This is a genomic window from Flavobacterium aquicola, from assembly GCF_003385115.1.
Lineage (GTDB): Bacteria > Bacteroidota > Bacteroidia > Flavobacteriales > Flavobacteriaceae > Flavobacterium > Flavobacterium aquicola.
Genome location: NZ_QUNI01000017.1, coordinates 1,830 through 117,172, shown reverse-complemented (window position 1 = coordinate 117,172; position 115,343 = coordinate 1,830). Strand labels below are relative to the sequence as shown.

91 protein-coding genes (1 of these 91 only partly in view) are annotated in these 115,343 nt (G+C 34.9%); 38 read left to right on the top strand and 53 right to left on the bottom strand.

What is annotated here, in order from left to right; translation table 11 throughout:
- Positions 1 to 664, bottom strand: the 5' end (the start) of a protein-coding gene (locus C8P67_RS20530) for a reprolysin-like metallopeptidase (protein ID WP_115815068.1). 2,009 nt of this gene lie to the left of the window's left edge; 664 of the gene's 2,673 nt are visible here — the first part of the coding sequence; its start codon is at positions 662 to 664; its stop codon lies off the left edge, out of view.
- Positions 665 to 924: 260 nt separating this feature from the next.
- Here C8P67_RS20530 and C8P67_RS20525 point away from each other — a divergent pair, with 260 nt between their 5' ends.
- The 3 genes from C8P67_RS20525 to bioB all read left to right on the top strand — a co-directional run bounded on the left by C8P67_RS20525 (position 925) and on the right by bioB (position 3,842).
- Positions 925 to 1,869: a bifunctional riboflavin kinase/FAD synthetase gene (locus C8P67_RS20525; protein WP_115815067.1), complete on the top strand. Its 945-nt coding sequence runs from the start codon at positions 925 to 927 to the stop codon at positions 1,867 to 1,869.
- Between the two features lie 351 nt (positions 1,870 to 2,220).
- Positions 2,221 to 2,658 carry a hypothetical protein gene (locus tag C8P67_RS20520; protein WP_115815066.1) on the top strand — a complete coding sequence of 146 codons (438 nt, stop codon included), beginning with the start codon at positions 2,221 to 2,223 and terminating at the stop codon, positions 2,656 to 2,658.
- A gap of 98 nt (positions 2,659 to 2,756) precedes the next feature.
- The gene (gene bioB, locus C8P67_RS20515; protein ID WP_115815065.1) at positions 2,757 to 3,842 is read left to right on the top strand and encodes a biotin synthase BioB; all 1,086 of its coding nucleotides are present in this window, start codon (positions 2,757 to 2,759) and stop codon (positions 3,840 to 3,842) included.
- A 120-nt stretch (positions 3,843 to 3,962) separates the two neighbouring features.
- On the opposite strand, the gene C8P67_RS20510 is transcribed toward bioB, so the two are convergent.
- From C8P67_RS20510 to C8P67_RS20490, 5 genes are all read right to left on the bottom strand, one after another.
- Positions 3,963 to 7,952 carry a DUF7507 domain-containing protein gene (locus C8P67_RS20510; RefSeq protein WP_115815064.1) on the bottom strand — a complete coding sequence of 1,330 codons (3,990 nt, stop codon included), beginning with the start codon at positions 7,950 to 7,952 and terminating at the stop codon, positions 3,963 to 3,965.
- A gap of 341 nt (positions 7,953 to 8,293) precedes the next feature.
- On the bottom strand, positions 8,294 to 13,165 hold the full coding sequence (locus tag C8P67_RS20505) for a LamG-like jellyroll fold domain-containing protein (protein WP_115815063.1): 4,872 nt from the start codon (positions 13,163 to 13,165) through the stop codon (positions 8,294 to 8,296).
- 436 nt (positions 13,166 to 13,601) lie between these two features.
- The gene (locus tag C8P67_RS20500) at positions 13,602 to 17,990 is read right to left on the bottom strand and encodes an Ig-like domain-containing protein (RefSeq protein WP_211319944.1); all 4,389 of its coding nucleotides are present in this window, start codon (positions 17,988 to 17,990) and stop codon (positions 13,602 to 13,604) included.
- Positions 17,991 to 18,430: 440 nt separating this feature from the next.
- Positions 18,431 to 24,685 (bottom strand): YDG domain-containing protein, encoded by a 6,255-nt coding sequence (locus tag C8P67_RS20495; protein WP_115815061.1) that lies wholly within the window; start codon positions 24,683 to 24,685, stop codon positions 18,431 to 18,433.
- Between the two features lie 575 nt (positions 24,686 to 25,260).
- A complete protein-coding gene (locus tag C8P67_RS20490; protein ID WP_115815060.1) occupies positions 25,261 to 26,565 on the bottom strand; it encodes a T9SS sorting signal type C domain-containing protein in 1,305 nt (434 codons plus the stop codon).
- Positions 26,566 to 26,933: 368 nt separating this feature from the next.
- On the opposite strand from C8P67_RS20490, the gene C8P67_RS20485 reads away from it, so the two are divergent.
- Complete coding sequence (locus C8P67_RS20485; protein ID WP_115815073.1) at positions 26,934 to 27,422, top strand: regulatory protein RecX; 489 nt, start codon at positions 26,934 to 26,936, stop codon at positions 27,420 to 27,422.
- A gap of 94 nt (positions 27,423 to 27,516) precedes the next feature.
- On the opposite strand, the gene C8P67_RS20480 is transcribed toward C8P67_RS20485, so the two are convergent.
- The 14 genes from C8P67_RS20480 to C8P67_RS20415 all read right to left on the bottom strand — a co-directional run bounded on the left by C8P67_RS20480 (position 27,517) and on the right by C8P67_RS20415 (position 45,807).
- On the bottom strand, positions 27,517 to 28,671 hold the full coding sequence (locus tag C8P67_RS20480) for a beta-ketoacyl synthase N-terminal-like domain-containing protein (RefSeq protein ID WP_115815059.1): 1,155 nt from the start codon (positions 28,669 to 28,671) through the stop codon (positions 27,517 to 27,519).
- A 221-nt stretch (positions 28,672 to 28,892) separates the two neighbouring features.
- Positions 28,893 to 30,164, bottom strand: a complete 1,272-nt coding sequence (bioA, locus tag C8P67_RS20475; RefSeq protein WP_115815058.1) for an adenosylmethionine--8-amino-7-oxononanoate transaminase — start codon at positions 30,162 to 30,164, stop codon at positions 28,893 to 28,895.
- An 83-nt stretch (positions 30,165 to 30,247) separates the two neighbouring features.
- The gene (gene bioD / locus C8P67_RS20470) at positions 30,248 to 30,865 is read right to left on the bottom strand and encodes a dethiobiotin synthase (protein WP_115815057.1); all 618 of its coding nucleotides are present in this window, start codon (positions 30,863 to 30,865) and stop codon (positions 30,248 to 30,250) included.
- A gap of 46 nt (positions 30,866 to 30,911) precedes the next feature.
- A complete protein-coding gene (locus C8P67_RS20465) occupies positions 30,912 to 31,313 on the bottom strand; it encodes a GxxExxY protein (protein WP_115815056.1) in 402 nt (133 codons plus the stop codon).
- Between the two features lie 104 nt (positions 31,314 to 31,417).
- Positions 31,418 to 32,569 (bottom strand): aminotransferase class I/II-fold pyridoxal phosphate-dependent enzyme, encoded by a 1,152-nt coding sequence (locus C8P67_RS20460; RefSeq protein WP_115815055.1) that lies wholly within the window; start codon positions 32,567 to 32,569, stop codon positions 31,418 to 31,420.
- A gap of 56 nt (positions 32,570 to 32,625) precedes the next feature.
- Entirely contained in the window at positions 32,626 to 33,378 is a 753-nt protein-coding gene (locus tag C8P67_RS20455) for a porin family protein (protein ID WP_115815054.1), read from the bottom strand.
- 48 nt (positions 33,379 to 33,426) lie between these two features.
- Complete coding sequence (locus C8P67_RS20450; RefSeq protein WP_115815053.1) at positions 33,427 to 34,554, bottom strand: hypothetical protein; 1,128 nt, start codon at positions 34,552 to 34,554, stop codon at positions 33,427 to 33,429.
- Positions 34,555 to 34,698: 144 nt separating this feature from the next.
- Positions 34,699 to 34,983: a F0F1 ATP synthase subunit epsilon gene (locus C8P67_RS20445; protein WP_115815052.1), complete on the bottom strand. Its 285-nt coding sequence runs from the start codon at positions 34,981 to 34,983 to the stop codon at positions 34,699 to 34,701.
- 75 nt (positions 34,984 to 35,058) lie between these two features.
- Positions 35,059 to 36,567 (bottom strand): F0F1 ATP synthase subunit beta, encoded by a 1,509-nt coding sequence (atpD, locus tag C8P67_RS20440; protein WP_115815051.1) that lies wholly within the window; start codon positions 36,565 to 36,567, stop codon positions 35,059 to 35,061.
- Between the two features lie 257 nt (positions 36,568 to 36,824).
- Entirely contained in the window at positions 36,825 to 38,315 is a 1,491-nt protein-coding gene (locus tag C8P67_RS20435) for an SGNH/GDSL hydrolase family protein (RefSeq protein ID WP_115815050.1), read from the bottom strand.
- Positions 38,316 to 38,350: 35 nt separating this feature from the next.
- Positions 38,351 to 41,206 (bottom strand): carboxypeptidase-like regulatory domain-containing protein, encoded by a 2,856-nt coding sequence (locus C8P67_RS20430; protein ID WP_115815049.1) that lies wholly within the window; start codon positions 41,204 to 41,206, stop codon positions 38,351 to 38,353.
- A gap of 309 nt (positions 41,207 to 41,515) precedes the next feature.
- Positions 41,516 to 43,363: a glutamine--fructose-6-phosphate transaminase (isomerizing) gene (gene glmS / locus C8P67_RS20425; protein WP_115815048.1), complete on the bottom strand. Its 1,848-nt coding sequence runs from the start codon at positions 43,361 to 43,363 to the stop codon at positions 41,516 to 41,518.
- Between the two features lie 8 nt (positions 43,364 to 43,371).
- Positions 43,372 to 44,979, bottom strand: coding sequence for a DUF4270 domain-containing protein (locus tag C8P67_RS20420; RefSeq protein ID WP_115815047.1), 1,608 nt, complete (start codon positions 44,977 to 44,979; stop codon positions 43,372 to 43,374).
- Positions 44,980 to 45,000: 21 nt separating this feature from the next.
- The gene (locus C8P67_RS20415; RefSeq protein WP_115815046.1) at positions 45,001 to 45,807 is read right to left on the bottom strand and encodes a glycogen/starch synthase; all 807 of its coding nucleotides are present in this window, start codon (positions 45,805 to 45,807) and stop codon (positions 45,001 to 45,003) included.
- A 107-nt stretch (positions 45,808 to 45,914) separates the two neighbouring features.
- Between C8P67_RS20415 and panC the strand changes: the two genes are divergently transcribed.
- From panC to C8P67_RS20390, 5 genes are all read left to right on the top strand, one after another.
- Entirely contained in the window at positions 45,915 to 46,763 is an 849-nt protein-coding gene (panC, locus tag C8P67_RS20410) for a pantoate--beta-alanine ligase (RefSeq protein ID WP_115815045.1), read from the top strand.
- A 5-nt stretch (positions 46,764 to 46,768) separates the two neighbouring features.
- The gene (gene panD, locus C8P67_RS20405) at positions 46,769 to 47,119 is read left to right on the top strand and encodes an aspartate 1-decarboxylase (protein WP_115815044.1); all 351 of its coding nucleotides are present in this window, start codon (positions 46,769 to 46,771) and stop codon (positions 47,117 to 47,119) included.
- A gap of 82 nt (positions 47,120 to 47,201) precedes the next feature.
- Positions 47,202 to 48,467: an alpha/beta hydrolase gene (locus C8P67_RS20400; protein ID WP_115815043.1), complete on the top strand. Its 1,266-nt coding sequence runs from the start codon at positions 47,202 to 47,204 to the stop codon at positions 48,465 to 48,467.
- A gap of 2 nt (positions 48,468 to 48,469) precedes the next feature.
- Positions 48,470 to 49,831: a DNA repair protein RadA gene (gene radA / locus C8P67_RS20395; RefSeq protein WP_115815042.1), complete on the top strand. Its 1,362-nt coding sequence runs from the start codon at positions 48,470 to 48,472 to the stop codon at positions 49,829 to 49,831.
- Between the two features lie 120 nt (positions 49,832 to 49,951).
- Positions 49,952 to 51,913 carry a transglycosylase domain-containing protein gene (locus C8P67_RS20390; RefSeq protein ID WP_115815041.1) on the top strand — a complete coding sequence of 654 codons (1,962 nt, stop codon included), beginning with the start codon at positions 49,952 to 49,954 and terminating at the stop codon, positions 51,911 to 51,913.
- 94 nt (positions 51,914 to 52,007) lie between these two features.
- Here C8P67_RS20390 and C8P67_RS20385 read toward each other — a convergent pair whose 3' ends face one another.
- On the bottom strand, positions 52,008 to 52,754 hold the full coding sequence (locus C8P67_RS20385) for a LytR/AlgR family response regulator transcription factor (RefSeq protein WP_115815040.1): 747 nt from the start codon (positions 52,752 to 52,754) through the stop codon (positions 52,008 to 52,010).
- Positions 52,751 to 54,592: a tetratricopeptide repeat-containing sensor histidine kinase gene (locus tag C8P67_RS20380; protein WP_245980552.1), complete on the bottom strand. Its 1,842-nt coding sequence runs from the start codon at positions 54,590 to 54,592 to the stop codon at positions 52,751 to 52,753. Before C8P67_RS20380 ends, C8P67_RS20385 begins: the two co-directional genes overlap by 4 nt.
- A gap of 147 nt (positions 54,593 to 54,739) precedes the next feature.
- Here C8P67_RS20380 and C8P67_RS20375 point away from each other — a divergent pair, with 147 nt between their 5' ends.
- From C8P67_RS20375 to C8P67_RS20350, 6 genes are all read left to right on the top strand, one after another.
- Positions 54,740 to 55,702: an SIMPL domain-containing protein gene (locus tag C8P67_RS20375; protein WP_115815039.1), complete on the top strand. Its 963-nt coding sequence runs from the start codon at positions 54,740 to 54,742 to the stop codon at positions 55,700 to 55,702.
- Positions 55,703 to 55,858: 156 nt separating this feature from the next.
- Positions 55,859 to 57,019, top strand: coding sequence for a vWA domain-containing protein (locus C8P67_RS20370; protein WP_115815038.1), 1,161 nt, complete (start codon positions 55,859 to 55,861; stop codon positions 57,017 to 57,019).
- A 199-nt stretch (positions 57,020 to 57,218) separates the two neighbouring features.
- Complete coding sequence (locus tag C8P67_RS20365; protein ID WP_115815071.1) at positions 57,219 to 58,874, top strand: DUF4139 domain-containing protein; 1,656 nt, start codon at positions 57,219 to 57,221, stop codon at positions 58,872 to 58,874.
- 163 nt (positions 58,875 to 59,037) lie between these two features.
- A complete protein-coding gene (gene gnd, locus C8P67_RS20360) occupies positions 59,038 to 59,937 on the top strand; it encodes a phosphogluconate dehydrogenase (NAD(+)-dependent, decarboxylating) (protein WP_115815037.1) in 900 nt (299 codons plus the stop codon).
- 108 nt (positions 59,938 to 60,045) lie between these two features.
- On the top strand, positions 60,046 to 61,365 hold the full coding sequence (locus C8P67_RS20355) for a gluconate:H+ symporter (RefSeq protein WP_115815036.1): 1,320 nt from the start codon (positions 60,046 to 60,048) through the stop codon (positions 61,363 to 61,365).
- A complete protein-coding gene (locus C8P67_RS20350; protein ID WP_115815035.1) occupies positions 61,353 to 62,780 on the top strand; it encodes a gluconokinase in 1,428 nt (475 codons plus the stop codon). Before C8P67_RS20355 ends, C8P67_RS20350 begins: the two co-directional genes overlap by 13 nt.
- Positions 62,781 to 63,026: 246 nt before the next feature.
- Here the strand turns inward: C8P67_RS20350 and C8P67_RS20345 are convergent, their stop codons facing one another.
- Positions 63,027 to 64,064 (bottom strand): aldo/keto reductase, encoded by a 1,038-nt coding sequence (locus C8P67_RS20345; protein ID WP_115815034.1) that lies wholly within the window; start codon positions 64,062 to 64,064, stop codon positions 63,027 to 63,029.
- 231 nt (positions 64,065 to 64,295) lie between these two features.
- On the opposite strand from C8P67_RS20345, the gene C8P67_RS20340 reads away from it, so the two are divergent.
- Together C8P67_RS20340 and C8P67_RS20335 are read left to right on the top strand one after the other, a co-directional pair.
- Positions 64,296 to 64,532, top strand: a complete 237-nt coding sequence (locus tag C8P67_RS20340; RefSeq protein ID WP_115815033.1) for an addiction module protein — start codon at positions 64,296 to 64,298, stop codon at positions 64,530 to 64,532.
- Complete coding sequence (locus C8P67_RS20335) at positions 64,529 to 64,846, top strand: type II toxin-antitoxin system RelE/ParE family toxin (protein ID WP_115815032.1); 318 nt, start codon at positions 64,529 to 64,531, stop codon at positions 64,844 to 64,846. The genes C8P67_RS20340 and C8P67_RS20335 overlap by 4 nt, the downstream gene beginning before the upstream one ends.
- Positions 64,847 to 64,938: 92 nt before the next feature.
- Here the strand turns inward: C8P67_RS20335 and C8P67_RS20330 are convergent, their stop codons facing one another.
- Entirely contained in the window at positions 64,939 to 65,877 is a 939-nt protein-coding gene (locus tag C8P67_RS20330) for an OmpA/MotB family protein (protein WP_115815031.1), read from the bottom strand.
- 222 nt (positions 65,878 to 66,099) lie between these two features.
- Positions 66,100 to 66,861, bottom strand: a complete 762-nt coding sequence (locus C8P67_RS20325) for an exodeoxyribonuclease III (RefSeq protein ID WP_115815030.1) — start codon at positions 66,859 to 66,861, stop codon at positions 66,100 to 66,102.
- A gap of 128 nt (positions 66,862 to 66,989) precedes the next feature.
- On the opposite strand from C8P67_RS20325, the gene C8P67_RS20320 reads away from it, so the two are divergent.
- Positions 66,990 to 68,792: a GNAT family N-acyltransferase gene (locus tag C8P67_RS20320; protein ID WP_115815029.1), complete on the top strand. Its 1,803-nt coding sequence runs from the start codon at positions 66,990 to 66,992 to the stop codon at positions 68,790 to 68,792.
- Between the two features lie 70 nt (positions 68,793 to 68,862).
- Here the strand turns inward: C8P67_RS20320 and C8P67_RS20315 are convergent, their stop codons facing one another.
- The 3 genes from C8P67_RS20315 to C8P67_RS20305 form a co-directional block, all read right to left on the bottom strand.
- On the bottom strand, positions 68,863 to 69,300 hold the full coding sequence (locus C8P67_RS20315) for a DUF2752 domain-containing protein (protein WP_115815028.1): 438 nt from the start codon (positions 69,298 to 69,300) through the stop codon (positions 68,863 to 68,865).
- A 52-nt stretch (positions 69,301 to 69,352) separates the two neighbouring features.
- Positions 69,353 to 69,631 (bottom strand): TM2 domain-containing protein, encoded by a 279-nt coding sequence (locus C8P67_RS20310; protein WP_115815027.1) that lies wholly within the window; start codon positions 69,629 to 69,631, stop codon positions 69,353 to 69,355.
- Between the two features lie 94 nt (positions 69,632 to 69,725).
- Positions 69,726 to 70,676, bottom strand: coding sequence for a 2-hydroxyacid dehydrogenase (locus C8P67_RS20305; protein WP_115815026.1), 951 nt, complete (start codon positions 70,674 to 70,676; stop codon positions 69,726 to 69,728).
- A gap of 114 nt (positions 70,677 to 70,790) precedes the next feature.
- On the opposite strand from C8P67_RS20305, the gene nhaA reads away from it, so the two are divergent.
- The 8 genes from nhaA (at position 70,791) to C8P67_RS20265 (ending at position 82,459) form a co-directional block, all read left to right on the top strand.
- Entirely contained in the window at positions 70,791 to 71,942 is a 1,152-nt protein-coding gene (nhaA, locus tag C8P67_RS20300) for a Na+/H+ antiporter NhaA (protein WP_115815025.1), read from the top strand.
- Positions 71,943 to 72,220: 278 nt separating this feature from the next.
- Complete coding sequence (locus C8P67_RS20295) at positions 72,221 to 72,718, top strand: hypothetical protein (RefSeq protein ID WP_147298268.1); 498 nt, start codon at positions 72,221 to 72,223, stop codon at positions 72,716 to 72,718.
- A gap of 36 nt (positions 72,719 to 72,754) precedes the next feature.
- A complete protein-coding gene (locus C8P67_RS20290; protein ID WP_115815023.1) occupies positions 72,755 to 74,758 on the top strand; it encodes a hypothetical protein in 2,004 nt (667 codons plus the stop codon).
- A gap of 3 nt (positions 74,759 to 74,761) precedes the next feature.
- Complete coding sequence (locus tag C8P67_RS20285; RefSeq protein WP_147298267.1) at positions 74,762 to 76,135, top strand: hypothetical protein; 1,374 nt, start codon at positions 74,762 to 74,764, stop codon at positions 76,133 to 76,135.
- 151 nt (positions 76,136 to 76,286) lie between these two features.
- A complete protein-coding gene (locus C8P67_RS20280) occupies positions 76,287 to 78,128 on the top strand; it encodes a DUF1800 domain-containing protein (protein WP_115815021.1) in 1,842 nt (613 codons plus the stop codon).
- Positions 78,129 to 78,134: 6 nt separating this feature from the next.
- Positions 78,135 to 79,742, top strand: coding sequence for a DUF1501 domain-containing protein (locus tag C8P67_RS20275; RefSeq protein ID WP_115815020.1), 1,608 nt, complete (start codon positions 78,135 to 78,137; stop codon positions 79,740 to 79,742).
- 157 nt (positions 79,743 to 79,899) lie between these two features.
- The gene (locus C8P67_RS20270) at positions 79,900 to 80,406 is read left to right on the top strand and encodes a hypothetical protein (RefSeq protein ID WP_115815019.1); all 507 of its coding nucleotides are present in this window, start codon (positions 79,900 to 79,902) and stop codon (positions 80,404 to 80,406) included.
- Between the two features lie 136 nt (positions 80,407 to 80,542).
- Entirely contained in the window at positions 80,543 to 82,459 is a 1,917-nt protein-coding gene (locus tag C8P67_RS20265; RefSeq protein WP_115815018.1) for a M1 family aminopeptidase, read from the top strand.
- A gap of 296 nt (positions 82,460 to 82,755) precedes the next feature.
- Here the strand turns inward: C8P67_RS20265 and C8P67_RS20260 are convergent, their stop codons facing one another.
- Positions 82,756 to 83,295 carry a DMP19 family protein gene (locus C8P67_RS20260; RefSeq protein ID WP_115815017.1) on the bottom strand — a complete coding sequence of 180 codons (540 nt, stop codon included), beginning with the start codon at positions 83,293 to 83,295 and terminating at the stop codon, positions 82,756 to 82,758.
- A gap of 200 nt (positions 83,296 to 83,495) precedes the next feature.
- Between C8P67_RS20260 and C8P67_RS20255 the strand changes: the two genes are divergently transcribed.
- Positions 83,496 to 84,383, top strand: a complete 888-nt coding sequence (locus C8P67_RS20255; RefSeq protein WP_115815016.1) for a 3-keto-disaccharide hydrolase — start codon at positions 83,496 to 83,498, stop codon at positions 84,381 to 84,383.
- Between the two features lie 87 nt (positions 84,384 to 84,470).
- On the opposite strand, the gene C8P67_RS20250 is transcribed toward C8P67_RS20255, so the two are convergent.
- The gene (locus C8P67_RS20250) at positions 84,471 to 84,893 is read right to left on the bottom strand and encodes a lipocalin family protein (RefSeq protein ID WP_115815015.1); all 423 of its coding nucleotides are present in this window, start codon (positions 84,891 to 84,893) and stop codon (positions 84,471 to 84,473) included.
- Between the two features lie 284 nt (positions 84,894 to 85,177).
- On the opposite strand from C8P67_RS20250, the gene C8P67_RS20245 reads away from it, so the two are divergent.
- Genes C8P67_RS20245 through C8P67_RS20235 form a run of 3 tightly spaced genes read left to right on the top strand, consistent with a single transcriptional unit; the run spans position 85,178 to position 87,195 of the window.
- On the top strand, positions 85,178 to 85,897 hold the full coding sequence (locus tag C8P67_RS20245; protein ID WP_115815014.1) for an immunoglobulin domain-containing protein: 720 nt from the start codon (positions 85,178 to 85,180) through the stop codon (positions 85,895 to 85,897).
- A 1-nt stretch (position 85,898) separates the two neighbouring features.
- Positions 85,899 to 86,492: a hypothetical protein gene (locus tag C8P67_RS20240; protein ID WP_115815013.1), complete on the top strand. Its 594-nt coding sequence runs from the start codon at positions 85,899 to 85,901 to the stop codon at positions 86,490 to 86,492.
- Between the two features lie 10 nt (positions 86,493 to 86,502).
- Complete coding sequence (locus C8P67_RS20235) at positions 86,503 to 87,195, top strand: hypothetical protein (protein ID WP_147298266.1); 693 nt, start codon at positions 86,503 to 86,505, stop codon at positions 87,193 to 87,195.
- A gap of 159 nt (positions 87,196 to 87,354) precedes the next feature.
- Here C8P67_RS20235 and C8P67_RS22225 read toward each other — a convergent pair whose 3' ends face one another.
- Complete coding sequence (locus C8P67_RS22225) at positions 87,355 to 87,525, bottom strand: hypothetical protein (protein ID WP_170141501.1); 171 nt, start codon at positions 87,523 to 87,525, stop codon at positions 87,355 to 87,357.
- 243 nt (positions 87,526 to 87,768) lie between these two features.
- Between C8P67_RS22225 and metG the strand changes: the two genes are divergently transcribed.
- The 6 genes from metG (at position 87,769) to C8P67_RS20205 (ending at position 95,328) form a co-directional block, all read left to right on the top strand.
- Complete coding sequence (gene metG / locus C8P67_RS20230; protein ID WP_115815011.1) at positions 87,769 to 89,826, top strand: methionine--tRNA ligase; 2,058 nt, start codon at positions 87,769 to 87,771, stop codon at positions 89,824 to 89,826.
- A gap of 146 nt (positions 89,827 to 89,972) precedes the next feature.
- Positions 89,973 to 91,409 (top strand): hypothetical protein, encoded by a 1,437-nt coding sequence (locus C8P67_RS20225; protein ID WP_115815010.1) that lies wholly within the window; start codon positions 89,973 to 89,975, stop codon positions 91,407 to 91,409.
- A gap of 78 nt (positions 91,410 to 91,487) precedes the next feature.
- A complete protein-coding gene (locus C8P67_RS20220; RefSeq protein WP_115815009.1) occupies positions 91,488 to 92,366 on the top strand; it encodes a DMT family transporter in 879 nt (292 codons plus the stop codon).
- Between the two features lie 53 nt (positions 92,367 to 92,419).
- Complete coding sequence (locus C8P67_RS20215; protein ID WP_115815008.1) at positions 92,420 to 93,130, top strand: HAD family hydrolase; 711 nt, start codon at positions 92,420 to 92,422, stop codon at positions 93,128 to 93,130.
- A gap of 132 nt (positions 93,131 to 93,262) precedes the next feature.
- Positions 93,263 to 93,892 carry a chloramphenicol acetyltransferase gene (locus C8P67_RS20210; RefSeq protein WP_115815007.1) on the top strand — a complete coding sequence of 210 codons (630 nt, stop codon included), beginning with the start codon at positions 93,263 to 93,265 and terminating at the stop codon, positions 93,890 to 93,892.
- A 44-nt stretch (positions 93,893 to 93,936) separates the two neighbouring features.
- On the top strand, positions 93,937 to 95,328 hold the full coding sequence (locus C8P67_RS20205; protein WP_115815006.1) for a hypothetical protein: 1,392 nt from the start codon (positions 93,937 to 93,939) through the stop codon (positions 95,326 to 95,328).
- A 109-nt stretch (positions 95,329 to 95,437) separates the two neighbouring features.
- Here the strand turns inward: C8P67_RS20205 and C8P67_RS20200 are convergent, their stop codons facing one another.
- From C8P67_RS20200 to C8P67_RS22220, 18 genes are all read right to left on the bottom strand, one after another.
- The gene (locus tag C8P67_RS20200; RefSeq protein ID WP_115815005.1) at positions 95,438 to 98,266 is read right to left on the bottom strand and encodes a M16 family metallopeptidase; all 2,829 of its coding nucleotides are present in this window, start codon (positions 98,264 to 98,266) and stop codon (positions 95,438 to 95,440) included.
- A gap of 168 nt (positions 98,267 to 98,434) precedes the next feature.
- On the bottom strand, positions 98,435 to 99,016 hold the full coding sequence (locus C8P67_RS20195) for an LOG family protein (protein WP_115815004.1): 582 nt from the start codon (positions 99,014 to 99,016) through the stop codon (positions 98,435 to 98,437).
- Between the two features lie 183 nt (positions 99,017 to 99,199).
- Positions 99,200 to 99,736 (bottom strand): hypothetical protein, encoded by a 537-nt coding sequence (locus C8P67_RS20190; protein WP_115815003.1) that lies wholly within the window; start codon positions 99,734 to 99,736, stop codon positions 99,200 to 99,202.
- Positions 99,737 to 99,839: 103 nt separating this feature from the next.
- The gene (locus C8P67_RS20185; protein WP_115815002.1) at positions 99,840 to 101,003 is read right to left on the bottom strand and encodes a DUF1624 domain-containing protein; all 1,164 of its coding nucleotides are present in this window, start codon (positions 101,001 to 101,003) and stop codon (positions 99,840 to 99,842) included.
- A 70-nt stretch (positions 101,004 to 101,073) separates the two neighbouring features.
- Complete coding sequence (locus C8P67_RS20180) at positions 101,074 to 101,325, bottom strand: putative signal transducing protein (protein ID WP_115815001.1); 252 nt, start codon at positions 101,323 to 101,325, stop codon at positions 101,074 to 101,076.
- A gap of 124 nt (positions 101,326 to 101,449) precedes the next feature.
- Positions 101,450 to 101,974, bottom strand: coding sequence for a 2'-5' RNA ligase family protein (locus C8P67_RS20175; RefSeq protein ID WP_170141500.1), 525 nt, complete (start codon positions 101,972 to 101,974; stop codon positions 101,450 to 101,452).
- Between the two features lie 206 nt (positions 101,975 to 102,180).
- Positions 102,181 to 103,296, bottom strand: a complete 1,116-nt coding sequence (locus tag C8P67_RS20170; protein ID WP_115814999.1) for a hypothetical protein — start codon at positions 103,294 to 103,296, stop codon at positions 102,181 to 102,183.
- 199 nt (positions 103,297 to 103,495) lie between these two features.
- A complete protein-coding gene (locus C8P67_RS20165) occupies positions 103,496 to 104,233 on the bottom strand; it encodes a protein phosphatase 2C domain-containing protein (RefSeq protein ID WP_115814998.1) in 738 nt (245 codons plus the stop codon).
- A gap of 180 nt (positions 104,234 to 104,413) precedes the next feature.
- Positions 104,414 to 104,800, bottom strand: coding sequence for a hypothetical protein (locus C8P67_RS20160; protein WP_147298265.1), 387 nt, complete (start codon positions 104,798 to 104,800; stop codon positions 104,414 to 104,416).
- Positions 104,801 to 105,055: 255 nt separating this feature from the next.
- On the bottom strand, positions 105,056 to 105,547 hold the full coding sequence (locus C8P67_RS20155; RefSeq protein ID WP_115814996.1) for a hypothetical protein: 492 nt from the start codon (positions 105,545 to 105,547) through the stop codon (positions 105,056 to 105,058).
- A 167-nt stretch (positions 105,548 to 105,714) separates the two neighbouring features.
- The gene (locus C8P67_RS20150; RefSeq protein WP_115814995.1) at positions 105,715 to 106,413 is read right to left on the bottom strand and encodes a hypothetical protein; all 699 of its coding nucleotides are present in this window, start codon (positions 106,411 to 106,413) and stop codon (positions 105,715 to 105,717) included.
- A gap of 154 nt (positions 106,414 to 106,567) precedes the next feature.
- A complete protein-coding gene (locus tag C8P67_RS20145) occupies positions 106,568 to 107,098 on the bottom strand; it encodes a hypothetical protein (RefSeq protein ID WP_115814994.1) in 531 nt (176 codons plus the stop codon).
- A gap of 169 nt (positions 107,099 to 107,267) precedes the next feature.
- Positions 107,268 to 107,987: a hypothetical protein gene (locus tag C8P67_RS20140; protein WP_115814993.1), complete on the bottom strand. Its 720-nt coding sequence runs from the start codon at positions 107,985 to 107,987 to the stop codon at positions 107,268 to 107,270.
- Positions 107,988 to 108,144: 157 nt separating this feature from the next.
- Positions 108,145 to 108,390, bottom strand: coding sequence for a hypothetical protein (locus tag C8P67_RS20135; protein WP_115814992.1), 246 nt, complete (start codon positions 108,388 to 108,390; stop codon positions 108,145 to 108,147).
- A gap of 10 nt (positions 108,391 to 108,400) precedes the next feature.
- Positions 108,401 to 108,751 (bottom strand): DUF4160 domain-containing protein, encoded by a 351-nt coding sequence (locus C8P67_RS20130; protein ID WP_115814991.1) that lies wholly within the window; start codon positions 108,749 to 108,751, stop codon positions 108,401 to 108,403.
- Between the two features lie 173 nt (positions 108,752 to 108,924).
- Positions 108,925 to 109,398 carry a hypothetical protein gene (locus C8P67_RS20125; RefSeq protein WP_147298264.1) on the bottom strand — a complete coding sequence of 158 codons (474 nt, stop codon included), beginning with the start codon at positions 109,396 to 109,398 and terminating at the stop codon, positions 108,925 to 108,927.
- Between the two features lie 175 nt (positions 109,399 to 109,573).
- Positions 109,574 to 110,023, bottom strand: a complete 450-nt coding sequence (locus tag C8P67_RS20120; RefSeq protein ID WP_115814989.1) for a hypothetical protein — start codon at positions 110,021 to 110,023, stop codon at positions 109,574 to 109,576.
- A gap of 40 nt (positions 110,024 to 110,063) precedes the next feature.
- A complete protein-coding gene (locus C8P67_RS22220; RefSeq protein ID WP_170141499.1) occupies positions 110,064 to 110,231 on the bottom strand; it encodes a hypothetical protein in 168 nt (55 codons plus the stop codon).
- 39 nt (positions 110,232 to 110,270) lie between these two features.
- Between C8P67_RS22220 and dcm the strand changes: the two genes are divergently transcribed.
- On the top strand, positions 110,271 to 111,509 hold the full coding sequence (dcm, locus tag C8P67_RS20115) for a DNA (cytosine-5-)-methyltransferase (protein WP_115815070.1): 1,239 nt from the start codon (positions 110,271 to 110,273) through the stop codon (positions 111,507 to 111,509).
- Between the two features lie 9 nt (positions 111,510 to 111,518).
- On the opposite strand, the gene C8P67_RS20110 is transcribed toward dcm, so the two are convergent.
- Complete coding sequence (locus C8P67_RS20110) at positions 111,519 to 112,229, bottom strand: PmeII family type II restriction endonuclease (protein ID WP_115814988.1); 711 nt, start codon at positions 112,227 to 112,229, stop codon at positions 111,519 to 111,521.
- A 592-nt stretch (positions 112,230 to 112,821) separates the two neighbouring features.
- Here C8P67_RS20110 and C8P67_RS20105 point away from each other — a divergent pair.
- Entirely contained in the window at positions 112,822 to 113,064 is a 243-nt protein-coding gene (locus C8P67_RS20105; RefSeq protein WP_115814987.1) for a hypothetical protein, read from the top strand.
- 377 nt (positions 113,065 to 113,441) lie between these two features.
- Here the strand turns inward: C8P67_RS20105 and C8P67_RS20095 are convergent, their stop codons facing one another.
- From C8P67_RS20095 to C8P67_RS20085, 3 genes are all read right to left on the bottom strand, one after another.
- A complete protein-coding gene (locus C8P67_RS20095; RefSeq protein ID WP_115814985.1) occupies positions 113,442 to 113,960 on the bottom strand; it encodes a HEPN family nuclease in 519 nt (172 codons plus the stop codon).
- A 171-nt stretch (positions 113,961 to 114,131) separates the two neighbouring features.
- Positions 114,132 to 114,911, bottom strand: coding sequence for a putative phage abortive infection protein (locus C8P67_RS20090; protein WP_211319943.1), 780 nt, complete (start codon positions 114,909 to 114,911; stop codon positions 114,132 to 114,134).
- The gene (locus tag C8P67_RS20085) at positions 114,895 to 115,197 is read right to left on the bottom strand and encodes a hypothetical protein (RefSeq protein ID WP_115814983.1); all 303 of its coding nucleotides are present in this window, start codon (positions 115,195 to 115,197) and stop codon (positions 114,895 to 114,897) included. Before C8P67_RS20085 ends, C8P67_RS20090 begins: the two co-directional genes overlap by 17 nt.
- Positions 115,198 to 115,343: the final 146 nt, after the last annotated feature.

The following is a 115,343-nucleotide window of genomic DNA, read 5'->3' as shown; positions in this document are numbered from 1 at the left end:
TGGCCGCTAAAGCTTCAGCTTTTGATCCTCCAAAATATTGAGCATATTCACCTGTACAAGACAAAGCCAGACGCAATGTTTTGAAAACACCCGCACTAGATTTCAACTGTGACGCCTTTTTAGTCAATCCTTTATTAACATTTATATCTACAGTTTTACAGAATAAAGGCAGCGCACCTTTAGTTCTAGTATTGGAAGACGAAACTGCATAAATCGATCTATTACCCGGCAGAGGATCAATAAATTCAGAAGCCTTATCTCCTCTTAAAACCATTGTTTGAACTCCATTTGGTGAAATACTAAAACTTATAGATGCTTTTGCATCCGTAATTCCAGTTCCGGAATAAGAATGGATATTTGGATATTGCGCTTGCAGTTCTGGAACAAAATTGGATGATTCTACAACTAAAAACTGTTCCATTTTGCCCTCCCCGTTTGGGATTGATACAGAAACTCCTTTAGAGTTAGAATTCCGTAAGTCAAAAGTCTCTAGAGACTTCTTGAATTCAACTACATCCAATGTATATAAATGGACATTTTCGGCATCTCCTTTTTGAGAAGCTATTTTTTGAGAATTACCAACTGCTTTCCACGCCGATTTGACTTGAGAAAATCCCGCAAAACTTACTGTGAAAACACCAATAAAAAGAAAAAGTTTATTCATGTGTGGCTGCTATTTTAAGGATGTATTTTATAACACTGTAATTGATAATCCATAATTTAACAGACAAAATTAATCCATTTGCAATAGAATACACGATGATTCAAAACAATTTCTAAACAATTAAGCATTTAAGTGAAGTACAAAGACTTCTTTGAACGTTTAATCGTTTTTAAAATAATCCGTATTTATAAAAATCGAAACTTCTTGTCCTAGTTTTAAAATAGATAGTATAAATTTGCAAAAAATTTAAAATAGTCACTTTGAAAATTTTTCATTCTATAAACGACTTCCAAACAATTGCTGGAACCCCGATAAAAAAAACAATTCTTACATTAGGAACCTTTGACGGTGTTCACTTTGGCCACAGAAAAATTCTGGAAAAAGTAACCCAGAATACTGAAAATGAAAAGTATGAAAGCCTGGTCCTTACCTTTTTTCCACATCCTAGAATGGTATTACAAGAGGATTCCGGCATAAAAATGCTCAATACAATCGAGGAAAAAACAGTATTATTAGATAAAATTGGAATTCAAAATTTAGTAATTCACCCTTTCGATGAAAGTTTTTCAAGATTGACTGCTGAAGAATTTGTAAAAAACATTTTAGTCGATAAATTCCATATTCATAAAATAATTATTGGTCACGATCATCGCTTTGGCCGAAACAGAACAGCTAATATTGACGATCTCAAAAAGTTTGGAGAGCAATATGATTTTGAAGTCGAAGAAATTTCAGCTCAGGAAATTAAAGAAGTATCTGTAAGTTCCACTAAAATAAGACATGCCCTCGATGATGGAAACATAGCTTTGGCCAACGAATACTTAGGCTATAATTATTCATTGACTGGTATCATCACCAAAGGAAGACAGCTAGGAAGAACTATTGGATTTCCAACTGCTAACTTAAAATTAGAAGAAAACTTTAAGCTGATTCCTAAGAATGGCGTTTACATTGTTAAGAGCATTATTAACTCCACAACAGTGAAAGGAATGATGAATATCGGCTTCAACCCAACAGTTGACGGTAAAAACCAAACTATAGAAATCAATTATTTTGATTTTGACGAAGATTTATATGATCAAAAAATAACTGTATCTATATTAGAAAGAATCAGAGATGAAGAAAAATTTGAATCTGTAGATCATCTAAAAATACAATTAGAAAAAGATAAAAAAACTGCTTTGGCTTATTTTGAAAAACACTAATATATTTCAGCAGCATTATTCCATTTCTAAAAATTCTCTTCTATTTAACAACAGCACTTTTTTAAATAATGAAATGCTGTAAGAGTGCTTCGCTCGTCATTATTTTTCCAGTGAAGTAATCTATCACAATGACAGCATTTCTCCTGCAATCCAATTTTCACTCAGCTGCTTTAATCTCGCGCGACATTTCCACATTGAAGTAATATAATATTCACATTACTTTCAAATCAATCCATAGAAAACTCTCTGTTAATTAATTACATCGATTTCGTTTATTTTTTGTAATTTTATATCAGCCTACCTGATTCCCAAAAAGATACTGAATTTCTAACTTTTTAAAAACCATTCATCATGAAAGTAAAAAAGGAAATTAAAAATGGGTATTTCATTTTTATATCAATAGGAACTTACTTCCTATTAATGGAATTTTTAGGTTTATCCAATCTTTTCTATTTGAGGCTTCTGAATATTTTATTCATTATTTATGCTGTAAATGACACTTTAAAATCGAGAATTGCTCACGGTAAGAAAAATTTTGTTCCAAATGCTATCGCTGCATTAGTGACTTCGCTGGTTGGTGTAACTTTGTCCATTTTGGGCTTGTTAATTTATAGTTATATACGGGGCGGTGATAAATATATCAACAGTTTATCCGAAACTTTCCTGTTCGGCGGTCATCCATCAATCAATATGTACTGCTTGACTTTGTTTTTTGAAGGAATGGCTTCTTCAGTAATTGTCACTTTATTGTTCATGCTTTATTATAACGACAAATTTGTCGCCGATTAAACTTAATTTTAATTGATTCTCCGTAAGTCTTTTTAAAAATTGTTCGTTGGTTCTTTCTAACAATTTGATTACTTTTGAAGCATTAAAATAAAGGATCAATGAGTATCACAAAACATAACTGGACGAAAGAAGAAATAATTACTATTTACAATAAACCTATGATGGATCTGCTTTTTGAAGCGGCTACTATTCATAGAGAACATCATGACCCAAATGTAGTTCAAGTATCTACTTTGGTTTCTATTAAAACAGGAGGATGTTCTGAGGATTGCGGCTATTGTCCACAGGCTGCTAGATATAGCACTGGAGTTGCCGGAAACAATTTAATGTCGGTAGCTCAAGTAACTGAGCAGGCTGTTCAAGCAAAATCTGGAGGTTCATCCCGTGTTTGTATGGGTGCTGCCTGGAGAAATGTAAAAGACGGCCCAGAATTTGATCAGGTTTTGGAAATGGTCCGTACTATTAACAAAATGGATATGGAAGTTTGCTGTACCTTGGGTATGATTACCGAAAATCAAGCCCAGCGATTGGCAGAAGCAGGTCTATATGCTTACAATCACAATTTAGACACATCTGAAGATTATTATAAAGAAGTTATATCTACACGCGGATTTGAAGACCGTTTACAAACAATTGAAAATGTTCGTAAAACAAGCGTTACTGTATGCAGTGGTGGCATCATAGGAATGGGAGAAAGTATTGAAGACAGAGCAGGAATGCTTGTTGCTCTCTCTACATTAAATCCCCAGCCGGAATCTGTACCGATCAATGCTTTGGTTGCTGTAGAAGGAACTCCAATGCAAGACGAAAAACCAGTAGAAATTTGGGAAATGATCCGAATGGTGGCTACCACGAGAATTGTTATGCCGCATACTCAAGTGCGCCTATCTGCGGGAAGAATGAATATGAGCCGCGAAGGTCAAGCGATGTGCTTTTTCGCTGGTGCTAATTCTATTTTTGCGGGTGACAAATTATTAACAACTCCAAATCCAGATGTAAACGAAGACATGAAAATGTTTGAGTTATTAGGATTAAAACCTCAGAAACCATTCAAAAAAGCTCCACAAAGAACAACTATTGAAGCAGCCGATTCTAAATTTGAATCTTTAGGGGAAAAACCAAAATGGACTCGTCCAAATCATACAATTGAAAAAAACTTAGAAGTTTCTATAAAAGGAAAATAGTCCCTTTTTCAATAAAACAAAAAGCCCAATTCATATTGAATTGGGCTTTTTGTTTATAATAATATTGTTTAAAATTTTCAAAATTAATGAAATACCGATATTCATTATAAAATCTGAAAATTAATCATGATAAATAATTTCTTCACTTATCCATTTGCCATTTTCTAACTGTACCATGACAATCATGAACTGATTACTGGAATTTAAATGATTAATAATAAATTCATTCCCGCTTACTTTGTCCTTTTCATAAAGCAGGCTTCCTTTTAAATCGTAAACTTTTACAGAAGATAGCGAACTATCAAAAGAATTAATTTTTATCTGGCTATTTTTTACAGATACAATAACGCCTTTGCCTTTTGCAACAAAATCTCCTGTTCCTAATTTAGAAGTATTGGTATAACGAAGTACGAAACGATCTTTAAAGTCCCCTTTTGCAGTCGTAAAAGAATAAGAGCCTTTTGTTAAATCATGTATAACATTAGTCATTTTATCTTCTAAATATACCGTTTGGCTTGTCAAAAAACCATCCGTCTTCTCTATGTCTATCTGAAACGTTCCTTCAATAGTCGTTTTGTAACCCAAAGGCACTTCGTCTTGTTCATCAAATGGCAAACCGCGGCCTTGAATAGTATATTTATCCTCATTCATTATGCTGTAAAAATCAACAAAAGCATTACTATTGCGGCTTGTGCCGTCAAATAATTTATCCTCGCCATTTGTTGCTCCTGTGATATAACCTATTAATAACTGCTTGAATGCACCTCCAGAATTAGTTAAATTAAGCCAGATTCTATTCTTTTCTTTCTTAGCAGTTTTCTTGGTATTTGTCTGTTTGAAAAAATGGTTGTTTTGACCGGGATCGACTATTCGCATTGAATTAGTAAACTTAAAAGAACCGGCTGTCTTACTGCCTAGCATAAAAGACTGCCCTGCTGCTATAGTTCCATCCGGAGCTGGACCACCAGACTTTGATCCTATGTTTTTTGGGTCTGTTGCTGTGCCTCCTGTTACATTATAAAAAGAATAGTCATCTGATAAATACTCGTATTGCGTTTTATCTCCACTCAGCTTTCTACGTGTAGTATGCGTCCAAAAAGCCAGCATACCACCGGTCACGAGTAAATCTTCATTCTCAACCATAAATTCTTCAGCATCTATTGCAGAAGGATATGGATTTCCTATTAGATTGCTCATAAGAGCTCCTTGCGCAGCAATTGTAACATCTCCATTATTTGGCGTTCCGATAAAATTTACCGTTTGAGAGGTCACATACCTAGGAACCCGGGCGATATATCCTAGTCCTTCAATCATTGTATCCCCTCCAACTGCCGTTTTCCAGTAATTGCCAAACCAGCTCCAGTATTTATCACTCTGTGGAGATAAAGCGCCAAGCGTCTGACCTGCTACGGGCGAACTCCAATACACATAATCAAAATCTTTTATTGATGTTGCAGTACGTTTGTAAATAATACTGCCCGTATTTCCATTTTTTGCATCATTATTCTGGATTAAACTTGCACCGTTTTCGAAGGTTAAAGTTCCGTCAAGCGCAGGAACTGCTCCAGTTTCAACATGTAAACCGTTCTCAACTGTTAAAACTGTTCCAGAAGCAATTGTTACATTTACATTAGGCTTAACAGTACAGGAACAGGCATGTATTGAACCCGAAATAGTATAATCTCCTTCAAAAACAACTAACTGACTGGAAGTTGGCGCACTGCCTGCAGACCAAGCTGTACCATTCCAAGTGTTGGTAACCAGCGGTGCTATTGTAATAGTGGCAGTACTTGCCGAAACACATCCTGAACCTATCTGATACGTCGCCACATAAGTTCCTGCTGCAAGACCAGAAAACACTCCTGTTGTGTTTGTTACCGATGGAACTGCCGGAACTGTTCCTGTAACTGTATATACTGTTCCCGCTGCAGGAGCTGGAGAACTAATCGTTATAGTGCCGGTGGGAACTGCGCAGACAGCATCTGTTTTTGAAAATGCAGGTGCTGAAGGAGGAATAGTACTTAAAGTAACAGTTAGACTGCTTGGGCAAAACAGATTACTTGCCATTACCGAAACAGAACCACTTTGTGCACTGGTTCCTGTTATCACTTTCAGCTCAGGAAGAACAGTACTGACAGGTGCCGTAATTACAACTCCGCTTTCTGTTTTCCATCCCGCTGGAACAACCCAAGTATAACCGGAAGCTCCCGAAACTGGTGCTATACTAAAAACAGCTATGTTTGATGCGCAATATGCTGCACTGCCATTAGAAAGATAAGCCACATTGTTTAAAGAAATAGGCCCCGAATCTGAATTAACAATCAAAGTTACATCTTGAGAAAAAACCGTAGAACAATTTGGAGTGCCACTTGTAACAGTAATTCCCGTAATTTTCAGAATTTTACCATTCTCTGCTACTGTTAAATTTCCTGTTGCAAAATTTCCCACACCCAATAAATTTGCCGATACTCCTGTTGCTGTCAGCGTGCTTCCTCCATTAATAGTATAACTGATTGTCGATGTACTGCCTGCCAATAATCCGGTCAAATTAATAGCTGCAGGCGATCCTGCACAAGTAAAAACTGGTTGTGACGCAGCTGTCAATGTGGGAGTTGGGTTAACTGTTACCAGCCTTGAGAAACAAGCTGTTGAGGTACAATTATTTTTATAGCGTACATAATAAGTTGTATTTGACGCAGGTGAAACTGTTATGCTCGTACCTGTCCCTATCGGTGTTCCGCCGCAAGTACCGGCAAACCATTCTATTGATGCGCCAGTACCAGTCAGTGCACCGCCACTTACGGTAAGTACTGTCGAATCTCCTTTGCATATTGCAGCAGTTCCTGTTATTCCCGTTGGCGGGGACAATAAATTAGTAACAGTTGCAACATTATTCCCATTAGTTTGACCAGATAAATCTTCGACAATATTTAGAGACGGATCCAATCCGGTAACTTTCGCCTGATTTGTTACTTTACCAGCTGTAACATCAGATGCAGTAATGGTATAAGTACCAGTCAAAGTAACTGTTGCACCAACTGCCAATGTAGAACCTTGTGTTCCCGAAATTACTAATCCAGTCATAGGATCTGTCACTACCACATTAGTAACAGAAACGTCTCCTGTATTAGTAACAACAAAAGTATAATTTATCACGTCTCCAGCTATACCGCAGCCTGATACTGAGGCAGTTTTAACCAAACTCAATTCTGCTTTCTTTAATGAATTAGCATTAAATGCAATAAAAGCACAGTCAGAATATCCAGAAAAAACAACTTCAAATCGGTCAACTTGTGGTGCATTAGCAGCAGTAATTCCAAAAGCACTAGTATCATAACCCAAAATACGAATGTCTCTGGTTTCTTGAGCGGTAAAACTACCTGCTATCGCTCCATTTGAAGCATTGAAAAGATCTAAACTATAAGACCCCACTTTATTAACAGCACCAAAATTGATAGAAATAGCGTTTCCCACTAAAGCTCCTGTTGCATCTACAAACCTAAAAACATCTGGCGTTCCTCCTCCTGGCTCAGCCACTTGAGTTACAATTAAATCAGGAATATTATCATTTAACCCTAATAAATTCAAATTCCCTGTCCCTACTTTAAAAAACACACTGTTTGTAGCTATATTAGCAATACCCGTTCCTAGAGCTAAACCATTTATACCATCTGTAAGTCTAGAGGCTAATTCTGCCGGAGTAGATGTACCTGCCCCTAAAGGCGGAGTCAAAATCCTGACACTTGATACTGTCGGGTTGTCTATTGCTGCTCCCTGCAGGAAATAAGTAGAACCTGTATAACTTAATGACTGTATTTTTAAAGCTCTAAATTTTTGAATAGAAGCACTAGGTACTTTACTTATCAAAGTAACGTCATCGACACCTGTAGAATAAGTTGTTCCATTCCATTCAAAACCTATTAGATTATTTTCTAAATCTGGTCTATTTGTGCCGGTTGTTGCACCATTAGCTGTCCAATAACCTTTCCAGTCGGTATGGATTCTTGTAACACCAGCTTGTGCAGTTACTTTTGAAGAAGTAGACAAAAAGAACGTTGCTAAAATTGGTAAAGATGCAGAACAAAAAAGCGAAAGTATTTTTTTTATCATAAACAATGTCAAAATTAATAATTTTGACCCCGCTGCAAACCAATATGAGTTACGTGTTCAATTTACCTAATTGAATACATAATAATCATGAAATCTAATCAGAATGATATTTAGGGCCTTAGGTTATAATTTGTTTTTTTCTAATGACCCTGAAATATAATCAGTTGGTATTGTCACCAGGAATTGGTACAAATATAGATAATTAAATGCCAACGGTTTGTCGATAAACGGAAAATTTTAATAGTCATTCACATCTGAAACGTAAAATTTGTAATTATTTTATATGAAAATCCCATTCTGAAACAGAATGGGACAATAAAAATTATTTAAGGTCATTTTGCTCAGTCATGAAAAACTATTTTTTCACTGACCGTTTTTCCATTTTCCAACTTAGTCATGACTATCAATACTTGATCACTGGACATTAAATGATCGATAATCACTTCATTTTTATCTAATTTATTTTTTTCATAAAGAAGACTTCCTTTCAAATCATATACTGTTACCGAAGAGATAGTCTGCTCAAAAGAATTAATTTTTATCTGGTGATTCTTTACCGAAACTACAACACCTTTGCCATTTTTATCAAAATCCCCGGTACCCAATGAGCTTTCAGTATAACGCAATACAAAACGATCATTAAATGTTCCTATGGCAGTGGTAAAAGAATATTTCCCATTCTTTAAATTATGAAGAATCTTGGCCGTCTTATCTTCTAAATAAACCGTTTGATTGGTCAAAGCACCATCAGCATTTTCAATACCAATTTGAAACACTCCAGCTATAGTAGTTTTGTAACCCAATGGAACTTCATCGCTTGTATCAAAAGGCAATCCACGCCCCTGAATAGCATAATTTTCTAAATTATTTATACTGTAAAAATCTACATACTTATTCCCATTAAGACTTTTACCATCATAAAGATTATCAAAATCATTAGTAGCTCCTGTTACATAACCGACCAATAATTGCTTAAAAGCGCCGCCATCATTGGTTAAATTCAGCCAGATCCTGTTTTTTTCTATCGATTCTGATTTCTTACTATCTGTCTGTTTAAAAAATTGGCTATTACTTCCAGGAGTCTGTATTCTCATTGAATTAGTAAACACAAAATTTCCGCTATTTTTACTAAGAACAACAAAGGACTGGCCAGCAGCAATATTACCAGAAGGTATAGCTCCATCTCCAATTCCATCTCCATTTGTATCTGTGCTTTTTGCCGCTTCTGCAGTAGCTGTTCCTCCCGTAAAATTATAAGATGCATAATCATCTGAATCATACTCGTATTGAGTTCCAGCACCATTCAATGCTCTAGCCGTATTGTGAGTCCAGAAATATAAAGCGCCATTAATTACAGAAGAATTATCACTAATAAATGAATTGGCACTTATTGCAGAAGGATATGGGTTTCCTATCAAATTACCTTTTAAGTTTCCCTGCGCAACAATCGAAACAGAACCATTATTTGGCGTTCCGATAAACTGAACCTTTTGAGTAGTGGTATATCTTGGAACCATTGCTATATAACCTTTTCCAGCAGTCATTACAGAACCAGCACTCTCAGGAACCCAATTGTCATTAGCAAAACTCCAATATTTATCGCTGCTAGGAGACAAAAGTCCCAATGTTTGACCAATCACTGGAGAACTCCAGTATACATAATCAAAATCTTTTATTGGAGAAGTATTGCGTTTATAAGTAATATTTCCTGAGTTGATCACAGTATTATTTCCCTGAACTAAACTGGAATTGTTTTCAAATACTACATTAGTAGAAGTATTAATATCAATAGCCTGATCTACAAAGAATACAACTCCAGAATTAACAATAACTGAACCTGAATTAATTTGACAAGAACACATATTCATATCCGCCGAAACCGTAAAAACATCACTCGACGATCCATTAAAAACAACTCTTTTTAAAAGAGTGGGTGATCCAGTAGACCATACCGTACCATTCCAAGTTGTTGTAGAAATTGGATCTGGATTGACAGTAATATTTGCAGAATTTGCAGAAAAACAAACATTTTCTGTAACCGCCACCGTATAATTTCCTGGAAGTAAATTTGGAATAGTTATTGTATTTCCAGTACCAGAATATAATTCCCCGGAACTAAACTTTAATGACCAGTCTCCCGCTGGCAGGCCACTAAGTACAACACTTGCTGTTGGAAAAGCACAGGTAATCTGCTGTATTGCCCCTACGACTGGTGCCGTTGGACCTGTATTAATTAATACCGAAATTACATTTGAAGGTGTCGCCATACTGCAGGCAGCATTCGAAGATCTTACTCTATAATAATAAGTAAATCCAGAAGCTAACGAACTAATCACAAGCGAAGTAACATTTCCAACGGCTAGGTTATTATATCCTGTCACAAATGTACTAAATGACGAATTTGTAGACACATCCAAATGATAAGCTGTTGCTCCTGTAACTGCATTCCAATTTGCCGTAAATCCGTTACAAAGTAAATCGGTTGCTACCACAGCGGTTGGTGCATTTATTTGCAGAGTTGCATAGGTAATTGTATTTGAATAAGCACTTACACCACAGCTACTTTGCTTGCTGACTCTATAATAAATATCTCCAGGAGGCACCCCTGTGACTACATAATTAGTGACATTCCCAACATTCAGATTATTAAATCCAGCAACAAAATTTGTAAAACCACTATCTGTAGCCACATCAAGAAAATAATTTAATGCACCGGTAGATGCTCCCCAGTTGGCAGTAAAAGTATTTGTACAATTTGCATTTGTTCCAGCTGTTGCAGTGACAGCAGGTTCAGATCCAACTACAAAAGTCGTGCTATTCGGACTGCTTACCCCTATTAAAGATACCGTAACCTTATAATTCCCAGGAGACAGTCCTGTTAAATTTTTGGAAGTAGAAAAAACAGCACCCCCATTTTTTTGCCAGCTGTAGTTATATGGATCTATCCATTCTGGAGAATTTTGAAAACTTCCATTATTGCCGGATGGATGGGAAAACACTGTTGTTCCAGATCCAATTAAAAAATTATAACCTGCTATAATGCCCGTTTCGAACCCTGAATAAGTTGTAGGCCCTATAGCTAAAGAAGATATGCCTTGAGCTGAAAGCGCCGTATTATATAATCCAAATTTTAGAACTTGACCAGTGAATGAATTACCAGTGGCATTATAAACACCGCTTCCTATTTTGGCACTAAAAGCAGAAGTACCATAATTCACAGTATTTACGACTCCTCCAGTTACAGCTACACTAACCCCGTTTAGATATATTTTAATATTTGCCCCATTTCCTACAACAGCTATATGGCGCCAAGTGCCATCCCCAAAAGAAGCGGGTACCGCTGCTGTCACTACTCCGGTTGCTGAAGTCCAAAGCTCGAGTGTTGTCGAATTTGCAAACCCAAACTCAATAGCGTCATTTTGCCCGAATAAACTCATCCTCCCAGTAATATCCGCAACATTAAATTTTATCCAGCCCTCGATCGTAAAAGCACTTCTATTTGAAAGCAGAGGACTTCCCAAATCAATATAATCATTGTCTGCTGCAATAAATTTTACTGCATTATTCATATTAGTTATTGTAATTGTCCCATCACTTCCTGTTGCACACGAAGCCTGTGTAACTGTCGCTGTAGGAACTGGTAACAATGGAAAAATAGTCATTAACGCAGACGTATTATTACAGCTCGCTAAACTATAAACTATAGTGTATGTCCCTCCGGCACTTGCAGCTAAATTAACTTCACCCGTTGAAGAATTTATACTTAGACCAACAGGTGTTGCTGAATAAGTTCCGCCCGTTGCACCTGTTTGTGTTACCGCCACTTTTCCTATTGCTATATACGCGTTGCCGGGATAGGTTATAGTAGGTGGGGGAGTAAATCGATACATTTGGCCAGAAGCAGGTTTTGCAGCAATTGCGGTCGTAAATACTGACGATTGAACAGTCGGACTTGAACTCGAATTGTTCAGAGTTAAATAATTACCGCTTGCATCATATATTCCAATGGTCGCTGATGCCGCATTTAAAGAACCGGACCCTTGATTATAATAATATTCAATTCTATTTGAACTCTCATACAGCCATATTTGAAAAGATATCTGGTCTCCATTTGCTTGATAATTCCACCGCTGTTTATACCACTCCATTTTAAATATCCTGTTTGGAGCAGTACCAACTGTAATGTATCTAGGTTTTACACTGCATTTCATATCATCCCATAGAGGCATTAAAATTGGTTTTGAAGCTGTTGCATTAGCTTCAGTATTTGTATAATCCTGAGAAGCGGTAACAGACGCTGAACCAAAACTAAGCCAGCCGTTACTCGAAACCCGCAACTCTGAATAAACATTGTTCCCAAAAGTAAAAGGAAATTGCAGTGTTATTGGATCTGAGATATCATCGTCTGCAGATGCACTTATACCTGCAACATCTGTTGTTCCAGTTAAAATTGTATATGTCGATGCCGACGCTGCAAAACAGTATTTGCTTGCCTCAAGGCCGCTTGCAAGTGGCGGCGTAAATCTATAAATTTGTCCAGATGCTGGCTTTGTGGCAATGTTATCTGTAAAAACATTATAATTTGCAGTTGGATTCGCGCCGGAATTAGAAAGTGTCAAATATTTTCCATTTCCATCAAAAATCCCAATCGAAGCGCCGCTGGAAGTGTTTGAAACAGTAGCAGCTCCTTGATTGTATAAAAATTCAATAACATTTGTTGTTTCAAAAAACCAAATTTGAAACGATACCGTATCTCCAGAAGATTGGGCATTCCATTTTTGCTGGCTCCATTCTACTTTAAATCTCCTGTGAGGAAAAATCCCCGTAGTTACATACCTTGGTTTTACAGTACACATCAAATCATCCCATAAAGGAAACAACATAGGCTTTGCAATACCTGCATTTACTGCAGTATTTGTGTTGTTTTGAACATCGGTAATTGTAGGTGTTCCAAAACTTAACCATCCATTAGGTGAAACTCTTATCGTAGAATAAACAGTTCCTGCAAAAGTAACTGCAAACGGCAGACTTATAGAATTAGAAACTCCTGCATCTGCTGTTGCCGACAATGAAGTATCCACAACTCCAGGGACTCCCGTAAGCGAAATATACTCTCCTTGTATTGCTGTAAAAGCATAACTGCTTGCTGCCTGACCAAAAGACAATTGGGAGATCCAAAAAAACCCAATAAGCATATGTAGACAATTTTTCATTTTGAATTTATGTTAAGAATTATACCTCTATTAACTATCTGTCCAGCCTAATTGATTGTTTTTTGAATTACAAACAAATTTTTACGCCTACATAAAGCTAATAAATGAAATTCAATAAATCGGATAAAAGCATATTTTATCGATTAAATACATTAATTTAAAATAATACAAATGTTAATCTTACAAAAATTATAATTTCGTTTTTTTTTAAATGATGAAAATTTTGACAAGACTGGTAAACATACAATTACTCCTTTTGGATCACACATATGCAAAATAGCACCTCTAAATCAGAAGGACACTTTGCAAAATAACTTCCTGATAAGATGACATCATTTAAAGTAAGGAAAGCTATTTGCTTTAGATTTTAAAATTAGCTGAACAAAAAAACCATTCTGAAAACAGAATGGTTTTAAAAAAATTTCAGTTATGATTACTAATCGTGAAAAATAATTTCCTCACTGATCCATTTGCCATCTTCCAGTTGTACCATAACAATCATGAATTGATTACTAGAATTTAGATGGTCAACAGTAAATTCATTCTTACCAACTTTGTCCTTTTCATAAAGCAGGCTTCCTTTTAAATCGAAGATTTTTACAGAAGATAGCGAACTATCAAAAGAATTAATTTTTATCTGGCTATTTTTTACAGATACAATAACGCCTTTGCCTTTTGCATCAAAATCTCCTGTTCCTAATTTTGAAGTATTGGTATAACGCAGTATAAAACGGTCTTTAAACTCACCTTTTGCAGTCGTAAAAGAATAAGAACCTTTTGTTAAATCATGAATAACATTAGTTACTTTATCTTCTAAATATACGGTTTGATTTGTCATAAAGCCATCGGTCTTATCAATACTAATCTGCAGTGTCCCTTCAATTGTGCTTTTGTAGCCCAGCGGCACTTGATCCTCTTCATCAAATGGCAGGCCTCGTCCCTGAATACTATAGTTCTTATCCTTCATGATGCTGTAGAAATCAACATAAGTATTACTGTTGCGGGTTGTACCGTCAAATAATTTATCCGCATCATTTGTTGCACCAGTTACATAGCCTACCAATAACTGCTTGAAAGCACCTCCTTCATTGGTTAAGTTCAGCCAGATTCTATTCTTTTCTTTCTTAACCGTTTTCTTAGATTTTATCTGTTTGAAAAAAGTATTGTTTTTATCTGGATCTCCAATCCGCATTTCATTGGTAAATTTAAAAGAGCCATCTGTCTGACTGCCAACCATAAAAGACTGACCTGCTGCTATATTTCCATCAGACACGGGTCTGCCAGAATCTGCGCTCACTACTCCTGTTGCATTAATGAAACTATAATCTTTCGCCTCATATACATATTGATTGCCGTTTAGATCCCTTGGAGTGTAGTGTGTCCAGAAAGCCAGCATAGGACTATCCACGAGTAAATCTACATTCTCAACCATAAAATCTTCAGCATCTATCGCAGAAGGATATGGATTTCCTATTAGATTGCTCTTAAGAGCTCCTTGCGTATCAATTGTAACATCGCCGTTAGTAGGTGTTCCGATAAAATTTACCGTTTGCGAAGTAACATATCTAGGAACTCGGGCAATATATCCTTTTCCTTCAATCATTGTCTCGCCAGCAGTAGCTGTTGTCCAGTAATCGCCAAGCCAGCTCCAGTATAAATCACTCTGGGGAGATAAAACACCAAGCTTCTGGCCTGCTACTGGCGAACTCCAATAAACATAATCAAAGTCTTTTATGGATGTTGCAGTACGCTTGTAAATAATACTGCCCGTATTTACGTTTTTTGCATCATTATTCTGGATTAAACTTGCACCGTTTTCGAAAGTTAGAGTTCCATCAAGCACAGGAGCTATTCCAGTTTCCACATGTACGCCGTTCTCAACAGTTAAAACTTTACCGCCAGCAATTGTAATATTTACTCCTGCTTTTACAGTGCAGGAACACGCATTTATTGAACCCGAAATAGTATAATCTCCTTCAAAGACAACAATATCATCTAAGGTAGGAACACTACTCGGTGTTGTACCAATATACCATCCAAGTCCTGAACCAATATCCTTCCATGTCTTAGTAACAGCATCCATAGTCACATTAGCTGATGCAGAACCTCCAAATTGGTCAGTAATAGTAAATGTATATGTACCTGCAGACAAACTTCCAACTGTTCTTGTAGCTCCAGATTCATGATAAAAACTGACTGCTCCATCTTTTACTACAGTAAGAGTCCAATTTCCAGAAGGCAAATTATTCAATGTTACGTTCCCTAAAGTACCGCACTTAATTGGTGTAGAATTGGCGTTTAGAGCTGGAAGCGGAATTGAACTTAAGGTTATTAACGAAGAACTTGAGCAAAGGCTATTCACCATAACTGTAACAGAACCTCCTTGGGGGTTAGTTCCTGTTGTAACAATTATTTGGTTGGTTCCATCACCACTTACAATACTCCACCCAGAAGGGACAATCCAAGAATAAGCAGCTCCAGCAACAGCATCAATACTAAAAACAGCATTTGAATTTGGAGAATATGTAGTACCAAGAGATGGAATAGGTAAACCGTTTAGTGATATAACTCCAGAATTGGACTTAACGTTTAAATTTACAGTAATACCAGTAACACTCTTAGTACAGCTAGGAGAAGTGCTCGTAGTAGCCACTCCTGTTATTTCCAGTGTTTTATTATTGTCAGCAGTTATTAAATTTCCTGTATTAAAACTAGCTGCTCCAGAAGGATCAGCAACAACTCCTGTCGCAGTTTGAACACTTCCGCTATTAATAGTATAGCTAATGGTCGATGTACTGCCTGCCAGTAATCCAGTTAAATTTATAGTTGCCGGCGATCCTTCACAGGCAAACATTGGTTGTGTGGCTGCTGTTATGGTTGGGGTGGGGTTAACTACTGTAGTAATTGTATTTGATGTTGCTGTAGAAGAAGAAACACAAATTGCCGTTGGTGTCAATACACAACGAATAATATCTGTACTAACAAAGTCTGTTCCTGCAACACCTGTATAGGTGGCAGAAGTTGCTCCGCCAATATTTGTCCCGTTTTTAGTCCATTGATAAGTTGGTGTTCCTCCATTAGTTGGTGTAGCTGTAAAGGTCACGGAACTTCCGCTGCATGACGGATTTGATCCGCTTGTAATAGCAATAGCAACAGAAGGTGTAGCGTTGGCAGTTACAGTCATAGTTATACCTGAACTGGTTGCCGTAGATGGAGAAACACAAATTGCCGTTGGGGTCAATACACAACGAATAATATCTGTACTAACAAAGTCTGTTCCTGCAACACCTGTATAGGTGGCAAAAGTTGCTCCGCCAATATTTGTCCCGTTTTTAGTCCATTGATAAGTTGGTGTTCCTCCATTAGTTGGTGTAGCTGTAAAGGTTACGGAACTTCCGCTGCATGACGGATTTGATCCGCTTGTAATAGCAATAGCAACAGAAGGTGTAACACTGGCAGTTAAGGTTACAGTTACATCAAATCTCGAAGTACTCTCACAGCCGTTTACCGTTTGAGTGGCAAAATAATGTGTACCGCTTACCAATGCTGTAGTTGATGCTAATGCACTTCCGCTGCTTGATGCAGCATACCATTTAATCGCAGTTCCTGTTGCCGATAAGTTTGCAACAGTTGGAGATGCTCCTGAACAAAAGGATTGAGATGCTGTTCCTGTAGGCACTGTCGGCGCTGCATTGACAGTTACAGTAACTATTGCAGAATTTCCAGCACCACAAGTGCCTCCTGTCACTACTGCTCTGAAATATTTAGTTGCGTTTAAAGTTCCTACTTGAGCTATAGTCAAAGTTTTTGAATTCGTTCCTAAATTGATGACGTTAGCTGTAAAGGCAGCATTATCTGCCCTTTTCCATTGAATAGTTCCTGTTGCACTTTCAATTGTAATGTCGCTTGTAATATTATTACCAGTACAAATTGATTGATCTGCAGAAATTGCACCCACAGCACCAACTGTGATTTTTTTAATTGAAATTTTATCTACGCAACCAGCTTGTTTAACTGTATAAATTACATCAGCTGTTCCTGATGCAATTGCTGTAGCTCTACCATTTCCACTATTACCACTAACAAAACCAATTGTTAAAACACTGGGATTAGAAGAAGACCAAGACCCTCCCGTGGACCATCCAGTAGACCAAAAATCCATAGTGTCATTTATACAAAAAGTTGAGAAATTACTATAAACTGTACCAGCAGAAGCATCACAGTTTACACCCCCATATATTACTTCATTCATGTAATTAATTAACTGCCAATCTGTTGGCTTAGTGCCGGCTGGTTGAGCATTTGAAGTACCCGTTACTGAAACTACTGCATAGGGATTAACTGGATAAACATATCCATTACCACTACCTGTAATTGCAGCTGTTACATTCCCTCCAACTATAATATTTCCATTTTGTTGTAAGCTCGTACCTGAGGTAATAAAATCACCTTTAATTACAACTGTACTTTTCCAAAAATTAGCAGTTCCTTGATTTGTAAAATTACCAAAAACTTTAATTATTGCGCTGTCATTATTACCAGTTCCAGCATTAAACTGTCCACCGCTATTAACCAAAACACTTCCATTAACTGTTAATATTATATTATTTAGTATTGTTAAAACACCACCGCTTTGTACGGTTACATTATTTACAGTTCTATTTGTCCTAACAGTAATTGTCGTCCCATTAGCAATAACCACATCATCTGATGCAGTTGGCACAACACCTCCTGCCCAAGAGCCTCCTAAGTCCCAAAATCCTCCACTTCCTGTACTAGTTATTGTCGCTCCAAACCCAATAGTTTGTACGAGCAAAAAAAACATAAAAATTATTAAAACTTTAGAGGTAAGTATAGTTCTATTCATATGGATACAAATTATTTGTGGTATTATAATAGATACGAGAAAAAATCTATTTTGGATTTAAAATATATTTCAAATTCAAAAACACGTACTTTTACGTGTCAAAATTAGACAATAAAAGTTATATTATAAAATAATTTAGTGAATTTACTTGATTTGCAGATAAATAGCCATAAAGCAATCATTTTGTAATTTTATATCTACAAATTTATAATTCCAATAAAAGTCTTTTACAGCTATATACCTGACCAAAAAGCCATGCATAGAAAAGACAAACACAGTTCTAAATAAATAAAATATTTAACATTTAGATACTGCTAATAATTATAGTCTAACTAATATAATAAAAAAATTCCATTCTGACAAACAGAATGGAATTCTAAAAAATTTATTATTATTTGTTAGTCGTGAAAAATTATTTCTTCAGTAACCCATTTACCATCTTCCAATTGTACAGTAACAATCATGAACTGATTGCTCGATACGAAATGATCTACAATAAATTCGTTCTTGTTCACTTTGTTTTTCTCATACAGCAGGCTGCCTTTCAGATCATAAATTTTTACCGAAGACAATGCTTTATCAAATGAATTAATTTTTATCTGGGCATTTTTTACCGATACAATAACGCCTTTCCCTTTTGAATCAAAATCTCCTGTTCCCAATTTAGTATCAGTATAACGTAGCACAAAGCGATCTTTAAACTCTCCTTTCGAAGTCACAAAAGAATAAGAGCCTTTTGTTAAATCATGAATAAGATTAGCCGTTTTATCTTCTAAATATACCGCTTGATTTGCCAGAAAGCCATCTGTTTTATCAATACTAATCTGCAGTGTACCTTCAATAGTGCTTTTGTAGCCCAGTGGGACTTCATCAGTTTCATCAAATGGCAAACCTCGACCTTGAATAGTATATTTCTTTTCATTCATTACACTATAAAAGTCAACATAAGCGTTACTATTACGGCTTGTCCCGTCAAATAATTTATCTTCATCATTTGTTGCTCCCGCGATGTAACCTACTAATAATTGCTTGAATGCACCTCCGGAATTGGTTAAATTCAGCCAAATCCTGTTCTTTTCTATCTCAGCAGTTTTCTTGGCATTTGTCTGTTTGAAAAAATGACTGTTTTTACCATCATCACCAATCCGCATTGAGTTCGTAAATTTAAAAACATTCTTATTGGCTGTCTCGCTGGTTACCATAAAAGACTGTCCTGCTGCGACCTTCCCATCTGGTGCAGATCCGCCAGACGCCGATCCAATATTTGTTGGTTCTGTTCCTGTGCCTCCTGATATGTTAAAGAAAGCATAATCATCTGATTCATACTCATATTGAGTTTCAGATCCATTTAATTTTCTCTTTGTCGTATGTGTCCAGAAAGCGAGCATTCCTCCAAATGGAATTATAGATTGATTATCAAGCATAAATTTCTCTGCATTTATCGCAGAAGGATATGGATTTCCTATTAAATTACTCTTATTATTTCCCTGTGCGACTATTGTAATATCTCCGTTATTTGGTGTCCCGATAAATTTAACCGTTTGAGAAGTCACATATCTAGGGACGAGGGCAATATATCCATTCCCTTCGATCATTGTATCGCCAGCTGCAGCTGCAATCCAATAATAATTAGACCAGCTCCAATATTTTTCACTTAGTGGAGATAAAACACCAAGCTTTTGCCCTGCTACGGGAGAACTCCAGTACACATAATCAAAGTCTTTTACCGCAGATGTGGTACGTTCGTAAACAATTTTCAATGTACTTGGATTCGGATTTTCATTTTTCTGAATCAAGCTTGCTCCATTTTTAAATGTAAGAGTTCCATCCACATTCAGATCATTTACGACAGTTAGAACTTTTCCAGAAGGAATTATTACATCTCTTCCCGAATTTATAGTACAAGAACAGGAATTTACGGAGACTGCCTCACTATAATCTGCATTAAAAATAACAAAATCGTTTAATGTTGGTGTGCCTGCAGACCAGCCCAAAGCTGTGCCGTTCCAAGTATTTGTTGACTGTGGCACTATTGTAACTGAATTACTTCTAGCTGAATAACATCCAGAATTTATTTGAAAAGTTACCACATAATCCCCGACTGCAAGCCCCGTAAAAGTTCCGCCGGAATTTTGAGCCACCGTAACCTCAGGAATAACATCCGTTTTTATAAGTGTATAAGTCAGCGTTCCAATTACAGAAGGAGAAGGTAGTGATGCAGTCACAGTTCCTGTAGGTATGGCACAAGTTGGATCTATTTTTGAAATTGTTATCGTAGAAGAAGGCGCAATTGAGGTTAAGTTAACTTTTATATGACTTGGACAAAACATACTACCAGATATATTAGCGGCCGTTACAAAAACATCACCACTTTGTGCATTAGTGCCCGTTATCACCTTTAATTTAGGAACGGCAGTACTAATTAGTCCTGTAATTACATTACCGCTTTCATCTTTCCAGCCTGCAGGAACTACCCAAACATAACTTGTGGCTGCTGATACCGGTAATATGCTAAAAGTCGCCAGATTAGTTGGGCAATAGTCAACAAAACCATTGGTTACAATTGGCGTTCCTCCATTTAACGAAATACTTCCAGAATCGGAATTTACATGAAGTTTAACCTGATCCGAAGTGACTGATGGCGCACAAGTTCCGCTTACAATACAGCGGTACTGATAGTTATTCATCCCTATAGCAGCTGCTGTGATGTTCATAGTAGCTGCTGTTACATTTGAATATACACCACTATTGGAAAGATTATTGAAAATCCCGCCTCCATTGGTACTTAGCTGCCACTGGTACGTTAATCCAGCTCCAGAACCTGCTACGGTAAACGAAGTGCCGTCTCCCTCGCATATAGTACTATCTGTTGGGGGCTGTGCTGTAATTGACGGCAGCGCATTGACTGTTACTGTTGCGCTTTGTCCTGTAATTGTATTAGGGCAAGCAGGAGTATCTTGATATACTACGCTTACCAAATTATATATAAAAGTACCGCTAGAAGCTGTTGAAACTGCAACAGTTGAAATATTACTTGCTCCAACCCCAATATTTATTGTTTGATCCGAACCTCCATTAATTTTATAAGTAACAGTTACAGAAACCGTTTGAGGATTTGTAAAAGTAATATTAGGAGATGAAGCACCAGCACATACAGATGTTGTTCCAGTAATAGTAGCTGTTGGTATTGGTCTCACTATCAAATTAGCTCCATCATCTCCAAAAGAGCTTGTTCGTATACAAGAATTTCCATTAGAGATTGAAATCAAAGTATATGGTGTATTTATAGTTAGTGAAGCACCTTCTGGTGTAAAACTAAATGCTGATGCATTTGTGATTTCCTTTGTATATTGATTTGTACCATTACTATACGTTATAATGTAAGGTGAGGTGTAAGTACTATTGTTTTCTGCATTATAAGTTAACTGGGGACTTCCTCCCGCACAAATAGTTGTTGCCGAAAAACCATTAGATATGTTGTTGGGTAAGGCATTTATTTTTAAACTCCCTCCGACAAATGTAATTGCATAATTACTAGCAGAAAAACCAGCTCCTGTAGGGGTCGATGGTACTATATTACCTGTATATGAACCTGGCAGCTGGGTAGTTGAAGCATCATATCCTCCTATACTTGCTAAAGTCACGCTTGTTATAGTTTCTCCGCTTTGTAATCCAGTAGCCGAAAAAGCAACTCCCCCTAAAGTTAATGATGTTCCATAACATTTACTTTGATCATTAGCTGTTATAGTTAAACTTGCTGTATTAATTGTAAATGCCAAAGCTGCAGATGAAACTGCATTATAGTTGGTATCAGCAGCTACACTTGCAATAACTTGATACGTTCCTGCATTAATAGGACGTGTTAAACTTGGACCAAAACTTGTTGCACCAGTTCCTGAATAACTATATGTTACAGCTCCTGTTGACCCTGACACTGAAGAAGTTGCCGGACCTTGAACCAAACCTGAATAAGTAAAACTTGTTGAACCTGTTGCTGTAATAGTTGAGTTGGCTTTGCTAATAGTAATTGTTCCGTTAGCCGTGCTGAAACTGTAGTTTGCAGCAGTCAATGAAGTAACAACCGGAGTGATTGTCACACCCGAAGTTCCTGCAGCAGTTGTTGCTGTATAAGTTGTTGTATAAGAAGCTGAACCTCCCATAACAGCTGAAGTTTCACTATTAACAAATCCTGTCGGCGTATAACTTCCAGCTCCAGTCACAGTACCCACTGGCGTTCCGTAAGACACGGTTTGATTCCCCGGAGTGATAGTTAAAACGGCTTTGGTAATATTTCCTGTACCTGTTCCTGTCAAACTATAGTTGGATGCCAAACCTCCATTTGTTCCATCGCCTAATGTATAAGTTACCGTTGCAGTTTTCCCTGATCCAGCATTCACATCAGCATATAAACCTGCAGCAGCTGTTACTGTGACAGTTTCTGTTCCAACAAAACCAGATAATGCACCCGCTGATACTGTTCCTGAAACTGCGCTGCCATCATATACTTTTGGAGCAATCAAAGGAGCTGCAATACTTAATGCTTTCGGTGTAATAATCATAGAACCACTTAATCCCGATAGAGTGTAATTACCAGCTGCCGAACCTCCAAGAGTAAGTGCAGTCCCTGATGGAAGTACTGCCTTAAAAGTTGCTATAGCACCTGACCATCGAGACGATGTGCCAATGGTAGCTCCTGATGAATAAGCACCAGTTCCTGAGACAATTCTTTCAAGGGCATATACTCTAGCGTTATTACTAGGGGTTGTATGTGTCGATGCGTCATTAGCCACAGCGGTAAAACTATTTGTCGGCGTTCCGAATGTATAGCCACTACTTACCAAACCAATACCACCAATCAGTACCTCATTTGCTTGTGTTGTTGTAGGGGTCGTTCCTGTACTAGCAGCTATATTATTAGTAGCATTACTGCTATTACCTATAGCGTCCAACGGGCTTACCATTAATATACCGCTGTATTCCATTACAACCGCAGCAGATCTTAAACTTGCTACTTGATTAATAGTCACTAAAGTTTCTGCTCCTGATACATTTGGAGCATACCAAATTTCTGTTGTTGTTCCACCTGCATTTGCTGCTTGAGTGGCTCGTGTCCATATTGCACCTGTTTGAGTGATACTTGTAACTCTACCGGCAGTCGTTCCTCTAGTAGATATAACAGCAACCAAGGTATTTCCATTCACAGGTGCTGTAACTGTAACATTAAAAGACGTTGCACCTGTACCAGAATTTCCTACTTTACTTTGCACTCTGACAGGAATTGCAGGTGCTGAAATTGCGCGTGTTCCTACATCTTTTGCCGCTAATATACCAATGCCAGATAGTGTTAAATCATCACCAACTGCTTTATTTGAAATTGTTAAATCTGTTGATGAAGCATTGGTTGTCCCATCATACGCACGAGTTCCTGCTAAAATTACAGGCAGCTGCGTTATTGTTAGTACAACTGGTGTACGTGATGTACTAATACACCCTGTAGTTGTATTTCTTGCTTGTGCATATACTGTGTAAGTGCCAGCATTGATTCCTCCAGGTGCATATGTTGTTGTTGTTGTTGTTGTTCCTGATACAAGTGCAGATCCTCCACTTAAATTAGCATACCAATCTATTGTTTCGCCAGTATTTGCAGTTGCGGATACGGTAGTTGTATTAGCTGTTCCTGTATACGTTTTAGTGCTTCCTGTAGCTGATGTAACTGTTGGCAATGCATTTATAGAAACACTCCCATTCATAACTTTACAATTCGTAGATCCAACTATTGCAACTACTGTATACGTACCTACTATTGTTTGATTTCCGAAAGCGGTACTGGCGATAGCAGACCCTGTGCCAGCAACTAGAGTACCTACATTTGTGCCATTGCGTTGCAATTGATAACTAACTCCTATTTGAGAAGAACTAAGTCCAATTGTAGCGGTACCACCGCAAACACTAGTACCACTAATATCATAAGCCGTTGGATCAACAGAAGAAATAAGTTTAATATCATCAAGAATCCAGTCATCTCCACCAGTTGTACCGTTACATGGTGTACCCGAAGTAGCAGTAATACTTGAGGTTGCAGCTAAAAACTCAAGATCTGCGGTTGCTGCACCCGTCCATGATGGAATTGTGAGCGTTATTGTACCCGGAGTTAATTTATCTGCATCTATACCTGGTTTACCACCACCTGTACCTGTACCTGTGCCTCCTACAGTTATAGGGAATCCTGATGCTGAGTAAGTAGTTCCTGCTCCATAGACAATGATATCAGATGTAGTAATGGTAGCATTATTTGCAGGATTTGTAATTTTCATATAAGTGAAACCACCTATTTTTACATCAAGAGTAGCAAAAGTACCACACATCAATCTATCTGCATTTTGCCCCGTAATTTCAAAAGAAAGTGTTATTGCCCCACCTAGCAAACCATTAACAGTTTGTTTTAGCGATACAGTTACACCGTCTTTGTCCATATAAATTTTATCTTTAGCATAAGTAGCCTCATAATACCAGCCAGTAGTATTAGTCTGCAATGTCCAGCCAGTAGCACCTCCAGTAAAATCTCCATTTTTAACAACATTACATGACTGCCCAAACCCGCTTGTCTGCAACAATATCAACAATAAAAACGCAAAAAGTAATTTTAATCTCATATAATTGGGGGAATTATTTTATACAATAATAACCTGATTCCTCAGGCAAAAAATATCCATAACCCGAAACTCCATACGGATTCCGACTACGAATACTAGCTATAATTTAGAAAGAAAATAATGGTGCTAGCACATATACAAAAGATTTACTGAATCTTTTTTGGTGCTGTCCTGTTTGATTAAGTGATCAAACACAAACATTGTTTTTGAGAAAATACAATGATATTTATTTAGCTTATTTATCTGGGGGGATAAAAAAGCAATTACAGTAGGTAAAGTTTTACTCATACAATTGCAGGTATTTGGGGGTAAGGCTATTTATTAAAATCCAAAAAACTGTTTTTATATTTCACATATAAAACAATTCTTATTGAATTATGTTTTATCTATTCTAAATAAATTATTCTTAATACGATACAAAATTAAACAATAAAAAAATAGCAGCGCTTATCATTTTTTAAAATCGCATTCGATTTGCAATAAAAATACAGAATTAATTATATCAAAAAAGTTATAAAACAAAAAAAGCCTCATCTTGAATACACAAGATGAGGCTGATAGAATTTTTTTAATCGTTACAAAATAATTTTGTTTGTTGCTGATTTGCCGTTTTTAAGCTGTGTCTTAATTATTAAAACCTGTCTCGAGGCGCCTAAGCCAGAAATCACAAATTCATTAGTATTTATATTCTTTCTTCCAAATAATTGCTTTTGACCCATATTATAAATAAAAACCTCATTTATGGCATCCTCTTCAGAATTTATCATTATTTCATTATTATTAACAGATACTACAACCGCTTTCCCTCTATTTCCAAAGGATTTACCATTAGTTTCAATCTGATCAGCAACTTCTGGAATGGTAACAATTGGTGTCGCTACCACTGGTTCCGTTTGAATTGGCGATGGATCTTTCGGAGCTGTAACAACTGGCTCTGATGGTGCAACAGGTTCATCTGTAACTGAATCGGAAACTTCTGGAATTACTGCGATCGGCTCAGTTACAATTGGAGCAGGAACTTCTGGAACAGTTACAATTGGAGCTGGTGTTTCTGGAACTATTACAACAGGCTCAGTCACAATTGGAACAGGAACTTCTGGAACAGTTACAACAGGCTCAGTCACAATTGGAGCAGGAACTTCTGGAACGGTCACAACTGGTTCAGTAACTATTGGAGCCGGAACTTCTGGAACTGTAATAATCGGATTAGTTACATCTGGTGCAGGAGCCTCAGGAGTAATGGCTGCCGGATCAGTTTCTTCTGAAGCGATTTCATCAGGAATTATTGGCGCTACAGGAGTATTATCAATATAAAGCAACACAAAACGATCATTAAATCTTCCGACCGCTGTGGTGAAGCTATAAGGTGCAGTTTTCAAATTATGAATTACTCCAGTTGTTAAATCCTTAAGAAAAATATCCTGAGTAGCAAAAAGACCGTCAACGTGATCTATGCTAATTTGAAATGTACCTTCTATAGTTGTTCTATAACCCAATGGTACTTCATCAGTATTAACAAATGGCAGGCCTCTCCCTTGAATTGTTAAATTTTTGCCCAAATTAATACTATAAAAATCAATGTATGGATTCGAATCTATACTAATTCCATCATAAAGCTTGTCAAAACCATTTGTTGCATTTGTCACATAACCAACCAATGTTTGCTTAAAAGCTCCACCTGCATTAGTCAGATTTAACCAAATTCTGTTTTTTTCGCCCGCAAAGCTCTTTAATGTTGCCAAATTATTGCTGGCCATACCATTTAATTCAAAATTCTTAACAATGGCATTATTTGCCACAGTATTAATATTGTTCTCTTTTGAAAAAGAAACTTGTGAAATTAAAAAAAGACCACACACAAAAAGTAAAATTGTTTTCATAAGAATGGGTATTAAATTTATATTCAGTATTCGTAAAATTCATATAATAAAAACCTAAATCTGTAACTATATCAAATCTAAGAAAGGATTTTGTAAAAATAGAAGAAAAGCATATTTAATCGATGAAATACATCAATATTTTTATATTGTAGTATTTAGACTATAATAAAAGTATGAAAACGGTTTTTTAGTAATGGATTCATAATACAAATAATTAAAATACCCGTTCAAAAATTATGTTTCTCTTTTTTACATTAAACAGAAAAGAAGAACTAAAAAAATCTATAATAATTAAACCGGTCTGTTTAAAGCATTTTATTTTTAAAAAATTATTTTTGTCAAATAGAACAATACAGTTATTTACATTTATGAAAGAAGTCTACTCTATTAAAGAAGCTATTCAAAAAATTGAACATTTTTGTGCCTATCAGGAACGATGTCACGAGGAGGTAGTTTCCAAATTATGGAGTATGAAATTGAATTCGGAAGAAATAGCTGAAATTATAGTTCACCTTATTCAGGAAAACTTCCTTAATGAAGCCCGATTTGCCTGCAGTTTTGCCCGCGGAAAACACCGCATCAAACATTGGGGAAAAATCCGGATTACCAATGAATTGAAAATGCGCAATATTAATCAGACACTTATTAATATTGCCTTAAAAGAAATTGAACCCGAAGAATATATAGAAACATTTGAAAATTTAGCAGAAAGAAACTGGAATTCAATCACCGAAAAAAATGTACTTAAAAAAAGGAAGAAATTCTGCGACTATATGTTACGCCGAGGATTTGAGAGTAATTTGATTTACGATAAAGTACGGGAGCTTGAAAATGGGAATAGTAATTCCACAGATTAACGCTGATTTTAAATACAATCTGCGCAAAAAGACACTAATACTCATTGTGCTTCTCTGCTAATACTTTGTATTTTTTTTTTGAAACAGCCAGCTTTTATAAACTCAAAAGAACACTCACCGCATTGCCGCCAAACCCTACCGCATTGACCAAAACTTTACGGATTTGTTTTCTTGGTTTTTGTGCTTTAGCAAAAGGAACTCCGATGAACTGATTGTGCTGCATCATCAAAATGGCCATTTCCACACTCAAAATTCCAGATGCCCCAAAAGTATGGCCAATTTTCCATTTGTTTGTAGTAAGCATTGGCAAATCAGTTCCAAAAACTTTTTGAATCGCTTTGTATTCGGTTAAATCGCCCGCTCTTGTTCCAGGTGCATGCATCACAACAGCATCAACTTTAGACAAATCAGTATTTTCCAATGCCATTTTCATCGATTTTTGAAAACAAACCGCTTCTGCAGAGATGGAAATATTATGTTCTAAAATTTCGGTCGCATAGCCAATTCCTTCAATAAAAGCCAGAGCGTTTTCTTTCAGTCCAATTTCCAGACAGCACACTGCAGCACCTTCACCCAAAATCATTCCGTTTTGTGTTTTTTCCAAGTCGAAAGCTCTATTGGGAAATTCATCTTCACTATTTGAGTAAATTTTCAACGCCCGCATCTGACCAACGGTAAAATCGGTCAAGGGCGCTTCGCTGCCGCCCACCAAAAACTTATCAGCCATCCCTGAACGAAGCCAAGCCACGCCATTCAGCATAGCATGCAGAGCAGTTGAACAGGTAATAGAATGGGAAATCTCCGGACCGGAACTCTGCAGATCATGTGCAACCCACGAAGAAATATTTCCCAAAGTCGTCGTAGGAGAAGCAAGAGTCTGCGCTTTACCCGTTTCTAAATATTCCTGATAATGTTTTTCAAATAAATCAGTCGCACCACGGGAAGAACCAATATTGATCCCAAAAATATCATTCGCAGTCCAGCCTGCATTTTCAATCGCTTTACGAGAAGCCGCCATCGTATACAAAACCGATTTATCCAACGATTTGTATTTAATATCCGATTGTTTCAATGCCTCAACTATTGCATTTGAATTTTCATCCAGCTTGGCGACAAGTGTGTTTTTATGATCTAAAAAATGACTCGTAAAACAATGCTTTTCATTTAGATAATTTTCCCAAATAGTCTTCGGGTCATTGCCTAATGGAGAAATAGATGCTAGTGCGGTTATAGAGATAATTTGTGACAAAATATTCAGTTCTGTTTTGACCGCAAAGGTCGCAAAGTTTTATGTAAAAATAGGCACACTAATCACTAAGATAAAACAAATTTTATTGTCTTAATCACCTATTTGCGTTGAGATGCACTGCAGTGCATCTTTACAAAAGATATTATCTAAAAAAACTAACTGTTTTATTTCATAACAACTGCAAATTATCCGTAAAATCTGTTTAATCCGCATAGTCATAACTAAACAATTTCCAAAGCTTTCTCTGCCACTTCATACACTTTTTGCAATTGTACATCGGTAATCACATAAGGTGGCAGAATGTAAACAATATTTCCAACAGGGCGAAGAATCACGCCATTTTCAATAAAAAAATCATAAAGTCTATTTCGTAAAGTACCGTAATAGCTTGCCGAAGTTTCTGTTTTTATCTCTAATGCAAAAATAACACCCAGCACCCTAGCAGTAGTAACCATCGGATGTTTTTCAATTCTTTTTTTAAATTCCAAATGGTTTTGATTAATACGAATTAAATTCTGCTGCATTTCATCCGTTTCCAACAAAGTCAAACTGGCCAAAGCAGCAGCACAGCCTGTTGGATTAGCCGTAAAAGTGTGTCCGTGAAATAATGCCTTATTAATGTCTTCGTCATAAAAAGCATCAAAAAGGTCTTGAGTAAAAGTTGTAATCGCCATCGGAATAGTTCCTCCCGTCAAAGCTTTAGACAAACACATCATATCCGGCTTTTCTTTTAAATAATCACAAGCAAATGTTTTACCTGTTTTCCCAAAACCCGTCATCACTTCATCGGCAATCGTAAGCACCTTATTTTCCCGACAGATCTGAATTAAAGTATCCAAAGCTTCGGGTTTATACATCACCATTCCAGCCGCTCCCTGAACCAATGGCTCAAAAATAAATCCTGCACAATTATGATTTTGAATAACGTTTTTCAAAGTATCGAAACTTTCTTGTTCCCGGCCTTCTACCGGCACAGGAATACGAACCACATCAATAAACATTCCCTGAAATGCCTGCGTATAAAATGAAATACCGCTCGCAGCCATCGCGGCAAAAGTATCTCCATGAAAAGCATTTTCGAAAGCAATAATCGTTGTTCTCTTTTCGCCTTTATTGTAAAAATTCTGCAGAGCCACTTTAATAGCCACTTCAACTGATGTCGAGCCATTATCCGAAAAAAATACTTTCTTTTGATTGGTTGGCAAAATAGCCAAAAGCTTTTCGGCCAGAACTATTGCAGGCTCATGGGTAAAACCGCCAAACAAAACATGTTCCAATGTTGTCAATTGCTTGTAAATCGCATCGGCAATAAACTTGTTGGAATGACCATAAGGATTGACCCACCAAGAGGCGATTGCGTCCACATATTCTTTATTATTTTCGTCCCAAAGCAAAGCACCCTCTCCTTTGGTTATAGCAATTGGCAAAGCTGCGGTTTTGTGCTGTGTATAAGGATGCCAAAGATACTGGCTGTCTTTTTCGATTAAATTCATTGGATTTTAGATTGCTGTTCCGAAAAACAATCGTTGATTTTTATTATTGATATTGCCATTGAAATTGATTTTTGAAATTGCTATTAAAGTTTCAATAATTCCTCTCTAAACCTGTCTGCATATTCCTTGATAACATTTTGGTCAAAATACGGTTCCTGCTCGATTCTACCGATGCATTTAAGACCCGTTTTATTCAAAATAATCAATTCAGTTGCTTTATTTTCATCTCCCGAAAAAATAATTCCTCTAATCGCTATTTTACGATTAAGCAAGGATTCAATTGTCAGTAGCGTATGATTGATACTTCCCAGATAATGTCTTGAAACGACAATCACTTTATAATCGGGCTGAATCAAATCAATCACGCAATCCGTATCATTCAGAGGTACAAAAACACCTCCAGCTCCTTCAACAACCAAATGATTTTCCGTCTTTGGCTCAGTTATCTGCTTCAAATCAATAGTGATTCGGTCTAATTCTGCAGCAAGGTGCGGGCTGGCTGGAGTATTTAGCAGATAACTGTTTGGGTGGATTACCGTTTTGGTATTGGAAACAAACGATTTTACTTTATTACTGTCGGAATTATCTAAATCGCCAGCCTGAACTGGTTTCCAGTAATCAGCTTCAAGAGCTTCGACAATAATGGATGAGGCAATGGTTTTGCCAACATCGGTAGAAATTCCTGTAATGAATAGTTTCATAGTAATAGAACACAGATTAAACAAATCGAACAAATTTAAACGGATTTTAAAATTGTTCTCTTAATTTTTTTCGGTCGTTTGTATAAATAAGTCTTTTGAATTCTGGTTCAGTTCCAAAATTTAATAACATTCCAATCTCTACTTTGGTTGCTTTTAGATAATTTAATAATTGTGCCTGATGTTCGTCCATCAAACATTCGCAAGCTTTGAGTTCTAAAGTTATAGAGTCATCAACTATTATATCCGCAAAATACTCTCCAACGATTTGGCTTTTATAATATACTTTGATTTGCTTTTGAGCTTCTACCTTAAATCCTTTAGATTTTAATTCTAAATACATTGCGTTTTGATATACTTTCTCCAAAAAGCCATAACCTAATTCATTATAAACTTCATAATAAGCTTTCAAAATTGAATCACTTAAACTTTTATGTAAAAAATTTGCCATAATAATTTTCTAAAATTATATTCATACCTATTTAAAATTTGTGCAAATCAGTTCAATCCGTTTAATCTGTGTTCCAATTTAAACAATATCCGCATCATCCGTTGCTAAAAAACAAGGGCACCTAACAACGTCAATACTTGCGTCATTTCCTCCTTGCTGTTATAATTATGCAGACAAAAGCGCAATCGCTCCTGTCCTTCTGGAACTGTAGGCGAAAGTATCGCTTTGACATCAAATCCATTTTGCTGAAGAGCAGCAGCAATACCTTTCACCTTTTCATTTCCGGGAATAATGACACTTTGAATAGCCGATTTGCTGCGAATGAAAAGCGGATTCAAATACAGCATTTTTTTTACCTGATTAAAAAAGACAATGTTTTCTTTTAACGATTCAAGTGCCTTTTTATCTTTTTCTAAATGCTGGTAGCCAACTAAAATAGTAGCAACCGAATGCGGAGAAAGCCCAGTAGTATAAATAAAACTTCGGGAGAAATTTACGAGATATGATTTCAATTCATCCGAACCTAAAACCACTGCGCCATGACAGCCCAGACCTTTGCCGAAAGTCATTATTCGGGCAAATATTTTTTCCTGCAAATGCAAATATTGGATTAGTCCTTCTCCTTTTTCACCAAAAACTCCCAAAGCATGTGCTTCATCAACTACTAAATAACAATTATGTTTTTCCGAGAGGGCAACCAGTTCTTCCATATTCGGGCAATCGCCATCCATCGAAAAAACAGTTTCGGTTGCGATATAAATAGTTGTCGGTTGTTGGTTACTGGTTGTTGGTTTTAAAATCAATCTTTCCAAATCCTCAAAATCATTGTGTTTGAATTTATAAGACTTGGCATTCGACAATTGAATTCCGTCACGAATAGAAGCATGACACAATTCATCGTATAAAATCAAATCACCCTTTTGGGGAACGGCACTAAAAAAACCAACATTAGCATCATAACCCGAATTAAAAAGCAATGCCGACTCCGATTGATGAAATTTCGCAATAAAATCTTCAGTTTCGGAATACAATTTATGATTACCAGAAATCAGCCTGGATCCGCTTGCTCCGTTGCTTTTTATTTTATGATCCAATAAAAATTGATGCGTCGCATCAAAAATAACTTCCGATTTTGAAAAACCAATATAATCATTCGAAGAAAAATCGATTAAATGTTTCGGTTGCGGTAACACTCGCAATGATTTATTTTGTCTTCTGTTTTCGAGTTTATCGGCAAGATTTTTTGGAAAATTCATAAAAGCAAAGTTATAAAAATCAATTGTAACTATCCAATAATTACTCTTTACTGAAGCTAATTAGGCAACGTTTCTTTACTTTCTAATGCTTTCTTTTCAGCCGCTCTTTTAGCCGCTTTACCCTTTCCAATAGGCAATCCTGCAGTAACATATAAAGAACGATTGTACTGAATAGGACTGTTATCTCCTTTTAAAAGTGGTACTAGTCCATAGTAGTACTGCAAGCCAAGGTTCATGCCATATTTTCCAGTTTTCAACCGATAGCCAGCTCCAAATGTCAAACCAGCATCGATTACATGAATTTTATCGCGTATGTTATTTTTATATTCCACATCTTCTCCATTATAATCTTGACTAAAAATATCAACCGCTCTTGATAATAATCCTAATTGAGTACCAGCCTTTACATAGATATTATTATCAAACTTATACTTAATCATCAACGGAACATTAAAATAACTAATTTTTCTGCTCACAGAACCATCGGAAAATGTGGCATCTAAATTAGCATCATTTAGGCTATAAACAGGCAATCCTTCGGCTCCCATAGAAGATTTAACAATAACTCCGGTATTGAAAATCCAGGAAGGGTTTTTCAAATTAAAATCAAAATAAAAACCTAGATTAAAATCAGTTCTATAGTCGGCTCCTGTCTGGTTACTAATAGTAGAAAAATTGGCACCGCCCTCCAAACCGAATTCTATATTCGGCGAATTCAGTTTATCTCCAAAAATAAGTGACATTAAAACCTGAGATTGAGCCTCCTGAAAACAAAAAAACACTACAAGTAATGATAAAAGTCTTTTCATCTGCTAATTTATTTGTTTTCTATATATCAATTTCATTATACTGCCCAATTATAGCCCAAAACGGTACTGAAGACTTGTCATAAACTGGGTACGGCTTCCAAGGAAACCAGCTTCGGCGCGCAGCATAAAGTGTCTGTTGTATTGATATTGGGTTCCTATAATAAAATTCCACATATCCTTTGGAGCTTTCTCCAATGAATATTGCACTGTAGATGTTTCTAACGTACTTAGCGCACCATCAATTCCATTCAATAAATTACCAGCTTTATCAAGAGCATTATTAGCCGTTTCATATTTGGCTTTATTAGATGGTTTTGCTTGTTCAGCATTAGACAATCCGCTCCACCATGTATCAACCTGAGCTTGTTTTTCATCTACTTTTGTTACTGCCTGATCTACTTTGTCCTGAGCTTGCCCCGCATTTGGAAATAAATCTTTTATAGCTAATGAACCATTTGTTCCGCTTTTTAAATGAACCCTAAAAGCTCCTGTCCAAAACGCAATGTTACTATCCGGCTTATTAAATTTAATTGTTTTTCCTAATCTGGGTCCAAAAATAAAACTCATAGCGGGCTTATCAAGAGCATCAACATCTGTCCAGGCTACGTTCATATCAAGAGCAAGCCAGCCTCCGCCGATACCAATAGTAGGAGTCATACCTAATCCAAAAGTAGTAGCATTAAATTCGGCTTTAGTTCCAAAATCCATTACATTAGTCCAATTATTATCAGCATCAGGAACCCAAATACCAGCATTAATTGTCGTTGATGTACTTGCTTTACCTAAAATACCGTAGACATTCAAAAATGGAAACAGCCAAATATCCGGTCGAACATTAACTGCAGATGCTGTTACATACGAATCCGTAAAACGAACAATCTGATCTAAATTATATTGAGGTCCATTATTAAAACCAACTTCGAGATTATCAATAATAATGTCTGATTTCTGCCAAAAATAATTTACCGAGACTCCCGCAGAATAAGGCAAATGAAATCCTTTTTTAGTTGCTTTTTCTCCCCATATTGGCAAAGCATACGGATAGGGTTCTTCCTTGATGCTATCTAACAGGGCTTCGTTTTTCTTGCCAACTATTTTATTACTGTAAACTTGTGCAAAAACATTAACACTCGTCATTAATAAAAAAAGAAGAACTAAAAGGAATTTATTTCTCATTGCAAATTATTTATAAGTTTTTGAATCACAATGTAAAGTTAAAAAAAAATACAGCCAAACCAATTTTATAAGAAATTTAAAATTAATTATAAAAAAAATGCCCAGCCAAAGCCGAGCATTTTAATTTATTAAACCTGAATTGTCTTAGTCTGCTAAAACAATTACTTTATTGTCTTTTAACTCAAGAGTTCCAGAGGCAATTTCTAAAGTATAATTTTGATCATTTACTTTGTTAAACAAACCTGCTGTTTCTTCATTTAATTCAAAGTTTCCAGCAGTAGTAATATTAATAGTTCCTTTTTGCAATAATGAAACTATTGGCGCGTGGTTATTCAGCATTTGAAAACGGCCATCTACTCCAGGTACAGAGATAGAAGAGATTTCTCCTGAAAATAATTTCGCTTCTGGTGATACTATTTCTAAAATCATAATTTTTTAGTTAGTAGTTGATGGTTGATGGTTGGTGGTTGTTTTAACAACTGACAACTAACAACTGACAACCAATTAAGCTTCTGCCAACATTTTTTCTCCAGCCTCGATAGCTTCTTCAATAGTACCTTTAAGGTTGAAAGCTGATTCTGGCAAGTGATCTAATTCACCGTCAATAATCATATTAAATCCTTTGATAGTATCTTTGATATCTACTAAAACTCCTTTCAAACCTGTAAATTGTTCAGCAACGTGGAAAGGCTGCGACAAGAAACGTTGTACACGTCTAGCTCTTGAAACCGCTAATTTATCATCTTCTGATAACTCTTCCATACCAAGAATCGCGATGATATCCTGCAATTGTTTGTATTTTTGAAGAATTTCTTTTACTCTTTGTGCACAGTCATAGTGCTCGTTTCCGATAATGTGAGGTGCTAAAATTCTTGAAGTAGAATCCAAAGGATCCACCGCAGGATAAATACCTAACTCAGCAATTTTACGAGACAATACTGTAGTAGCATCAAGGTGAGCAAATGTTGTAGCCGGAGCCGGGTCAGTTAAGTCATCCGCAGGAACGTAAACCGCTTGCACAGATGTAATAGAACCCTTATTTGTAGATGTAATACGCTCTTGCATTGCTCCCATCTCAGTTGCCAATGTTGGTTGGTAACCTACCGCAGATGGCATACGACCCAAAAGAGCCGAAACCTCAGAACCTGCTTGTGTAAAACGGAAGATATTATCAACGAAGAATAACACGTCTTTTCCTTGGTCAGAACCTGCTCCATCACGGAAATACTCAGCGATAGACAATCCAGAAAGTGCCACACGAGCACGAGCTCCTGGAGGCTCATTCATTTGTCCGAAAACGAAAGTAGCTTTAGACTCTCTCATTCCTGGTAAATCTACTTTAGATAAATCCCATCCTCCATTTTCCATAGAGTGCATGAAATCTTCTCCATATTTTATAATTCCTGACTCTAACATCTCACGAAGTAAGTCATTCCCTTCACGTGTTCTTTCACCTACTCCTGCGAATACAGAAAGTCCACCGTGACCTTTTGCAATATTGTTAATCAACTCCTGAATCAATACTGTTTTACCAACTCCAGCACCACCAAATAATCCAATTTTACCCCCTTTTGAGTAAGGCTCTATCAAATCGATTACTTTAATACCCGTAAATAAAACTTCAGAAGATGTAGATAAATCTTCAAATTTTGGTGCTTGCTTGTGGATTGGAGTTCCGCTTTCACCTGTTTTTGCTAAAGCTGGCAAACCGTCAATAGCATCTCCAATTACGTTAAACAAACGACCGTAAACATCGGCACCGATTGGCATTTGGATAGGATTTCCTGTTCCAACAACTTCATAACCTCTGCTCAAACCATCTGTTGAGTCCATCGAAATGGTACGAACAGTGTTTTCTCCGATGTGAGACTGCACTTCAAGTACTAATAACGTACCGTCTTTTTTAGTGATTTCTAATGAATCATAAATTTTTGGAAGTTCAACTTCTCCGTTGAAAACTACATCGACTACTGGTCCAATGATTTGGGCAACTTTTCCTATTACTTTTGACATTGCTTATGTATTTATTAAATAGCTATTTAGGTTTATGAAATACAGCCCATCCAAACTCCTCAAATGGATACTTTTTTCAGAGTGCAAAGATAATTTTTTAAAATATAAAATCAATATTTTTTTTATAAAAAAAGCTAAATTTTTATTGAATTGATTATTAAGCTGTTTCAAACTATTAAAACACCTCATTAATGCCCAAAAAACAAAAAAACCACCACGTGATAAACGGGTGGTTTTTAACACTAATAAAATTAGGATTATTGTATAGTGACTGGAAATAAAGTCTGATACTGTGCCAAATCTACCGTCCTCAATGTTGCACCATATTTAGTATTGATTGCATTTATAAAAAGGTTTGCAATATAAGCATACCCTCTTGGCGTAGGATGCACTCCATCAAGCGAAAAAGCCCCGCCTGTTACATATGAAGAAGTCATTTGGAAATTCCCAAAACGAACACCTGCAGATGAAGATAACTGCGTCAATGCGGCTTTTGTATCAACAAATGCCAATCCTTTTGATTTAGCAATTGCATCTATTGTTACATTATAAGCATCGGTAGCATCTTTGACTTCTTTAACTTCATCTTTTGTAAGCACCCATTGATCTGCTAAAGGAACCGAAACTCCATTAACTTTTGTTGGATCTCCGCCAATTGTAGTTCCTATAAAACTTCTAGCGGTTAATACAACTAAATCTTCTTTGGTTACTTGTCTGTATGACGGAAGACCATACGCAGACAAATTCGTCAAATAACTATCAACAATAACAACCGCATTATTACCTGCAGCGAATTTTATTGTTCTTTTTGCAGCCTCTTCCTCAGTAAGCAATGTGTTTTTTACCATAAGCTGCAATCCTCCATTATATTGAGCATAACCCGCATTCAATTGCGCTGCCGCCGCTTCGGATAAAGGAACAGGATTATAAGGAACTGTTGTAAAGTATGGCAAAGCTGTTACATAAGGTAAATTACCCACTACACCCTTAGCCCCATTAGCTGTTAAATTAGTAACCAAAGCATTATACACATTAGCAAAAACGTTTGGATCCGTTATATCATTTCCTCCATAAGTAGAAGGATCTAAATTCCCTGTTTGATTTACTCCAACACCTCCTGAAGTCGCATATCCTAAAACATCATTTCCTCCAATAAACAAGGAAAAAAAAGTTGGAGTCTGTACTAGTGCATCAGCCAAAACTGTTGTTGTTGCTGATACCGCAAAACGCGCATAATATGGATTCGCTTTACCTGCAGCCACAAAAGCTACATTTCCATAACCAGGTGCCACTAAATGATAACTTTTAGCTCCAGGAATTCCCAAATTATTAAAAGGCCCCGCTAAATGCGCAGTCACTTCGGTAGTTGGAACACCCGAAACAGGGGTTATTATTGGAGATCCAGTCGGCGAAAATCCAAAAAGCGCCAATCTGCTGCCTGCAATTACATTTCCGCCCAATAATAATCCTCCAGTATTATCTGCCATCATAGGAATTGCAAAAGCACCGCCTCCGGCTTGAGCAAATTGCTGTGCTAAAATTGAAGGATAGGATGTTTCCTGAGCCGCTTTAAAAAGAGCGCTATCACTATAACCCGCTGCAAAAGAATCGCCCAGCGCAACATATTTTGCAAAAGAAGCCGAACCTGAAGCAATCGGCACTTCTACTACTGCATCTTCATCATCATTATTATTACATGCCACAAAGCTTAAAGAAACTAACAGCAGCCATTTAAAATTTTTTATCATACCTATATTTTTAAGTTTTTGACTTGTCTTTTTAATTATGGATTAATTGTTACTGACGCAAACCATTGCTGTCCAATTGAACCCGCTCCTATTACTTGGATATAATCATCTCCCCCAATATTAGTTCCCCCAACTTTGAACAATAATTTATACTGCGGAAGAGCATAATTAATCTGTGCATCAAAGACAGTTGTTGATGGAATCATGCCGTCTGCAAAAGAAGACTGCCATAAATACTCTGAGTTCCATCTTACATTAGTATTGAATCCGAAATTTTTAAACAATCTGGTATTTCCCAATGATGCTTTTACTCTATGCTTAGGAGTATTAAATCCAGTTACAAAACCAGGATCTTCCGACTGATCAAAATTCAATTGAGAATAATTGTAATTAGCTCCCAATTCAAAATTCTTATACACTTTTTTAGACAATCCGATACCGAAGCCTAATGAAGAAACATCAGCAGTTGTATTGGAATACACTTGATAAATTCTTCTATCACCTCTACTTAATGCAGCAACCGGGCTTAATGGATCTAGTGGATTAAATGCTGCGTTTACATCACCATAATAAACTCCAGCTACTCTTGAAGTATTCAAGAAATGATTGTACTGATTATAATATCCATTAATATCTACTGAAAAATCATTGTTAATAATAGTTCTATATCCTAACTCATAAGCTTTTACTTCTTCAGGACGAACTAATTGAACATTTGCCACTTTCAACAAAGCTACCGCATTTGCCCGCTCCGTTTCATTAGCCGCAACAGCATAAGCCTCACTAAAATCCTTAACTGAAGTTAAAGTATACGATTTATTGTAAGCATCATTTCCATTCATAACAACAGTTGGAGTAGCTGGTCTACCAGCCAATATATAAGCAGCTTGGCCCGCCGCACTAACATTTAAAGTCTCAGAAAAGCGAACTAAATTCTCTGGCGCAGAACCAATTAAGGCAAACGGCCCTAAATCAAGTCCTATATATTGATCCTGTGTGGTTGGATTTCTAAACCCTGTTTGATATGAAGCTCTGAAATTATGTGTTTTTTGAGCACCCGCAGAATACACAAGAGAAACTCTTGGAGAAACATTCCCGTCAAAATTTTGGCTTTTATCATAACGTATTGACGCAACCAGTTTTAAGCGGTCTTCCAAAAACAGTTTGGACCCCTGAGTGTAAACTCCGTATTCATTGTAACGAATCGGTCCGTCATAATCAGTAAAGATTGAACCGCTGGAATTCATTTCATACTGACGGGCAGACCCTCCTACCTGAATTTCAGCAAACTTAATTAAGTCTTTAAAGTTATAATTTACATCAGAATGATATATTTTTGACTGATCTGTAAATTTAGCACCCTTAGTAAAATCAGGATTGTCTTTAATAGCATTCAGCGCAGATGTAAACTCAGGACTTCCTGGCTCAAAACGAGGTTTTCCTGTAGGCGGAGTTGCAAATTGAGGCAGCGAAGCCAGCTCAGCAGGCAGTCTGTTATAATCAGCATATTCACGAGCAGTAACTGCAGATTCTATTGCATTGGTTCCCATTACCGCACCTGCTAACTGAAAAGCGGTAGCATAATTAGTAAACCATTCCGTATCTGATTTTGCAGCTCTCTGCACATTCCAACCTGCAAAACGCATGTCATAAGAATTTCCAGCATCTTCAGATGTACGATATGCTCTAGCGAAAAAATTCTTTCCTTTAATTTCAATTTTTGTCTGACTCATCAGGAAATCATTCAAAGCATATCTGTTAGCACCCTGATAAATTGTATTTCCAATCCCTACTTTATACTGCAGCATGATTTCAGTCTCATTAGCCCAAGGCCTAAAATGCAGAGAGAAATCAGCCTTAACGCTATTCACTTTATTGTCGTTCAAATCTTTCTCACGATATCCTGTTCTGCTTACCTGTCCAACATTAGGAATAGAAGTGGTGACTTCATCGCCATAAATATTTAGCCCGTCATAATTTTGATTTTCAGCATGACCGATAGAACCTCCCGTCATACTTCTTCTATCATCAGCTATCCATTCGGTAGCTTTCATATAATTAAAGTTGGCTTTTACAGCAAAATATTTATTAAAAGCTGTTGCAGCTCTAATTCCCATATCAAAATAGTCATTGGTACCAGCAACATCCTGAGACGTCTGTCCATATTTTACATAAGAGCTGATTCCTTGGTGAACAAATGGATTTTTACTATTCATAAATAAAATTCCATTAAACGCATTAGCTCCATATAAAGCAGAAGACGCTCCAGGCAAAAGCTCAACGCTCGCTACATCAATATCAGAAAGACCAATTAAATTACCTAACACAAAGTTCAGTGCCGGAGATGAATTATCCATCCCGTCTACTAACTGCATAAAACGAGTATTCCCTACAGCAGCAAAACCTCTTGTATTTACTGTTTTAAAAGAAATACTGCTGGTATTAAACTGCACTTCTTTTAAATTTTCTAAACCATCATAGAAAGTCGGAGCTGTTGTACTTTTCACCTGCTGAATCCCCATTCTCTCAATTGTAACAGGCGACTGAAGCACTCTCTCAGGTGCTCTAGAAGCAGAAACCACAATCTCGTTTAATTTTGTCTCTTCTGAATTCAATTTAACCACAATTTTTTGGCTTAGTGACTCAACAGTAATATCTGAAGAACTAAAGCCAACAGCGGTAATTTCAAGAGAAAAAGGAGGCGTTTGCTTAGTAATTAAAACAAATGAACCATCATAATCCGTAATCGTCCCTTCCTTTACTCCAGCCACATTAATATTAGCACCAGGTATTGGCTGATTTTTTTCATCTGTGACCACTCCTTTGATAGAATTTTGGGCGAAAGTTATACTGCAAAAGAACAACGCTAAAAAAAGTAAATACAATCTCATATTGGTTAAGTTTCATGATTAATGTTGCCAAATTACATATATTTTTTAATTATCCATAAAAAAAACAAAATTAAATTTTGTTATTACCAACAAAAAGGCAATATATGTAATAATAATATATTTTCATTAATTACAGATTTAATAATAAAACTATAAATAAATCACATAATTTATTATGCATACATAGCAATTTGGCAATTATATTAAATTTATCATAAAAATTTACAACGTTTTCGTAATGAGAAAAAAGCACAAAAAAAAGCGAGAATCAATCTCGCTTTTAAAAAAATAGACAACTATATCTCTTAATTATTCAACCGTAACCGATTTAGCTAAATTTCTAGGCTGATCGACATTACACCCTCTCATTACAGCAATATGGTAAGAAAGGAGCTGTAATGGTATTGTAGTAATTAACGGTGATAAAGCATCTGATGTTTCCGGAATTTCAATAACATAGTCCGCTAATTCACGAACTTGTGTATCTCCTCTGGTAACAACAGCGATTATTTTACCGCTTCTTGATTTAATTTCTTGAATATTACTAACAATTTTATCATAATGCCCTTGTTTTGGAGCAATTACAATAACAGGCATTAATTCATCAATTAATGCAATTGGTCCGTGTTTCATTTCAGCAGCAGGATATCCTTCAGCATGTATATACGAAATCTCTTTAAGCTTTAAAGCGCCTTCAAGTGCTACAGGAAAGTTGTAACCGCGCCCCAAATACAAACAATTAGGCGCATCTTTGAAAACTGCAGCAATTTCCATTGCTTTAGGATTTGTTTCCAACGCTTCTTTCACTTTCTCAGGAATGATTTCTAGTTCCTGCAGATAAGTATGAAAATCAGAATGAGTCAAAGTACCTTTAGCTTTAGCTAAACGTAAAGCCAGCATCGTTAAAACAGTAATTTGAGTTGTAAATGCCTTTGTAGATGCTACACCTATTTCAGGTCCAGCATGAGTGTAAGCACCAGCATGTGATTCTCTGGAAATAGAAGAACCTACAACATTACAAACACCAAACACAAATGCTCCATGCTCTTTCGCCAATTTTATAGCCGCCATGGTGTCTGCCGTTTCACCAGATTGTGAAATTGCAATTACAACATCTTTACTGTTAATAATTGGATTTCTATATCTAAATTCAGATGCATATTCAACTTCGACAGGAATTCTTGCAAACTCTTCAATAACATATTCAGCAACCAAACCAGCATGCCATGAAGTACCACAGGCTACAATTATAATTCTGTCAGCATTTAAAAATTTCTCAATATTATCTTCAACTCCCGCTAGCTGCACTATACCTTCATTAGCATGCAATCTTCCTCGGTAAGTATCTTTAATCACACTTGGCTGTTCGTAAATTTCTTTCAGCATGAAATGATCGTAACCTCCTTTTTCAATCTGTTCCAAGTTCATTTGAAGCTCCTGAATATAAGGATCAACAATTGAATCGTCTTTAATTTTACGAACTTTCATTGTTTTATGCAATCTGATATTTGCCATCTCTCCATCTTCAAGATACACTGCATTAGGAGTATATTCAATAAATGGAGAAGCATCAGAAGCAATAAAATATTCCCCTTCACCAATTCCAATTGCCAATGGACTTCCAAGTCTTGCCGCTACAATTTCATTAGGATTTTTTTTGTCAAAAACTGCAATTGCATAAGCACCTACTACTTGGTTTAATGCTACCTGAACAGCCTTACCTAATTTTAATTTCTCGTTTTTTTGGACTTCTTCAATAAGATTAATTAAAACTTCAGAATCAGTATCCGAAGTAAAAGTATACCCTCTCTTTATAAGCTCTACTTTCAAAGGAGCGTAGTTCTCAATTATACCATTATGAATAATCACTAAATCTCCAGAATTAGAAACATGAGGATGCGAATTTACATCATTTGGAACTCCATGCGTAGCCCAACGAGTATGCCCAATTCCAATAGAACCATTTAAAGTAATCTCATTTTGAGCTTTAATTTCAAGATCAGAAACTTTACCTTTAGTTTTTGATAATTTTACAGCTTCACCATCATACAGCATAACACCAGCACTATCATACCCACGATACTCTAATCGCTTAAGCCCTTTTATAACAATAGGATAAGCTTCTCTATGACCAATATATCCAACAATTCCACACATAGTTTTTCTTAATTAGTTTTAGTATAATAAATTTCAAGCTTCAATCTTTTATTTTCATCAGTACTGGTACTTCCATGAAAAATAGTCCCTAAAGGACTCATAACAGAAGATTCTGGAAAGAAATAAGCATTTTGTTCCTCTGTTTTAAGATTTGTCCATGTTGCATAAGCAGGAGCCTCTTTTATTTTTTTAAATGTAACATTTGAAATCACTTGCGCAATAGAAACACCTAATTTGAAATTTACATTATCATCTTTTATAAGACCTCTTACATAATCCGTAATACTAAACCTGTATTTAAGGCCACGGTCAGCTGCATCTTTCTCTAAAACTGCCGCAGCAAGTATTTTACGATTCTTTATGTCATACAAAAACATTTTGCTTGGCTCAGTGGTGACTTTTTTCATTAGCGTTTGATCTACATAAAAAGTCAAACTAGCGTCATTAACTAACCATCCTTTTTCCTTAATATAATCTAATTCGTCCGGTATATCATTACTTTTCCCAAGTTCTATTTTTTGCGTATTACTATTATAGGTTACCTTATCAACTGCAGGATTAAACAGATCAATTGTAGCAACACTTCCTTCTCCTCCTCTTACATACAATCTATCCGCTTTTGGACTTGAGTAAGAATCTGGTTCTGTACTAGGTTCGTTATTTAACAAATTTACAGTATTTCCAGTAAGATTTAAAGTAATTGATTTTTCCACAGTCAATGTAGGATCTGTTGCAAGTGCTTTTTCTTTGTACTTTACTACAATAGTTCCTTTTTTGAAATTCATTACAGCTAATACGCCTTCTACATCATTTTTTTCGACGCTAAAATACAATCCTTTGAAATATTGCTCAAATTGAGAGTTACTAGCTAAACTATAACCATTTGATGTTTTATCAAATAACAGTTTCTGAAAAAAAACTTTGTCCAAAGTTAATCGCATACCTGGAGCTGTATATGTAGTCGTCGCTGCACTAGTTGTTGTAGCTGGAACAGAATCAGCATATTCTTTTTCACTAAAAACAAAATCATTATTTTGATAAAGCAAGTCTCCTTTTTTTTCGCTAAAAAAGGTGTTTTGATTGGTATAATATAATTGAGGATAATTTATATCAGAAAGAGGGGCTCCAGGTTCAGTATTTAAGTTTCCTAATAAAAATTCATTTTCATAAATTTTTAACTTAATTTTTGAGGCTTTGTTGCCATAAATAGAGTCCAGTGTATACACAGGTCTACCTTCCTTATCGGTACTTACGGAAGGTTTTGTAAAATAGGGAATATATAATGTTACACTTACAATATCTTGACCTAAATCAGGATTTATGACTGGATTTACACTAGTCGACTCCAACTGAACTTGAGTAGCAAAATTAGCAGTTGTTTGACCAAATACTGTATTATCTAATATCCCTAAAGCATTTACAGCTAAATTATTAGAAGCAATCCCGCCTGTCTTTTTCCAAGCTGATTGAACCGTACTCGAACTATCTTTAACAATATCAAAATTTCCACCTACTATTAAATCCGAGCCTACAACACTAAATTCTTTATCACATGAATTAAAAAGAACTATAAAAAAAAGAAAAGAGATTATTTTAAAAAAAGAATTTTTAAGCATATTTATTCGTAAAAAATTGATTTATAACAACATATTTTGGTAGAATTCCGTGTAAGCGCCCGCAAATTCATCCTTAAATTTCAAAGGTAAAAAAGGTTTACCTGAAGATTCTATAAATTTTGTTAAACTTGGAGAGAGAGCATCAGAGGCAATGATTACTGCATCCGAATTGCGGACAGTTGCCTTCATTATATTTTCATAATTCGGCAATTCCAATTCAGAAATAGCCTCATCTGGAATACCGTCAAAACGAACTTTGTTAATCATTTCAGCATCTAATGTTCCGTCAAAAGACTGACTGTAAACAGAAGTGACAATTTTAGTGTCCGAAAACAACGCTTCATTTTTATAAAAATGCTTCATATAAACTGGCAGCATAGCAGCCATCCATCCATGAACATGAATAATATCCGGAACCCAGTTTAATTTTTTAACAGTCTCAACAACTCCTTTTGCAAAAAAGATAGCACGCTCGTCATTATCAGGATACATCAAACCTTCTTCATCTGCAAACGTGGCCTTTCGTTTAAAATATTCTTCATTATCAATAAAATAAACCTGAATTCTTTCTTTTGGAATTGAAGCTACTTTGATAATAAGAGGCATGTCTAAATCATTTACCACCAAATTCATTCCAGAAAGCCTTATTACTTCATGTAACTGGTGTCTTCTCTCGTTAATATTTCCATACCTTGGCATAAAAATTCTAATTTGCCCTCCTTGATCATTAATCATTTTTGGTACGTCATAAGACATTAATGAAACCTCATTTTCAGCGAGATAAGGTACAACTTCAGATGATACATATAATATCCTCTTATCTTTCATAATATAAATTGATTAATTATTGGCAACAAAAACCACGCAAAATTACAAAAATTTATGCAGTTATAGACTAAAATATTAAGTTTGCACCTAATTTAAACAAAACGGCCATGCAGATTTTCGATGGAAAAACAGCTTTAATGGATTATTTACGTTCAATAAAGACTACAAATTCTTCAATTGGATTTGTTCCAACAATGGGTGCTCTGCACAAAGGACATCAGTCGTTAATGAAGCAGTCTGTACAGGAAAATGGGATAACTGTTGTAAGTATTTTTGTAAATCCGACACAATTTAACAATCCAGAAGATTTAGAAAAATACCCTCGTACTCTAGATCAAGATATAATAAAAATCTCTCAAATAAATCCAGATATTATTGTTTTTGCACCAACGGTCGAAGATATATATGAAGGAAAAACGCTTTCTCAATCTTTTGATTTTGACGGTTTAGAAAATAAAATGGAAGGAAAATTCAGACCCGGACATTTTGACGGAGTCGGAACGATTGTAAAAAAACTTTTTGAAATTGTGCAGCCAACAAATGCTTATTTTGGAGAGAAAGATTTTCAGCAAGTGCAGATTGTTAAAAAAATGGTCGAGAAAAGCCATTTGCCTGTGACAATCATTATGTGTCCTATTTTAAGAGAAACCAACAACTTAGCTATGAGTTCTCGAAATGAACGCTTAACTTTGCAAGATCGAATGGATGCAGGCATCATTTATGAAATACTAACGGGAGCCAAAGAGAAATTCGCAAATAGCAGTGTGAAAGAAACAACTCAATGGGTTGAAAACGAATTTAATAAAAACAAAAAATTCACTTTAGAATACTTTGAAATTGCAGATGAAGATACTCTTACCACCTGTGATATAAAAATTAAGAACAAAAAATACCGAGCGTTTATTGCTGTGTTTATCAGCAACGTACGCTTAATAGACACTATTTCATTAAATTAAACACCATGCAGATTCAAGTTGTTAAATCAAAAATTCACCGTGTAAAAGTTACAGGAGCCGACTTAAATTACATCGGAAGCATCACTATAGACGAAGCCCTATTAGAAGCATCAAATATTATAGAAGGGGAAAAAGTATCAATTGTAAATATTAATAATGGAGAACGTTTTGACACTTATGCAATCATCGGAGAAAAAAATTCAGGAATAATTACCCTAAATGGTCCAGCTGCCAGAAAAGTACAAAAAGACGATATAATTATTATCATTTCATATGCGACACTGGACTTTGAAGAAGCAAAAACATTCAAACCCTGGATTGTTTTCCCAAATGAAGAAGATAATTCTTTGACATAATAATTTTACAATTTATCGTTCTTTACTACACCGAATAATTGTTTATCTTGCTGCTCAATTACACAAAATAACTCCAAATTATATGAAACATCTATTTACAGCATTTCTTATCTTTTTTTCTGTTTCTTGTTTTGCACAAGTAAAAACAATCAGTTTTAACTCTGAAAAAATAAAAGAAAAAAGAGATTTGTATGTTTCGTTACCAGCTTCATATGAAAAAAACAAAGCCAAACACTACCCTTTACTACTTGTATTGGATGGGGATTATTTAATGAATCCTTTTACGGGTGCATTAAATTATGGTTCTTATTGGGATGAACTGCCAGAAGTAATTATTGTAGGGATCAGCCAAAACAAAAATGACCAAAGAACTATTGACTGCGGAGTAGATACTGTAACAGGGGTTCCTTACGGAAAAAGTGTAGACTTCTTCGATTTTATTTCTCTAGAGCTTATTCCTATGATTCAAAAGGAATATAGAACCACCAATTTTAAAATAATTGCAGGTCATGATACTACAGCATCTTTTTTAAATTTCTTCCTATATCAAGACAAACCTTTATTTAATGCCTATATCTCATTAAGTCCTGAATTGCCTGTAGAAATGGAAGACAAACTGCCAGAATTGGCAGCTGAAGCCAAATTACCTGTTTTTTATTATTTATCTGCTGCCGATGGAGATGAAAAAAAGATGCAGCAAAGAATTAAAAAACTTGATGCCGGCATGAAAGCCATTCAAAACCCTGACTTAAATTACAAATTTGAATATTTTAATCAAGCTTCTCATTATTCATTGGTTTTGAATTCCATTCCATCAGCATTATATCAAATTTTCTCAGCAATACAGCCCATATCAGTTCAGGAATACAATACCAAAATTGTAACTCTAAAAGAGGGCTATGTTGAATATTTAAAGAAAAAATATGATATAATTGAAAATTCATTTGGAATTAAAAACCCAATACGAATCAATGATTTTAAAGCTATTGAAGCTGCAATTCTGGAAAACAAAGACTATAACGAACTCGATGCTTTGGCTATTCTTGCAGATAAAAGTTATCCGAAAAGCATGCTGGGAGATTATGAATTAGCAATTATGTTCGAAAAAAAAGGCGACAATCCAAGAGCTGTACGTTATTATATGTCAGGATTCAACAAAGAAGAAATTGCTGACCTAACCAAAGACATGATGTTTGCCAAAGCTGAAGAATTGAAAAAAACCTTTGCAAAAAAACCAAAAATAAAAGGCAAAGTAGGCCAAGACACTTCTACAGATGTACAGACGGATGTTCCTGCAGCAGACCCCGCTCCTACAGACACTCCAGCTGCAGAAGAACCAAAACAATAAAAATGGCCAAAGTAAAAACAACTTTTTTTTGCCAGAATTGCGGTGCTCAATATGCCAAATGGCAGGGTCAGTGCAATTCCTGCAAAGAATGGAATACTATTGCCGAAGAAATTATTCAAAAACAGGAAAAAGTCGCTTGGAAAAGTGAGCCTTCAACAACTAGCAAAGCTCCGAAACCTTTACGAATAAACGAAATTGACAGCGCCGAAGAAATTCGTCTGGACACTACCGACAATGAATTAAACAGAGTTCTGGGAGGAGGAATTGTTCCTGGTTCTTTAATTCTTCTGGGAGGAGAACCTGGTATTGGAAAAAGTACATTACTATTACAGATTTCATTAAAATTACCTTATAAAACGCTTTATGTTTCTGGTGAAGAAAGTCAAAAGCAGATTAAGATGCGTGCCGAACGTATTACTCCAGATGGAGATAATTGCTACATTCTTACCGAAACGAAAACTCAGAATATCTTCAAACAGATTGAAACTATTCAGCCCGAAATTGTCATAATCGACTCTATTCAGACATTACATACTGATTACATTGAATCTACTGCCGGAAGTATTTCTCAAATACGGGAAACCACCGCAGAGCTAATTAAATTTGCCAAAGAAACCAATATTCCAGTTATTTTAATTGGTCACATCACCAAAGACGGAACCATCGCAGGACCAAAAATACTGGAACACATGGTCGATACCGTTTTGCAATTTGAAGGGGACCGCAACCACGTTTACCGTATTTTGCGTTCACTAAAAAACCGTTTTGGTTCCACTGCCGAAATTGGAATTTACGAAATGCTCGGAAGCGGACTACGTGAAGTTTCCAATCCATCCGAGATATTGATTTCGCATAAAGATGAAGAATTATCAGGAACCGCCATTGCAACCACACTCGAAGGCATGCGACCATTGATGATCGAAATACAATCCCTCGTAAGCACCGCAGTTTACGGAACACCGCAGCGAAGCACCACGGGATATAATGCAAAAAGGCTGAATATGATTTTGGCTGTTTTAGAAAAAAGAGCCGGTTTTAGACTTGGTGCAAAAGATGTTTTCCTGAATGTAACTGGAGGAATTTCTGTAGATGATCCTGCTATAGATTTGGCAGTTGTTGCTGCAATTTTATCATCTAATGAAGATATTCCAGTCGAAAAAGGTTTTTGTTTTGCCGGCGAAGTTGGCCTTTCTGGAGAAATAAGGCCTGTGAATCGTGTCGATCAGCGTATTCAGGAAGCTGAAAAATTAGGATTTTCAACTATTTTTGTATCTAAATACAATAAAATTGCGTTGAAAAATACTGGAATCAAAATTCAATTGGTAGCTAAAATTGAAGATGTAGCCAGCCAATTATTTGGATAAAACCAAAATGTACAGATCAATAACTCAATTAATAAGTTTAACAATGATTTCACAGACTTACACTCATTTATTTGTGTAAATTTGAAATCTCTGTAAAAAAATTTCCATTTCCATTCAAACATGAGAACTAACAAACAAAAGTTATTTTTAGCTTCCAAAATACTTGGAATCATTATCGCCATACTCTTAATTGGCTTTCTCATGTTTAGAGATGAACTTTTGGACCAAGCCATCGACAAAGCTTCAGCCACAATGAAACTGGACTACAACAGCGATTTTGCAATAAAAAAAGCATCATTTGATGGAGTTTCAGGAATAGAATTGAATGAAATCACACTTGCTCCGCACAATTTAGACACAATTTTTAAAATCCAAAGAATAAAGACAAGTGTGAATTTATGGAAATTACTCCTTGGAGATGTTCAGCTAGGTACTCTAGAAATTAAAAATGGTTATGTTCAATTGACAAAAAAAGGAAAAATCAGAAACTTTGGTGCCTTTTTGAAAAAAGATAAAAACGAACCAAAAAGCGATAATAAAAGAGATTATGCTGCATTCGCTTACCGCATAATATCCAAAGTACTCAATCTTGTACCCACAGATATGACACTTGAAAATTTAGTTTTCAAAATTGACGATAATGGCAAAAAAGCAACAGTAAATTTCAAAAAATTAACTTTGTTTGAAACCAAATTAGAATCAGCTATTGAGGTAAAAACTAATTCATTTGCACAAAGATGGAGAATCAACGGAATCGCCGACCCTAGAAACAAGAAAGGAGATCTGCGATTTTTCAATATTGATACTGGAGCCATAAAAGTTCCTTATTTCGATGAGCGCTACAATCTAAAAATGAGTTTTGACTCTATTCGATTCAATATTCAAAATATTGACAAGAGCGGTGGCGAACTACACTTAGACGGATACAGTTCTATTGCGAACTTAAAAATAAATCATAAAAAAATTGCAGATAAAGATGTTATCATCAAAAATGCGAGATTCGATTACCGTTTCTTATTGGGTTCCGACTTTATTTCTATTGACAGCAGTTCTACATTTCAATTTAATAAAATCAAATTACACCCTTATCTATCTTATAACACCGAAGAAGATACTGTTTATAAACTAAAAGTTGGCATTCCAAAAATGAAAGCCCAAGACTTTATAAGTTCTCTTCCTGACGGGTTATTCACCCATTTTCAAGGAATGGAAGCCACTGGAAACTTTGATTATAAATTGAATTTTATGTTCAATAAAAACAAGCCAAACAAGATCGTTTTTACGAGTGATATCAAAAAAGACAACCTAAAAATAACCAAATACGGAAATGTAAATCTGGCTAAATTAAACAGTGAATTTACCTATCGCGCCATTGAAAACGGAAAACTTCAGCGTCCAGTTTTTGTAGGTGCAAGCAATCCTTATTACACGCCTTTGGACCAAATCTCACCTTATCTTCAGAAATGCGTTTTAACTTCCGAAGATCCATCTTTTATGTCCCATCACGGTTTTATAAACGAAGCTTTCAAACAGTCTATCGTTAAAAACATACGTACCAAAAAATTCTCCCGCGGTGCGAGTACAATAAGCATGCAGCTGGTAAAAAATGTATTTCTTACCCGAGAAAAAACACTGTCAAGAAAGCTGGAGGAAATCCTGTTGGTTTACATCATAGAAAACAACAGAATCACGAGCAAACAGCGTATGCTTGAGGTTTATTTCAACGTTATAGAATGGGGACCAAATGTATATGGAATTGGCGAAGCGGCCGAATTCTATTTCCAAAAAAGACCTGCCGATCTGAATGTCCGCGAATGTCTATTCTTAGCGACAATAATTCCGAAACCAAAAAAATTCATGTGGCAGTTTGATCAGGAAGGACTTCAGAAATCCTATGCTACCAAGCATCAGGCGTTCCTGAGAAATCTGATGTTCCGCCGTGGTTTATTGGTTCCTGAAGACACTATTGGTCTGTCAGCTCCTATAACGCTTACCGGACGTGCTCACTCATTTTTAAATATTAAAATAAAGGACACAACTGTAATCGACTCAACAGCTACTATAGAAGAGTTTGATTTTTAAACTTTACCGCAAGGTTCGCAAAGGAAGCGCTATGAACACAAAGCTTTGCGAACATAGCGGATTTTACCTTGTGCCCTTTGCGGTTAAATAATCCCTATTTAAAATTCCTCAAAAAATCCTCTTTATAAGTCGGGGAAACCTCAATTTCGGTCGAATCGTTCAGCGTAATAATACCGCCTTTATTATACGATTTCACAAAATTCAGATTGATGATATGGGATTTGTGCACACGGATGAAAGGCAATGGCAAAATTTCAGAGAAATGCTTTAAAAAACGGCACGCCATCTTTTTACTTCCGTTATGGAGATACAAATCGGTGAAATTGCCGTTACCGCGAAGCCGAACTATTTCCTCCATTTTTACGACTTCAAAACCTTCCAGTGTCGGCAGAATAACTTGTTGTTTTTCGGGTTTGGATTCCTTGAAATTTTCAATAATAATCTTGTTTCTATTAAAAATTTCATGATTCAGGATTTGATGATGCACTTTGTTTACCGCAACAATCAATTCTTCAATGCTTATAGGTTTCAGCAGATAATAGGCAGCACTTTGGTTCAGGGCTTTAAGCGAATATTCCGAAAAGGCAGTTACAAAAATAGTTTCAAAATGCAAATCTTTACAGGCTTCCAGAACATCAAAAGCATTTCCGAAAGGCATTTCTACATCCAGAAAAACCAATTGTGGCTGTAATTCGTGCAACAGCGGAACGGCTTCTTTTATATTTTGGGCTTCGCCAATAACCTCTACCTGCGGGCAGTATTTACCCAAATAATTTTTGAGCACTTCACGCGCCGTCAACTCATCTTCGACTATAACGCTTTTTATCTTCTGAAAATTCATCGTATTTTATCAATTAATGGACAGCTAATTTCAACAATCGTTCCTCTTTCCGGTACTGTTTTTTCAAAAATAATGAAAGAAATATGCTGTTTGTACAGTTCATTCAGCAGACTGATACGTTCTTTCGTATTGCTCATTCCTCGTGATTCGTGCACTTTTTGATTGGCCGTTTTCAGCTCCTGACTTTTGGCAAGACCAATGCCGTTATCCTCAATCCGAATCACCACTTTTCCGCTGATTAACTCCACTTTTAGCAACAGCAGTCCTTTGGTATCCAAATAACGTAAACCGTGCCAAATGGCGTTCTCCAAATGCGGTTGCATTATCATATTCGGAACCATCGTCCTTTCGGCATCCAATTCCGGATCAACACTAATTTTAAAATCAAATTTATCCTGAAAACGCAAATGTTCCAGTTCCAAATATTTCTTCAATTGCTCCAATTCGTTATCCAGTGAAACAAAATCCTTGTTGGAATTCTCCATTGTATTTCGCATCAGCGTAGAATACGAAGTCAGGTATTTATTGGCTTCCAGCTCTTTATTCTCGGAAATAAACTGATTGACGCTATTAAGACTGTTGAAAATAAAATGTGGATTCATTTCGCGACGCAACGATTGCAAAGCGATTTCCTTATTCTTAGTTTTAATAGCAAAAAATGATTTTACAATCCATACAAAAAACAGTAATAGCAACCCTATTGAACCCAATAGAAAATAATTAAAAGTGTTTTTCCTTGAAATCAGCTCGTCTTTCAGCGACTTTTCTTTTTCCAACTGGCGAATTTTATCTTCACTCACCTGAAATGTTTTGGCATCAATCAAAGTCGTGTCCGAATGAATTAACTGGTCGAAATTCTGAACAAATTGATCGTATAAAGCCAAACTCTCCTTATTGTTTCCTTTTTTATTATAATACTGCGTTAATGCCGTCAGACTTGTTTTCGCTTCGGCCGAATTACCTTTTTGCAGTGCTAAGGCAAATGCTTCCTTTAAGGCATCAACAGCTTTGTTTGGTTCTTCCTTTTGAAAATAAAGCCCCGAAAGCGACTGCAATTGCTTGATTTGAGTAGTGAAATCCTGTTTGGTTTTGGCATCCGCCAAAAGCTTTTCGCTAATCCCGATTGCCTTGTCAAACTGATTGTCCGAAGCGTATACTTTGGCAATTTCATTATTAATTTTGATGATCTTCGCCGGCTTCCCTTTCGCGTAAGCGAGCGCCTGATTGTAACTTTCTATCGCAACTTCCTTCTTTTTTTGTTGAAGCGAATTTTCGGCCTTCTTCACATAAGCATCCGAAACCTCATCACTTTTTTTCTCCTTTTTCAGCAATTCAATATTCGAATTCACATAACTTTCCTGAGCCACCGGACTCGCAGACGATCGCAGACGATTGGCATCATTAGTATTAATCTTTTCGAGACTTTTATCTTCGGCCATCGATCCGGCAACTTCATAATTACTAATCGCCGACTTATAATCCTTCTGTGATTCTTGCACTTTGGCAAGGCTTCTGGTGACACGGGTTTTGTCATCGGTCAGTTTTAGTTTGGTGTAGCTCGCCAGCGCTTTTTTAAAATATTCCTCGGCCTTGGCATTATCCCCTTTTCCGAGAAACTCATTGGCCAGTTTTTCATAATTCGAAGCGATATTCGATTCATTATTTTCATCCAAAGATTTAGATAATTCGTCAGCAACTACACTAATTTTAGCTTTGCTACTTTTAGCGTTATTTTTTTTTTCAATTTTTTCTATAGAAGGAGACTGCGCAATTATTTCATGAGGAAATAAAAACGCTAAAAAGAGCAGAGCAAAAACAATTAATAAATTATGTTTCACAAACAAATATTTAGAAAGTGTAAAGTAAGTTAATTTTTAATTCCAAAACTATAGCTTTTACCAAGTCAAACGGCTTGTTGACCCATTCTCTCAAAAATATATTTCCTCTATTGATACTTTTACCATGTAAACTTAAAATCTATCAATATGAAAAAACTATTCATTTCATTTTTAATCATTCTGTTGTCTCAGTTTAGCTCTGGACAGGTTTCGGGAAATGTCAATTACCAAAATCAGTATTCTGAACAAAAAACAATCAATATCAATTTTCCATCTCAGGATGGTATTATGATAACTGTAAAAGGCCTTGCGAATGTTAAGGCAGATTCATACACTGCTATTTTCAGTTTAACTCAAATAGGTAAAACGACCAAAGAGGTCAATGAATTAATTAATCAGAGAATTTCGCAATCATTAACAGAAATCAAACTCAAAAAAGATGTTGTAACCTTTGTAGATATGATCTCATTTGTTCCTGTTTATGAATATGAAGTTGAGAAAAAGGTTTTCAGTCGTAAAACCTACAATGAAGTTCCAATTGGGTTTGAGTTGAAGAAAAACATTCATATAAAATACTCTGATCCCAATCAGTTGAACGATTTCATATCAATTTTATCCAATCATGAAATATACGATCTGGTACGAGTTGATTATGTCTCAAATACTTTAGAATCAATCAAAAAAGAAATGATGAACAAAGCAAAGCTGTTAATACAGGAAAAAACCAAGAATTATGAGGTAATTCTTGGTGAGACATTTACAAATGCAGAAAAAAGAATAACCGATGATTTTATTGTAAACTTACCTGTAGAAATGTACAAATCCTATGAAGCGTATAATAATTCTTATTTAAACTTAAAGAAAACAGCAAATGTCAATCAATCAAATAAATCGACTACGCTTTATTATCAGCCTGTATTTAATAAAGAATTTGATTTTATAATAAACCCTACGATCTTGGAACCGGTTATACAAGTACAATATGAAATAAAGATTTTCATTAATAGAGAAAAGAAACAAATTCCTAAAACAGATAAGCAATTTATACTGATTACTCCAAATGGCGATTTAAAGAATCTTGTTGTCGATACCGCAAAACAAAAGCTTTAAATTAAGCCTGAAACCTGTAGTAGATTCTGCTACAGGTTTCAGGCTTAATTTAAACCCGTTTCACCAAGTGAAAAGCCCGTTTCACCATTTGTCCAAAAAAAGAGTGTTTTTAGTTTCTAAGTTTGATCTGTAATCAATCCTTAAAAACTAGAAACTATGAAATCGACACTATTTATCTCAGCGCTTTTAGCAACAACACTTTCTTTTGCAAGCTGTAACAATTCGAATGCAAAACCCGTAGAAAAAATCAATCCCGAAAAGCCAAAAGGAGAAGACAATAACAAAATCCAAGTCGCACTTTTATTGGACACATCCAACAGTATGGACGGCTTGATCGACCAAGCCAAATCCAGACTTTGGAATATTGTAAACACTCTGACCACTCTTAAATATTCAGGAAAAACTCCCGATATCGAAATTGCGCTTTACGAATACGGCAACGACGGTTTGGCACAGCAATCTAATTATATTCGTCAAGTAACTCCACTAACCACTGACCTCGACTTGATTTCAGAAAAATTGTTTGCTTTGAGAACCAACGGAGGCAACGAATATTGCGGTGCGGTAATTCAGGACGCTACAAAAAAACTGCAATGGGGAAAAGCAAACGACAATATGAAGCTTATTTATATTGCAGGAAACGAAGCCTTCAACCAAGGCGGAATAAACTACAAAGAAGCGATCAGTGATGCAATGAAAAACGATATTTACGTCAATACTATCTTTTGCGGAAGCAGTTTGGAGGGCATAAATACCTTTTGGAAAGACGGTGCCGATTATGGCAAAGGAAAATACTTCAACATTGACTCAAATCAATCTATTCAATACGTATCAACGCCTTATGACGATCAAATATCAAAATGCAATGTAAAGATAAATTCGACCTATATTGGCTATGGATCGAAAGGCTCTGCTAAAAAAATAAATCAGGAAGTACAGGACAAAAATGCACAAGGCGTTTCATCTGCCAATTATGCGGAACGTGCCGTAAGTAAATCCAAAGCGGTATACAAAAACGAAAGCTGGGATTTGGTTGACCGAGTAAAACAAGATCCAAAAGCCATTGCAAAAATCAAAAAAGAAGAATTACCAGCCGAACTTCAAAACAAATCCGAAGCTGAAGTGCAAGAAATTATTACTCAAAAAACCAAGGAAAGAGAAGCTATTCAAAAAGAAATTGGTGAATTGGGCAAAAAACGCCAGCAATACATCGACACCGAAGCCAAAAAAACAAAATCACAGGACGATTTGGGAAAAGCAATCAACACTTCTATAGTGGCTTTGGCAAAAGTGAAAGGTTACACCGTAGAAAAATGAATCTTACAAAGTATTCACAACGACTTAAAAAAGATAGAATTAGCATAGTTTTACACAGATTTTTTTAATGATGCTTACAAAAATCTGTGTGAATCTTTGTAATACCTGGCAAAAAAAAAATTATAAAAAATTTGAGCAGACACCCAACCTTTTTCAACTTTTTGCCATCTATAGAGATATAATCTTAACTCACTACCTCATGAAAAAAATTTATTTCCTCTTTGCGTTATTGTTTTCGGCATTTAGTTTTGCACAAAAACCAATTTTCACGACTGCCAAAGTAAAAGCAGCGACCGTGTATTTTAACGCTGCAGAAATCTCTCAAACAGCCAATATAAATCTGCCATTAGGCACCAGTGAGATTGTCATCAAAAATGTAGCCGTCGATTTAAATGAAAATTCAGTACAGATAGGCGCCCCTGCGAGCGTAACGGTACTTTCGGTTCAATTTACCAACGACTACGTTTCGGAATATGAAGTGGATTTAAAATCTCCTGCATTGAAAAAAGTAAAAGACAGTATTGTTTTGGTTCAAAAAGAACTTTTAAAAACAACTAATGCCAAGAATTCGGAAACCAAAACATTGGCGCTTTTAGACAGAAATCAGCAGGTTTCGGGAGTGAATTCGGGTTTGAATGTATTGGAACTAATGAAAATGGTCGATTATTACAAAGCCAAACAAACTGAAATTGCCAATACAATAAACGCCTTAAATGAAAAAGAGCAAAAACTCAATGAGACTCTTCAGAAATTGAACAACAAACTCGAAGTTGATACTAGTAAAGAAGAGAAAACTTCTTCCGGAAAACTAATTGTCCAAGTGATGAACAATTTGGCTGGAGCCGTTCCATTGGATATTACTTATTTATCGAATAGTGCTTCATGGACTCCATTTTATGATTTACGCACCGAAAGTGTAACGGTACCAATCAATATGATGTACAAAGCGCAGGTTATTCAAAACACCGGAATCGATTGGAAAAAAGTAAAACTGACTTTATCTAGCGGTGTTCCCAACCAAAACAATCAAGCGCCCTTATTAAGTTCTTGGTTCTTAAATTATAGACCAACTGACAATGGGTTAAAAGAAGTAGTTATAAGTGGCTATGCTACCAAGAATAAAGGAGTAATGAATCAGCTGCAGGGAAGAGTTGCAGGCGTTGAGATTGCTAATGAAGAATATAAGGCACAGCCGATGATGCTAGCAAAATCTTCTGTTTCTGATTACACAACAGTATCAGAAAATCAATTAAACGTTTCTTTTGACATTGACATTCCTTATGATATTTTATCAAGTGGAAAAGTACACAGCGTTTCATTGAAAGAAATCAAGCTTCCGACATCGTATAAATTTTATGCTGTACCAAAAGCAGAAAAAGATGCTTTTTTACTAGCCGAAATTGCCGATTACAGCAAATACAATCTGCTGAGAGGAGAAGCCAATATTATTTTTGAAGGTATGTATGTGGGTAAAACTTTCATCGAACCAAATCAAACGAGCGACACTTTGAGTTTGAGTATGGGCCGTGATAAAAAAGTGAGCATCAAACGCGAAAAAGTCGTGGATCAATCGGGCACCAAGTTTTTATCTTCCAAAAAAGAACAGACTTTCACTTTTGATATTACCATTAGAAATAACAAAAAAGAAGCGATTGAAATGTTATTAAAAGACCAATATCCGTTGAGTTCCAATAAAGACATTGAAATCGAATTACTGCAAAGCGATCGTGCTAAAGTAAATCCCGAAACAGGAATTTTAACATGGCAATTGCAGATGAAACCAAATGAAACCAAGAAAATCAGGATAAGTTACAAAGTACGATATCCCAAAGATCAGATTATAGAGAATTTGTAAATTTAACCCTGTCAGATTGAATTCTGGCAGGTTTTTTTTTTTAGATTATTAAATTTCAATTATTTAACATAATTCATTTCAAAAGTAAAATTTAAATACCGAAATTATTAATAGCAATTAAACTAAAGTAATATTTTTACAAATCAAACAGAAAACAGACACAATGCAAATAGGAATAATCGGACTAGGAAAAATGGGGTTCAATCTAGCCCTGAATTTAAAAAGAAACAATTATGAAGTTGTTGCTCAGGACGTCAACTTAGAATTTGTTTCTAATATTGGGAAAGAAGGAATTGAAACAGCTCATACTGTAGAAGAATTATGCAAAAAGCTAAATAACCGAAAAGTAATTTGGTTAATGGTTCCTGCGGGCGAAATTGTAGATGCCGTTATTGACTCATTAGTGCCTCATTTGTCAAAAAATGACATTATTATCGATGGTGGAAACTCGAATTATAATGATTCCAAACGCCGATATACTAAATTGAAAGAACATGGAATTGATTTTTTAGACTGCGGAACCTCGGGAGGAACTTCGGGAGCGCTAAATGGTGCCTGCACAATGATAGGCGGTGATGCAGATGTATTTGATTATGTATCTAAAGTCTTCAAAAATATTTCTGTCGAAAACGGATCGCTATATACAGGAGCAGCCGGAAGCGGTCATTTTACCAAAATGGTTCACAATGGAATCGAATACGGTATGATGCAGTCTATTGCAGAAGGATTTGAAGTTTTTGAACATTCCGAATTTGATATTGATTTTCACAAAACAGCCAAACTGTTTAATCATGGTTCTGTTGTACGCAGCTGGCTGATGGAACTGACTGAAAATGCTTTTTCTAAAGATGCAAAACTAGACGGTATAAAAGGAATTATGCATTCCTCTGGCGAAGGAAAATGGACCTTAGAAACCGCATTGGATTTAGGCGTTCCAACACCTGTAATTGCGCTTTCTATAATGATGCGTTACCGTTCCCAAATGTCAGATACCTTTTCTGGAAAGGTTGTGGCCGCACTTCGAAATGAATTCGGCGGTCATGCTGTTGAGAAAAATGAATAATCGCCGAGAATCTTATTAAATTAGACTTAGCAGGTCTTAAAAACCTGTTAGGTCTTGACAGAAACTCAATTTTCAATAGAATTATCACATCCATAAAAAAATTATTTCATGTCCTTACTGATTCTGATTGCAAGTATTCTACTGTTATTGTATTTAATCTCCGGCGTTAAGCTTAACGCTTTTATAGCCTTAACAATCACAGCATTTTTTGCAGGGATTTTAAAAGGAATGCCTTTCACTGATTTAATAAATTCCTTTCAGCAGGGTATCGGCAGTACGCTGGGGTCATTGATTTTAATTATTGCGTTTGGCGTTATCTTAGGAAATCTCCTTTCAGACAGTGGCGCAGCACAGCGGATAAGTTCGGTGATGATTAATTCCTTTGGCGTGAAGCACATCAAATGGGCGATGGTGATTACAGGTTTCTCCGTGGGAATTTCGATGTTTTACAACGCAGGTTTTATTATTTTAATTCCAATGGTTTTTGCAGTTGCCAAAAGCACAAAGCAGCCTATTATATATCTAGGGATTGCAATGGCTTCGGCACTTTCGATAACACACGGTTTTTTACCGCCTCATCCCGGACCAACAGCAATCGCGGTTATATTTAAAGCTAATATTGGAAAAACACTCCTGTACGGATTAATAGTGGCAATTCCTTCTCTTTTTGCTGCCGGAATTATTTTTCCTGAGTTTATCAAAAAAATCAATGCTTTTCCTCCAAAAGGTTTATTTGAAAGCAAAACATTTACTGAGACTGAAATGCCTTCTTTTCAAATCAGCATTATAACAGCGTTAGTTCCTGTTATTTTGATGGCGACAGCAACATTCAGCGAATTGTTTTTAGCAGAAGAAAATTCCCTGCGTTCCATTATAATTTTTATTGGAAACCCCACCATTTCAATGCTGATTGCCATACTTTTTGCAGTGTTTACATTAGGTATTTTCCGCAACAGAAAAATGCAGGACATTATGGATAAGTCTGGTGCTGCATTAAGCGCAGCTACAATGATAATTTTGATAATTGCTGCCGGAGGTGCTTTTAAACAAGTGCTTATAGACAGCGGAATAGGAACAGATTTAAGTACATTTTTCGAAAAATCATCTCTCTCTCCCCTAGTTTTAGGATGGCTGATTGCTACGATAATCCGAATTGCTTTAGGTTCTGCCACTGTTGCGGGATTAACCGCAGCCGGAATTGTGCAGCCTTTAGTTGCGGCATCGGGCGTAAGTCCTGAATTAATGGTACTTTCGATAGGTGCAGGAAGTTTAATGTGTTCTCATGTCAATGATACGGGGTTCTGGATGTTCAAAGAGTATTTTGGCATCAGTGTTTCCGACACGTTTAAAACTTGGACAATCATGGAAACAATTATTGGAGTTATGGGATTAATTGGAGTTTTGATACTGAATATATGGATCAAATAAAATCACATTTCGTTGGCATTGACATTGGAACTACAGCTACAAAAGCGGTATGTTTTGACCTGCATGGAAATGTAATCAATCAGATTTCGCATTCGTATCCAATGTATCATCCAAAACCAGATTGGAGTGTACAGAAACCGCAAGAGATTTTAGATACTGTTTTAGAATGCATAAAAGAAATTACCGCAGCTATTCAGCCGCAATTTATCAGTTTCAGTTCGGCGATGCAGAGCATTATCGCAGTTGATGAAACTGGAAAACCGCTCACCAATGCAATTTTATGGGCAGATAACAGAGCAAGCGAAATAGCCGAAAAAATCAAAAACTCAGAAAAAGGAAACCCTTTTTATCAAAAAACAGGAATACCGATTCATCCTTTTTCGCCCATGACCAAAATAGTATGGCTCAAAGAATCTGATTCTGAAGTTTTCTCCAAAACTTACAAATTCATCAGTATAAAAGAATATGTCTGGCATCATCTCACTGGAGAATATGCTACGGATACTTCAATGGCTTCGGGCACAGGATTATTGAATATCCATACTTTACAATGGGATGATGAAATTCTGGATTTTTTAAAAATAAAACCAGAACAGCTGTCTGCAGTTTGCGAAGTGACGCATCAATGCAAAGGAGTTTTGGATAATCTCTTATACGTAATTGGCGGAGGCGACGGCGCTTTGGCAAATCTGGGAACAGGAGCAATGAATAAGGGATTTATGGCATTGACAATTGGCACAAGCGGAGCAGTCCGTTTACCCATTGATCAGCCATCTCTCGACCCTCAAATGCGGACACAATGTTACCATCTCAAAGGCAATGAATATCTTACTTTGGGTGCAGTAAATAATGGGGCAATAGTTTTGCAATGGCTTAAAGAAACTATTCTAAAAACAGCTGTATCTTATGAAACTCTTTTTGAAGAAGCAGAAAAGATTCCGGCAGGTTCCGAAGGTTTACTTTTTGTACCTTATTTACTGGGGGAAAGAGCACCAATCTGGGATGCTTCTGCACAGGGAACACTTTTAGGAATGCAGATTACGCATACACAAGCACATTTGGTCAGAGCCACTTTGGAAGGCATTTTATTTGGCTTATTTCAAATTACAGAAATTCTATTGCCCGATCCCAAAAAAAGAAAAGAAACAACCGTTATGGCCAGTGGTGGCTTTGGGAAAAGCGAATTTTGGCTTCAGATCACAGCCGATATTTTTCAGATGAAAGTACAAACCTCACAAACTATCGAAGGTTCCGCGTGGGGTGCCGTATTAATAGGATTAGAAGCCAAAAATGTTTCTGCAGAAAACCAGAATGAAACAGGAAAAACCTTTTTTCCAAATCCGGCAAATGAAAAAGTATATACTGAATCCTTCAATAAGTTCAAGAAAGTATATTCTTTGCTGAAAGAACTGTAAAGAAAAATCCGTAAACTTGTTTTTATGAGCAGAATAATTGCTTTTCAGCACAGCATTTGTCCCGCTGTCCATTATATTCCCGATAAATAAAAACTACGGCTAAAAAGCCTTGTTTTTCTAAATCGGGAGATGCCATTTCCATCGGGGCTACACTAGAAATTTGGTAATTCTAAAAGCTTTTAAGATAAAAAACCCTGTCAGAGTTTAAAACTCTGACAGGGTTACTTATTCAAATTTACTATTATCTTATGGCGCCGGATCAGGAATAACAGCCTGAACGGCGTTAATCTCATCTAAAATTTCTTTTGATAAAACAACGTCAATAGTTGCAATATTTTCTTTGAGCTGTTCTATTGTTGTAGCTCCGATGATTGAACTGGTCACAAAAGGCTGGTGCAGGACAAAAGCCTGAGCCAACTGAGTTAATGTCAATCCGTGTTTATGGGCAATTTTTTGGTATAATTTAGTCGCTTCTGTAGATTGAGTACTGCTGTATCTTGCATATTGCGGAAACAAAGTCAATCTAGCATTGGGATGACTTTCACCTGTCAAAAATTTTCCGGACAAAACTCCAAAAGCCAATGGCGAATATGCCAATAATCCCACATTTTCGCGAAGACAAACCTCAGCAGAAGCATTTTCGAAAAGGCGGTTCAGCAAAGAATAGGGATTCTGGATCGTTTTAATTCTTGGCAGATTGTTGTACTTACTTTCTTCCAGAAAACGCATCATTCCCCAAGGATTTTCATTAGAAACTCCAACATGTTTTATTTTTCCAGCTTTAATCAGACTGTCTAAAGTCTCCAAAACCTCATGAATATTATCTTCCCAAGCATCATCCTGAATTTTAAGCCCGCGCTGTCCAAAACAATTCGTTTTACGCTCCGGCCAATGTAATTGATAAATATCCAAATAATCGGTTTGAAGACGCTGCAGACTTTTGTCCAAAGCATATTGAATACTTGCTGGCGAAAAATCAAGTTTTTCACGCATATAACCAAAAAGAGGATTTGGTCCTGCAATTTTGGAAGCCAAAACAATTTCTTCTCTTTTTCCTGTTTTCTTCAGCCAAGTACCAATAATTCTTTCGGTGCTTCCGTACGTTTCTTCCCTGCTTGGAATAGAATACATCTCGGCAGTATCAAAAAAATTGACTCCTTTCTCGAGTACATAATCCATTTGGGCATGTCCTTCTGATTCCGTATTCTGCTGGCCAAAAGTCATTGTGCCAAGGCATATTTTACTGACTTTGATATCGGTATTTGGTAAAGTGGTATATTTCATTTTTTTTAAGTTGCTGAGTTTCTGAGATGCTAAGAAACTAAGTTTTTTTTTATTGAAAGCAAAGATAAAATTAATTTATCGTTTAGCATTTTTAGAATTGCAACAAATTAGAATCGGATTAATAGGAATTGAATGTTTGCCTGAAACCAAATTACCCGTCTTTACCTATTTTTTTTGTAAATTTGTAATTAACAGTATCTTTTAAGTAACCATTTAATCAGCAAACTAATTATGAAACTACAAGTTTTACATGATAGTGACGGAAATAATTCGGGCGTATATATTCCTGCTCAAGAATGGGATTTAATTAAAAAACAATACCCTGATATTGAAGAAATCACTGACGATATACCTGATTGGCAAAAAGAAATTTTGTCTTCAAGAATTGAAGCAATTTCTAAAAACCCAGAAAAAGTAAAACCAATTAAAGGTCTTTTTGATGCGCTCGATAAAAAAGTCAAAAAATGATTGTGTTTGATTTTGAACTAAACTATTTTGAAGAAGTAGAAAGAGATATTGATGAAGCCAAATTATGGTACTATGAACAAAGTCCTGATACTGATTTAGAAGAACGTTTTGCGAAAGCAATAAAAGAAATCATTTTAAAGATTCAAAAAAATCCTTTTATCTATTCCCCAATATTTAAAAATATTCGCATTGCTCATCCGAAAATATTTCCATACGGAGTTCATTTTTACATTGAAGAAGATATAAAACAAATCACAATCGTTGCAATCCTTCACAACAAACAAGACAGAACTAAATTAAAAAAGAGACTTTAAAGTCATATTCATTCCAATAAAAAAGGTTCACGTTTGCACGTAAACCTTTTTTGTAACTTTGATACTTAGTCTCTAAAATATTCAGCAACTCCCTAAAAATCATTCAGCATTTTAGAAATTTCGTCCAATTTAGGAGTCAGGATTATTTCAATTCTGCGGTTTTTAGATTTTCCCTCAGCTGTGCTGTTGCTTGCTAATGGCGAATATTCACTGCGTCCTGCAGCAGTAAGATTTTGTTTGTTCACTTTTTTGTTTTCACCCAAAATAGTAACAATTGCCGTTGCTCTTTTGGTTGAAAGATCCCAGTTGTCGGCAATTGGACCTGAACCTTCATACGGATCATTATCAGTATGACCTTCTATCAATACCGAAATATCTGGATTGTCACCTAATACTTTCCCTACCTCAACAACTGCTTTTTTTCCTTCGGCACCAACTGCCCAGCTTCCTGAATTGAAAAGCAGTTTGTTTTCCATAGAAACATATACTTTTCCATTTTTTTGTTCCACTGTCAAACCTTTGCCTTCAAAACCATTCAGCGCTTTTGAAAGTGTTTCTTTTAGTTTTTTCATGCTGGCTTCTTTAGCAGCAATTAAATCTTCCAGTTCTTTCAAACGCTGGCTACTTGCATTAAGCTTTGCCTGTTCATCTGCAAGTGCTTTTGCTTTAGCATCCAGCTGCGCCAATAAATCACGGTTCTTTTTCATATTGGCTTCCAATGATTCATTGCTGTTTTTTTCAAGAGCGGCATAAGAATCCTGCATCACTTTCATTTTATCTTTGGCAGCAGCCAAATCAGCCTGAACTTTGGCTAGATTTGAATTTACCTCATCCAAATTCTTTTTCAATGCTTCTTTCTCCGATTCCAATTGTTTTTTGGAAGCCAAAAGGGCAGCATTTTCATCAGAAATGGCTCGATTTTCTTTTTTTAGATTGGCAAATTGGTTTTCAAGATCATTGTAGATTTTCTTGGAAACGCAAGAAGTGCTCAATGCAAGAATTAAAAGTCCAATGGAAATTCTTTTTATCATTTTTATTTATTTTTGAATGTTGTACTCTCTTTTTTTAAATCAAAATTTCTTAAAATCTGGTAAGCCTAGCCCAGATGGAAGTGGAAATCTTTGTTTGTAAAAAATCTATTTTTTTGTTGCCGGTGCAGAGCGACCAGCGGAAGCTCCTGCAGTGGCTTACAAAAAAAGATTTTTGCAAACAAGATTGTAACGGACAGCTGGATTAGCTCCTAAAAATTTCAATTATTCAATTTCGACCAAAACCGGACAATGATCAGAATGTATTGCGTCTGGCAATATAACGGCTCTTTTTAATTTATGTTTTAGTGAATCACTTACTAAATTATAATCGATGCGCCAGCCTTTGTTATTCCCTCTTGCTCCAGCGCGGTAACTCCACCAAGAATATTGGTGCGGTTCACTGTTGAAATGGCGAAAACTGTCTACAAAACCGGATTTCATGAATTTGTCCAGCCAAGCTCTTTCTTCGGGCAGAAACCCTGATACGTTTTTGTTTCTGATAGGATCATGAATATCAATCGCCTCATGGCAAATGTTGTAATCTCCGCAGATAATCAGGTTGGGAATGGTACTTTTCAGAATGTCAATATAGTTTTGAAAATCATCCATGTACATAAACTTATGGCTCAAACGATCAATATTGGTTCCCGACGGCAGATACAGACTCATCACCGAACAATCGTCAAAATCGGCACGAAGGTTTCTTCCTTCAAAATCCATGTGCTGAATACCGGTTCCATAAACCACATTATTGGGTTTTATTTTGGAAAGAATGGCAACACCGCTATAGCCTTTTTTGGTGGCAGGATAATAATATTGATAAGGATAACCTGCCGCGGTAATATCGGAAACGGGAATCTGCTCTTCGGTCGCTTTAATTTCCTGCAGGCAGATAACATCGGGGTTGGCCTGTTGCAACCATTCTATAAATCCTTTAGTAATTGCAGCCCTAATTCCGTTTACGTTGTATGAGATTATCTTCATTTGTATAAATTTGTTTTTTACTGTGGAATCCAAAAGTAGTAAAAAAGCAGAAAGATTGATTCAAAAAAAAACATAAAAAAATGGAGTATTTTGCTATCTTTGTCTCTTGCTCAAAAAAGAAAAAATAGATGGGTCTAGTTACCGCGAAAGAAGTTGCAAAGGCAATAAATACGGATAAGTACGGGGTTTTCGGTACTTTTTCGGGTTGGCTGCTGATGAAAGTTTTAAAGATTTCTACGTTAAACAAAATATATGACAGGAATAAGCATTTGAAAGAACTGCCTTTCCTAAATGCCATATTAGATGAATTTCAAATTAAATTCGAAATTCCGGAGGAAGACTTTAAACGTCTGCCAAAAGACGGTGCTTATATCACTATTTCCAATCATCCGCTTGGAGGAATTGATGGTATCCTGCTATTGAAATTAATGCTTGAAAGAGAACCAAATTTTAAAATCATTGCGAATTTTTTACTGCACCGCATTGACCCGATGAAACCTTATATCATGCCGGTAAATCCTTTTGAAAACCATAAAGACGCCAAGTCCAGCGTGGTTGGAATTAAGGAAACACTGCGTCATCTTCGAGACGGAAAACCTCTTGGCATGTTCCCTGCCGGAGAAGTATCGACTTATAAAGATGGGAAATTTGTGGTTGATAAAGCGTGGGAAGAAGGTGCTATAAAAGTAATTCGCAAAGCACAAGTTCCTGTAGTTCCGATTTATTTCCATGCTAAAAACAGTCGTTTATTTTATTTTTTATCCAAAATAAATGACACTCTTAGAACTGCTAAACTTCCATCGGAATTATTAACTCAAAAGGATCGTATCATCAAAGTTCGCGTAGGAAAACCTATTCCTGTTGCCGAACAAAACGAATACGAATCTATAGAAGAGTATACTGAATTCTTGAGAAAAAAAACCTACATGCTGGCCAATCCATTTGAAAAAGAAAATAATTTTTTGAATACAGCTAGTTTGAAACCAGCGAAAGCACCTAAGAAAATAGTAACTCCTGCCAGTACAGAGAAAATGATTGCCGAAGTTGAAACTTTGAGAGCAGGAGATCATCGCCTGCTACAGAGCAAGAACTACGAAGTGTTTTTTGCTGAAGCTAAACAGATTCCAAATATTCTTCATGAAATTGGACGTTTGCGCGAAATTACTTTTAGAGAAGTTGGCGAAGGAACAAATGAGTCTATAGATATTGACAAATACGATAAATATTACCGCCATCTCTTTTTGTGGGATGATGAAACCAAACTAATTGCTGGCGCATACCGTATGGGATTGGGCTCGGAAATTTTTCCAAAATATGGTATTGAAGGATTTTATCTGAATGGTCTTTTCCGTTTCGAACCTGAACTGCATGATATGATGAGTAAATCTATCGATATGGGCAGAGCCTTTATCATTAAAGATTACCAGCAAAAACCGATGCCTTTGTTCTTATTGTGGAGAGGGATTATGCACACTACACTGCATTATCCAGAGCATAAATTTTTATTGGGCGGCGTGAGCATCAGCAATCAATTTTCGGATTTTTCTAAATCTTTGATGATTGAGTTTATGAAATCTCATTATTATGATCCATATATCGCTCAATATGTTCACCCTAAGAAAGAGTTCAAGGTTAAACTAAAAGATGCCGACAAAGATTTTATATTTGATGAAGCTGAAGCTGATTTAAATAAATTTGACAAACTTATAGATGAATTAGAACCTGGTATTTTAAGACTTCCTGTATTGATCAAAAAATACATCAAGCAGAATGCAAGACTGGTCGCTTTTAATGTCGATCCATTGTTCAATAATGCTATTGATGGATTAATGTACATTCGGATTTCGGATATTCCTGAAAGCACAATGAAACCAGTTATGGAAGAATTTCAAGCCGAATTGGAGCGTAAGTTAAATGATAAAGAAGAATAGATTGCAGTCTGCAGAAACTGCAGATTTAGAATTATAAAAAAAATCCCTTATGGGATTTTTTTATGCCTGTCTATTTCCAGATGGATTCTTTTAAAATGGAATCGTATGTATTATTTTCTATGAAATAAGTAATTCTCACTATCTGATAACAAATCAGAAAACAAGCCAGAACATAAGCCAGTCTTTTATTGTACAGAATTTCATTGAAGTACTCTTTTTTAGTAATTAATTCTGCGGATAAAACTAATATTGTTGCTACACAAAAAAGGGCTACAAACGGTCCCAAAATATGATAATATAAACTTTTGTTTAAATCACCTTCATAGAAATAAACCAATGATTTTGTAATACCACAGCCCAGACAAGGTAAACCAGTCAGCATTTTGAAAGGACATAAAGACTGATCCGTTTCGAGATGGTTATTCTGATTGTATAACATTAAAAAAAACGGAATTATAAGAGTTAATAAAGCTCCTATAATTCCGAGTATTTTACGCTGTTGTTTCATTTTTATGAAAACAATTTATTGATTTCGCTTTATACAATCATGCAAAAGCTTGTTAAAACCAGCCTTTCTTTCCGACCTGATACGTTTGATAAAATTCTTCATCAGATTTAGTCAAGTAAATAATTCCCTCTACAAAGCCTATTATACTGCCTACTCCACAAGTTACAACACTGATTATAATCTGAATTATTCCTTCCTGAGTATATCCTAGAATAAATTTATGAATCCCAAAGTATGGGAAAATCAACGCTAAGATCCCTGCTAAAATTTTTTTATTTTCTTGACGGACTGGGTGAGGGTTATTCCAATCTTCTCTTTTTGAATTCTCCATAGCTGACAATTAAATTTGTTAAATTATATAGTTGTCTAAATTATAAAAAATATCACAAATGCCTACTTTTTAAACAATTAAAAAACTTACAATTTTATTTATTAACATATAAAGCTTTAATTTTATCTACAATTACCTGCGCCAATCGTTCATGACTTTCATAAGTCCAGCCAGCAATATGAGGTGTTAGAATCACTTTTCGTCCATCTAATAAATACTGAAAAGCATCTGGAGTATTCTTATCTTTAAAAAGTGTTTCAAAAGATAATTTTTCGTATTCCAAAACATCCAGACCAGCACCAAGCACTTTACCAGATTCCATCGCGGTAACCAGATCGGCAGTAACAATATTCTTTCCTCTTGAAGTATTAATAATCCAGATATTTTTTGCGAAAGCATTAATAAAGGCTAAATCAACCATTTTATCAGTTTCTGGAGTCCACGGAATATGCAGGCTTAAAACATCAATTTTTTTCTGAAACTCTTTCAGCGAAACTTGCCTCGCATTGGCATCACCGACATTCTCTTTGATATCATAACAAAGAACTTCAACATCAAAACCACGAAGTTTTTTGGCAAAAGCCTTACCCATATTTCCATAACCAATAATACCAACCGTTCGGCCATCGAGTTCATAACCTCGGTTTTTTTCCCGGTTCCATTCTCCGCATCGAATTTCACTGTCGGCAATATTTAATTTATTGAAGAGCGACAGTATCATTCCTAAAGTATGCTCAGCAACTGCATTGCAATTCCCTTCGGGCGCGGCGATAAGAGCCACATTTTTGGAAGCGGCATAATCACAGTCGATACTTTCCAGTCCCGCTCCTACTCTAGCGATGAATTGCAGGTTCGTTGCTTTATCTAAAAACTGTTTGTCAATTTTAAATCGGCTTCGGATTACAATTCCCTGATAGTCTTGTATCTTGGCTTCTATTTCCTCTTTCGAAGAACTAAAGTCGGCGTGATTAATAAAACCTGCTTGTTCCAATTGCTCCCAAAGCAAAGGATGATTGCTGTCAATATGAAGAATTTTTATGTCCATGATGCGGATTAGTAAATTAGATTTTCAAAATTAATTAAAAATTACGGTTTGCAGTTTGAACTCAAATTAAATTATAAATGTTTAAATTCGTGATTCATTCAAGAGCATTATAAAATGAAATTAACCCAAACATTTACTGATTTTTTCCATAGCGAAAAAGCAGGCGGTATACTGCTGCTTTTTGTGACGATAATTTCTTTACTGCTTGCTAACTCTCAAATTCAAACTGAATATATTGCTTTTTGGGAAACCGAAATTGGGCATCACTCCATTACTCATTGGATTAATGATGGATTAATGACTATTTTCTTTTTATTAATTGGATTAGAACTGGAACGCGAAATATATCATGGTGAATTATCCAATATCAAAAATGCGGCACTCCCAATTTTTGGGGCATTGGGTGGCATGATTGTACCAGCAGGTATTTTCTTAGCTTTAAATTATGGAACACATACCCAAAACGGAGCTGGAATCCCTATGGCTACCGATATTGCATTTGCTATTGGTGTATTATCATTATTAGGCAATCGAATTCCTGCTTCTTTAAAAATATTTTTGACCGCTCTTGCCGTCATTGACGATTTAGGAGCGATACTTGTCATTGCATTATTTTATACCCAAACAATTGCATTTAGTAATTTACTTATTGCATTTGCCATAATGGGATTCTTATTTATCCTAAACAGACGAAAAGTGCACCATTTGGCTCCCTATTTAATCGGAGGAATTGCGATGTGGTATTTCATGCTGAACTCTGGAGTACATGCTACCATTACAGGTGTATTATTAGCATTTGTTATTCCGTTTGGAGATGGCGGTAAAAAAACTTCATCCCACCGCTTACAGCACTTTTTACATAAACCTGTAGCCTTCATTATTCTCCCTTTATTTGCAATTGCTAATACCTGTATTGCCATAAATGACAATTGGCATGAAGGGCTGAGTCATGAAAATTCCACTGGAATTATACTTGGACTTACAGTAGGAAAACCACTGGGAATTTATTTATTTTCATTTCTTGCGGTAAGTACCGGAATCTGCAGACTGCCAAAAGATTTAAAATGGAAAAACATTCTGGGAGCCGGAATGCTGGGAGGAATCGGGTTTACTATGTCCATTTTTATCACTTTACTGGCTTTCAAAAACGATGGCGAAGAAGTTATAACGTATTCTAAAATTGCCATTTTGATTGCTTCCTTCCTATCGGGAATTTTTGGTTTTATATGTTTAAAATTATCTTTCAAAGAGCCAAAAAACGATTAAAGACATTTATCTAGGATAAAAAGCGTATTAAAAAAAATCAAAACAAAAAATTTATTCTTTCCTTTGCAGTCCATTGCTTACAAAGCAATTCATTAATTTTTGCAGCAGATTGTACAATGAAAAAAATTTATTTTATACCCTTACTGTGTTTTGTCTTTTTGTTTCAAAGCTGTTTTGAGGTAATCGAAGAAGTCCAAATGAAAGATGACGGATCGGGACATTTTAATTTCGTAATTAATTTTAGTCAAAGTAAAACTAAAATAAATTCGATTTTAAAAATGCAGAAAATAAATGGCTATACTATTCCTTCTAAAGACGAAATTAAAAAAGAAGCATCAAAAATAGAAGCATTGGCACAAAGCACTGCCGGAATTTCTAATGTAAAAACGAATATTGATTTAACGAATTACATTTTTGCAATTGACCTAGATTTTCAAAAAATAGGAAATCTTAATACCGCCTTCTTAAAACTTAAAAACAGCAAAAAGTTAGATCCTTCTTTAAGCACTGACTACTTTGCTTTTGCAGATAAAAAATTTATCCGTACCCAAAAAATCCCTATTAAATCACTTTACGAGAAATTAGAAAAGTCAGATAAAGAAGTATTTCAAACCGCAAAATACACTTCTGTTTATAAATTTGATTCTACGATAAAATCATTTTCCAACAAAAATGCGGCAACATCCAAAAGCAAAAAAGCCATTAAGCTAAATGGATCAATCATCAGCCTGATTAACGGAAATGAAAAAATAGAAAACACCATTACGCTTAACTAAAAAACAACATCAATTACAACAATTATACTTTAAGACATGAAAAAATATTTTCTTTTACTTGTAATCTGCTTCTATGCTTCAATATATGCGCAGGATTTAGCAAACAAAGTTCCTCAGAATTCACCGTTTGCATTGTGTATTAACAGCAAAAATCTAAATGACAAAGTAGCTCTAAAAACCATTCAGGAATATCCGTGGATGCAGGCTTTACTAGACAAGGAATTAAAATTTCTGCCAAAAGATCTTAGCCAGACTGGAATTGATATTACCCGCAACCAGTATCACTATTATTCCAATAGAGATACAGTAATGAATTATGTGGTATTGATTCCGCTGAACAATGCGGTAGAATTCGAAAAATTAATACAATCCAAATATGGAGACAGTCTTAAAGTTACGAAACAAGCTAATTATTCTAATATTACGGCTTCGAAAAATCATCATTTGGCATGGAATGATAAATTTGCCGTTTTGATAAATTCCAATTATACAAAACCGTATAAAAATGTTTATAATGAACCTTACTCTGATTTAGCTTTGATGGACTCAACGAGTGTTTTGATAGACTCGGCTGCGATGAGCTATGAAATTCCTGAAGAAATAAAACCAGCTCCAGAACCTAAAAAAACCAAAACCTCCAAAACCTCCAAAAACAGCAAATTAAAAAAAGGCAAAAAAGCAAAGAAAACAGTTAAAGTTCCAGTAATTACAGAGCCTACTGAAGAAGAAATTTATGCTAAACAAGAAAAGGCTCAAGCGGAATTAGAGGAAACCAACAGAAAACTCGAAGATCTCGAATATAAAAAAACAGACTCTATCGAAAGAGCAAAAATCAATTCGGCTGTAGATTTAATTTTTAAAGAAACTTTTGATCCAGCAAGCGAAAAAGCTGTTATGAGTTCAAACGTTTTTAAGAATAATGATCCAAAATCAGATTTTTATGCTTTTGCAGATCTGGACATATTAACCTCTCAGTTGTTTTCTTCTTTTGCTGGGGGCAATGCGGCGCTGATGGGAATCTATAAAAATGGTTTATTAAATAGTAATTATCACATCAATACCTATTTTGAAAAAGAAAAAATTAGGTTCAATCAAGTATTAACTCCTAAAAACGATGAAATAAAAAAATCATATCAGGAAATGTTTGATTCCAGAATAGATAAAAACTTATTGAATTATATCGGTAATAATATCTTGGGCTACTACTCTATCAGCATGGATACAGAAGCCATTATGAATTATGAATACAAGGTCATGAAAAACACTTTGAGTTCTGTTTATCAAGCATACTCAAAAGAAGCCAGCGGCAAAGAGACCGATGTTTTGATCGATGCAATTGCTTTGGTCTTAGACGAAAAAGCCATAGCTGATTTAATTCCCGGCAATGCTGTTTTTGTACTTCACGATCTCAAAAAAGTGCAGAGAGATTATGTTACTTTCGAATATAATGAAAATTATGAGCAGGTAGAAACCAAAAGCAACAAAGAAGAAATTCAGCCGGATTTCACATTTCTTGTGAATACTCGAAATGAAACATTTGTAGACAAATTACTTAAACTCCCTTTAAACACTGATAAATTCACAGGAACCGATTATAAATTTACAAACGGGTATTATACGATTCATTTTGAAAAAGATAATGTGCTTGAAAACTTATATTTTGGACTGAAAAATGGAGTCTTTATGGTAACGACTTCCAAAGAAAATGTAGAAAACCTCATCCAGCAAAAAGTAATGCCGCTACAAGCTGATTTCAAAAAAATGATTTCAAAAAATAATTCTTCAGCTTGGTTTGATGTTCAAAAAATAATTACAGCTTCCAAAACCGAATTGGAAAAAGATGCAAAAAACAATTATTGGGATATTGCCCTGAAAAATGCAGGTGAGATTACTGCTGAATCTAAATTTAAAAATGGAACTATTACATCTGAATTATCATATACCATTAAAGGAGAACATGCCAACAGCTTACAGTATTTCTTTGATGTAATTAATGATGTATATACTGAGAAGCAAAAAGAAAGTGCTGTTACCGAATAACTTATGAAGAGAATCAAAAAGAGTTCTCTTAGAATTGCCATACTTCTTTTCACTATAGGAAGTATGGCAATCCTTTATTGGTATGGATTTTACAAACAATTTGACAAAAAAACTATTCCGTCAAATGCTGATGGAATTGTAATTGCAGATGTAAAAAATATTCGAAATCATTTTGCCTTTTTGTACCTGAAGAATCCATCACAATGGGAATTCGGCACTAATAATACTGCGGATAAAAGTCATTCTAATCTTTCCGATTACGGAATAGAAACACCTCATTATCTTACAGCATTTCATATTCAGAGCCAGCCATTTAATCAGTGGTGTTTAACGGCTGTAATCGAAAACGAAGCGGTCTTTGAAAGAGCCTTAGTCAATGCTCAGTTTGTGAAAACAGAATACGGAAAACCGTTTATTAATTATTATTCTAAAACTGCAAATGCGCTTATCATCCGATATGAGAATCAGATTTTGTATTGCGCAAATGCTTCAAATAACTATCAAGATTACGTCAAAACAGCAGAAAATTTATTCATTAAAAATCGCTGCTTTAATGTCAAAAAAATAGAAAAAATTATTGAAAATTCTAAAGCGGTAACTATTTGGATCAAAAAAAATAATTTATTCGACGATGATGGCATTATAAATCTCTCATTGAAAGAAAATGGAATCGCAGCTGAGGGAAAATTCAATTGGAAAACAAAGTTTAGAAAAACTTCTGCATTTATTCAAAATCCAGCTTCATTGCTGTCATTAGGTTTTAATTTCGACATATTAAATGATCAGAATATATTAAAAACCCATTCGGTTAAAATCAATAAAATGATCGGCTTTAATCTGGATTCCATTCTGGTTCATCATCCCGCTCAAACCGAATTACTGCTCCACAGCATAATAGAAAAGAAAGATTCGGCTATTTCGTATGATTATGATGATGATTTTAATCCGATAAAGAAAGTCGTAGCTCATGCAAGCCGTGAACCCTCTTTTTACTTTTCCATCCAGACTGATAATTCCCAAAAAATCTATAACTTTTTGAAAAGTCAAAATATAATCGACAGACATCAGACATTTTTAAATTTTCCTTTGGCTGTGACCAAAACTTTTGTCAAAAACAATTCTTTAATATTTGAAGCCAATCTTTCCAAAGCAAAATCCTCAAAGCCAGCCAATCCCAAAATAGGGTATCTGAAAATTAATTTCGATAAACTCCAGCCCAAAGAATGGCGTTTTTTAATTGCCAAGAACAAAAACATATCCATTCTGCAGGCATTTGAAACACTGGAAATAAACCTCATCAAAAAAAATGATTTAATTTACTTTGAAGCTGTATTAAAGACCGAAAAAGAAAAGAATCTGACTGAAATTTTAAAGTAGATTGTATAATCTTGATTTTCTCCTATTTTGCTTATAGTTCACGTAGAAATACGTGTTCTTCTTGTTTTGTTGTTTCTCTCATATCGATTTCCATATATTTGGCGTTTGTAATTTGCCATAATGCAATGGCCTCCAAACTAGCAATCATTTTATGGGAAACATTACTCTAACCCGACGCGCCTTATTTACCAAGCTGATAAAAAAATTATTAGTAAATGCCCAGGAAAAAGACCCTTTATTCGAAAAATACTCCCGTAAAATTTATACTGGACGCCGATATTCTTCTTTAACAAATCCAAAAAGAAATCTAGCAGCAAAATTAGGCCAGGAAACTGAAAGAGTAACGAATGTTACCAGCGGTCTGGCAGCATATACAGGAACTTGGGGCACTTCGGAAGCCCTGCATTTACTAAAAAGAACCGGTTTCGGGTTTAAAAAAGCTGATGTTGATACGATACTAAATCTTGGCATGAATCAAGCTGTAAATTTGATTTTGACAGTAGACAATACGCCGCCTGCTCCGCCGGTAAATCATTATGAAAATGAAAATCCAGACGAAAACGGACTTCCTTATGGAGCCGATTGGACAAACAATGCTTTCGCAGCTAATGACGTTGGAGGTGATACAAATGGCAACCGAACGTCCGGTTTAAGTTCTTGGTCACTAGGTCTTGCCTTTAATCAGGACATTACGATTCGAGAGAAGATGACACTTTTCTGGTATCATTTTATTCCGGTTGATTTTGAATTTGTAAAGCAGTCGTCTAATGAATATTGCAATAGCAATTCGGCACGAATTTGTTACAAATACATGAAAATGTTTCGTGATAATGCTACTGGAAATTACAAATCCTTAATCCGCAGTATGGCTACTCAGCCAGCCATGATGTTTTATCTAAACAATCAGGCCAATACTAAAACCGCTCCTGACGAAAATTTTGCCAGAGAAGTTATGGAATTATTTACACTGGGCAAAGACGAAGACAGCCAATACACCGAAGCCGATGTGATCCAAGCCGCTAAAGTCCTTACGGGATGGAGAGTTCAAAATTTGAATACCACAACAGAGGCAACCAATTTTATTGACAATTTACATGATACCAGTACCAAGAAATTTTCCTCTTTTTTTAATAATACTGTGATTCCAAATATTGGTGCCGGAGAATTGGATTTGTTTATTGATATGATTTTTGCCAAATCAAAAGTTGTATCCGAATATATTTGCCGCCGCTTATATCGTTTCTTCGTTTATTATGATATTGATGCTAATATCGAAGCCAATGTGATAGTTCCTTTGGCTCAGCATTTTGTGGCTAATAATTGGAACATTTTACCCGTTTTGGATAAGTTATTCAAGAGCGAACACTTTTTTGACATGGCAAACAGAGGCGTTTATATAAAATCTCCATTGGACGTTATTGTGGGAACAATGCGTACTTTCAACTTAAATTATAACGTAGAAGATATTGCTAATTATGAAGCACAGTACCATCTTTGGAACCAGTTCAATTATGCTATGTATGATATGCAGCAATCCATCGGTGCGATTCCAAACGTTGCGGGCTGGCAGGCTTTTTATCAAAAACCTTCCTTTCATGAATATTGGATAAATTCTAATTCCATACAAAGACGCTACGGTTTAATCGACTATTTGTTTTATGGTTTTGATATAGAAAAAAATGGATTAACTACCAGGATGGAAGTAGATGTTATAGCCTATGTAAAACAATTTCCTAATGCCGTCTGCGAAGATCCAAATTTATTGGTAAATGAATGTCTTCAGTATTTAGTGCCGATAGACTTTAGTATAAACGCAAAAAATGCTATCAAAACACAAACCCTTTTAACAGGTCAGGATTCCGATAAATATTGGTCTGGGGCTTGGAGGTCTTACATTGCCAACCCAAACGAAATGACTTTATCAATTGTAAGAACAAGAATTCGAAGTCTATTACTCACTATTGTTGAATTTGCTGAATATCAGTTAATGTAATTTAAAATGGAAAGAAGAAAATTTATAAAGACAACTGCTATTGCATCAACAATACCATTAGTATTTAATCATATTCCGGTAATGGCTTCCTCCCAGATCGAGAGTGAGAGTTTACAATTACTTGCAACTGCTGCCGCTGGCTGTGGCAAAATATTAGTTATTATTCAGATGAATGGCGGAAACGACGGCTTAAATACTGTTTTGCCAAGAGACAAATGGGAAGAATTGACAAACGCACGTTCCAATATTTTGATGAAAGAAACCGAGGTTTTAAAATTGCATTACAATGATACAACAGGTTTACATCCCGCAATGAAAGAAATGCAGCAGCTATACAATAATGGCAAAATGCTTATTGTTCAAGGCGTTTCCTATCCAAATCCAAGTTACAGCCACTTTCGAGCGACCGATATTTGGTTTACCGCTTCAGATAGTGATAAGTCACTGCAGTCGGGATGGCTCGGTCGTGCATTAGACACCGTGTATCCAAGCTTCCCGACTGGCTATCCAAATAAAGATATGCCAGATCCATTAGCCATACAAATTGGTTCTACTTTACCTTTTTCGCTGCAGGGGCCAAAAATCAACATGGCCTACAGCGTGCAGAAACCAGAAGATTTATTAAATGTAATTAACGAAACTTCAGATCCTGCTCCCAACTCAGATTATGGCCATGAGCTCACTTTTTTGAGACTGATGAAAGATCAAAGTAATGCCTATCGGGATTCTATTCAAAAAGCATATAATGTTCCTAAACCGCAATCGCCAACCTATCCCGACAAAAATGGCCTGGCAGATCAGCTAAGAATTGTGGCAAAACTCATCAATGGCGGATTACAAACACCCATTTATGTGGTAAACCATCCCAAAACTTTTGATAGTCACGAGAATCAGGTTCTGGACACAGACAGAACATTAGGAAAGCAGGCCGAAAACTTAAGCATACTTTCACAGGCTATTGGTGCTTTTCAGGAAGATTTAAAAATGATGGGCAAAGCCGATATTGTGACAGGAATGACTTTTAGCGAATTTGGACGCCGAATCAAAAGCAATGACAGTTCCGGAACCGATCATGGATCTGGAGCGCCAGTACTCTTTTTTGGAGCCGCTTTAAATACAGGAAGAGGGACTGTAGAAGGAACCGAAAATCCAGTTACTGGAATGATTGGGTCTTCTCCAGATTTACCTCAAAATGCTACAGTTAACGACCAGGTTCCTTTTCAGCATGATTTCAGACAAATATATGCCACCATTATGCAGGATTGGCTATGTATGACCGAGGCACAATCGGATGCGGTTTTGGGCGGATCGTTTGAAAAACTTCCCATTTTTAAAACTGATAAATCAATCTATTATCCGAATACTGATTTTATGAAGATTTTTCCAAATCCTATAACCACCAACCAAATTAATCTGTTGTTCTATAATTTTATAAACAGTACAGTTCAGGTAACCATTTATTCTATGCTGGGTTCCAAAATTTTTGGAAATACATATGCTGTTGACGGGGATATTCTGAGTTTTACACCAAGCGTTATAGTAGCTTCCGGCACTTATATTGTTCAGGTAATTTATAACGGAACAAAATTTTCTGCTAAAATGATTGTCTTGTAAAAGCCTAATTTTTGCCAAATATCTGCAAATTATGTAATTAAAAAACGCAAAATTATAACAAGCAATTTAAATCTTTGACTTGTTCGCCCGCGTTGCAAAAAAAACTTAAAAAAAACATAATAAACTTATATTTTTGCGTTGTATTAAAAAAAAAATTATGAAAAAATTTATTCTAATTATCGCATTTGGTTTTATAACAAATAGCATATTTGCTCAAAATCCATTAGCAAAAGGTCAAACTCAATTAAACGCTGGTGTAGGTATATCAGGCTGGGGAGTACCAATATATTTTGGTCTTGATCATGGAATTTCTAAAGACTGGTCACTTGGAGGCCAAATATCATTTCAGACAGATGACAGCGGTTACCACGGTTACCATTATGACTCATCTGCTATTGGAATAGGATTTAATGGAAATTATCATTTTAATAGAATATTAGACATTCCAAGTAATTTTGACTTCTATGCAGGACCAAGTCTTACTTATTACATCTGGGATTATGATGACTATAATGGTAATCCTCATCCAGACAATGATGCTTTAGGTCTAGGTTTACAAGTAGGCGGCCGTTATTTCTTTAATGACTCATTTGGAATCAATTTAGAATTAGGCGGAAATACCGGAACTAGCGGAGCTAAATTTGGAGTTACTTTTAAATTATAAAACAAACAACTAATTTTCAAAAACCATCTGATCTTCTCAGATGGTTTTTTTTATTCTAATAGATATGATAACTGATTGAAAGAAAAATTTTAATACAAAATCATTGATTATATTTGATATTCAAATAAAATGTAAAATGAAGAAATACCTGCTGTACATAGTACAGATTCTGATGGTTTCGGCTCATGCCCAAAAAAACGTTAGTCAAACATCAGATATTGCCGAATTAGAGCAAAAGTTGGCAGCTAAAAAAATGAATTTAAGTGTAAATCCCAATACACAAAATTATGATCTTACGTACCAAAAACTGGAATTCACTGTAGATCCAGCTCAGTATTTTATTTCAGGAATTGTAACCAGTACTTTTACTGCTGTATCAGATCTTACCACTGTAACTTTTGATTTAACCAGCCAATTAACAGTAAGCACCGTTACCCAAAACGGGGTTTCGGTACCTTTTGTACAAAACGCTAATAACGAATTAGTCATTACCTTGCGTGCTGTTCTAAATTTGGGAGATGCCACAACTGTCGAAATTCGGTATGCGGGTACTCCTGCCAGCAGTGAACAGGCTTTCAATTTGGCTTTACATGACGGCAGTCCAATTTTATATACTTTGTCTGAACCTTATGGTGCGCGCGACTGGTGGCCTTGCAAACAGGATTTAAATGACAAAACTGATGCAATTGACGTTTATATTACAGCTCCGTCGCAATATATAAGCGTTTCCAATGGTATTGAACCTGAACCTCCTGTAATTAAAGGTGCTGACAAAACTACTCATTTCCATCATGGCTATCCTATTCCTGCTTACTTGGTTGCTATAGCGGTAACCAATTATAGTGTCTACAATCAGCAGGGAGGAACTGCTCCTAATCAATATCCAATAATAAATTATATCTATCCGGAAACTTTAGCATCGGTGAAAACACAATTAGATCAAACACCGCTGATTTTAAATTTATATGAAAGCCTTTTTGAAATCTATCCTTTTCATACCGAAAAATATGGTCATGCCCAGTTTGAATGGGGCGGCGGAATGGAACATACAACGGTTTCATTTATGATTAGTTTTGACAGAGACTTAATTGCTCATGAAATGGCACACCAATGGTTTGGCGACAAAATCACTTGCGGCGCATGGAACGACATTTGGCTCAACGAAGGTTTTGCTACTTATCTTTCGGCATTGGTTATAGAAAACTTTGACGGACAAAATGCTTTCATTTCCGAAAAAAACAAAATGATTAACAACATCACCTCCAAAACCAATGGGGCTGTATATGTAACCGATGGTGAACTTTCGGATGTAAACAGAATTTTCAGCTCCCGGTTAACATACAATAAAGGCGCAATGGTTCTCAATATGCTTCGCCTTAAATTAGGAGATGATTTATTTTTTCAAGGAATAAAAAACTATTTAAAAGATCTTAATCTTGCATACAAATATGCCAAAACACCTGACTTGCAATCACATTTAGAAGCAGTTTACGGTCACAGCCTCACAGAATTCTTTAACGATTGGGTGTACAATCAGGGATATCCATCCTATACGATTACAGCTCAGAATTTAGAAAGCGGGCAAGCCAAATTCACCATCACCCAAACACAATCAGATCCTTCAGTTTCCTTTTTTGAGATGCCGGTGCCTGTTCGGGTTTTTGGAAGCGGTGGCCAGCAGCTGGATTTGGTTTTAAACAATACCGTTAATGGAGAAACTTTTACGGAGAATGTCCCTTTTGCGATTACAAGCATCGCTTTCGACCCTGAAAAAAATATTATTTCCAAAAGCAATTCAGCCACCTTAAACCGCAAAAAATTTGACCTGAAAGCGGCACAATTATTTCTGAACCCAGCAAATAACATTCTTTCACTCGATATTCCCGGCGGAATAACCCTCGAAAAAGCACAATTCTATACTATGACGGGGCAAAAAATAAAAACAACAGACTCAACAACCGTTTGGGATATTAACTCTTGGTCTTCGGGAGTATATTTTGTTAATATACAAACGAATGCAGGTAGTAAGAAATTGAAATTTGTGAAGAATTGAAAAAATTTTAACAAGAGCGGAATCATCAAAACTGAAAAAGCAGCTTCAATTATGGAGCTGCTTTTTTTATATAATACCTCAAATTTGACGTCATCAGCGTCAAATTTGAGGTTATGAACGTCAAATCTAATGGCAAGAGCGTCATATTTGACGCTTGCTAGGTCAAATTTGCCTCCATGGAACGTCAAATTTGACGTTATACTGTCCATAAATGACGTTTGGTTTCCCAAATTTGACGGTTAAAATTAAATCAAACTGAACGCCGTTCGTATTTCTTTTATTTGCGGAATAATAATTTACTCTCTTTTTATTTCATGCCCAACGAATTCTTCCAATGTGGCGAACATTTCATCTACTGAAAGCACTTCAAAATCAGGATGCGATTTCAAAAAATTGGCATTCAAGGTCACCAAGTTTTCTTCAATCTCAAAAAAAGTATCGCTGATCAGCATATCTCTTGTGGGATTTACGCCTTCCAGTTTCCCTTTTAGGAATTTATTGAGCTTTACACTGCTCATCAATTTTACCTTTTTGGAAAGCTGCTGGAATAATTCCAAATGTTTTTCGGCACCAATCAACGCCAAACCTTCTTCAATTAATTCATTTAACTCGTCATTCCAGCCTGAATGATGTACGAATTTTGCAAAATTTCCAGCAACATACTGCGTGTAATAATAGTCCAGATAATAACTCATCAAGGCATCTTCATGAATCAGATCGTCATCGATTTTTTCTTCGCGCATTAAGTTAATCACCGAAATATTAGAGTTGATAACGTCTTGAGGGTTTTCGCTGTTTGCAGCGGTTTCCGAAATAATGATTCTGCCGAATTCCATGTGAATTGTATTTATGTAATGAGTTGCAAAATTGCACCAAATAATACTAAAATTCAACTTTTTATATCTTTATAAAAAACTATTTATTAAACAAAAAAAAGGAAATGTCTTTCTTTTTTAAATACATATTCAAACTTCGTGATTGATTAATTCCTTAATTTTGTTTGCAACAACTTCTGTTAATTCACCAAAACCGCCTTATGAAAAAAACTTCTTTAGCCATAGTCATTGTTCTCTTTTTCAGCTTAACATCTTTAACAAAAAACACCAGCCCTACAGACGACGGCTGGATAAATTTATTAGACAACAGTCTCGATAAATGGGAAATGTATCTCAGTTATAAACATAAAGATGGATATTCTGGAAAAATTCCAACCGATGCTGACGGGAAAGAAATTCAGCCAATTGGCTACAATCAGAATACTAATAACATGTTTACAATAATTAAGGAAAACAATGAGCCTGTACTCAAGGTTTCCGGAGAATATTATGGATGTGTTTTCACCAAAGAAAAATTTAGAAACTACCGCTTAAAGCTAAAAGTTAAGTTTGGAATCAAAAAATGGGAACCTAGAACCGAGAAACTGATGGACGCTGGCGTACTATATCATTCCCAAGGTGAGGCCGGAGCAGATTACTGGCGTGCCTGGATGCTGGCGCAGGAATTTCAGATTATGGAAGGACATTTTGGAGATTATTGGAACATTGCAAATGCTGCTATTGACATACGGGCGTATATATCGGAAGGTTCGATGAATTCAGTGGCAGACGAAAGCCAAAACTTTATACCGTTTGGAACTCACACAGAAAATATGGGTTTCTGTATGCGAAAAATGAGAGCCGAAACCCCTAACAATGGCTGGACAGAAATAGAGTTAGTTTGTTTTGAGGGTAAAAGTCTTCATATCATCAACGGAAAAGTGGTGATGGTTCTGCAAAATTCCCGCTATTTTGATGGTGAAAAATTCCAGCCTTTAGTCGAGGGAAAAATACAATTACAAAGCGAAGCTGCCGAAGTTTTCTACAAAAACATCAAAATAAAACCAATAAATAAACTGCCTGCTGAGTTTGAAAATTATTTTAAATAAAGCACTAAAAAAAACGGAAATGACTTTAAAATCATTTCCGTTTAATACTAAATCCCAACAAAATCAGGATCTAGCGCCCCAAACATATTATCTGATGTAAACTTCTACTGCAGTTCCATTTTTAATTTTCAGTTCATTAACTGTAAGATTAACAATGTCATACGTTGTTGAAGTCCCTCCTCTAGTTAGCGTTAGTTTACTGCCTGCCCTAGAATATGTTCCCGACGTAGTTGTCAATGCACACGGACTAACAGTCGAATCGTAATCTCCAGACTCCAGCGTGTTGTTGATCTTTAGATTAATGAAATCATGATCACATCCGCTTACGTTTTGTGGAGGATCACTCAGTGTCTCTGTCCCATTAACATTGGTACCTACTTTTACAATACTCCATTTCCCTTCTATAGGTGCTATTGTTTCTCCTTCGTTCTCATCACTAGAATTACTACAAGATGCTGTAAATAATCCAATACTTAATGCAAATGCAATTATTATGCTTTTAGTTTTCATGTCTCGTCATTTAAAAAATTAATAATGGCTAAATTAACTTTTGAGTGCCCGAAACATGTTACACAATTATTGAAATTATTTACATTATTAATAGAGAAACTACACACTGAAATGTATTTTTGTCAAAAATCGAGAATGTTTTTCGATTATTTGAATCAATAATTTCCTTATTAAATTATTGAGAATAATCAGGTTAAAAAAAATGTACATTTATTACGGAAAAAGAGATAAAATACTTAATAAAAAGTATATTAGCCGCTTTAAATCAATGCTCAACTTTATTTATGAAAAAAACATTACCCATCCTGTTACTCTCTATTTTTACCTTATCATTATTTAGCTGCTCGACAAATGAAGCAATAACTTGTTATCTTCCTGATAATGTTATTTCTAGTAATTCTCCACTAGTGCCTGGAGGAACTTTAAACTTAAAAGCGGTTTCCACTGCCAATATGGATGTTAGTTACAGCTGGTCAGGACCTAATAATTTCCAATCCAGTCTGCAAAATCCAATTATTACGAATATAACTCCAGCTATGTCTGGAGAATATAAATTAAAGACTATTAAAGGTATTTGCGAAAGTAGCGAAAGCAGTGTAGCAGTGGAAATCATTGCTCCAGATATTCCATGTAATCCAGATGCTAATACACTCGTTTTTGAAAATGATATGTTTAGTCAGCTGGATTTTTCTACATATACAACAAATTATAATCAAAATTTCAAAATCCTATCGAGCAGCTTAAGAGGAAGTTTAACAATAGAATTTGCCAGTGAAGAAAGACCAGTTCCAGGCATATATTCGATTTGTGGTGAGTGTCCAACCTCATTTTTGAAAAAGGATCAGGTTTGTGTGAGCCTAAATTTTGCAGATTATACTCATGCTCAAGAAGGACTTGTCTATTTATCATCGTCTAATGGTAAACTTACCGCTGTTTTTTGCAATGTTGTTTTCAGCCAATCAGTATTTACATTTAAAACTTCAGCCAAAATAACCGAAAACTAAAATGAAGAAAATACTAATAATCCTATTGTTTGTTTTTACAAATTCTTTTGCTCAATCATCTTATATTCTGGACAAAAAGGGAAAAACAACATATATTAGACCCGATCGAACTAATATTATACTGATTGACAAACGAATATCTTATACAATAGTTGGAAAAAGCTGGGAAAAATATATCAAATTTGAAGATCTCGATTATGCTGTAATTGGTTCCAGCATTTTAAAGTCATTTCATTTGAATCAGAAAAAAAAATCTAATGTTTATTTTATTTATGGAGAAACAGATGAAAAGAAACTTATTGGATTAGCTGTAACCGTAACCACTACCCGCGGGAGCTTTGTAAGCAGTAAAACATACTATGAATTGTACGTTATCGATAATAATGAAATGGTATTAGATGAAATCACCGTAACATCTGGTAATTCTAAGAGTAAAATAGAAGATCGGACTAAAATAGCGCCAATGATTAGAAAACATTTTTCAGATTGTCCCGATTTAATAGCCAAACTCGATAAGTATGATGATAATGATGAAAAAAGCGCATCGATTTTAAGCTTCTTTTTTGATACAGAAAATATTAATTGCAATGAATAATTTTATAATAATGAAAACACAGATTCTTCTCTTTTTTAGTATACTTTTTTTTACTCTTACTATATACAGCCAAGCACCGAGAGGTTTTTATGCAGTTGCAGGATTGAGCCAGACAGAACTAAAATCTTCGGATTTGCTTACCGAACCTAATCTCGGTTTTTTGTTAGGAATAAACTTCCAGATGGGCTATCATGAAAGCTACAATTATCAAATGGAACTTACTTATAGAATCAATACCTTGGATGTAAAATATGTAGAAAATGGTTTTGAACAGGCAAGTAGTTCAAAATATAATGCTTCTGATCTTAATTTTGGTTTATACTTTAACTATTATATTTTAAAACCTGAAGAAGATGAATTTTTTATTGGACCTCAAGCAGGTGTGTTTGCTGCCTTACAAGATGTATTTACACCTTCTGGAGGCTCAGATGTTTCAGGCCAATATTATCTGCCTCATTTGCTAGATGAAAATGCTCTCTCACATTCCTCAGAATTCAATTATGGATTTGGATTTGGCATAACAGGCGGCTATAACAATTTCAGATTTGACTTGCGGTATACATTAGGAATGGTCAATTTATTAAGTGATGTAGAAACAGACAGCTATGATGAAAATCACAATTACATAGGTCCTTCCCTTGAAGGAAAAACCAACACCATATCATTTGGAGTTAGTTATAATATATTTCATTTTAAAAAATAACAAATAAGAAATATTAGTACTTTGATTTTTATAAAACAAATGCCTTCGTTCAAGTTTTTATTTTTAGAAATGAAATATATAAAAATAAAAACTTGAACGAAGGCATTATTACTTTGACTTGGTATCTACTTCTATAAATATGGCAAATACCAGATTGTGTTAAATATCTTCTGGCTCATCAGTGTTCTTTTTACGATTTATTTTTGCTACTAAAACTTTCAATCGTAAAGCCTTTTCTTTCTTCTCTTCCTGAAGTTTTGCTTTTTTCCGATTGAGCAGTTTGGTGTGCAAAGCCTTGTTTTTGGTGTTTTTTTCAGATCCTTTTGCCATTGATTTTGAATCTTAATAAATTGATTTGCAAAGGTAATGAATTGCTATTTGTGGTTACTAACTCCCTTATAAAAACCTAATGTTTTAAATTAAACGAAAATGCCCTAGCCCCGATAATAGTGAAAATCCTTGTGTGCCGGGGTTCGGCGCACAAGATTGCAACGGATAGCGGGATTAGCTCCTAATAAAAACCTTTACACTTTCGATTGTATTGCTTATTTTTGCACCCAATAAAATAAAATCATGACACAAAATCCAGAAAGATATACGATTACTGCGGCTTTGCCTTACACTAACGGGCCAATACACATTGGGCATTTGGCGGGCGTTTATGTGCCAGCTGATATATATTCGCGCTACTTGCGTTTGCAAAACCGCGATGTATTGTTCATTTGCGGAAGCGACGAACACGGTGTGGCTATTTCTATGAAAGCCAAAAAAGAAGGCATTACACCTCAGGAAGTAATCGATAAATATGACGGAATTATAAGAAAATCATTCTCGGATTTTGGAATTGCATTTGATAATTACTCCAGAACTTCGGCGAAGATTCATCATGATACGGCTCAGGAGTTCTTCAAAAAATTATACGACAACGGTGATTTTATCGAAGAAGTAACCGAGCAATTGTATGATGCAAAAGCTGACCAATTTTTGGCTGACCGTTTTGTTACTGGAACTTGTCCAAAATGTGATAATCCAGAAGCTTATGGTGACCAATGCGAAAAATGTGGTTCGACTTTAAACGCAACTGACTTAATCAACCCAAAATCGACTATTACGGGAGAAACTCCTATTTTGAAATCAACGAAACACTGGTTTTTGCCTTTGGATCGTTACTCTGATTTTTTAAATGAATGGATTCTTGTCGGACATAAAAATGACTGGAAACCGAATGTTTACGGACAAGTAAAATCATGGATTGACGGAGGACTAGAACCTCGTGCGGTAACGCGTGATTTGGATTGGGGAATTGATGTTCCTGTTGAAGGTGCCGAAGGAAAGAAATTATATGTGTGGTTTGATGCGCCGATTGGTTATATTTCGTCTACCAAAGAATGGGCACAGAGAGAAGGAAAAGACTGGACTCCATACTGGAAAGATAAAGGAACAAAATTGGTTCACTTCATTGGGAAAGATAATATTGTTTTTCACTGTGTGATTTTTCCAGCGATGCTAAAAGCTGAAGGAAGCTATATTTTACCGGATAATGTTCCTGCGAATGAGTTCTTAAACTTAGAAGGAAACAAATTATCAACTTCCAAAAACTGGGCGGTTTGGTTGCATGAATATTTGGAAGAATTTCCGAATCAGCAGGATGTTTTGCGTTATGCTTTAACATCAAACGCTCCCGAAACTAAAGACAATGATTTTACCTGGAAAGATTTTCAGGCGAGAAATAACAACGAATTAGTAGCGATTTTTGGAAATTTCATCAATCGCGTGGTGGTTTTAACCAATAAATATTATAACGGAATTGTACCGCAGCCGAATGAATTATCTGAAGTTGATGAGGCTACTTTGACCGAATTGAAAGCGTATCCAGCTGTCATTTCGAGTTCGGTAGAAAGATACCGTTTCCGTGAAGCGCTTGGTGAAATGATGAATGTAGCCAGACTTGGAAACAAATATTTAGCCGATGAAGAGCCTTGGAAAATGATTAAAACGAATGAAGAGCGTACAAAAACTCAAATGTATGTGGCTTTGCAGATTGCTGGAGCGTTGAGTGTTTTGTGCGAACCTTTCCTGCCTTTTACAGCTAACAAACTGACTCGTATCTTGAAAACTGAAAATTCAATTAATTGGAATACTGTTGCTGAGACTTCTGATTTGATTCCTACAGCACACCAAATTGGAGAAGCGGAATTGCTTTTTTCTAAAATTGAAGACGAGGAAATTCAAAAACAAATAGACAAATTGGAAGCTACCAAAACCGCTAATATCGCAGAAAATAAAGTGGCAGAACCACAGAAAGATCTGATTCAGTTTGAGGATTTTTCCAAAATGGATATCCGTGTGGGAACTATCTTGGAAGCTGAAAAAATGCCAAAAGCTAACAAACTTTTAGTCCTAAAAGTGGATACTGGAATTGACGTTCGCACAATAGTTTCAGGAATTGCCGAAAGTTTTAAACCTGAAGATATTATAGGAAAACGTGTTTCTGTTTTGGTGAATTTGGCACCAAGAGCATTACGTGGCGTTGAAAGTCAGGGAATGATTTTGATGACTACGAATGCCGAAGGGAAATTGGTTTTTATTAATCCGGATGCTGATACTCCAAATGGTGAAACGGTAAACTAAAGTTTTATAAATTTATAAAATTGCGTGAATCAATTAGTTTTTAATTGATTCACGCAATTTGTTTTTAAAAAACTTTTATCAAATAATAAAATTTTGAACAAAAAATAAGACATTCGCAAAAAAAATAAAAATTTAAGAAAAATTAAATGAATAAAAATATACTCCTGACACTTCTGTTTTTAAATAGCTTAATCTCTTTTTCACAAGAAGTAGTCAATTCAACACCTGTTACATTAAAAAAGAATCGCGATGTTTTTCAAATTGTAAACAGCGATAAAAAAGAAGTTAGTTTATTTGTTAGCGACAAAGCAAAAGTAAAAGCTATGCAACTTAACGAACAAATGCAAATTATTGACAGCATTTCTACAGACAGACCAAACAGCAAAACATATACCGATATGATTGGTTATAATTCCAGTAATGGAAACGCTAGATTATTTTGGTCATCTAATGATTATGAAAATATTATCTCGCAATTATATGATTTTAGTAATCGTAAAACAACTATAAAAGAATTCTCATTAGTTTTAAAAAACGAAAAGATTTTACAAAAATTTAGTGAAAATGAGCATTTTTATATTTTATCTGTCATCAAAAAAAGCAATGATTTAAAACTACATATTTTTGATAACGATGGTAATTATTCAGTAAAAACAATTCCTTTGGAAGGATTTCATTTTTTTAATCGTGATTATACAAGATCAAATTTATATGAAGTTTTAGAAGAAAATTTACTTCCTTATGAAGCTCCGTTTTCAATGCAAAGCATTAATATAGAAAATCCAACTTCATTGACTGATGCTGCAAAAAAAAGAAAATGTTATTTTTCCAATAAGCAAATCACAATAACACTTGACGCCAACATCGATTATACACAGATGATTATTATCGACTTGAAAGACTTTACTACTACCGAAAAAATGATAAAAAAGCATCATATAGCAGGGGATCGTATCTCTTTAAATTCAAACTCGTTTTATTTTGACAATAAATTATATCAAATAAAAACTTCATCTGATTTATTATATTTTACGATAAAAGATCTAGATGATACAATTTTAAAAGAAAAAGTGGTTAACTCTGGCAGTTCAATTGATTTTAAAAATTCAGAGATATATCAGGAAGGTGGAGATTTTGGAGGAAAAAGAACTTTGGAAACTGCTGCTCAATTTATTCGAAAAGTAAATAATTTAAGTTTAGGTCTTGCATGTTATCATATCGGTCAAAATACATTGATAACTTTTGGAGGCGTTTCTGCAGTTCAACAATCAGCTGGCCAAGCTGCTTTGGGCTCATTCGGTTTAATTGGAGCTTTGGTTTCTTATGCGGTATTTAATCCAACAATGGAAAGTTTTAATTCTTATTCTAGAAGAAAGGTTGTTAAAATTGAAGGATTATTTGATAAAGATGAAAATCACATTACAGGTGAATTGCAACCTTTGGCATTTGACAAAATCAGAACATTCTTTGATAAAAATAAAGATGTGTCATCACAGACCTTATTTAAAATGGGAGATTTTTATTATTTAGGATATTATGATAATCCTACAAATCAATACATAATTAGAAAATTTGCTGATTAAAAAACAATATACAAAATCAAAGTCAGTATTTTTTTCTATCTTAATAAATTGAATCTATTATTAGATTAAGCATATAAAATGAAACTCACAAAACCAAGAATAGCGCTAATCTGCGGTATACTATGCATCTCGATTTTCCCGATATTGGTAAAATTACGGTTAACACCGGGATTGATTTCGGCCTTTTACCGAATGTTTTTTGCTTTAATATTACTGTTACCTTATGTCATTGTCAGCAAAAACTTCAGAATTCCTTCTTTAAAATTTGCTCTTCTGGCGGCACTTTGCGGGATATTATTTTCGTCGGATGTTGCTGTTTGGAACATTGCGATTCAGGAATCGAGTGCAACACAAGCATCATTACTTACTAATTTATCACCTGTTTGGGTTGGAATTGGTTCTTTTTTGTTTCTAAAATCAAAACCAGCACCAAATTTCTGGATTGGCACCATCGTTTCTTTATTCGGGATGGTGGTTTTAGTTGGTTTTGAAATTTTCGTCGAAATGAATTTCAATCAGGCATTCCTATTTGCCGTTTTATCAGGTGTTTTATATTCCATTTATCTAATGGTCAGCAAAAATGTCCTTTCAAAAGTTGATGTTTTATCCTTTATGACCATCAGTTTAACGTCTTCGAGCATTTATTTAGGAATTCTATGTTATAGTTTGAACGAACCTTTCACTGGTTTTTCAGATATGGGCTGGTTTGTACTGATACTGCAGGCATTTATCTGCCAATTGTGCGCATGGCTTTCCGTAAGTTATGCAACACAGCACATGCGTGCGACGAGAGTTTCACTGAGTTTATTGAGTCAGGCAGTCATTACATCCATCTTGGCATGGTTTTTTTTAGAAGAAAAAATAAATTTACAAATGGTTTTCGGCGGAATTATTCTACTTTTCGGAATCCGGATTACTTTTTACGATAAAACAATTTCATTGAAATCTTTTTTCTAAATTGAAAAGTAGTTTGTAACTGAACAACATTAGACAAAAATATCTTTATAGTTATGTTAGACAAAAGTAAAATTCCAAATTTAAAAGTAATCGCATTTGATGCAGATGACACACTTTTTATAAACGAAACCTACTTTGATGAAACTGAGAAGAAATTCTGCGGTCTGATGGAGGATTATCTGTCGCATCAGGGGATTTCGAAGGAATTATTCAAAATTGAAATCGATAATCTCAAATTGTATGGCTACGGTATCAAAGGCTATATTCTTTCGATGATTGAGGCGGCAATGAATATTTCGAACAATACTATTCCTGTAGAAGTTATTGAAAAAATCATTCGATATGGAAAAGAACTGCTCGAAAAACCAATTGTTTTATTGGATGGTGTTGAAGAAACTTTGGAATCATTGTATGGCAGATATAAATTGATTGTAGCCACAAAAGGTGATTTATTGGATCAGCGCCGAAAATTACATAACTCGGGTTTAGGGCATTATTTTCACCATATCGAAGTAATGTCAGACAAGCAGGAAGTTGATTATTTGGATTTGATCAAACGACTGGAGATTAAACCCGAAGAGTTTTTTATGATTGGCAATTCCTTAAAATCGGATGTATTGCCTGTTTTAGCAATTGGCGGACACGCCGTACACATTCCTTTTCACACGACATGGGCACACGAAAAAATTGACCATAAAGTAGAACATAAAAATTTTAAGGCATTAAATACCATAACCGAAGTTTTACCGCTATTGGAATTGTAAATTGCTTTTTGAAAAATATTTGGAACCTAGTTAGAATGCTTTTTATTTAGTATTTTAGCTAGGTTTTTTAATTAAAAACAAACTTCTCTTTTACAGCTCAAAAAATTTGGATTACTCCCTAAATACTAAAAAATGAAAACGCTTTTAGACTTGGATAGTTGGAATAGAAAGGAACATTTTCTTTTCTTTAAACAAATGCAGGAACCTTTTTTTGGGGTAAACATAACCATCGATTGTACTCGTGCTTATGAAAATTCCAAAGCTCTTGGCACTTCATTCTTTATTTATTATTTACATAAGACATTGGTCGCCGTAAATGCTTTTGAAAGCTTCAGATATCGTATCGAGAATACCCATATTTACAAACATGACAGGATTGACGGCTCGGCAACCATAAGCCGTGCTGACGGTACTTTTGGATTTTCACTCATCGAATTTCATCCTGATTATACGATTTTTGAACAAACCGCAAAAACTGAAATTGAACGCATTCAAAACACAACTGGGCTGTTTACAAGAGAGTTTAAAGATGATAATGTCATTCACTTTTCGGCAATTCCTTGGCTGAATTTTACCTCGCTTTCCCATGCGCGCAATATGACTTACCCAGATAGCTGCCCAAAAATATCTTTTGGCAAGGTAATTGTGTCAGAAACAGGCAATAGGACTATGTCCATGTCTATTCATGTGCATCACGGTTTGATGGATGCTATGCATGTGGGCCAAATGGTGGATTATTTTCAAGGAATAATGAACCAATAACAACCAAATTTTATCACATCAACCTGCTATTTTTATACAACTATATGAAAAAGATAATCACTTTTTTAATTCTATTTCAAAGCACATTCCTTTTTAGCCAAACGGTTCTAGCTACCTTTCCTTTGGAACTCAAAAAATCCAAAGAGTACAGACAAATCGTCAATGTCGAAAACACGGCTACTCACGATCTTTTTGTTTTTGCTTCCGATAAAGAAAACCTCACGATTCTAAAATACAATAGTGCCTTGTTTTTGTCCAATCAATATTCATTGCCAAGACCCGACATCAGCTATAGACAAATTGTAGGACATAGTTTTAATAGCGATGGAAATCCAACTTTGTATTGGTCAAGCCAGGATTTAAAAAAAATATTGGCTGTACAATACGATATGAATGCCAAATCCACGGCTGCCATTATCGATTATGACATGGAGTTTTTCAATCAGACTGTTATTACCCAGTTTCAGGAAAACAATGGATTTTATATACTTGCGAAAAAGGAATTTGAGGATAAACTAGTATTGTATGCTTTTAAAAATGGTACAAAAGAAGAAAAAATGCTGGATTTCAGTACTTTTAAATTCAAAAACAGCAAAGATAAAACTATCACATTCAGCCAGATTCTGGAAGCGCTTCCTATCGAAAAAATAGAAACCAGCCAGTTCAATCCTTTATTTAAAGGCACACAAAGGACCAAATTATATGTTCTAAAAAACCGACTGCTTCTCACGTTTGACCATAACGACAACGAAACTCAGGCATTCGAAATTGATCTTGCAACCGCTGCAATTCAGGAAAAAAACTTTCCGAAGACTTCTACCAAAAATTACGTTAGTTTATCCAATTCCTATTATCATGAAAATAAGATATATCAGCTAAAAGTTAATGCTGATGAATTGCTGTTTGAAATAAAGGATTATAAAACCATGGACACCATCAAGACTATTCTGGTTTCAAAAACGGATACCATTGCCTTTAAAACTTCCCCTTTAAAATTTCAATTGGAAGGACAAAGACCGAAAGAATATAAAACAACTGCCAAATTTTTGAATCAATTGGTGTATTTAGAAGTAGGACTGACAGTCTACAAAACTCCTAATTCTATTTTGATCACAATGGGCGGAACCGGAACAATCCAATTTGCGGATATTATCAATTCACTGTCCAGTAATCAAATCAATGGGGATTTAATGTATCGCGATATTCCCGCGACGGTCTATTTCGAAAGTGTTTTCGATAAAAAACTGGAGCATGTCAAAAAAGATCAGGAGCCTCTTGCTTTTGATTTTATTTCTGGTTTTCAGCAAGAGCATCCCGAGGTGACTTTACCGAGCATTATACGCTACAAAAACTACTATATTTTGGGTTATTATGACAGTTATGCGAAACAATATACCATGCGTAAGTTTACGGATGGTTTTGAGCGTATGTTTTAATACACTTGAATAAGATTCAATTATTCAGGTTTTCATCCAAAAAAAATGTCTGTACGAAAATGATTTTCATACAGACATTTTTTTTTAATCTAACTGCTTAAAAAGCTGTTTACTGCTTCGGATTTAATAAGACCGGCTTTCCAAAACCTAATTGCTCTAATTTTTGTAATTGCGTTTCTGCATCACCAACCACCAAATAAATCATTTGATTGGCATTAAGATACTTTTCTGAAAGCTTCTTAATATCAGAAACAGTTACATTTTTGGTTTCCATTTCCTGTTTCTTAACGTAATCGTTCGGAAAATTGTAATTACATATTTCGTTTAGCATATTGATTTTTGCTTCCAGCGTTTCAAAAGCTCTTGCATTACTTTTTATTAAATTACTTTGAGTAATTTCCAAATCATTGGTGTTAAAATTTTTGCCATAATCCTCCAGTATCGTTTTAATCAATTGTACGGCTTCAAAAGTAATATTCGAACGCACACTGCCATTGATTAAAAAAGGCCCCTTGTACGCTGTTCCGTCAAAGCTGGAATCAATATGGTAAACATAGCCTTTATTATCTCTTAATTGCTGCATTAGCTGCGAAGCAAATTTACCTCCTCCAAAACGATAATTCATAACATTAGCCAAATGATAGTCTGCATCTGCCGCAGCCATAGCAATAGCACCAATTCGTAACACAGATTGTTTTGCACCAGGAACGTCATAAAAATAAACAACAGATGCACCAGGTTTTTCAGCTATAATTGGAGTCGGCACAATTACTTTTTTATCTGCCCAATTTTTGTTTAAATGAGCTAATGATTCCAATACTTTCTTCATAGAAACGGCGCCAACAATTTGAAAATTGGTAGCCGAAGGTGAAAAATTTTGAGTATAAAAACTTTTCAAATCATCAATAGTAATTGTGCTCACTGTTTCTTCTGTTCCAATTAAGGCATTCGAAAGTTTACTGTTCTGACCATAAACTAGTTTTCGGAACTGATTTTCAGCAATGCTGTTCGGATCTGCTTTTTGCTGCTTAATCTGGCTTAATATGCTTTCTTTAATCAAATCAAATTCAGTTTTGTCCCAACGAGGTTGCGTTATCATTTCTTCGACTAATTGAATTGTTTTTTCATAATTCTTAGCCAGCGAAAAACCTGAAATAACAATAGCATCATCGGTGGCATTTATATAAATAGTAGCTCCTAAAATTTCAATAGCGTTTTCAAGTTCTTGAGTCGTTTTATTTTTCGTTCCTTTCATCATTAAACTTGCCAAAAGATTCGAAACTCCTATTTTATCATTATTTTCTAGAAGCAAACTCCCTTTTATCTGTGTTTGAAACAAAACCAAAGGAACTTCATTATTCTCTATTCCATAAACCTGCAAACCAGACGACAGTTTCTGTTTCCAAACATCTGGTGTTTTTACAACAGGATCTTTTCCATAAGGAGGCTCTTTGCTGCGGTCGAATGCAGAAGGTGTTTTTGAATAATTTGCGGCTATACTGGCATCAAAAGTTTCTTCGTTACCGTCAATAATTTTTTCTTCAACTATATCTGCCAAAACAGAATTTTTGAGTATTAAATTAGCTTGGCCTTTTGGAACAAAACTCGAAGCAACAAAATTTTTCCCTTTAATGTATTTTTGATAAACACGCATTACATCTTCTGTCGTTACACCTTGAATGTTTTTGATATCCTGGTTAATGTAACTTGGAGAACCTGTATAAATAACATATTGTGCTAATTGAAAACCTTTGCCTAAAGCACTCGATAAACCAGAATAAAAAATGGTTTCCTGTTTGGCTTTAATGCGGTCCAGATCTTGCTGAGAAATACCCTCTTTCTCAAATTTAGCAAAACCTTCTTCTATTCCCTCTAAAACAAGATTTAGATCTGTATTTTCGAAAGCTCTGACAGTAAGCATATATTGTCCCGCGATTTCCGAATTGTACTGATACAATGAAACCTCATCAGTTATTTTTTTGTTTTCGACTAAAGACTGATACAAAGGTGCTTTTTTTCCTCTGGCCAAATAATCAGCCAATACTTCCAAAGCATAACTGTCCGGATGATACTCATAAACACTTGGCCACGCAATTGTAAGCTGAGGCAAATTGGCAAAATTATCTTCGTAATAGTATTTTTTGGTTTCGGGCAGAATAACTTCCTGTTTGGCAATTTTGGGGATATCATTTCCTCGCTTGATTTCGCCAAAGTATTTTTCTACCCAGATTTTAGTCTGCTTAGGATCAAAATCTCCCGCAATTGTCAGCACCACATTATTTGGCACATACCATTTGCTGTAGAAATTCTTAACATCGTCTAAAGTGGCGCTTTGTAAATCTTCTAAGGAACCAATTACTTCCCAGTTGTAAGGATGATTAGCGGGATATAAATTTTTATCGATTACAGCAAAATTATGTCCGTATGGCCGGTTGTCACTTGATTGTCTTTTTTCATTTTTAACAACTTGTTTTTCTTTGGCCAAAACAGGATCAGTGACTGTATTGATAAAAAAACCCAGCTTATCAGCCTCGGCCCAAATCATTTTTTCCAGAGCATCGTTAGGAACCGTTTGAAAATAGTTGGTACGGTCTCTGCTGGTGGAACCATTTGCGCCTGATCCGCCAATTTGGGCACTCATTTTATCCAGACCTCCTTTTCCAAGATTTTCTGATTCCAAAAAAAGCAAGTGTTCAAATAAATGGGCAAAACCAGTTCGGCCCGGTATTTCTCTTGCAGAACCTACATGACAGGTCAGTGCCACTGCAACCACAGGATCTGATTTGTCTACGTGCAAAATCACACGCAGTCCGTTGGCCAGATTATATTCTTCAAAAGAAACATTAAAATCATTTTTGACATCCGGCTTGCTTTGAGCCTGACTGCTCAAACTTGTCAAAAGTAAAACAAGGACTAACAGTATTGATTTTGATTTCATTAGACTATTTTATTTGGATTTTTAAGGTATCTAATATAAATATTTTATGTGAAATTACAGCAAAAAACGGCGGATTATGTAAAAAAGAAATACAAGTTAATTTTTTATTAAATACAGAAAATCATTGATTTTTGCTGAGGATATTTCTTGTTTACCTAATTTTCAATATCAAACATCCTTGTTGTCAATCCATTTTCCAACGGTGGGTGGTGTATAATTTTCCATTTTCTCCAAAAGATCATCAATAGTACCGCTTACCAAAAGCATCTGCTGGTTTGATTCTTTCAAAAGACCTTTGTCTGTCATTGTCTGCAGAAAAGTAATTAAAGCGTCATAATAACCATCGACATTTAAAATCGCAATTGGTTTTTGATGAAGTCCGAGCTGTCCCCAAGTAAGCATTTCGAAAAGTTCATCCAATGTTCCGAAACCTCCCGGCAAGGCTATTACGCCGTCGCAAAGGTCATTCATTTTGGTTTTTCGTTCGTGCATTGTTTCTACCAGAATCAATTCTGTTAACTGTTTGTGAGCAATTTCTTTTGACCTCAAAAAGCTGGGCAGTATCCCAATTGCTTTTCCGCCAGCGTTTAGAACCCCATCGGCAACGGCGCCCATAAGTCCAACATTGGCTCCGCCATAGACCAATTCGATATTTCGTTTGGCTAATGTTTGTCCTAACAAAACTGCCTGTGAGGTATAAATTTCTTCGGTTCCTGAACTGGAACCACAGAATACGGTTATTCTTTTCATTTTTAATTTGATTTTAATAGAGTTTTAGAATCGCTTAGAATTGATGGATATTAGAACCTTAAAAATTCCTGATTTGCTACACGAGATAACGAACAGACAAAGCAAATCTTCCCAAATACAAAACTATTTTTTGCCATCAAATCTATTGCCCAAATTTATCGGAGCCATGTTGTAAGTTATACTCTAGAATTTGCGATTACCGTGATATAAATCTTTTGGAGTTTCCGATATTATTTGAAAACCATAATCTTTGTCTTCAATTTGGTATTTTTTTATCAGCTCTTCTTTACTAATAAGCTTTATCGATTTAAAGACGACATCATCAATTGCAGCCAAATCCCCTTCAAATCCTTCTTTTAACACTCTTTCATTTAAAACATATTGAACATTCATATCATTCTCATATGAGCTCACGAATTGATTATATTCTGAAGATTTTGAGACAAAATATTTCCAATATCTTTTTTTACAAAAAACTTTAGTTTCAATATAAATTACTCCGTCTTTACCATCTTCTCCAAGCAATGCAATAGCCTCTTTGTCTTTATAAACTGTTACAGAACTAATTTGGTTTGGGTCATATCTCTGTAAATCACCTTTTTCTACATTTATACTATCAATGAAAAAAACGGGGTCCTCGCCAAGTTTTTTCAATATTTTCTTAGGAGATTGCGCAAAAGAAATTGATAACGCAAAAAAAGTAATTAATAAATATTTCATGTACTTTAAGTTTTTTGTTTGTTAATATAGCTTATAACGGTTTACATATTGCCGATAAGGGGAATTTAAAAAGGCAAATCCATTCATTGTTTTTCTTGTATTGTCAGATATATTTTAACCACCAATTTTTATGGGTTTCTTTGTATTGTCCATACCATTGACACGGTTTATAAAGCACTGTAACAACAGCCAGCCAGATTATATAAACTGCCCAAAGCGGTAATCCGCTTTCTATTCCCTTTGGCCTGCCGAAAGTTCCTGATGCAAATTCAAATTGAGAAAAATGAAAAACTTGGAGGCTTAAAACCAGTAGTGTGATTAAATGGATCAGATAAAAATGTATAATAAAATAAAACAATGGCACTTTACCGTAAACAGAAAGTATGTTTTTAAACTTATCGCTCAATCGTTCTGAAAAGGCAAGCAATAAAAACATAATACCCAGTGTAACTAAACAAAACACAAGTGATGGCGGATATTTGCTAATGTTCATAAAGGACATAAAAGTAAATACTGTATCTCTTTGCGAGGTCCACGGCAATCCATCACCATAAATATTTATAAAACGCATTACTGTAAATAATGCCAATGCCCCTAATCCTATTTTTAGAAATATTTTTTCCGTTTTCTCTTTTGACTTTTCAAAATAAGAGCCACAGGCAAACCCAACCAGCATAATACCTAACCACGGAATTGGCGGATAACCCACTACAAATGCTTTCCCTGCAAAAAGAGGTATGGCAGCCGGGCTGAAAAGAGGTGTTAGAATAACTTTTAGAATTGATGTTTCGCCAAACGGAATAAGCGGTGTTAGGTTATGAAGAAATATGATAAGTAAGCCAGTAATACCTAATTGCTTTGAAGATAATTTTAGCAGTAAACTCAAAATAATAAATCCAAAACCTGTACTGGCAATCACTTCAAATAACAGTGTATGAAAACCCACATCGAAAAATATTGCAAAATTGACAATAGTAAATTCAAGCAATAGTAAGACTAAGCCTCTCCTAAACAGATTTCGCCTTGTGTGTGATATGTTATTATTGTTTTTTAACGACATATAGGCCGATGTTCCAGCCAAAAAAACAAAAATCGGGGCACATAGATGGGTAATCCATCTTGTAAAAAATAGTATGGGTGTAGTCGTTGTAAAATCTGTTGGGCTCTGTGTAATTGAATCTATATGCATTAGATCTCTAACGTGATCTAATGCCATTATTATCATCACAATGCCTCTTACTATATCAATTGAATGAATTCGTTTCATTTTCGTTTGTTTGATTTTTAGTATGTTTCTACATTCACTTCTACCTTCGGACCCCGTAACCCTTCAGTTTTTATTCCTTTTCAGTTTCCTCAACTTCAATATTTAGATTTCCGTTTTCGTAATCCTCAATTATTTTTTTTGCTTTATCAAAATCTTCATCATTAACTTTTAGAATTACTGGATTAAATCCGCCGGAACTTACTGCCCAAGGTTCAATATTAGCCATATTTTCGTTTTGAGTAAATACTTCAATATTTATGCTTTCCAATAGGTTTTTGATATTCATTACTTCAATATAACTTCCGCTAAAAATATTTATCATAAATTATGTTTTTAATTAACTGTTTTATTTTTAGTCTCATCATTAATTTTCTATGTAGTGGTAATTTAATTTTTTTCTATTACGTTCTATCATAAACTGACGCTAAGCAGCGTTTCGTTGTTTATTATTTAAGATTAATACTTGCAATTTCCGTTATCTCATCATTCTCATATTTGACAATTGTCAACTTGGTAACAGCTCCTGCAATTAAAAAATCTGTTTTATTCCATTCGTCAACCATAGATTTGCATAAATATTTGTCCAAAGAATTGCCTATACCAATATGAGGAATAAAATCTATATCAAGCCTCAAATTATCTTTGAGTTTATCGCAATAAAGTTTGTCGTGAAGTTTAACAATACTGCTAAATCCTTCGTCAGGAACTAAAAATGAATGATAGTGGTCACTAAAACTATCTTTATTTATTGTCGAACACTTAATTTTAAAACTAAATCTTTCAATGTTTGCCGCTTGTAATTTCACTTCCTCAATAAATTCAGTTTCTTCCTTATCAAAAACTGGAAAAACAATTGTAAAATGTGGAGCAATTACTTTGAAAAACAACTTATCATTTAGTTCTCGGTACTGTTGTATTTTGTCAAAATCGTTTTTTTCTAACTCTGGATATGCAATTACTAAATATGCCATTTTAATTCTTTGTTTATAGATGTCTCTTTTGCAATGAACGCTAACGTTCTGGTAATAAAGTGAATTCGAAACTAAATTAAGCCCATTCTTCGGATTTGCCACCCGAGCGATAGCGAACAGGCGAAGCAAATCATCCAAATACAAAACCATCTTTCCATTAAGTCAATTGCCTAAATCCGTTGTAGTAGCTCTTGTGTGCTGTTTTATTAATAGTATTCAATTTCATATAGAACTTCATATCGTGAAGGTTCATCGGAATAAGTAGTAATGGTTTTAATCAAATGGTTATGTCCATTATAAAAGTATTTAACTTGTTCATTCCCTTTGTCGTAAGTGGTTTCAGTTTTTTCTAACAATTCTTTATCTGAATGGAAATAGTATGTAAAACTAAAATTACCTTCTTGCTTACCCAAACCCTCTTGTACTTCAGAATATACCAAAAGATTGTTTTCATACTTTTTGGTTTCTTTCATCTGAGATCTTATCAAACCATCATAATTATTCTTTTTTGTTTCAATGAATATAGTTAAGTTCCTATTGTTATCGTAAGTGTAATTTCTCTCGATAGTTTCTGAATTGCTTTTTAAAACTTTTTTTACTAATTGATTATTTTTAAATTCCTGTTGAACTGTTTGAGAAGACTTTTTCTCCGTTAATATATTGTTTTTAAATATACTACGAATTGATTCAAACAAAACAATTTGGTTGTCTTTATTGTATTTGTAAGTTCTGTCGACAATGGCTTTTGTCTTTGCATCAATTTGATTTATTTCTTCATTTCTGATTAAATTTTTACCTGAATAATAAAAATTTGAAATATACTTATGCCCTGTTGAATCAATGCTTTTAGTCAATCTATTTTTTTTATCATAATATTGATATCCGACTATTTTATATATGCTGTCTTTTGTTAATTTGAAAGTTTTGCCATCTATTATTTTTCCCTTGTCGTTTATATTTAATTTATATGTTAAGATATAATCCAGATTTATTTTTTTTCCGTTTTTATCAAAATTATAGATTTGTTTATGCGTACGCTCTACAACCTGATCACCTTTATATTTTATAATGTCCATTTCGGTAACGTGGTTCCAAAAAACACTTCTTTTGGTATGCCTTCCTATGGAATCAAATTCATCAATACATTTACTATTTTCTGAATTTATTATTTTTTTATAGGGTTTCTTAGAAAAATCCCATTTGCCACCAGGCGGTTCAGGTTTTGTGAATGTCTCGCTATCAAAATTTGGAGTTGGGTCTCCAATTTGCCCAAAAGTCAAAATCGAGTACAGTAAAAATGATATGTAAATAATTTGTTTCATTTTTTTTAGTTTCAGTTGCTCGAAAATAGCACACAACGTTCTGGCACTACATCGGGTTTGGGACTAAATTAAGCCCATTCTACGGATTTGCCACTCGAGCGATAGCGAACAGACGAAGTAAATCATCCAAATACAAAAACATCTTTCCATTATGCCTATTGCCCAAATCCGTTGTAGTAGCTGTTATGGGCTGTGTTTTTTACTCCGTTATTCTAATTATAGAAAAATCATCAGTCGGTTTCAATCCAAATTCATTTTCTAATATCTTTAGTTTTAGATTAAGCATTTCATCTTTTTCAGAATTAGTTTTTTCGGTTGTTAAAAACTCAATTACATTAATTTCTTCTTTAGATTTACTCGGTGCTAATTTCTCAAAAGCAAATATTCCGTCAGTTGAAATACTTAAGTCTGTTATTTTATTAAATTCAATTTTCTGTTTTTGAGAATTATAAAATGTCTCAAAATCCTCGGATAAATGAAAACCTAAATAATCGGGTTTATTGTCTTGTTCAAATTCAGTTATTTCGCCATTAAGATTAACAAATCCGTCTCCAATTGCTAATATTATTCCTTGTTCATTATTCTTGTCAAACAACAATATTATTAAGGTTGTCAATAATTCTTTTGAGTCAAGCATTAATTGGTTTTTCACAATTTTGAGCTCATTTAATAAATCTCGGAGAATTGTTTTTAAGTTTTCTTCAACATTGAGTTGCAAATCATTTTGTTCAACAAATTCTATATAACCTTTTTCAATGCAAATTTTCTTTAGAATTTTTCCAACTAGAGTTGAAGCGAAATGACTTTCCAATGCAGTTGTGCAACCATCCATTACTGCGCAAAGAATTTTATTTTTTCCATATTCTCCAATATACAAATGGTCTTCACAATTATTTTGATGATAATCTCCGATTTGTATTGCTGAATATATTTTCATTTATGGATTTTCTGGTTTTTAAATAATGTCTCTTCTGTTTTCTGCTAACATAGCCCATAACGTTCTGGCACTACAGCGGGTTTGGGACTAAATTAAGTCCATTCTTCGAATTTGCCAAATCATTCAAATACAAAACCATCTTTCCATTAAGCCAATTGCCCAAATCCGTTGCAATGGCTGTTACCGGTAGTTTTTTATTTTCTCAAACAACTCAACCACATACTTTTCAACGAATTCAGAATTTAAAGATTTATTAAAGCTTTCTCTGTATTCTTTATCAGTTTTCCCAAAGATTCCACTCATTTTTCCACTAAAGTGAAATCTTTCTTTTCCGTTTAAAACTTTTCCATTTTCAAAGTCAAATTCATTTGTGCGCCAAAAATCTTCAGGCATTAAACTATTTTCCCGTGTCGAAATTTTATAAGATGACTTTGCAAATTTTAAATAAGCAACACTTAATTTGCTTTTGCTTTTTTCAAAATAACTTTCAGTCACAATTTCGCCGTATTCGTAAATGGAAACTTGAACTTCTATACTATCAATTTTGATATGTTTTGATTTTAACAATTTAGATTTTGCAAGGTGGTTTTGTCCAAATGAACACAAGCTATTAAACAGTAAAATAATGATTATTAAGTTTTTCATTTTATTGATTCTGTTTTAAGCTGTATGTGTTAAAATTACCGGTAACGTTCTGGCACTACAGCGGGTTTGGGACTAAATTAAGCCCATTCTTCGGATTTGCCAAATATCCCAAATACAAGACCATTTTTCTATTAAGCCAATTGCCCAAATCCGTTGTAGTGGCTGTTGTATGCAGGTTTATTCGTCTCGTTTTCGGTACCAAGTATTATATGTTTTATTGCCAAAAAATCCTTTTATTTTTTCTGTTTGCAATTTTCCATCAGCTTTGATAATAATTAATTTATTCTTTTTAAGAAAAAAAAGGGTATTAGGTAAAACTCTGTTTTGTCCACCAGAAGATAATGATTTGATTGCATTTTGAGTTTCGTTTATTCGTTTAGGAATCTCGTCTTCTGCTAAAACTAAACTATCTTTATATCTATTGTTTTTCTTGTCAAAGACATTTAAAGTATCATAGACTTTTACAGCTTCAAGCTTTAAAGTGTCGTTCGATATTGACCACTTTCCAGTAGTCCAACTTGCTGATAAATCAAATTGCCAAGTATGTCTGAATTTATTATTTTCAAATAGTTCAATTTTATTTCCGGAGGCATCATTATATATACCCAAATGTTTGTTTTGAGAAAAACAGATTGAAGAAAAACAAAAGATTAGATATTTTAATTTCATTTTAGATTCGGTTTTTCAGAACTTGCATACAACGTCCTGGCGCTACACGAGGTTTGGGACTAAATTAAGCCCATTCTTCGGATTTGCCAAATTATCCAAATACAAAACCATCTTTCCATTAAGCCTATTGCCCAAATCCGTTGTAGTAGCTGTTGGCAGGCGTATTTCTATGACATCCAAGTTCCTTCCATTTTAATTATTTTCCATTTATTCTTTACCTTTTTGATAAAGATTTTATTTCCATAACCACATAGTCTTCCACAAGTAAATCCAACATCAAGAATTCCGCTTTCACATTTTTTATCAAATTTAATTCCCGAAACCCTTAATATTCCTGAAAAATTAAATTTATATTTTCTCTCAAAAATATTTTCTCTATCAAATTCGTTTATATCTTTTAGCATGAATTTACCATTCAATCTTATACTTTTGTAATTTAGAAGGTATTCTTTTGTTTTATTAGCTATCAGTTTTTTCAAAGTATCATTTGGAAAATCTTTAATAACAATCAATTCATATTCTTTTTCGTATGGAGAAATTTTGGGATCAAAAGCTATGATAACTTTAGACGTATCTTTTTTTATTTCAGCAATATCTTTTTTCCAATCTTTTAATCTTTGAATTTCTTTAGCTGTTGCTTTTGTTGAATCAATTTTCGTAAATCTCCCTTCTTTATCAAAAAGCATTTTTCCATATGGTGGAGGTGGATTTGAAAATATTCTTATATCGACACAAGTTGAGTCTATTATGCTTGGCAAAATTTCCGTTAAAACATGTTTGTTAAATTCAATATCACAATCGCTCTTTTTACAATTTGCAAAAAGAATAACTAAGAAGATGAATGTTGTTTTTTGTAGTTTCTTCATAATATGTCTGCCAACGTCTTGGTACTACAGCGGGTTTGGGACTAAATTAAGCCCATTCTTCGGATTTGCCAAATTATGCCAAATACAAAACCATCTTTCCATTAAGCCAATTGCCCAAATCCGTTGTAGTGGCTGTTGGCAGTAGTTGTTTTGGCTAGTCGATTATTCTATATTGATTCTTTTCAAAATTTGATTTTATCTCAATAAGACCATTTCCGAAATCTTCATTGTCATATTTATATCCGTAAAGTTTATATAATGTTTTTGAAACTTCCTTTTCTTTAAAACCAATTTCTAAAATCTTATTTTCTTTATCAGAGAATATTTTTAATTCATTCCAATATTTATTGTAATCTATTGGAAGAGCGAAATAAAGTTTTCTTGTCCTATTTTTGTTTGTTGTTTCAATTTTATAAAGCTGTTGGTCTTTTCCGTTAAAATCTACTAATTTATCAGCAACTAAATTTACAGTAACAAAATATTTTCTCTTTTCCTCATTTATTTCGAGTTTCGCTGATGATAAAATTCTATTTTCTATTGGTGGCGGTGGTTGTAATTCTTTTGCACAAGAATGAACTTCAGATTCTTTAATTTTCTTTTGTTTTTCTTCTTTCTGACAAGAATGTAATAAAATTGACAAGACAAAAACGATGAGAAATGGTTTATTTACAAGTGTTAATTTCATTAGAATTCGTTTTTTTACAATTACTGCCAACGTTTCGCAGCTACACGAGGTTTGGGAAAAAGCAAGCCTAAACTTTCGGTTAAAGCCTGAACTTTAAAACACAAAACCAACTTTCAGTTAATGACCGAAACCCAAATCTCATGTAACTTCTGTTGTGCGTTCGCTTTTTTTATTTGTATTCTAAATCAGTTAAATATCCGTCAAATTTCAAGATGATTTTACGTTTTTTATCATCATAAATTGCTGTTATTTTTTCTCCGTGTAAAAAAAGAAATGGTTCTTTCGCTATCCAAAGTGAATCCTGTTCTTTATTTAATATTTGATTTTGTTCTTCTGTATTATCCTCATTATAATCAAATTTTGGGTTTGCGTATTTAAATTCTGTAATTTCTATAAAAAACGGTCTAAAACCACAATTCATTGAAATATCTGATGGTAGATACTTTGTTTTAGATTTTTTGTTAATTGTATCTAAATTGAATTCAGATCTTATACCTATTAATTTTCTATTAGTATTATTAATAAATCTTACACTTCCTCTTTTAGGCACGCTATCTGCAACTATCATAAAATCTTCACAACACAAACACGGCATAATTTTATATGAATGATTTGGTTTAAATTTGCAACTCATTTCTGTTACTACAATATTTTCTTTTCCCTTGTAGTAGTAACTTAATTTATCAAATCCATTTTGATTTAACTTTATATTTTTAATTTCAAGATTTATTAAATTCAGTTTTTCTCCATTAACAATAAATACTAAACTATCAAAAGTTTCAGATTTTATACTTTTTTCCGTATGATATTGGATTCTAATTTTTGCATTTTGTGCGATGCAAAAATTAAATGAGAATATTAATAATATTATTGTTGTTATTTTTTTCATTTATTTAGGTTCTCTGTCGCTCGAAAGTGATGCACAACGTTCTGGCACTACAGCGGGTTTGGGACTAAATTAAGCCCATTCTTCGGATTTGCCAAATTATCCAAATACAAAACCATCATTCCATTAAGCCAATTGCCCAAATCCGTTGTAGTAGCTGTTATAAGCAGGCTTTTTTACTTCCATCATCGTTTATAAATCTAAAATGATAATTTTCTGAAACTATTTCTCCGCCTTGATTTATAAAAGAACCAAACAATCCATGCCAATCTTCAAAATCTAATTCTTTGTCGGTATCCCAACAAATCCTACCGTAAAAATTTGGTTTGTCTAATTCGGATTTAATTATAATTCCGAATTCTCCATCTAATGAAACTTTCATTCCATATTCAAAATCTGCGTACATTTTTTTCTTTTTATTTCTGAATATTCTTTTTAGACCAAATTTTTTCCATCAAAATTTTTGTTTTAATATCGTTATAAAACAATTCAATTCGTTTTAAGTCTTTTGTACTTATTTCTCCGCTTAAAAACTCACCATTTTCAATTTTGAATTTTGCATTTACGCGATTATCGTTTGTTTTAACGTGAAAGTGTGGTGGATTGTGGTCGTTGGAATAAATGATTACTTGCATTCCGTTTACAGTTCCTATCCGTTCTCTGGTTTCATAACCAACATAACTTTCTATAGATTCTTTGCTGAAATAAAATGCTATTATTTCAGACAGAATTCTTTCTAAAATTGCATATTCGTTATTTGTTTCCATTTGTGATTTAGATGCAATTGGTTTGAAGCTTGCTTATAACGTTCTGGTACTACAGCGGGTTTGGGACTAAATTAAGCCCATTCTTCGGATTTGCCAAATCATTCAAATACAAAACCATCTTTCCATTAAACCAATTGCCCAAATCCGTTGTAGTAGCTGTTATGCACAGTGCTTTAATATTTAGGCCGTTTAGATTTTGGAATATTGATTACTCCTGAACCATCAACTAAAGTAACACCATTTTTTTCTATTACTTTTAATACTATTTCAAAATTGGGAGCAGATTTTCCGCTTACTGTTACATAGCCAAGTATAGAATCTATTTTCTTTATTTCAAAACCTTGTTCATCAGAATCCTGCCCGTTAATAATTGGGTCAAAATCCAACCCTAATTCTGGGTCAGCGATTTTCGCAGAATCTAACATTTGTTTGTATCGTTGCAATAAGTTTTGTGTGATAGTTTTATTTTTCGAAAGCCATTCTAAACTCTCTGAATGTGGACTAAAAAAATCTTTGTTATAATCGTTTATAAATTTTAGAGCAACTTCATAATCTCTGTTGGGTAAAGATTTTATATTCTCAAATTTTGAATTAGAAGATTCTTTACAGGAAGTCATTAAAAATAGAAGTATTAGAAAATATCTCATTAATTTGTATTTAGTTAGTTTTGGTGGCATTGTGCATAACGTTCTGGTACTACAGCGGGTTTGGGACTAAATTAAGCTCATTCTTCGGATTTGCCAAATCATTCAAATACAAAACCATTTTTCCATTAAGCCTATTGCCCAAATCCGTTGTAGTAGCTGTTACCAGCTGTATTTTCTACAATTTTATTATTGTTTCTATTTTTTCTTTTTCAATATCAAAAACTAAAGTTTTCCTTTTGTGTATTGGACTGTCGTAACCATAAATAAATGTTTTGTCAAAAGAGCGAAAATCAAGTACATTGAAAGTTTTTGAATATATTTTTAGCTCTTTTGTTTTTAAATTGACTATGCCAATTTGTTGAACAGTTCCTTTCCAAAATTTTCTAGTCCATATTGGAATAGCTAATAATTGTCCACTTGTTTCCCAAGCTGGCGGTCCGCCACACGAATCGTGGATTTTTATTTTCAGATTGTCAGTCATTTCAATAAAACATTTTCCGACAAGTGGAGCACCCATTGCTATTTCGTTTAATTCGGAATAAACAATTTTATATAAACTGTTTGCAGAAACAAATGTTTTGTCAGTGTAATCAAAGTTCCAAGGATTTGGATATGTCTCAATCATTTCGCAGGTTCTTTTTAATATAGCTGGTAACGTTCTGGCACTACAGCGGGTTTGGGACTAAATTAAGCCCTATTTTCGGATTTGCCAAATCATCCAAATACAAAACCATCTTTCCATTAATCCCAATGCCCAAATCCGTTGTAGTGGCTGTTATCTGTCGTTCTTTTTTTTTCTCATTTTTGTTTTGGAAGTTTGAAATATTTTCCATTATATTTGTAACCAATGTCTAATGTTGTATAATTTGGTTATGAGTGAATATTTAACTATTTCAGAAACAGCAAAGTTACTTAATAAGAGCACAAAAACACTTCGTCGTTGGGATGAAGAAGGAAAACTTTCTGCAGTTCGTGAACCTATGAGTAATTATAGAGTTTATAGAAAAAATGATGTTGAGACTTTATTTGCTGATTTTCTTCAGACAGATGTCCGAGAAACAATTTCCAATTTTGTCGAGTCTGAAAATGAATACAAAGTTTTGGAGTTATTTGCTGGTGCTGGTGGTTTGGCCGTTGGAATGGAAAAAGCAGGATTGAAATGTGTTGCTTTGAATGAAATTGATAAACACGCTTGTGCAACTTTAAGAAATAATCGACCAAAATGGAATGTTCTGGAAGGAGATATAAAGAATTTCATTTTTTCTGAATATTACAATCAGGTGGATGTTGTTACTGGAGGATTTCCTTGTCAAGCATTTAGTTATGCTGGTAAAAGATTAGGATTTGAAGATGCTCGAGGAACTTTGTTTTATGAATTTGCACGTGTTATCAAAGAAGTAAATCCGCCAATTTGTATCGGAGAAAATGTTAAAGGATTATTGAACCACGATAATGGAAAAACTTTACAAGGTATGATTTCTATTTTGGATGAAATTGGTTATAATGTTGTTCCTGTACAAGTCTTAAAGGCTATAAATTATAAAGTTCCACAAAAAAGAGAACGTCTTATTTTAGTTGGAATTAGGAAAGATATTAATTTAAAATATGAATATCCAAAGCCTTATAAAAAAATATATAATCTTTCAGATGCACTCAAAAAAGGAGAACTGTTTGAGTCTAATGTGCATAAGTCTAGTGGAGCAAAATATCCCGAAAGTAAAAAAAGTGTTTTAGATCTAGTTCCCCCTAAAGGATATTGGAGAGATTTACCAATAGATATTCAGAAGGATTTTATGGGCGCAAGTTTTTATTTAGGTGGTGGAAAAACTGGTATGGCAAGAAGAATAGGGTGGGATGAACCCTGCTTAACTTTAACTTGTAGTCCAGCCCAAAAACAAACTGAAAGATGCCACCCAGACGAAACTCGTCCGTTTACAGTGCGTGAATATGCTAGAATACAAACTTTTCCAGATGATTGGCAATTTTCAGGACCAATGGCTCAACAATACAAACAAATTGGAAATGCTGTTCCTGTAAATTTAGGTCGTGAAGTTGGTTATTCGATTATCAAGTTTTTAAATGATTATTATAAAGTAAAACAGAAATCATAGATTTCTATTTTACTCAAAATATTTTGCTTGAATTTCTAACGCTAGATTTGAAATGGTTTCTTCTACAATATGACTTCCATCAACTTCTAATGCTACGTCTCCAATTGCATCAATCAAGTCAAAGTAAAAATCCTCTTTCCCTGTAAGTCTATACCAAAATTCTTTTCCTATTATTACAGGAAATGAATTAGATATTTTCTTATAATGTGAACTTAATTCAGCTTCTTCACCGTAAATAACTCCAACTATCATATCATCTATTCCAACATTTAAGTTATTTGTTCTTGCTAAATTTCTAACACCATTGAAGTGATTAATAACGGTCACTACATCATCGTGATTAATTGTATTTGGGCCGGCTTTTAGTTGACAATATTTTCTGCGTCCATCTATAGCATCAATGAATTCAATATCAATTCCTGTTGTCGTTGAACCTAATCCTTGGAATAATTGTCCTATTAGTTTTTGGATTTTCATTCCGAATGATGTGTTAATTGATGAGCCTAGAATTCTCGGTAAAACTAAAGCTCTTGCTATGCTTTCAGCATTATCATTTCCAGTTAGAAAATTTGCTAAATATTTGAATAAAAAAGGATTTACATTATATTCAGATAATTTACTTGCTCGTTTACAAGCTCCTTCAATATGGCTAGTTACAATTTCACTTCTGAAAAAGTCTTTAGCATTATTTAGTATTTCAATTCTTTTTTCTTCTGTCATTTTTTTAAAATTGGTTTTCAAAGATAGTAATTTTTGTTACGTCTTGTTTTTTATAGAATGACAGATAACGTTCTGGTACTACAGCGAGTTTGGGACTAAATTAAGCCCATTCTTCGGATTTGCCAAATCATCCAAATACAAAACCATATTTCCATTAAGCGAATTGCCCAAATCCGTTGTAGTAGCGGTTATGGGAGGTTTTTTCTTTAGCACGATCTTATTTTTAGCACTTCCATTCCAACTTTTAAGTTTCGTTTTTCAGTCTTTTGCTTTTCCGTTTTAGTTCGGCAGTACAGTTTAATAAAATTCAATTGTGGCCAATTGAAGCGAAAATTGATTTTATGTTTCGAACGTCAAGTTTGATAGATTAGTTTTTCACGCTTCTGCTTATCGATCCCAATTTTCACGTTTCTGCTTTTCACGCTTTTGCTTTTCGGCGTAAGTTTGGCAGATTGGTTTTTCACGTTTTTGTTATTCGGCTTCAATTTTCACGTTTCTAATTTCAGCGTAAGTTTGGCAGATTCCAATTTTTCAAATTTGGCGTTCTGTCTGCGTTCTGTTTTTTACGTTTCTGCTTTGATTTCTATTGAAAATGAAAGCGTCAATTCGGCACGAATTGGCTGTAAAATCTCCCATAACGTTCTGGCACTACAGCGGGTTTGGGATTAAATCAAGCCCATTCTTCGGATTTGCCAAATCATCCAAATACAAGACCATTATTCCATTAAGCCAAATGCCCAAATCCGTTGTAGTGGCTGTTATGCCTTCGGTTTTTTATTTACTCAATTTTTCGGTTTCGCTTCTGCACCGCTTTGAAGTCAGAAATATTATTTAAAAAATGTATTCCAAATGTTTAAAAGTTCAATTTTATATTTTTCCCACAGTATAATAACTAATAGCGGTCCAACAACTACCGATATTAAAATCCCTACAGCTTTAATAGATAAATTTGATATTGTTGAAGTTATTTGTTTTAGCCTGATTGCTTTTGGATTAGTTAGGTTATACCAATTGTTTTTAAATTCAAAAAAATCATAAACTAAAACACGTCTATCAATGTCTGTCTAAGCTTGCACATAACGTTCTGGCACTACAGCGGGTTTGGGATTAAATTAAGCCCTATTTTCGGATTTGCCAAATCATCCCAAATACAAAACCATTTTTCCATTAAGCCAAATGCCCAAATCCGTTGTAGTGGCTGTTATGCGACGTTTATTTTTTATTTTTGATAGATTCTACAAACGCAAAGAAAATCTTTTGCAGTTCACTCATAAATTGTCCAAAATTTGTGAGTGTAATTTTAATTTCACAGGTTTCTCCAGTTCTTTTATTTTGATCATTGAATACTACTAGATCATTTTCAAAATTTACTTTTCCGTGAGCAACTGAATTTCGAATATGTCTAACAAAATCAACTTTTGGATTATCAGAAGTATAAGTTGTAGTGATTTGTGAATGCAGAGATTCAAGAATATCATTTAAAGCTGAAAATTCTGCTGGAAATTTATCAGATATCAACTCTTTTGGTAGTACAAGCATAGAATAAAGAGATTGTACTAATGCGCCTCGATTACCTATCCCAATTGAGGGTAGATGCTCTTTTATGAAAGAATCTTGAAATGGCATTTCTTTATATGCCTCACTGTTTAAAAAATTATTGTTTTGAAGTTCTGAAAGAAAAGCAATTGTAAAATATGATTGAATTAATAAATCTTCTTCTGGTGTATACATTTTTTGAATTGTTAATTTTATAGTTGTTTTTGGATTAAATGTCGCATAACGTCTTGGTACTACAGCGGGTTTGGGATGAAAGACGCGAGGTTTTTTCGGTTAGACACAAATTTTCCAAGTACAAAACCATTTTTAAATTCAGCCTAATGCCCAAATCTCGTGTAACGGCTGTTATGCACAGTTTTTTTCTGTAATTGTGATATGGTAATTACAGAATGAAAAGGTTTTAGTTTTTTTTGAAGAGTTCTCATTAAACAGAATTCTCAAATTTGAATCGATATCATCGTCATCCTTTATGTCTTTTAAGAAATCAAACTTTTTTAAGCGACGTTTAAATTCTATGTGTTTAGTGCTACCTACAGAGTTGTAAAATATAAATAACAATTCATGTGTATTAAACTGCGCTCTCAATAAATCTGCATAGTCTTTTTTTCTATTTTCTGCACAATATGAATCAATGAATTTAAGCATGTTATGCAAGTTTTTCATGAAAGGACCGAACGAATCTTTAGCATCTCCGTGAATACTCCAAAAGGCATTTTCAATATTTTTCTGATAATTTTTTGGAACATTTGTGTCTTCCTCAGAAGCCATCGTGTAGTAAAGTTCAATGTCATTATTCAGTTTCAAAATTGCTTTATCTCCAGTCAGTTTGTTAATTGTGATTTCCTTTTTTTCTTCAGGAAGAGACTGAAATAAAATTTGAAACATATTTTTAAATTCATTTTGATCACTTTCTTCACTTTGCTTATAGATGATTTTATAAGTCAAGTATATCGAAAAAATACCAATAATTGGGCTAAGTGTTCCGCCAAAGAAGTCTCCGAAAGTTCCCCATTTACCGTTGTCATCTGAGAATTTCGAACTGTCAAAATGGTTAAAGTATAAATGTAATAAAGTGGAGTATACAACTACTACAATCAATGTATAAATATTAAATATCTGTTTCAAAGTCTTCATTGTGAACATTAAATATTGGTTTTATAATAAATTCACATCCTGTAAGCTCCGAATCTTCATAATTTAGCATTCCAACAGGGTATTCATATGCATCAAATGAAATTTCTAAATCATTGTCGCAATGTGGGCAATTACCAATATAGTTCCAATTATATTGGTTTTCGTTCCCCATACTTCTTTCGTATGAATATGTGTCTGTTTCAAAGTCATCGATTTCGATTTCAAAATTTTTCAAGCATTTTTTGCACTTGAATTCAGGTATGTTTGTTAGTTCCATATTTTTTTAAAATTGTGCATAACGTTCTGGTACTACAGCGGGTTTGGGACTAAATTAAGCTCATTCTTCGGATTTGCCAAATCATTCAAATACAAAACCATTTTTCCATTAAGCCTATTGCCCAAATCCGTTGTAGTAGCTGTTAG

Excerpts from the sequence above, each read along its gene's own strand:
- C8P67_RS20520 (WP_115815066.1), top strand. The coding sequence starts at position 2,221 with ATGAAAGTAAAAAAGGAAATTAAAAATGGGTATTTCATTTTTATATCA.
- bioB (WP_115815065.1), top strand. The coding sequence starts at position 2,757 with ATGAGTATCACAAAACATAACTGGACGAAAGAAGAAATAATTACTATT.
- C8P67_RS20510 (WP_115815064.1), bottom strand. The coding sequence starts at position 7,952 with ATGATAAAAAAAATACTTTCGCTTTTTTGTTCTGCATCTTTACCAATT.
- C8P67_RS20505 (WP_115815063.1), bottom strand. The coding sequence starts at position 13,165 with ATGAAAAATTGTCTACATATGCTTATTGGGTTTTTTTGGATCTCCCAA.
- C8P67_RS20500 (WP_211319944.1), bottom strand. The coding sequence starts at position 17,990 with ATGTTTTTTTTGCTCGTACAAACTATTGGGTTTGGAGCGACAATAACT.
- C8P67_RS20495 (WP_115815061.1), bottom strand. The coding sequence starts at position 24,685 with ATGAGATTAAAATTACTTTTTGCGTTTTTATTGTTGATATTGTTGCAG.
- C8P67_RS20490 (WP_115815060.1), bottom strand. The coding sequence starts at position 26,565 with ATGAAAACAATTTTACTTTTTGTGTGTGGTCTTTTTTTAATTTCACAA.
- C8P67_RS20485 (WP_115815073.1), top strand. The coding sequence starts at position 26,934 with ATGAAAGAAGTCTACTCTATTAAAGAAGCTATTCAAAAAATTGAACAT.
- bioA (WP_115815058.1), bottom strand. The coding sequence starts at position 30,164 with ATGAATTTAATCGAAAAAGACAGCCAGTATCTTTGGCATCCTTATACA.
- bioD (WP_115815057.1), bottom strand. The coding sequence starts at position 30,865 with ATGAAACTATTCATTACAGGAATTTCTACCGATGTTGGCAAAACCATT.
- C8P67_RS20465 (WP_115815056.1), bottom strand. The coding sequence starts at position 31,313 with ATGGCAAATTTTTTACATAAAAGTTTAAGTGATTCAATTTTGAAAGCT.
- C8P67_RS20460 (WP_115815055.1), bottom strand. The coding sequence starts at position 32,569 with ATGAATTTTCCAAAAAATCTTGCCGATAAACTCGAAAACAGAAGACAA.
- C8P67_RS20455 (WP_115815054.1), bottom strand. The coding sequence starts at position 33,378 with ATGAAAAGACTTTTATCATTACTTGTAGTGTTTTTTTGTTTTCAGGAG.
- C8P67_RS20450 (WP_115815053.1), bottom strand. The coding sequence starts at position 34,554 with ATGAGAAATAAATTCCTTTTAGTTCTTCTTTTTTTATTAATGACGAGT.
- C8P67_RS20445 (WP_115815052.1), bottom strand. The coding sequence starts at position 34,983 with ATGATTTTAGAAATAGTATCACCAGAAGCGAAATTATTTTCAGGAGAA.
- atpD (WP_115815051.1), bottom strand. The coding sequence starts at position 36,567 with ATGTCAAAAGTAATAGGAAAAGTTGCCCAAATCATTGGACCAGTAGTC.
- C8P67_RS20435 (WP_115815050.1), bottom strand. The coding sequence starts at position 38,315 with ATGATAAAAAATTTTAAATGGCTGCTGTTAGTTTCTTTAAGCTTTGTG.
- C8P67_RS20430 (WP_115815049.1), bottom strand. The coding sequence starts at position 41,206 with ATGAGATTGTATTTACTTTTTTTAGCGTTGTTCTTTTGCAGTATAACT.
- glmS (WP_115815048.1), bottom strand. The coding sequence starts at position 43,363 with ATGTGTGGAATTGTTGGATATATTGGTCATAGAGAAGCTTATCCTATT.
- C8P67_RS20420 (WP_115815047.1), bottom strand. The coding sequence starts at position 44,979 with ATGCTTAAAAATTCTTTTTTTAAAATAATCTCTTTTCTTTTTTTTATA.
- C8P67_RS20415 (WP_115815046.1), bottom strand. The coding sequence starts at position 45,807 with ATGAAAGATAAGAGGATATTATATGTATCATCTGAAGTTGTACCTTAT.
- panC (WP_115815045.1), top strand. The coding sequence starts at position 45,915 with ATGCAGATTTTCGATGGAAAAACAGCTTTAATGGATTATTTACGTTCA.
- panD (WP_115815044.1), top strand. The coding sequence starts at position 46,769 with ATGCAGATTCAAGTTGTTAAATCAAAAATTCACCGTGTAAAAGTTACA.
- C8P67_RS20400 (WP_115815043.1), top strand. The coding sequence starts at position 47,202 with ATGAAACATCTATTTACAGCATTTCTTATCTTTTTTTCTGTTTCTTGT.
- radA (WP_115815042.1), top strand. The coding sequence starts at position 48,470 with ATGGCCAAAGTAAAAACAACTTTTTTTTGCCAGAATTGCGGTGCTCAA.
- C8P67_RS20390 (WP_115815041.1), top strand. The coding sequence starts at position 49,952 with ATGAGAACTAACAAACAAAAGTTATTTTTAGCTTCCAAAATACTTGGA.
- C8P67_RS20385 (WP_115815040.1), bottom strand. The coding sequence starts at position 52,754 with ATGAATTTTCAGAAGATAAAAAGCGTTATAGTCGAAGATGAGTTGACG.
- C8P67_RS20375 (WP_115815039.1), top strand. The coding sequence starts at position 54,740 with ATGAAAAAACTATTCATTTCATTTTTAATCATTCTGTTGTCTCAGTTT.
- C8P67_RS20370 (WP_115815038.1), top strand. The coding sequence starts at position 55,859 with ATGAAATCGACACTATTTATCTCAGCGCTTTTAGCAACAACACTTTCT.
- C8P67_RS20365 (WP_115815071.1), top strand. The coding sequence starts at position 57,219 with ATGAAAAAAATTTATTTCCTCTTTGCGTTATTGTTTTCGGCATTTAGT.
- gnd (WP_115815037.1), top strand. The coding sequence starts at position 59,038 with ATGCAAATAGGAATAATCGGACTAGGAAAAATGGGGTTCAATCTAGCC.
- C8P67_RS20355 (WP_115815036.1), top strand. The coding sequence starts at position 60,046 with ATGTCCTTACTGATTCTGATTGCAAGTATTCTACTGTTATTGTATTTA.
- C8P67_RS20350 (WP_115815035.1), top strand. The coding sequence starts at position 61,353 with ATGGATCAAATAAAATCACATTTCGTTGGCATTGACATTGGAACTACA.
- C8P67_RS20345 (WP_115815034.1), bottom strand. The coding sequence starts at position 64,064 with ATGAAATATACCACTTTACCAAATACCGATATCAAAGTCAGTAAAATA.
- C8P67_RS20340 (WP_115815033.1), top strand. The coding sequence starts at position 64,296 with ATGAAACTACAAGTTTTACATGATAGTGACGGAAATAATTCGGGCGTA.
- C8P67_RS20335 (WP_115815032.1), top strand. The coding sequence starts at position 64,529 with ATGATTGTGTTTGATTTTGAACTAAACTATTTTGAAGAAGTAGAAAGA.
- C8P67_RS20330 (WP_115815031.1), bottom strand. The coding sequence starts at position 65,877 with ATGATAAAAAGAATTTCCATTGGACTTTTAATTCTTGCATTGAGCACT.
- C8P67_RS20325 (WP_115815030.1), bottom strand. The coding sequence starts at position 66,861 with ATGAAGATAATCTCATACAACGTAAACGGAATTAGGGCTGCAATTACT.
- C8P67_RS20320 (WP_115815029.1), top strand. The coding sequence starts at position 66,990 with ATGGGTCTAGTTACCGCGAAAGAAGTTGCAAAGGCAATAAATACGGAT.
- C8P67_RS20315 (WP_115815028.1), bottom strand. The coding sequence starts at position 69,300 with ATGAAACAACAGCGTAAAATACTCGGAATTATAGGAGCTTTATTAACT.
- C8P67_RS20310 (WP_115815027.1), bottom strand. The coding sequence starts at position 69,631 with ATGGAGAATTCAAAAAGAGAAGATTGGAATAACCCTCACCCAGTCCGT.
- C8P67_RS20305 (WP_115815026.1), bottom strand. The coding sequence starts at position 70,676 with ATGGACATAAAAATTCTTCATATTGACAGCAATCATCCTTTGCTTTGG.
- nhaA (WP_115815025.1), top strand. The coding sequence starts at position 70,791 with ATGAAATTAACCCAAACATTTACTGATTTTTTCCATAGCGAAAAAGCA.
- C8P67_RS20295 (WP_147298268.1), top strand. The coding sequence starts at position 72,221 with ATGCAGAAAATAAATGGCTATACTATTCCTTCTAAAGACGAAATTAAA.
- C8P67_RS20290 (WP_115815023.1), top strand. The coding sequence starts at position 72,755 with ATGAAAAAATATTTTCTTTTACTTGTAATCTGCTTCTATGCTTCAATA.
- C8P67_RS20285 (WP_147298267.1), top strand. The coding sequence starts at position 74,762 with ATGAAGAGAATCAAAAAGAGTTCTCTTAGAATTGCCATACTTCTTTTC.
- C8P67_RS20280 (WP_115815021.1), top strand. The coding sequence starts at position 76,287 with ATGGGAAACATTACTCTAACCCGACGCGCCTTATTTACCAAGCTGATA.
- C8P67_RS20275 (WP_115815020.1), top strand. The coding sequence starts at position 78,135 with ATGGAAAGAAGAAAATTTATAAAGACAACTGCTATTGCATCAACAATA.
- C8P67_RS20270 (WP_115815019.1), top strand. The coding sequence starts at position 79,900 with ATGAAAAAATTTATTCTAATTATCGCATTTGGTTTTATAACAAATAGC.
- C8P67_RS20265 (WP_115815018.1), top strand. The coding sequence starts at position 80,543 with ATGAAGAAATACCTGCTGTACATAGTACAGATTCTGATGGTTTCGGCT.
- C8P67_RS20260 (WP_115815017.1), bottom strand. The coding sequence starts at position 83,295 with ATGGAATTCGGCAGAATCATTATTTCGGAAACCGCTGCAAACAGCGAA.
- C8P67_RS20255 (WP_115815016.1), top strand. The coding sequence starts at position 83,496 with ATGAAAAAAACTTCTTTAGCCATAGTCATTGTTCTCTTTTTCAGCTTA.
- C8P67_RS20250 (WP_115815015.1), bottom strand. The coding sequence starts at position 84,893 with ATGAAAACTAAAAGCATAATAATTGCATTTGCATTAAGTATTGGATTA.
- C8P67_RS20245 (WP_115815014.1), top strand. The coding sequence starts at position 85,178 with ATGAAAAAAACATTACCCATCCTGTTACTCTCTATTTTTACCTTATCA.
- C8P67_RS20240 (WP_115815013.1), top strand. The coding sequence starts at position 85,899 with ATGAAGAAAATACTAATAATCCTATTGTTTGTTTTTACAAATTCTTTT.
- C8P67_RS20235 (WP_147298266.1), top strand. The coding sequence starts at position 86,503 with ATGAAAACACAGATTCTTCTCTTTTTTAGTATACTTTTTTTTACTCTT.
- C8P67_RS22225 (WP_170141501.1), bottom strand. The coding sequence starts at position 87,525 with ATGGCAAAAGGATCTGAAAAAAACACCAAAAACAAGGCTTTGCACACC.
- metG (WP_115815011.1), top strand. The coding sequence starts at position 87,769 with ATGACACAAAATCCAGAAAGATATACGATTACTGCGGCTTTGCCTTAC.
- C8P67_RS20225 (WP_115815010.1), top strand. The coding sequence starts at position 89,973 with ATGAATAAAAATATACTCCTGACACTTCTGTTTTTAAATAGCTTAATC.
- C8P67_RS20220 (WP_115815009.1), top strand. The coding sequence starts at position 91,488 with ATGAAACTCACAAAACCAAGAATAGCGCTAATCTGCGGTATACTATGC.
- C8P67_RS20215 (WP_115815008.1), top strand. The coding sequence starts at position 92,420 with ATGTTAGACAAAAGTAAAATTCCAAATTTAAAAGTAATCGCATTTGAT.
- C8P67_RS20210 (WP_115815007.1), top strand. The coding sequence starts at position 93,263 with ATGAAAACGCTTTTAGACTTGGATAGTTGGAATAGAAAGGAACATTTT.
- C8P67_RS20205 (WP_115815006.1), top strand. The coding sequence starts at position 93,937 with ATGAAAAAGATAATCACTTTTTTAATTCTATTTCAAAGCACATTCCTT.
- C8P67_RS20200 (WP_115815005.1), bottom strand. The coding sequence starts at position 98,266 with ATGAAATCAAAATCAATACTGTTAGTCCTTGTTTTACTTTTGACAAGT.
- C8P67_RS20195 (WP_115815004.1), bottom strand. The coding sequence starts at position 99,016 with ATGAAAAGAATAACCGTATTCTGTGGTTCCAGTTCAGGAACCGAAGAA.
- C8P67_RS20190 (WP_115815003.1), bottom strand. The coding sequence starts at position 99,736 with ATGAAATATTTATTAATTACTTTTTTTGCGTTATCAATTTCTTTTGCG.
- C8P67_RS20185 (WP_115815002.1), bottom strand. The coding sequence starts at position 101,003 with ATGAAACGAATTCATTCAATTGATATAGTAAGAGGCATTGTGATGATA.
- C8P67_RS20180 (WP_115815001.1), bottom strand. The coding sequence starts at position 101,325 with ATGATAAATATTTTTAGCGGAAGTTATATTGAAGTAATGAATATCAAA.
- C8P67_RS20175 (WP_170141500.1), bottom strand. The coding sequence starts at position 101,974 with ATGGCATATTTAGTAATTGCATATCCAGAGTTAGAAAAAAACGATTTT.
- C8P67_RS20170 (WP_115814999.1), bottom strand. The coding sequence starts at position 103,296 with ATGAAACAAATTATTTACATATCATTTTTACTGTACTCGATTTTGACT.
- C8P67_RS20165 (WP_115814998.1), bottom strand. The coding sequence starts at position 104,233 with ATGAAAATATATTCAGCAATACAAATCGGAGATTATCATCAAAATAAT.
- C8P67_RS20155 (WP_115814996.1), bottom strand. The coding sequence starts at position 105,547 with ATGAAATTAAAATATCTAATCTTTTGTTTTTCTTCAATCTGTTTTTCT.
- C8P67_RS20150 (WP_115814995.1), bottom strand. The coding sequence starts at position 106,413 with ATGAAGAAACTACAAAAAACAACATTCATCTTCTTAGTTATTCTTTTT.
- C8P67_RS20145 (WP_115814994.1), bottom strand. The coding sequence starts at position 107,098 with ATGAAATTAACACTTGTAAATAAACCATTTCTCATCGTTTTTGTCTTG.
- C8P67_RS20140 (WP_115814993.1), bottom strand. The coding sequence starts at position 107,987 with ATGAAAAAAATAACAACAATAATATTATTAATATTCTCATTTAATTTT.
- C8P67_RS20135 (WP_115814992.1), bottom strand. The coding sequence starts at position 108,390 with ATGTACGCAGATTTTGAATATGGAATGAAAGTTTCATTAGATGGAGAA.
- C8P67_RS20130 (WP_115814991.1), bottom strand. The coding sequence starts at position 108,751 with ATGGAAACAAATAACGAATATGCAATTTTAGAAAGAATTCTGTCTGAA.
- C8P67_RS20125 (WP_147298264.1), bottom strand. The coding sequence starts at position 109,398 with ATGAGATATTTTCTAATACTTCTATTTTTAATGACTTCCTGTAAAGAA.
- C8P67_RS20120 (WP_115814989.1), bottom strand. The coding sequence starts at position 110,023 with ATGATTGAGACATATCCAAATCCTTGGAACTTTGATTACACTGACAAA.
- C8P67_RS22220 (WP_170141499.1), bottom strand. The coding sequence starts at position 110,231 with ATGGAAAATATTTCAAACTTCCAAAACAAAAATGAGAAAAAAAAAGAA.
- dcm (WP_115815070.1), top strand. The coding sequence starts at position 110,271 with ATGAGTGAATATTTAACTATTTCAGAAACAGCAAAGTTACTTAATAAG.
- C8P67_RS20110 (WP_115814988.1), bottom strand. The coding sequence starts at position 112,229 with ATGACAGAAGAAAAAAGAATTGAAATACTAAATAATGCTAAAGACTTT.
- C8P67_RS20105 (WP_115814987.1), top strand. The coding sequence starts at position 112,822 with ATGAAAGCGTCAATTCGGCACGAATTGGCTGTAAAATCTCCCATAACG.
- C8P67_RS20095 (WP_115814985.1), bottom strand. The coding sequence starts at position 113,960 with ATGTATACACCAGAAGAAGATTTATTAATTCAATCATATTTTACAATT.
- C8P67_RS20085 (WP_115814983.1), bottom strand. The coding sequence starts at position 115,197 with ATGGAACTAACAAACATACCTGAATTCAAGTGCAAAAAATGCTTGAAA.